We start from the raw sequence: 112,045 nt of genomic DNA, 5'->3' as shown, positions 1-112,045 counted from the left end.
TTGCCGAAGCGGACAACCGTTCGTGGCTGAGCAAATACACCCTGGGCCTGATCGAGTCCCGTCCACCGCTCCCGCCGGGTGAAACCCGCGCCAACCAGGACGTGATCAAGATGTACCAGGACGCCAAGGACGCCATTCCTTCGGAGCTCAAGCCGCACGACGAGAACGGCGATGTGATCGAAGAAGAAGAGCCGCAAGCCCTGGGCGATAACCAGGACCGTTCGTGGTTCAGCTACATGACCTTCGGTGTGTTCGACTGATTGTTCGACGCAACGCAAAAAGGGAGCTCTCAAGGAGCTCCCTTTTTTATGAGCGAGTATTTATTGCCCTGTGCGGCCGTGATCACCTTGGCTAAACTGGCGCATTCCTTGTCGAGAAATGCCCATCATGCTTCGTCTACTGTTCTGGATTGCCGTCATTGCCGCCGCGGTATGGTTCTGGCGCAAATTCAAAAACCCTGCCGCCCGTCAGCAACGGCCTGCCGAGCCGGATGCGGCCCTGATGGTGCGTTGCGCCCACTGCGGCGTGCACCTGCCGCAGGACCGCGCACTGAGCTCACGCCAGCAATGGTACTGCACCCAGGCGCACCTGGAACAAGGGCCAAAGTCTATCCAGCGTTGAGGCGACCTGCGGGGGCGTAAGGCGCTGGATCGATGATCGGAGCCCGCGCCAGCAGCAAGTCGGCGAACAACTGGCAAGAGGCTGGTGCGAGTACCAGGCCATTGCGGTAATGCCCGCAATTGAGCCACAACCCCTTGAAGCCAGGGACCTCACCGATAAACGGTATACCTTCGGGTGAGCCAGGCCGCAAACCGGCCCAATGCCCGACTACCTCGGCGTCCGCCAAGGCGGGAATCAGTTCCACCGCAGACGCCTTGAGGCTTTCCAGCGCGATGTCGGTTGGCGTCTTGTCGAATCCTTCATGCTCCAACGTGCTGCCGATCAGGATGTGCCCATCCCGCCGCGGGATCGCATAGCGCCCCTTGGCCAGGACCATACTGGATAAAAAGTCGGACGCGCATTTGTACAGGATCATTTGGCCCTTGACCGGCTCCACGGGCAGCCCCAAGCCCAGCGTACCCAGCAACTGCCCGCTCCAGGCCCCGGCCGCAAGCACCACCTGATCTCCCAAAACCTGGCCGGTAGCGGTATTCACACCCACCACCCTGTCGTCGCCGAGCACAAAGCCCGACACATCGCATTGCTCGTAAATCGTCACGTTCGGCAACGCCAGCAGCGCCGCCTTCAGTGATTTGACCAGGCGCGGGTTGCGAACGTTGGCCACGTCGGCCATGTAGATCGCCTGGGCGTAGCCGCCCCCCAGCACCGGCACCGCGTCATGGGCCGCCGACACGTCCACTTTGCTCAACGGCCGCCCTTCACGGGCAGCCCAGGCCAGTGCATCCGCTTCGTCATCCAGGTCGAGCCAATACAAACCGGTGGTATGTACCTCTGGGTCGACGCCTGTGGCTGCAAACAGCCGTTGCGCCAGTTGCGGGTAAAAATCCTGGGACCAATGGGCCAAGGCCGTGACCGCCTGGCTATAGCGCCACGGATACAACGGCGAAACAATCCCACCGCCCGCCCAGGAAGATTCCTGCCCAAGCCCACCGCGCTCCAGCAGCGTGACCGCCTGGCCCTCACTGGCGAGGTTGTACGCCGTCAACAGCCCGATTACTCCGCCGCCGACAATCACCACTTGCTGTTGCTTAGCCATCATTTGATCCAGCCGATAAACAGGGAAAGGCGCGCCCGGCGCCCACGTTTCAAGTACGCTCATCCTTGCCCCCAGCAGACCTTGGGCGACATTTCAGGCACCGCTCCCGGGTTGCTGCGCTTACCAGTGCTGGTCAAGCTGAAGGCTGCGCACGCGTCGTTCGCCATGACCGAGTCCGTAGCAGGTGTGGCGAGCAGGTCAAAATCCTGGGGGTTCAGGACGACACTGATTCTATAGTGATCATTGCCCGCGCTGACGTCGCCCGCATCAATAAAAGTGCCATTCCTCGTGTAAGAACGCTCCAGATGCTGGGCTTGTTCGCTCAACAACGCGACGATCTGCGCCCGGTACACCTTTTTTACCTGCCCGAGGTACCCGGGATACGCAATCCCGGCCAGCAACGCGATGATCGCCACGACGATCAGTAACTCCATCAGGGTAAAACCCTGGCTCTCCTTGCCCATCCGATTGCTCCTTATTGAAGTTGCCGCCATAAGACCCGTCGAAACCTGACACGGCCGCCCTCCTCCACCCGTGCATAGACCGTCTCCAGCACCGTGCGCGATTGCCCCGCGAGCCCGACCGAGGTGACACGAAAAAGCGAGGCCGGGGAACGGGGCGGCAAATGAGCCAGCCCTTCACCCTCCCCGAGGGATTGAATGCCATAAAACCCATCCTTCAACGCAAGCCAGGTGACCGCCGAAACAGGGTTCGTCCCGGCCGCCGTCAAGGAAAAAGCTTCAGCAGGCGGCGCACAGCGGGTGATCGAGTGACAGACAGGCATCGTCTGGCCAGCCCTTTGCACGGCCGACTCTCCCCACCTCAGCCCGCTTTCGGCAGCTTGAAACGATTGATTGCCATGCCACAGGCTGCTCGCGACTTTTTGCTGGGAGACCGCAGCCTGTATCGAAGACAGCCCCACCTGCGACAGCACCAACAGAAACACCAGACTGATCAGCAGCACCATCCCAGCCTGCCGTACACGAATACCACCCTGCATGGTCATTGCCCCTACCCCAGCCGATTCCGCAGTGCCGCCACGACACTGTAGGTCTGGTCCTTCACCCGCCCAGCGGGGTCTTGAAGGGTCATGAGGATGCGCACGCTACGTATCAGCGACTCATCGGCGGGATGGCTGTCGTAGCGCACCACACCCGTTGATGCCGAGGTCGCCGCCATGCCGAAGCTGACATCGAATGCCCGTACGTTATCCATCAATACCGCCCTGGCCGGTGCTGCCGGAGTACTGATCTTCAACTGACCCGATTCGTAGGTGTAGGTAAGTTGACGTATGCCAAAGCGAAGCTGGCCGGGTTCGACAAGGGGTGGTGTGCCGGCATAAGCCCGGGCCACCGCCTTGCAGTCGGAGAGCACCGTCCAGTCGGGCTTGCCGACGCCATCGCCGACATTCGCGGTCACCAGCGTCAGCGACTTCGCACTCCCCGCCCCTTCCCAGCTTATCGGCCGATCAAAGGCAGCTGGAGCATTATCGATAGCGGCCACGGCCAAACACCCCAGCATGCCTGCCTGGCGAATATCCTGGGTGATCTTGCTCAGCACAAACCGCGCATCATCCTGCAGCACCATGGCGGCCTGCTGGCTGGCATGGGTCAACCGCGCACTGACCAGTATCTGGCTCGCTCCAAGTATCAAAACCAACCCGACGGCGAGCGCCAGCAGCACTTCCACCAGGCTGAAACCTCGCACAACACGCTTCATTGCGACACTCCTTGTTCATTGCTGATACGACTGGTCAGGGTGAAGGTTTCCCGCGCCCCTGGGCGGTTTGCTGCCCGGGCATCCGCCCAACTGATGCTGATGGTGACCTCGTGCCCGTTCACCACCACTGAACCTTTGGCATCCTCGCCGGCAAAACCCATGATATTGGCTTCGAAATCGTGCAGGTCCAGGTCACGCACGCTGGCGGTGGCAGTGTTGGGTGGTGCCAGCTCTGCCCTGCCCCATGTGTAATCCGCGCCAGCATTGGTGCGAATACGGTCGAGCATGTCGTAGGCAATAAAGCTCGCTTGGCTGGTCATCCTCGCGCTGTTGGTGTACTTGAGCGCGTTGAGTTGCAGCACCGCAGCGCCCATCAGGCCGATCGCCAAAATCAACAGCGCTACCAGCACTTCGACCAGCGTCATGCCGGACTGGCGCGAGCGCGCAGCGCGCAGGAAAAATCGGTTCTGGCAGGCTGGCATTTGCGTCCTCATCCATGTCGAAGGCCGGTTAAAAAAGCAGGCAAAGCCTGCTGTGCGACCCAAGACTAGCGTCGGTTTTCGAGCCGCGCTGCTCCCGGAATAAAGGGAAATACTTTGGACATAAAGGCCATCATCCAGGGCCAAGGACCAAGCGCTATACCTAGAAAACCCACTCGTGCCCAAGGAGGGAACGCACATGAAACAACGAGGATTCACCCTGATTGAAATGCTGCTGGGGCTGATCGTCACCAGTTTTCTCGCACAACTGGCCGTACCTGGTTTCAAGGGTTTGCTTGAATCACAGCAACGACAAAACGTTGCCCAATCACTTGCCTCCGGGCTGCGCTACGCACGTACCGAGGCCATCGCGCGCAACCGGGCGGTGGTGATTCATGCAAAGAGTGAGGACTGGAGCCTGGGATGGCGCGTGATACTGGATGTGAGTGGGCGCGGCCACCTGGATGACGACAACCCAGTATTGCTGGAGCGTGAGGGCAGTGGGCGCGTGCCGGTCGCCGGTAATGGCCCGGTGACGAGCCAAGTGCGCTTCAGCGGCCTGGGGGAGCCGGTGTTCGCCGGCGGGGGATTTCGTGCCGGCACCGTGCACGTGTGTGACAAGGCCCATGCACAGAGCCTGTATCAGATCGTGCTGGCCCCCAGCGGGCGCATCAGCCTGCGCAGTGACAAGACCGAACAGGCACTATGCCGAGGTTATTCCAGCACCCTGGCCGTCAGAGCAGCGAGCGGACCCGCAGCTCCTTGGGCATCGAGAACGTGATGTTTTCTTCACGACCCGCCAGCTCATCGGCGCCGGTGGCACCCCAGGCCTGCAACTGTTGGATCACGCCGCGCACCAGCACTTCCGGAGCGGAGGCACCCGCCGTGATGCCGATACGCTCGACACCGTCGAACCAGCTGCGCTGCATGTCTTCGGCGCCGTCGATCAGGTACGCCGGTGTGGCCATGCGTTCGGCCAGCTCGCGCAAGCGGTTGGAGTTGGAACTGTTAGGGCTGCCGACTACTAGTACCACATCGCATTCATTCGCCAGTTGCTTGACCGCATCCTGGCGGTTTTGCGTGGCGTAGCAGATGTCATCCTTGCGGGGGCCGCCAATGGCCGGGAAACGCGTGCGCAGGGCGTCGATGACGCGACTGGTATCGTCCATGGACAAGGTGGTCTGGGTGACGAAAGCCAGGCGATCAGGGTTGTGCACCTGCAGGTTGGCAACGTCTTTTTCGTCTTCCACCAGGTAGATGGCGCCGCCGTTGCTGGCATCGTACTGGCCCATGGTGCCTTCGACTTCCGGGTGACCGGCATGGCCGATCAGGATGCATTCGCGGCCGTCGCGGCTATAACGCGCTACTTCGATGTGCACCTTGGTCACCAGCGGGCAGGTGGCATCGAACACCTTAAGGCCACGGCCAGCCGCTTCGGTACGCACGGCCTGGGATACGCCATGGGCACTGAAGATGACGATAACGTCGTCGGGGACCTGGTCGAGTTCTTCGACAAAGATCGCACCGCGTGCGCGAAGGTCTTCGACCACGAATTTGTTATGCACGACTTCGTGGCGCACGTAAATCGGCGGCCCGAAGACTTCCAGGGCGCGGTTGACGATTTCGATCGCCCGGTCCACGCCAGCGCAGAAGCCACGGGGGTTGGCGAGTTTGATTTGCATGCTGTGCCTCGTGCCTTGCAGGCCAAGAAATTGGATCAACTCAGCTCTATAGAATAAGCGTCTGTGGGAGCGGGCTTGCCCGCGATGCAAACGACTCGATGTATCAGGTACACCGAGGTGATGCTATCGCAGGCAAGCCAGCTCCCACACAAGCCAGCCCCACAGGAACCGGTTTCGTCAGTTAGAGCGCTTTAACGTCGATGATTTCAACATCAAACGTCAAGGTTTTACCGGCCAACGGATGGTTAAAGTCGATGGTCACTTGCGCATCATCGAAGGCTTTAACCACTCCGGGCAATTCGGTATTGGCCGCATCATTGAAGATCACCAGCAAACCTTCCGACAGGTCCATGCCTTCGAACTGCGAACGCGGGATGATCTGCACGTTTTGCGGGTTGGGCTGGCCGAAGGCGTTTTCCGGCAGGATCTGCAGGTTGCGCTTGTCGCCCGCCTTGAACCCGAACAATGCTGCTTCAAAACCAGGCAGCAGGTTACCGTCGCCCACCTTGAAGGTTGCCGGGGCCTTATCGAAAGTGCTGTCTACCGTGTCGCCATTCTCCAGGCGCAATGCGAAATGCAAAGTGACTTCCGTGTTCTGGCCGATGCGTTGCTCAGCCAATACCTGATCAGTCATTGACGGTTTCTCCGGTTTTCTTGCTCTTGAACATATCCAGCGCCAGCATGATTGCACCAACGGTGATGGCGCTGTCGGCAAAGTTGAACGCCGGGAAGTAGTAGCGGTTCTGCCAATGCACCAGGATAAAGTCGATCACATGGCCCAGGGCGATGCGGTCATACAGGTTACCCAGCGCGCCGCCCAACACCAGCGCCAGCGCGATGGCCAGCCAAGTGTCGTCGCGGCCCAGGCGCTTTAGCCACACCACCAGCACGGCACTCACCACCACGGCGATCACAGCGAACAGCCAGCGCTGCCAGCCACCGCCGTCAGCCAGAAAGCTGAAGGCGGCGCCAGTGTTGTAGGCCAGGGTCCAGCTGAAGTAATCCGGGATCACCACGATTTGCTGGAACATTTCCAGGGAGCCTTCGAAGTGAGCCTTGCTGACCTGGTCAATGACCAGCACCAGCAGGCTCAGTACGAGCCAGCCCAGACGTCCGAAACGACTGGCTGCATTAGGCATAGTGGCGAACCTCGCCTTCACCGCTGATGTTGTCGACACAACGACCACAGATTTCCGGGTGCTCAGGGTTCACACCCACATCTTCACGGCAGTGCCAGCAACGGGCGCATTTAGGGAAGGCCGACTTCACCACTTTGAGCTTCAGGCCCGGCACCTCGGTGACCACGGCATCTGCCGGGGCCTGGGCGAAAGGTGCCAGGCTCGCGGTGGAGGTGATCAGCACGAAGCGCAGCTCGTTGCTCAGCTTGGCCAGGTCGGCGGTCAGGCCATCTTCGGCAAACAGGGTGACTTCGGCTTGCAGGTTGCCACCCACGGCCTTGGCCGCACGTTGGACTTCCAGCTCCTTGTTCACTGCAACCTTGACGGCCATGACGCCTGCCCAGTACTCGCGGCCCAGTTCGAAGTCGGCCGGCAGTTCGGTCAAGCCTTCGTACCAGGTGTTGAGCATGACGGACTCGTTACGCTCGCCCGGCAGGTATTCCCACAGCTCGTCGGCGGTGAACGCCAGGATCGGTGCGATCCAGCGCACCAGCGCTTCGCTGATGTGGTACAGCGCGGTCTGCGCCGAACGGCGCGCCTTGCTGTTGGCGCCGGTGGTGTACTGACGGTCCTTGATGATGTCGAGGTAGAAACCGCCCAGCTCCTGCACGCAGAAGTTGTGGATCTTGGAGTAGACGTTCCAGAAGCGGTATTCGCCGTAGTGCTCTTGCAGCTCGCGCTGCAGCAACAGGGTACGGTCCACGGCCCAACGGTCCAGGGCGAGCATGTCTTCGGCCGGCAGCAGGTCGGTGGCCGGGTTGAAACCGGTCAGGTTCGACAGCAGGAAGCGCGCGGTATTGCGGATACGACGGTAGGCGTCGGCGCTGCGGGCCAGGATCTGGTCCGACACGGCGATTTCACCCGAGTAATCGGTGGAGGCCACCCATAGGCGCATGATGTCGGCGCCCAAGGTGTCGTTGATCTTTTTCGGTTCGATCACGTTCTTCAGCGACTTGGACATCTTGCGGCCCGTCTCGTCGACGGTGAAGCCGTGGGTCAGCAGCTCGCGGTACGGCGCGTGATTGTCGATGGCGCAACCGGTCAGCAATGACGAGTGGAACCAGCCACGGTGTTGGTCCGAACCTTCCAGGTACAGGTCGGCGCGCGGGCCGGTCTCGTGACCCATCGGGTGCGAGCCACGCAGCACGTGCCAGTGAGTGGTGCCCGAATCGAACCACACATCCAGGGTGTCGCTGATCTTGTCGTACAGCGGCGCTTCGTCGCCCAGCAGCTCGGCGGCGTCCAGCTTGAACCAGGCTTCGATGCCTTCTTGCTCAACGCGCTGGGCCACGACTTCCATCAACTCGACGGTGCGTGGGTGCAGCTCGCCGCTTTCCTTGTTCAGGAAGAACGGGATCGGCACGCCCCAGTTACGCTGGCGGGAGATGCACCAGTCAGGACGGTTGGCGATCATCGAGTGCAGGCGCGCCTGGCCCCAGGCCGGAACGAACGTGGTGTCTTCGATGGCCTTGAGCGAACGTACGCGCAGGGTGTCGCCGCTGGTCGGCTCTTTGTCCATGCCGATAAACCACTGCGCCGTAGCGCGGTAGATCAGCGGGGTCTTATGACGCCAGCAATGCATGTAGCTGTGCTGGATGGTGGCGGTTTGCATCAGCGCACCGACTTCACGCAGCTTTTCGATGATCGGTTGGTCGGCCTTGAAGATGAACTGGCCACCGAAGAACTCGAGCGAAGGCACGTATACGCCGTTGCTCTGCACCGGGTTGATGATGTCATCGTTGACCATGCCGTACTTCTTGCAGATCACGAAGTCGTCCACACCATAGGCAGGCGAGCAGTGAACAATGCCAGTACCCGACCCCAGCTCGACGTAGTCAGCCAGGTACACCGGCGACAGACGGTCATAGAACGGGTGACGGAAGTTGATCAGCTCCAGCGCAGAACCGGTGGTGGTGGCGATTACCGAACCTTGCAGCTCGTAACGCGCCAGGCACGACTCGACCATTTCTTCGGCCAGCACCAGCAGGCGATCACCAACGTCCACCAGGGCGTAGGTGAATTCCGGGTGCACGTTCAGCGCCTGGTTGGCCGGGATGGTCCACGGGGTGGTGGTCCAGATCACGATGGCGGCCGGCTTGGCCAGGCTTGCCAGGCCGAACGCCTCGGCCAGCTTGGCGTCGTCGGCGATCGGGAAGGCCACGTCGATGGTCGAGGACTTCTTGTCTTCGTACTCCACTTCCGCTTCGGCCAGGGCCGAACCGCAGTCAAAGCACCAGTTCACGGGCTTGAGGCCCTTGAACACGAAACCGCCCTTGACGATTTCGGCCAAGGCACGGATTTCACCGGCCTCGTTCTTGAAACTCATGGTTTTGTAAGGGTTGTCCCACTCGCCCAGCACACCCAGGCGGATGAACTCGGATTTCTGCCCTTCGATCTGTTCGGCGGCGTAGGCGCGGCACAGTTCGCGGGTCTTGTCCGCGCCCAGGTTCTTGCCGTAGGTCACTTCGACTTTGTGTTCGATCGGCAGGCCGTGGCAGTCCCAACCCGGGACATACGGCGCGTCAAAGCCCGACAGGGTCTTGGAGCGCAGGATCATGTCCTTGAGAATCTTGTTCAGCGCATGACCGATGTGAATCGTGCCGTTGGCATAAGGAGGGCCGTCGTGCAGGACGAATTTCGGACGATCCTTGCCAATTTCGCGCAACTTTCCGTACAGGCCAATACTGTCCCAGCGCTGCAGGATCTGCGGTTCGCGCTGTGGCAGGCCGGCCTTCATTGGGAAGGCGGTGTCCGGAAGGTTTAGCGTGGCTTTATAGTCGGTCATTTAAGGCTCTTCGGTTAGCGATGGGCGCTAGGTGCGGCTAGTGCACGGGCGGCGGCGACATCCGCATTGATCGCCGTTTTCAACGCCTCAAGGGAGGCGAAACGCTGCTCTTCACGCAGCTTCTGGTGGAAAACCACCGTCAAACGCCGGTCGTATAAATCACCGGCAAAATCCAAAAGGTGAACTTCCAGGTGGGCCTTGCCATCACCTGCAACCGTGGGCCTGACGCCTATATTGGCGACTCCTGGCCACGATTGGCCATCGATGTCGACGCTCACCAGGTAAACCCCGGTCAGCGGCACACGACGGCGCTTGAGTTGCACGTTGGCGGTTGGCGTGCCCAGTTGGCGCGCCAGCTTCTGGCCGTGCAGTACCCGCCCGGCAATGCGGAACGGGCGACCGAGCAAACGCTCGGCCAGGTCGAAGTCGGCGGCGGCCAGGGCGTTACGCACCTGGGTGCTGCTCACACGCAGGCCGTCCAGTTCGACGGTTTGCGCGGCTTCGACAGTGAAACCCTGATTGACACCGGCATGCTGCAGGAAATCGAAATCCCCGACCCGGTCGCAACCGAAATGGAAGTCGTCGCCGACCTCCAGGTGCTGCACGCCCAGGCCATCCACCAGGATGCGGTCGACGAACTCGGCGGCGCTGAGGCTGCGCAAACGCTGGTTGAAAGCCAGGCAGAGGACACGGTCCACGCCCTCTTCCGCCAACAGCTGCAGCTTGTCCCGCAAGCGCGCCAAGCGGGCCGGCGCGGTTTGCGGGGTAAAGAACTCCCGCGGTTGCGGCTCAAAAATCACCACGCAGCTGGGCACGCCCAACTCGACCGCACGCTCACGCAGCCGAGCCAGGATAGCCTGGTGGCCACGGTGAACACCGTCAAAGTTGCCAATAGTGGCGACGCAGCCCCGGTGCTCGGGGCGCAGGTTGTGGAGACCTCGAACCAGCTGCATAACGCGCTTCTTGCTCATAAAGTGGTCGATTATAACCACACCCAGCCCCGGACGACAGGCAACAGCGCAGGCCAAATGGGTCGAATCGATAAAACAATCGTTTTATCGCGGCAAACTCGCTATCCCAACGACTTGCGATTGAAATCGCGCAGGCGAAAACCCTGCAACAGCAACATCCCGAAGTACACCACCACGCCCGCCACGACCAATACACCCAGGCGCATGAAGCGCTCCAGCATATTGCCTTGGCCCCAGGCCGGCATGATGTGCATCAGGCCAAACAGCACAACCGACATCGCGGCGACCGCCACCAGCAGCTTGAGCGCAAACACGCCCCAGCCTGGCTGTGGTTGATACATCTGTTGTTTACGCAATTGGTAAAACAGCAGGCCTGCGTTTATGCATGCACCTGCGCTGATCGCCAAGGCCAGGCCGGCGTGGGCCAGCGGGCCGATAAACACCAGGTTGAGCAATTGCGTCACGACCAGGGTAAAAATCGCGATTTTCACCGGGGTGCGGATGTTTTGCTGGGCGTAGAAGCCCGGCGCCAGCACCTTGATCACGATAATGCCGAGCAGGCCGACAGAGTAGGCGACCAGCGCATGCTGGGTCATCAAGGCGTCATGGGCGTCGAACTGCCCGTACTGAAACAGCGAGACCGTCAACGGTTCGGCGAGGATGCCCAGCGCCAGGGCGCACGGCAGCACCAGCAAAAAGCACAGGCGCAGGCCCCAATCGAGGATGCGCGAATATTCCTGGCGATCCTTGCTGGCGTAGGTACGCGCCAGGGTCGGCAGCAGGATAGTGCCCAACGCCACACCCAGCACACCGGATGGCAATTCCATCAGGCGGTCGGCGTAGTACATCCACGACACCGAGCCGGATACCAGCAACGAGGCGAACGCGGTGTTGATGATCAGGGAGATCTGGCTGACCGACACCCCGAGAATCGCCGGTAGCATGTTGCGCATGACGCGCCACACGCCAGTGTCCTTGAGGTTCAGGCGCGGCAGTACGAGCATGCCGATTTTTTTCAGGTGGGGCAGTTGGTACAGCAACTGTGCCAGGCCGCCGGCCAGCACCGCCCAGCCCAGGGCCATGACGGGCGGGTCGAAGTACGGTGTGAGGAACAGCGCAAAAATAATCATGCTGACGTTCAGCAAGGTCGGCACGAAGGCCGGCACCGAGAACCGGTTCCAGGTATTGAGGATCGCGCCGGCCAGGGACGACAGGGAGATCAGCAATATATAAGGAAAGGTCACGCGCAGCAGATCAGTGGTGAGCGCGAACTTTTCCGGCGTATTGGCAAAACCAGGCGCCGTGGCCCAGATCACCCAGGGCGCGGCGAGCATTCCCACGATGGTTACCAGCATCAGCACCAGGGTCAGCAAACCCGAGACGTAGGCGATGAACGTACGAGTCGCCTCCTCGCCATGCTGGGTCTTGTATTCGGCCAGGATCGGCACGAACGCCTGGGAAAATGCGCCTTCGGCGAAGATCCGCCGCAACAGGTTGGGCAGTTTAAAGGCAATAAAGAACGCATCCGTGGCCATGCTGGCGCCAAAGATGCGGGCCAGCAGGGTGTCACGCACGAACCCCAAAACCCGGGAAATCATCGTGATAGAGCTGACGGCAGCCAACGATTTGAGCAGATTCATTGAAAGAGTTTGCGCCTATAGATAAAGAGCAGGCGAACTACGCGCCCACTTATGCGATACTGCGCGCCTGCAACAGCACAGAGCCAAAGCTCGCGAGTTTACAGGTCAAGCGCCGGAAATAAATCACCCGCCTCTTCAGATCGACCACTCAGCAGTTCGCATCAGCCGCCCTTGACAACCCGTCAAGTCATCGGCATGATTCGCGGCCTATTTTGTTTGCTATTTCCTAAAAAGTCTTTCGAGGAGCTCGACGGTGGCCAACACACCTTCCGCCAAAAAACGTGCAAAACAGGCTGAGAAGCGTCGCAGCCACAACGCCAGCCTGCGTTCCATGGTTCGCACCTACATCAAGAATGTAGTCAAAGCCATCGACACCAAAGACGCTGAAAAAGCTCAAGCAGCTTACGTTCTGGCTGTGCCTGTTATCGACCGTATGGCCGATAAAGGCATCATCCACAAGAACAAGGCCGCTCGCCATAAGAGCCGCCTGAATGGCCACATCAAGGCTCTGAGCGTTCCTGCTGCAGCCTAAGTGGTAACAACTGCAACGCAGCTCAGGCTGTGTAACAGTTAAGAAATGCCCCGCACCGAAAGGTCCGGGGCATTTTTGTGTGCGCCGGAAAACTGTAGGAGCGAGCTTGCTCGCGAAGATCGTTAACGATGACGCGGGAAGCCTGGCGCCCAGCGGGGTTCTCAGGTTTTTCGCGAGCAAGCTCGCTCCTACAGTGAGTTCAGGGCAAAAAAAAACGCCCCGAACCAGTCGGGGCGTTCTTGCTACCACTTGATCAAAACATCAATCAATGGTGATGACCGCCTTCACCGTGGACGTGGCCGTGAGCCACTTCTTCCTGGGAAGCGTCGCGGATGGCCACGATCTTCACTTGGAAGTTCAGGCGCTGGCCAGCCAGAGGGTGGTTGCCGTCAACGGTAACGTCGTCGCCGTCCAGGTCGCGGATGGTGACGATCTGCATTTGACCGTCCGGCGCGGAAGCGTGGAACTGCATGCCCACTTCCAGCTCATCAACACCTTCGAACATGCTGCGGCTCAAGGTGCTGACCAGTTCGGCGGAGTATTCGCCGTAGGCATCTTCAGGTTCTACGGCGACAGTCAGTTCGTCACCGACGGCCTTGCCTTCCAGAGCCTTTTCCAGGCCCGGGATGATGTTGCCTGCGCCTTGCAGGTAAACCAGCGGCGCGCCGCCGGCGGAGCTGTCGATGACCTCACCAGCGTCGTTGGTCAGGGTATAGTCGATGGAGACAGCCTTGTTAGCGGCGATCGTCATGGGGCGAGACCTTTTGCATAAGAATGAAGAACGGACAAGTCTAAACAAGGATTTGCCCGAAAGCGAACGGAACCCGGACGGACGGGGCCGATCAACGGTCACGATCACAGGTTTTCATCAGGACGACGATGGGCACTGGGTGGCCGAGCTGTCTTGCGGCCACACCCAGCACCTGCGCCACCAGCCGCCCTGGCAGTCACGCGCCTGGGTGCTCGACCCCGCGCAACGCCTTGAAAAAATAGGCCAGGCCTTTGCGTGCGGCTGGTGTGCGCAAGGGCACGAATAACGATAACCTTGGCGCCTGATTCGCGGTAGGCACTCACCCATAGAGCGCCACCCAAGCCATGCACCTCCAGAGAATTCGCATGCAGACTTTTTTTATCGCGCCCACCGATTTTGGTGTGGGTCTGACCTCCATCAGCCTTGGGCTGGTGCGTACCCTGGAACGGGCCGGCCTGAAAGTCGGCTTTTTCAAACCCATCGCTCAGCCACACCCGGGCGATACCGGGCCGGAACGCTCCACCGAGCTGGTGGCACGCACCCACGGCCTGAAACCGCCGCAGCCGCTTGGCCTGGCTCACGTAGAGCGCATGCTCGGCGACGGCCAGCTCGATGAGCTGCTCGAAGAGATCATTACCCTTTACCAACAGGCAGCCGTAGGCAAAGACGTGCTGATCGTCGAAGGCATGGTGCCGACCCGCAGCGCCAGCTATGCGGCACGGGTCAACCTGCACCTGGCCAAGAGCCTGGACGCGGAAGTGATCCTGGTCTCGGCCCCGGAAAACGAAGTGCTCACCGAGCTTTCCGGCCGCGTGGAATTGCAGGCCCAACTGTTTGGTGGCCCCAAAGACCCGAAAGTGCTGGGCGTGATCCTCAACAAGGTACGCACCGACGAAAGCATGGAAGCCTTCTCGGCGCGCCTCAAAGAGCATTCGCCGCTGTTGCGCAGCGGTGATTTCCGCCTGCTCGGCTGCATCCCCTACCAACCCGAGCTGAATGCCCCGCGCACCCGCGACGTGGCCGACTTGATGGGCGCGCAGATCCTCAACGCCGGTGACTACGAAAGCCGGCGCATGACCAAGATCATCATTTGCGCGCGCACCATGCGTAACACCGTCGAGCTGCTCAAGCCCGGCGTGTTGGTGGTGACCCCCGGCGATCGCGACGACATCATCCTCGCCGTCAGCCTGGCCGCCATCAATGGCGTGCCGCTGGCCGGGCTGCTGCTGACCAGCGACACCCTGCCCGACCCGCGCATCATGGATCTGTGCCGAGGCGCCTTCCAGGCCGGGTTGCCGGTGTTGTCGGTGAGCACGGGCTCCTATGACACCGCCAACCAGCTCAATAGCCTCAACAAGGAAATCCCCATCGATGACCGCGAGCGCGCGGAAATCATCACCGATTTCGTCGCCAGCCACCTCGATGCGCGCTGGCTGCACCAGCGTTGCGGCACGCCACGGGAGATGCGCCTGTCGCCGGCGGTGTTCCGTTACCAACTGATCCAACGTGCCCAGGCCGCCAACAAACGTATCGTGCTGCCCGAAGGCAGTGAGCCGCTGACCGTACAGGCCGCCTCGATCTGCCAGGCACGCGGCATTGCCCGTTGCGTGCTGCTGGCCAAGCCTGCGGATGTGGAAGCCGTTGCCCGTGCCCAGGGCATCGACCTGCCCGAAGGCCTGGAGATTCTCGACCCCGACCTGATTCGCCAACGCTACGTGGAGCCGATGGTCGCCCTGCGCAAGAGCAAAAGCCTCAACGCGCCCATGGCCGAGCAACAGCTGGAAGACACCGTGGTGATCGCCACCATGATGCTCGCCCTCGACGAAGTGGATGGCCTGGTCTCCGGCGTGATTCACTCCACCGCCAACACCATTCGCCCCGCGTTACAGTTGATCAAGACCGCGCCGGGCTGCACCTTGGTGTCGTCGGTGTTCTTCATGCTGTTCCCCGAGCAGGTGCTGGTGTACGGCGACTGCGTGATGAACCCGCACCCAAGCGCTGCAGAACTGGCAGAGATCGCCCTGCAAAGCGCCGACTCGGCAGCCGCGTTCGGCATCACGCCACGGGTGGCGATGATCAGCTATTCCAGCGGTGACTCGGCCAGCGGCGAGGAAGTGGAAAAAGTCCGCGAAGCCACCCTGCTCGCCCACGAACAACAAAGCTCGCTGCTGATCGACGGCCCGTTGCAATACGACGCCGCCGCCAACGAAAACGTCGCCCGGCAACTGGCGCCCAACAGCCAGGTGGCAGGCAAGGCCACCGTGTTTGTGTTCCCGGACCTGAACACTGGCAACACTACTCACAAAGCCGTACAACGCAGCGCCGATTGCGTGAGCCTGGGGCCAATGCTCCAGGGCCTGCGCAAGCCGGTCAATGACCTGCCACGTGGCGCCCAGGTGGACGACATCGTGTACACCATCGCCCTGACGGCGATCCAAGCCGCCAACCGACCCATGGATATCTAAATGCTGGATTTTCTACCTGCCGCCGTGCGCGGGGTGATCGCTTCGCTGTTGCTGGCGCTGAACACGATCCTGCTGTGTTCGTTCCTGTTTATCGTGGCGCTGTTCAAGGCGCTGCCGTTTGCCAAGCGCCTGAGCGAATGGCTGATGAACCACACCCACGAAGCCTGGGTCACCAACAACAAGGGCTGGATGAACCTGGTGCGGCGTACGCGCTGGCACCTGACCGGCCTTGAGGGCCTGGACTACCAGCACTCGTACCTGGTGACCAGTAACCATCAGAGCTGGGTCGACATCATGGTGTTGCAGTACGTGCTCAATCGGCGCATTCGCCCGCTGAAGTTCTTCCTCAAGCAAGAGCTGATCTGGGTACCGGTGATTGGCCTGGCGTGGTGGGCACTGGGCTTTCCCTTCATGAAGCGCTACAGCAAGGCTTATTTGGAGAAGCACCCGGAGAAGAAAGGCAAAGACCTGGAAACCACGCGCAAGACCTGCGCGAAGTTTCGCGACAACCCCGTGGGGATTTTCAACTTTGCCGAAGGCACGCGCTTTACGCCGGGCAAGCATGCGCAGCAGCAGTCACCGTTTCGCTACCTGCTTAAACCCAAGGCGGGCGGTATTGCGTTTGTGCTGGACGCCATGGGTGAGCAGCTCAAATCACTGGTGAATGTGACCATCCACTACCCCGGCGGGCGCCCAGGTTATTGGGATCTGCTGTGCGGCAATGTGAAGGACGTGGTGGTGCACTTTGAAGAAGTACAGATCCCGGCTGAGTTCATCGGCAAGAATTATGAGCAGGATGGGGACTATCGATTGGCGTTCCAGGGCTGGATCAACCGGTTGTGGCAAGACAAGGATGCGTTGCTGGAGCAACTGCACAAAGACTTTCCGGCCAGCCGCTGATCAACATGGGGAGCAGGCTTGCCTTAATATCACTCTGTAGGAGCGAGCTTGCTCGCGAAAAACTCATAGGCGCCGCGTTTATCCAGGAAGCACACGTAATCGTTGACGTTTTTCGCGAGCAAGCTCGCTCCTACAGAAAGCAATAGCCAGGCCTCAAGCATGTAAAAGCCCGCCACCGAGTGATCGATGGCGGGCTTTTTAATGGCCGCAAGGTTTAGATCGCGCCGCGCTGACGCAACAGCTCCAGCACTTGCTTGACGCTGTCTTCCAGCGACAATGCCTGAGTGTCGATCACCAGGTCGGCATTCAACGGCACGTCATACGGGAAAGATTCGCCAGGGATGTTATCCCCACCGGCCGCGTACAACCCTTGCGGGTCACGCTCGGCGCACACCAACGGCGATGCCTGTACGTAGACGGTCAGCAGGCGGTCGGCACCGATCAGCGCCTTGGCCTGTTCACGGCCTTCGGCATCCGGGGCAACGAAGGCCGCCAGGGTCAGCAGGCCGGCTTCGTTGAACTGGCGCGCCACATGAGCGGCACGACGCCAGTTCTCGGTACGCCCGGCACGGTCCTGCGGCAACCCTTTGTTCAGGTCGTGGCGCAGGTTCTGGCCGTCCAGTACGAACACCGCACGGCCCATGTCGAACAGCTTGCGCTCGACCGCATAGGCCAGGGTGCTCTTGCCAGCGCCCGACAAACCGCTGAACAACACCGTGGCCGGCTGCTGGCCGAAACGCAGGGCGCGCTCTTCGGTGGCCACATGCGCCAGGCTGCCGTGCTGCGCTGCGCCGCCATGCCCCACCGGCGGTGCGATGATCATACCCGCGGCCACTGTACCGTTGGTCAAGCGATCGATCACGATAAACGCGCCGGTGGTGCGGTTGCTGTCGTAACCGTCCAGGGCGATGGCGGCGTCCAGGCTGACCTTGACCCGGCCAATCTCGTTGAGCTGCAGCGAACTCGCCGGGCCTTCGGCCAGGGTGTTCACATCCACGCGGTGCACGATGCTGGTGATGGAACCCGGCACGTAGCTGGTGGCGCGTTTGATGTCGTATTTCTTGCCCGGCAGCATCGGTTCTTCGGCCATCCACACCAGCATGGCGTCGAAGGCGTCGGTCACTTGCGGCACGTTGTCGGCATGCACCAGCAGGTCGCCACGGGAGATGTCGATCTCGTCTTCCATGGTCAAGGTCACGGCCTGGCCTGGGCCTGCGTGTTCCAGCTCACCTTCAAAGGTGACGATGGATTTGACGCGGCTGCTTTTGCCCGACGGCAACACCACCACTTCGTCGCCCTTGTGCACGATACCGCTCGCCAGGGTGCCGGCAAACCCACGGAAGTTCAGGTTCGGGCGGTTGACGTACTGCACCGGGAAACGCAGGTCGGTGTAGTTACGGTCGTTGGCAATCTCGACAGTCTCCAAGATCTCCATCAGCGACTGGCCGGTGTACCAGGGCGAACGCTCGCTCTTGTTCACCACGTTGTCGCCCTTGAGCGCCGACATCGGCACGAAGGCCAGGGTGCTCGGCTTGAACGCGATACCTTCGGCGAACTTCAGGTAATCGGCCTTGATCGACTCGAATACGCTTTGATCAAAGCCGTTGATGTCCATCTTGTTGATGGCCACCACGATGTGTTTGATGCCCAGCAACGAGGCGATGTAGCTGTGGCGACGGGTCTGGGTCTGCACGCCGTAGCGGGCGTCGATCAGGATGATCGCCAGGTCACAGGTGGACGCACCGGTGGCCATGTTGCGGGTGTACTGCTCATGGCCGGGGGTGTCGGCGATGATGAATTTGCGCTTGGCGGTGGAGAAATAGCGGTAGGCGACATCGATGGTGATGCCCTGCTCACGCTCGGCCTGCAGGCCATCGACCAGCAACGCCAGGTCGATATCGTCACCGGTGGTGCCGGACTTTTTCGAGTCGCGGGTAATGGCTTCCAGGTGATCCTCGTAGATCATCTTGGAGTCGTGCAGCAGGCGCCCGATCAGGGTGCTCTTGCCGTCGTCGACGTTGCCGCAGGTCAGGAAGCGCAACATTTCTTTGCGCTCGTGCTGGCCCAGGTAGGCGAGGATGTCCTCGCTGATCAAATCAGATTGATGCGACATGACAGCCCCTTAGAAATAGCCTTGACGTTTTTTATCTTCCATCGAGCCTGCACCATCGTGGTCGATGACACGGCCCTGGCGCTCGGAAGTTCGCGTCAGGAGCATTTCCTGAATGATGTCCGTCAGCGTCTCGGCTTCGGACTCCACCGCACCCGTCAACGGGTAGCAGCCAAGGGTGCGGAAACGTACTTTCTTTTTGACAATGCGGGCTTTGTCTTCGTCGGACAGGTGCTCGAGGATGCGGTCGTCGTCGATCATGATCAACGTGCCGTTCTTCTCGATCACCTCACGCTCGGCGGCGAAATACAGCGGCACGATCGGGATGCCTTCCAGGTAGATGTACTGCCAGATGTCCAGCTCGGTCCAGTTGGACAGCGGGAACACGCGGATCGACTCGCCCTTGTTGACGTTGCCGTTGTAGACGTTCCACAGCTCGGGGCGTTGGTTTTTTGGATCCCAGCGGTGTTTGCTGTCGCGGAACGAGTACACGCGCTCTTTGGCACGGGATTTCTCTTCATCGCGACGGGCACCGCCGAATGCGGCGTCGAAACCATGCTTGTCCAGCGCCTGCTTGAGGCCCTCGGTCTTCATGATATCGGTGTGCTTGGCGCTGCCGTGGGTGAACGGGTTGATGTTCTGCGCCACGCCATCGGGGTTGATGTGGGTGATGAGGTCCAGGCCCAGCTCCTCGACCATCTTGTCGCGGAACTTGTACATTTCCTGGAATTTCCAGCGGGTGTCGACGTGCATCACCGGGAACGGCAGCTTGCCTGGGAAGAAGGCCTTGCGTGCCAGGTGCAGCATCACGGCGGAGTCTTTACCGATCGAGTAGAGCATCACCGGGTTATCGAACTCGGCGGCGACCTCGCGGATGATGTGGATGCTTTCCGCCTCCAGCTGTTTCAGATGCGTCAGTTTGTCGACCATGGTTACTCACGGAAAAACGATCTTATGGACGGCCAGCGGGCCGTGTTCGAGCGAGGCATGCTAGCACAGCAACTTCTTCTATTTAGGGCACCAGCTAGACCGAAACGATATATGAATATGCCGGCCGGTTTGGGCTTCAATCTGGGCAGTGTGGGAGCTGGCTTGCCTGCGAAAGCCGTACTGTGGCGAGGGAGCTTGCTCCCGCGACGGACTGATAGCCGAGGCTGATCTAGCTGACGCGCCGCGATCCAAATGTGGGAGCTGGCTTGCCTGCGAAGACGGCCTAACAGTCAACACAGTTGGACCGGGTACATATCCGTTATTTAGGTAACGGCCACCTAGGGTTCCGCCCTGACGGCGGGTCACTTTTGGAAAAGAGCCCCAAAAGTAACCAAAAGGGCTCTTGCCCCACCACTCGGCACCTCGCTTAGGCTCGGTGTGCCCGAACACAGGCTTGAATCCGTGGGCCGCCGCCACGCGCCATCCATGGCGCGGGGCGGCTAACCCGGCGTCCTGCCGGGTTACCCACGAATTCAAGCCTGCGTTCGGCCAGCGTGGTTTAACGGGGCGCCTGAGATCAAGATCAAAAGCAGATCAAGATCAAGAGCGGCTCGCTTCGCATCGTGGTTACCGTTGATCGAGTTGTGTGGAGACCTACGATTCTCGCAGGCAAGCCACACCCCACCGTGTTCAGCGCTGTGCTTTAGATCGGGTTGGGGCAGTCGATGAACAGGTGCTCCAGGGCAAAGCGGCGCGCCAGGTAGTCGCCTAACGCCTGCACGCCATAACGTTCGGTGGCGTGATGGCCGGCGGCGATGAAGCTGATGTTGTTTTCCCGGGCGCTGTGGAAGGTCTGTTCGGACGCTTCACCGCTCAGGTACAAATCGACACCGGCGGCAATCGCCTGGTCGATGTAGCCCTGGCCGCCACCGGTACACCAGCCGACGCGGCGAATCATTTCGCTGCCTTCGATCAGCAGCGGTTCGCGGCCCATCACGTCCTGCACGCGGCGGGCGAAGTCGCGGGGTGACAGGGGCTCGGCCAGGGAGCCTACCAGGCCGACGACTTTGGGGTTGCCAGGGTCCAGCGGGCCTTCGACGGTGATGTCCAGGTGGCGAGCCAGTTGCACGTTGTTGCCGACATCGGCGTGCAGGTCCAGGGGCAAATGGTAGGCCAGAAGGCTGATGTCATGCTTGAGCAGGGTTTTGAGACGGCGTTGCTTCATGCCGGTGATGCAGGGGTTTTCGCCCTTCCAGAAGTAACCGTGGTGCACCAGCACCAGGTCGGCCTTGGCTTCGACGGCGGCGTCCAGCAGGGCTTGGCTGGCGGTCACGCCACTGACGATGCGCATCACTTGGGGCCGGCCCTCGACCTGCAGGCCGTTGGGGCAGTAATCGGCAATTTTGGCGCTGCCGAGGTAGCGGTCGGCTTCCTCGACGAGGGTAGTAAGGGGCACGGCCATAAAAGACTCCTAAATATCCCGTTCGCAGGCGTCACAGCCTCGTATAATGCGCGACATTATGGGCGCTCTCCCGCCCCCTGCAACCTGTCAGGACTTACTTGATGCTCAAGGCACTGCGTTTTTTTGGATGGCCATTGTTGGCTGGCGTGCTGATCGCGATGCTGATTATCCAGCGTTATCCCCAGTGGGTGGGCCTGCCCACACTGGATGTGAACCTGCAACAGGCACCGCAGACCAACACGGTGGTGCAGGGCCCGGTGACCTATGCCGACGCCGTGGTCATTGCCGCGCCGGCGGTGGTCAACCTGTACACCACCAAGGTCATCAACAAACCCGCGCATCCGTTGTTTGAAGACCCGCAATTTCGCCGCTATTTCGGTGACAACGGCCCCAAGCAGCGCCGTATGGAATCCAGCCTCGGCTCCGGTGTGATCATGAGCCCTGAAGGCTACATCCTCACCAACAACCACGTGACCACTGGCGCCGACCAGATCGTAGTGGCCCTGCGTGACGGCCGCGAAACCCTGGCCCGCGTGGTGGGCAGCGACCCGGAAACGGATCTGGCGGTACTCAAAATTGATCTGAAGAACCTGCCGGCCATCACCCTCGGCCGCTCCGACGGTTTGCGCGTGGGCGATGTGGCGCTGGCCATCGGCAACCCGTTCGGGGTGGGCCAGACGGTGACCATGGGCATCATCAGCGCCACCGGGCGCAACCAGCTGGGCCTTAACAGCTACGAAGATTTCATCCAGACCGACGCGGCGATCAACCCTGGCAACTCCGGCGGTGCGCTGGTGGACGCCAATGGCAACCTGACCGGCATCAACACCGCGATTTTTTCCAAGTCCGGCGGTTCACAGGGCATTGGTTTTGCGATCCCGGTGAAGCTGGCGATGGAAGTGATGAAGTCGATCATCGAACACGGCCAGGTGATTCGTGGCTGGCTGGGCATTGAAGTACAGCCCTTGACCAAGGAACTGGCAGAGTCATTTGGCCTGACCGGGCGCCCAGGCATCGTGGTAGCGGGGATTTTCCGCGACGGCCCGGCGCAGAAAGCCGGCCTGCAGCTGGGCGATGTGATCCTCAGCATCGACGGCGCGCCAGCGGGTGATGGGCGCAAGTCGATGAACCAGGTGGCGCGGATCAAGCCGACCGACAAGGTGGCTATCCTGGTGATGCGCAACGGCAAGGAGATCAAACTGTCGGCAGAAATCGGCCTGCGCCCACCACCGGCGACCGCGCCGGTGAAAGAAGAGCAATAACCGTCGCGACCCAAGCGCCCGTTCGCGGGCGCTTGTAAGGCCATATTTCTTAGCAATTCATTCTCATTAGTCATGTTATATTGTTTCAATATCGCTATTGGAACGCTCTATCATGTCGTCTCGAAAGTTTGTGCCCTTGGCCGGCCTGGCCCTGGGTTTGCTGCTCGACCCTGCCTACGCCGAAGAAAACACCCTGGAACTGGACACCATCAGCGTCACCTCCGACGCCTATGAATCCGCCACCGGCCCAGTCGACGGCTACCGTGCCACCCGCTCTGCCAGTGCGACCAAGACCGACACGGCTTTGCGCGACATCCCACAATCCATCAGCGTGATTCCGGCCACGGTGCTCAAGGACTTGGGCAGTACCAGCGTGGAGCGCGCCCTGGAATTTGCCGGCGGTGTGTCCAAGCAAAACAACTTCGGCGGCCTGACCCTCTACGAATACAGCGTGCGCGGCTTCACCACGTCCGAGTTCTACCAGGATGGTTTCAGCGCCAACCGTGGTTACCCCAGCACCCCGGACGCAGCGAATATCGAGCGTATCGAAGTGCTCAAGGGCCCCGCCGCCAGCCTCTATGGGCGTGGCGATCCCGGCGGCACGGTGAATATCGTCACCAAGAAACCCCAGCCCGAGGCCTTCACCACGCTGCAGACCAGCGCCGGCAGTTGGGACCGCTACCGCACCGCGCTGGATGTGAATACGCCGCTGGACAGCGAGGGGCGCGTGCTGACGCGAGTGAATCTGGCCGTTGAAGACAACCACAGCTTTCGCGATCACGTCGACGCCAAGCGCGTGTTCGTCGCGCCCTCTTTCAGTTGGCAGTTAGACCCGGACACCACCCTGCTGGTGGAAAGCGAGTTCGTGCGCCACAGTTCCACCTTCGACCGAGGCATCGTCGCCAATACCGGCATGTCCCATTCCACCTTCCTCGGCGAGCCCAACGACGGCAATATCCGCAACCACAACAACCGCATTCAGGCGGCATTGGAACACCACCTCAACGACGCCTGGAAACTGCGCCTGGCCAGCCATTACAAGCAAGGTAGCCTGTGGGGCGATGCTTCGGAAAATCGCGCATTGAATACCAACGGTCACACCATCGACCGCCGCTACCGGGAACGCTCCACAGGTTGGCACGACAGCATCACCCAACTTGAACTCAGAGGCTTGTTCGATATTGGCACTTGGCAGCACGAATTGCTGGTGGGCGCTGAATATGAGGATTACCGCAAAAAAGAACGCGTCACCACCATTGGCGGCAGTCGTTACCCCATCGATATTTACAACCCCGTCTACGGCCAGCCTAAACCCAATGGTGAGCGCTCCGGCACCGACTTCTTCGAACAAACCAAAAGCCACGCACTGAACCTGCAGGACCAGATCATCTTCACCGACCGCCTGCGCGGCATGATCGGTGCGCGCTTCGAGCACTTCGAACAAAGCACCGACGACTTCACCCGCAACCACGTCAAGAGCCGTCAAACCCACGACGCCTTCACACAACGCGCCGGCCTGCTCTACCAGCTCACGCCAGAAGTCGGCGTATTTGCCAACGCCTCCACCTCGTTCAAGCCCAATAGCGGCCTGGATGCCGGCGGCAAGTCCTTCAAGCCCGAAGAAGGCGTGGGTTACGAGGTGGGAATCAAAAGCGAGCTGTTTGACGACCGCCTCAGCGCCACGCTTGCGGCTTTTCATATCGAAAAGGAAAACGTACTCACCCTGGACCCGGCGACCAACCTCAACCGCGCCATGGGCAAGGCCCGCAGCCAGGGGTTCGACCTGCAAGTAACCGGGCAAGTAACCGACGCCGTGCGCGTGATCGGCGCCTTGGCCTACATCGACGCCGAAGTGACCAAGGGCGACAAAACCATTCCTACGGGCAGCCGCATCCTCGGCGTGGCCAAGCGCAGCGGCAGTGTGTTGGGCGTGTATGAATTCCAGGACGGCGCATTGCGTGGCTCAGACCTGGGCGCAGCGTTCACCTATGTGGGTGACCGCTCAGGCGAAGCCGGCACAGGCTTCGAACTGCCCGCCTACCACACCGTGGATTTGCTGGCCCATTACAAGGCCACGCAGAACGTGACGGTGGGGCTGAACCTCAACAACCTGTTCAATGAAAAGTATTACGAGCGGTCTTATAGCAACTATTGGGTCAACCCCGGCGAGCCGCGCAACTTCACGGTTAGCCTGACCCTTAATCTGTAGATACAGTCAAATTGGGGGAGCTGGCTTGCCTGCGATGACCATAGATATCGACACAACGCTGTCGCAATCAACGGTAACCACGATGCGAAGCGAGCCGCTCTTGATCTTGATCTGCTTTTGATCTCAGGCGCCCCGTCAAACCACGCTGGCCGAACGCAGGCTTGAATTCGTGGGTAACCCGGCAGGACGCCGGGTTAGCCGCCCCGCGCCATGGATGGCGCGTGGCGGCGGCCCACGGATTCAAGCCTGCGTTCGGGCACACCGAGCCTAGGCGAGGTGCCGAGTGGTGGGGCGAGGACCTTTTGGTTACTTTTGGGTCCTTCCAAAAGTGACCCGCTGTCAGAGCGGAACCCTAAGCAGCCGTTACCGCAGCAATGGATATGTACACAATCCAACTGTGTTGACTGCCAGGCCGCCTTCGCGAGCAAGCCCGCTCCCACAGTAGGATCGTTGGGGTGTCAGGTAGCTGGGCGTCGGCTGTCAGGCCGCCATCGCAGGCAAGCCAGCTCCCACGGTTGGATCGTTGGGGTGCCAGGTAGATGGGCGTCGGCTGGCAGGCCGCCATCGCAGGCAAGCCAGCTCCCACAGTTGGCTCACCCCAGGCCTCGATTACAAGGCAACCGGCGCCCGTTCGCACAGGGTATTAAGCGCCGCCGCCCACTGCGGCTCATCATTCAGGCAAGGCACCAACACCAACTCCTCGCCCCCCGCTTCACGAAATTGCTCACGACCGCGATCACCAATTTCCTCCAACGTCTCAATGCAATCGGCGACAAACGCCGGGCACATCACCAACAGCTTCTTCACGCCTTGCTGGGCCAACGCCTCAAGGCGCGCCTCGGTGTAGGGTTCGATCCACTTGGCCCGCCCCAGGCGAGACTGGAACGCCACCGACCATTTACCCTCCGGCAAACCCAACCGCGCGGCCACGTCCCGCGCCACGCTGAAACACTGCGCGCGATAACAAGTGGCAAGCACCTCGGGGGATGCATTCTTACAGCAATCGGCGTCCTTGAAGCAGTGCTGGCCCGTGGGGTCGAGCTTGGTCAGGTGACGCTCAGGCAAACCATGGAAACTGAGCAGCAAGTGATCGTAATCCTGCTCCACATAAGCGCGCACACTCGCCGCCAGCGCATCCAGGTACTCAGGCTGATCGTAGAACGGTTGCAGGATCGAAAACTGCACATTCAGTCGTTTGTCGCGCACCACTCGCTTGGCTTCCTCTATCACCGTGGTCACGGTGCTGTCGGCAAACTGCGGGTACAACGGCGCCAATGTGATTTTTTGAATACCCTGGGCGGCCAGGCGTGTCAGGGCCGTTTCCAGGGACGGCTCGCCATAACGCATCGCCAGTTCCACCGGGCCCTGGGTCCACTGCGCGGTCATTTGCTGTTGCAGGCGGCGGCTTAAAACCACCAGCGGCGAACCCTCGTCCCACCAGATCGACGCATAGGCATGGGCCGATTGCTCGGGGCGCTTGATCAGGATCAGCGACACCAGCAGGCGCCGCACCGGCCACGGCAGGTCGATCACATAAGGGTCCATCAGGAACTGATTGAGGTAGCTGCGCACATCGGCCACTGAAGTGGACTTTGGCGAACCCAGGTTGACCAGTAACAACGCGTGATCGGTCATGCAACATCCTATCTTTAGAGGCGGCTGGACAAGTCGTCCAGAGCCGCACGCAACTCAGTGAACTGGAAAGTGAAACCTGCGGCCTGCAGCCGTTCAGGCAAAGCCTTTTGCCCGCCCAGCAACAAGCCGGACAACTCACCCAGGCCAACCTTCAACGCAAATGCCGGCATCGGCATGAACGCCGGGCGGTGCAGCACCTGGCCCAGGGTCTTGGCAAATTCGCGGTTGCGCACCGGGTGTGGCGCGCAGGCATTATAAGGACCGTTGGCGTCTTGCTTGTGCAGAAGAAAATCAATCAGGGCGATTTGATCCCTGATATGCACCCAGGGCATCCACTGCCGCCCGTTGCCAATCGGCCCGCCCAGCGCCAGTTTGAACGGCAGCAGCAGGCGCGACAAAAAGCCGCCCTCGGCAGACAGCACCAACCCCGTACGCACCAGCACCACACGAATGCCCAAGGCTTCGGCACGCTGGGCGGTTTCCTCCCAGGCGATACACAACTGGCTGGGGAAATCATCCTGCACCGGGCCGCTGGCTTCGGTCAGTTCGCGCTCGCCGCCGTCGCCGTACCAGCCCACCGCAGAACCGGAGATCAGCACCGCCGGTTTTTGCTCCAGGCTTTCCATCCAGGCCAGCAAGGTTTCGGTGAGGTGAATGCGACTGTTCCACAGCAATGCCTTGCGCTTGTGGGTCCAAGGCCGGTCGGCGATAGGCGCGCCTGCCAGGTTGACTACCGCGTCCACCGCGCCAATCACCTCTTGCAAACGCGCCACCCCGAGCACCTGTGCACCACACAGCTGGGCGACCGTTTCCGGTTGCCGGCTCCATACGGTCAGGCGATGCCCTTGTGCGAGCCAGTGCTTGCAGAGTTGGCGACCGATCAAGCCAGTACCGCCGGTCAGCAAAATATGCATGGGACTCTCCTCATGTAACGTTCGCCGCCGCTCACTGGTCTATTTTATAAGCAGGGATCAATTTGATATTTGAGCGTGACGGGGGTTTAAGCCTTAGCTTAACCATAGGTCACGCCACACAATCAGGCACGCCAAAACTTATACCAAAAAACAATATTGTACAGCTATTGGTGTCGGCGTAGTCTGTACCCAACGGTAAAACGAGGCCTCCCATGACTGTCCCCATCGCGATCATTGGTACCGGCATCGCCGGTCTCTCCGCCGCCCGAGCGTTACAAGACGCCGGGCACGCAGTACAACTTTTCGATAAAAGCCGCGGCAGCGGTGGCCGCATGTCCAGCAAGCGCAGCGACGCCGGCGCGCTGGACATGGGCGCGCAATACTTCACCGCCCGCGACCGGCGCTTCGTCAACGAAGTGCAGCGCTGGCAGAGCAACGGCTGGGCCGAGCAATGGAAGCCGCAGTTGTATAACTTCAAGTCCGGGCAACTGACGCCCTCCCCCGATGAGCAGATCCGCTGGGTGGGCACGCCGCGCATGAGCGCCATCACCCGCGCACTGCTCGACGACTTGCCAGTGGAGTTCGGTTGCCGCATCACCGAAGTCTTCCAGGGCACGCAGCACTGGAACCTGCTCGACGCGGACGGCGGCAATCACGGCCCTTTCAGTCACGTGATCATTGCCACGCCGGCTCCGCAAGCCACCGCCCTGCTGGCCGCTGCGCCCAAGCTGGCGAGCGCCGCCGCCGGGGTGAAAATGGACCCGACCTGGGCCATCGCCCTGGCATTCGACAAGCCCCTGGATACGCCGATGGAGGGCTGCTTCGTGCAAGACAGCCCCCTCGACTGGCTGGCGCGCAACCGCAGTAAACCCGGGCGCGACACCACCCTCGACACCTGGGTACTGCACGCCACCAGCGCCTGGAGCAAGGCCCACCTGGACCTGCCCAAGGAAGCAGTGATCGAACACCTGCACGGCGCCTTTGCCGAATTGCTGCACAGCGCCATGCCCGCGCCGTCATTCAGCCTGGCGCATCGCTGGCTCTACGCACGCCCCTCCAGCAGCCATGAGTTCGGTGTGCTGGCCGACGCCGACCTGGGCTTGTTCGTCTGCGGCGACTGGTGCCTCTCCGGTCGGGTGGAAGGTGCCTGGCTCAGTGGCCAGGAAGCAGCGCGACGCTTGATCGAGCACCTGCAATGAACCGCATCAACCCCGCCAAACTGCTGCTGTCAAAATGGACGGCAGCCCATCCTCGCCACAAGGAAAAACACTTTCTGGTCACCGAGTTGTTCCGTGACGACGAGGGCACAGTGCTGGACATCGAACTGCAGGCCATTCTCACCCGGCGCGCCGAACGCCTGCCCTGGGAGACGTTGAAAAACGCTGAAGACTGGAAAATCGGCTGGAAATAACGCATCCGCACAAACCTGTACAAATTATTTGACTTGTACAACATCGGGCCTATGATGAGATTTAGTTGTACAAGCTTTGTGGCTTGTACAGGATTCTTGCAGAGGTTTGCTTATGTCCAGCCACGTGAAACCGAAGATCGCCATCAGCGCCTGCCTTCTGGGTGAGAACGTGCGCTTCAACGGCGGGCATAAGCAGTCCTTGCTGTGCAGCCAGACCCTCAGTGACTATTTCGATTTTGTCCCACTGTGCCCTGAAGTTGCCATCGGCCTGGGCATTCCTCGGCAAGCAATCCGCCTGGTCGGTGACCCCGACCATCCGCAGGCCGTGGGCAGCGTAAACCCTGCGCTCAATGTCACGCAGCCACTGGACGACTACGGCCAGCAAATGGCCCGGGAACACACCGACCTGTGCGGCTACATCTTCATGCAGAAGTCACCGTCCTGCGGCCTGGAGCGGGTCAAGGTGTACCGCGACAACGGCACGCCCGTTGACGGTGGCGGGCGCGGCATTTACGCCCAGGCGTTTTGTGCTCGCCACCCCAACCTGCCGGTGGAAGAAGACGGTCGCCTGAACGACCCGGTGCTGCGGGAAAACTTCCTTACCCGCGTATTCGTGTACGCCAGTTGGCAGCAACTGCTGGCCGACGGCCTCACCCGTCACCGCTTGCTGACGTTTCACTCGCGCTACAAGTACCTGCTGATGGCCCACAGCCCGGCACATTACAAAAGCCTGGGCCACTTGCTCGGCAGCATGGGCAAGGGCATTGACCTGCAAGCGTTGGCCGACGGCTATTTCAGCGAACTGATGGCGGGCCTGAAAAAATGCGCGACGCGCGGCACCCATACCAATGTGCTGCAACACATCAGTGGCTACCTCAAGCAGGCCATCAGTGCCGATGACAAACAGGAAATGCAGACCGTTATCGGCCAATACCGCCACGGCATCGTGCCGCTGGTGGTGCCGCTGACCCTGCTCAAGCACCACTTTCGCCAACACCCGGACCGCTACATCGCGCAGCAGGCCTACCTGCAACCGCACCCGGAAAACCTCAGCCTGCGTAATGCGATCTAACCCATGAAACCTGCCCTGCTCGACGAACCCGGCGAAGACCTCGCCCTGGCCCTGGAAAACGGCTGGTTGCCGATCCGCGAAGTGGCGCGCCAGACCGGCGTGAACGCGGTGACGCTGCGTGCATGGGAGCGCCGCTATGGCCTCATCGTGCCCCAGCGCACACCCAAAGGGCATCGGTTGTTCAGCGCCGAACATGTGCAACGCATCCAGGCCATCCTCACCTGGCTCAATCGCGGCGTGCCGGTCAGCCAGGTCAAGGGGCTGATCGACTCCGCCCAAGGCAACCCGGAGCCGATGGAAAACGAGTGGCAGAGCCTGCGCCAGCACTTGGTGAGTGCCATCAGTGAACTGGCCGAGCGCCGGGTCGATGACGCGTTCAACCAGGCCATGGCGCTCTACCCGCCGCGCACCTTGTGCGAGCAATTGATGCTGCCGCTGCTCAACGAGCTGGAACAGCGCTGGCAGGGCCAGTTCGGCGCGCAGATGGAGCGGGTGTTTTTCCTGTCCTGGTTGCGCAGCAAGTTCGGCGCACGGATCTATCACAACAATCGTCAACTCCACGGCGCGCCGCTGTTGCTGGTCAATCATTCCGACCTGCCCCTGGAACCGCACCTGTGGCTCAGCGCCTGGCTGGCCAGCAGTGCCGATTGCCCGGTGGAAGTGTTCGATTGGCCGCTGCCGGTCGGCGAACTCGCCCTGGCGGTGGAACACCTGCAACCGCGTGCGGTGCTGCTGTATTCGAGCAAGGCCCTGCAGGTGCCGGCACTCAGCAAACTGTTGGGCGGCATTAGTTGCCCAACCGTGATTGCCGGACCAACGGTGTGCATCCACCACGCCGAGTTGGGCGTATTAACCCAGGACATCCCTGAGTTGTCCGTGGCCGAGGACCTGTTGTCAGCCCATCAATTATTGATCCAGCGTGGAATTGTCTAAATGCATCTGATCTGGCTGCGCACCGACTTGCGCCTGCACGACAACACTGCCCTGGCTGCCGCGTGCCAGCGCGGCCCCGTCGCGGCTGTTTACCTGATCACGCCCGAGCAATGGCAGGCCCACGATGACGCGCCGTGCAAAGTCGACTTCTGGCTGCGCAACTTGCAGCACCTGAGCCAGGCGCTGGGCAACCTCAACATCCCGCTGTTAATCCGCCACGCTGCGACCTGGGACCAGGCGCCGACGGTGCTGAGTCAACTGTGCCGCGAGCTGTCGGTGGAGTCGGTACACGTCAACGAGGAATACGGCATTCACGAGAGCCGCCGCGACAGCGCCGTGGCCCAGGCCCTGGAAGCGGACGGTGTGACCTTCCACAGCTACCTGGACCAACTGTTTTTCCAGCCGGGCAGCGTGCTGACCAAGACCGGCACCTACTTCCAGGTGTTCAGCCAGTTCCGCAAGGTCTGCTACAGCCGCCTGCACAGCGCCCTGCCCCGCGTGGTGCCGACGCCAAAAGCCCAGGCCGAACTTGGCGTGAAGAGCGACCCTGTGCCGACAGCAGTCGAAGGGTTCCCGACACCCAGCGAAACCTTGCGTGCCCTCTGGCCAGCGGGTGAAGACGAAGCGCGCCGTCGCCTCGATGCCTTCGCCGATCAGCAGATCAGCTATTACAAGGATGAACGCGACTTCCCGGCCAAGCCCGGCACCAGTCAGCTTTCTGCCTACCTGGCCGCCGGTGTGGTTTCGCCGCGCCAGTGCTTGCACGCCGCGCTGCAAACCAACCAGGGCGAGTTCGAAAGCGGCGACATCGGCGCCATCACCTGGATCAACGAGCTGCTGTGGCGCGAGTTCTATAAACACATTCTGGTGGGCTACCCTCGGGTTTCCCGCCACCGCGCGTTTCGCCCCGAAACCGAAGCGCTGGCCTGGCGCAAGGCGCCCGAGGACCTGGCCGCCTGGCAACAGGCGCGCACCGGTTTGCCGATCATCGACGCGGCCATGCGCCAACTGCTGGAAACCGGCTGGATGCATAACCGCCTGCGCATGGTGGTGGCGATGTTCCTGACAAAGAACCTGCTGATCGACTGGCGCGAAGGTGAGCGCTTCTTTATGCGCCACCTGATCGACGGCGACCTGGCAGCCAACAACGGCGGCTGGCAGTGGAGCTCGTCCACCGGCACCGACTCGGCGCCGTATTTCCGGATATTCAGCCCACTGAGCCAATCGGAAAAATTCGACGGCGACGGCGTGTTCATCAAACGCTGGCTCCCGGAGCTGGCCGCACTGAATAAAAAACAAGTGCACAACCCCGAAGCGGCTGGCGGCCTGCTCGGCGTGGCAGATTACCCGCGTGCCATCGTCGATTTGAAACAGTCCCGCGAGCGCGCCTTGGCCGCTTTTCGCCGGCTGCCTTCGCGACAGGAGATGGCCGAACATGAGTGACTTCCTGCGCCAGTTCGCCCACACCTTCGCCACACTGGACAAGCACAACCTGCACCTGCTTGGCAGCCTGTACAGCGAGGACATCGCCTTTGCCGATCCCCTGCATGAAGTCCAGGGCCTGCCCGCATTGCGGCGCTACTTTGCCGACTTGTACAGCAACGTCAGCCAGCTGGATTTTGACTTCCACGGCTTCGATGCAGTGGCCGAAGGCGAAGGCTACCTGCGCTGGACTATGCGTTTTCGTCACCCACGCCTGGCCGGCGGCCAGGTGATCGAGGTGCCAGGCTGTTCCCATTTGATGTGGCACGACACGGTTTACCGCCATCGCGACTATTTCGATGCCGGCGCCCTGCTCTATGAACATGTCCCCCTACTGGGTCGCGTTATTCGTTGGCTGAAAAGGAGAATGGGATGAGCCTTACACCGCCCCGTCGTTACTGGCTGACCGGCGCCAGCAGTGGTATCGGTGCCGCGCTGGCCGTGGAGTTGCTCGACAGCGGCGCCCACGTGGCCCTCAGTTCCCGCACCCAAGGCCCACTGGATGCCCTCGCCCTTCGTTATCCAGGCCAGGTGCTGGTGGTGGCCGGCGACCTGACCAACAGCCAGACCGTGCGCGAGATCGGTGAGCGTATCAGCGAGGTCTGGGGTTCACTGGACACCGTGATCCTCAACGCCGGCACTTGCGAATACGTGGACGCCCGGCAATTTGACGCCTCGATCATCGAGCACGTGGTGCGCACCAACCTGCTGGCCAGCAGTTATTGCATCGAGGCCGCGCTGCCGCTGTTGCGCGCCGGGCGTACCCCGCATCTGGTGGGCGTGGCCAGCGCCGTGACCTACCTGCCCATGCCCCGCGCCGAAGCCTACGGCGCGTCCAAGGCCGGCCTGCGTTACTTGTTCGAATCCCTGCGTATCGGCCTGTCGCCGGAAAACATCGACGTCACCGTGATCAGCCCGGGCTTTGTCGACACGCCGCTGACCGAACGCAATGATTTCCCCATGCCCTTGAGCTGGCCGGCCGACAAAGCGGCGAAACACATCTTCGCCAAGCTGGAAAAACGCCCGCTGGAAATCGCCTTTCCGGCCATGTTCATTGCCACCTTGTGGCCGCTGTCGAAGCTGCCCAACCGCGCGCAACTGATCATCGGCAAACGCATGCTGCGCAGCCCGCCACCGAAGAAGGACGACCTGTGAAGATCGCCATTATCGGCAGCGGCATCGCCGGGCTGACCAGCGCCTACCTGCTCAGCCGTCGCCACGACATTACGCTGTTCGAGGCCAGTGACTGCATTGGCGGGCATACCCATACGGCCAACGTGACGGTCGACGGCAAAAGCTATGCGGTGGACACGGGTTTCATTGTGTTCAACGACTGGACCTACCCGAACTTCATCCGCCTGCTGGAGCAAATCGGGGTCAAGTTCAAACCCACCGAGATGAGCTTTTCGGTGTGCGACCAAAGCACCGGCTTTGAGTACAACGGCAACAACCTCAACAGCCTGTTTGCCCAGCGCCGCAATATTCTGTCGCCGGGGTTCTGGGGCATGCTGCGCGATATCCTGCGCTTCAATCGCCAGGCGCCGCTGGACTTGCAGGAGCAGCGCATCAGCGCCGACATGACCCTGGGCGATTACCTCACCGCTGGCGGCTATGGCCCCAGGTTTATCCGGCATTACATCGTGCCGATGGGCGCGGCCATCTGGTCGATGTCCCTGGCCGATATGCTCAAGTTCCCCCTGCAATTTTTTGTGCGTTTCTTCAAGAACCACGGCTTGCTCTCGGTGAGCAACCGTCCGCAATGGTGCGTGATCGAAGGCGGCTCCAGCCGTTATATCGAGCCGCTGACCCGCAGCTTTCGCGAACAGATACGGCTCAATTGCCCTGTGCATAAGGTGCAACGCACCGACGAGGGTGTGGTTATCCACAGCCCGGCCGGCAGCGAAACCTTTGATCGCGTGATATTCGCCTGCCACAGCGATCAGGCCCTAGCCTTGCTCGATGACCCCAGCCAGGCCGAACAGCAGATCCTCGGTGCCCTGCCCTACGCCGCCAACGACGTGGTGCTGCACACCGACACGCGCCTGCTGCCCGACCGCAAACTGGCCTGGGCCAGTTGGAACTACCGGCTGGCAGGCAACACGCAACAACAGGCCGCCGTCACCTATGACATGAACATCCTGCAAGGCATCGACAGCGCCACCACCTTTTGCGTCAGCCTCAACCAGACGCCGATGATCAACCCGCTGAAGATCCTGGCGCGCTACACCTACGCCCATCCGCAATACAGCCTGGCCGCAGTGGCGGCGCAGGCACGCTGGGAAGAATTGAACGGCGTGCGCAATACCTTTTACTGCGGGGCCTACTGGGCCAACGGCTTTCACGAAGACGGCGTGGTCAGTGCCCTGCGTGTGGCCCAGGTTTTTGGGGAAACCCTGTGAACAGCGCCCTGTACAGCGGCTGGATCGCCCATCGGCGGTTTACGCCCAAGGCCCACGCCTTTCGCTACCGCATCGGCCTGTTGTACCTGGACCTCAGCGAAGAGGATGAAGTACTGGGGCTCTCGCCGCTGGCCGGCACGGGGCGCCTGGCGCCCTTCGGTTTCCGCCAGCAGGATTACCTGCGTGAATTCACGCGCCACGGCATGAGCCTGAGCGATGCCGTGCGCCACGCAGTCGGCAAGGCCCTGGGGCAAACACCCCAGGGCGCTATCTGCCTGCTGACCCAGGCCCGCAGTTGGGGCCTGGCTTTTAACCCGGTGAGTTTCTTCTACTGCTTCGAGGCTGACGGGCAACTGGCCGCGATCCTGTGTGAAGTGACCAACACCCCATGGCGCGAGCGCTATCACTACGTGCTGCCCGCCCAGGCACTGGGCGCCGACGAGCACCAGCACTTCGCCGTGGCCAAGGCCTTCCATGTGTCGCCATTTTTGCCTCGCGACCTGGAATACCGCATGAGTTTCAGCCCGCCCGCCGCCCGGCTCGGCGTGCATATGGCCAATTGGCAGGGCACGCAAAAAGTCTTCGACGCCACCTTGAGCCTGGAAAAACAGGCACTGAGCCGGGCCAGCCTGCATCGCTATTTGTGGCGCTTTCCCTGGATGACCGCCAAGACCGGCCTTGCGATCTACTGGCAAGCCTTGCGCCTGCTGCTCAAACGCACACCGATTTTTTCCCATCAGGCCGCCGATGGCGCCTCTCGCACCGCAGTCGGGTATACCAAGGATCGCCACCATGAAATCCCCTAGCTTATCGGTCAAGGCTAACCGCCTGAACGTCAACGGCATGACCGCTGCGCTGTTGCGCAAAGGCGTGTTGCGCCAGCTCAGCCAATTGCGCCATGGCCAGTTGGTGATCATCGAGGATGGCGAGCGGCAAGTCTTCGGCGCACGGGAAGCGCACCTGCTGGGCGAGATCCAGATTCTCGACGCGGCGGTTTGGGGCCTGGTGGCCGCCAATGGCTCGATCGGCGCTGGCGAAGCGTTTATCCATGGTTATTGGACCAGCCCCGACCTCACCGCCGTGGTGCGGGTGATGGTCAGCAATCTGGAGGTGCTCGACGCCATGGAGGGTGGCCTCGCTCGCTTGGCCCGGCCGTTCACCCAGGGCCTGCACTGGCTCAACCGCAACACGCGCAAAGGCTCGCAAAAAAATATCGCCGCCCATTACGACCTGGGCAACGACCTGTTCGAAGAATTTCTCGACCCCACCATGATGTACTCGGCGGCGCAGTTCCTCACGCCTGATGACACCCTTGAGCAAGCCCAACTGAACAAGTTGGCGCGCATCTGCCAGAAACTGGCGCTCAAGCCCAGCGACCATCTGCTGGAGATCGGCACCGGCTGGGGCAGCATGGCGTTGTATGCCGCGCAGCACTACGGTTGCCGGGTCACCACTACGACCTTGTCCAAGGAACAGTTCGCCTACACCGCGCAGCGTATTGAGGCGCTGGGCCTGCAAGACCAAGTGACGGTGCTGCTGAGCGATTATCGCGACCTCACCGGTGAGTACGACAAACTGGTGTCGATCGAAATGATTGAAGCGGTGGGCCATCGTTTCCTGCCCACCTATTTCAAACAATGTGCCCAGTTGCTCAAGCCCGACGGCTTGATGCTGCTGCAAGCCATCACCATTCGTGAACAGCGCTTTGAACAGGCCAAGCGTAGCGTCGACTTTATCCAGCGCTACATCTTCCCTGGCGGCGCGCTGCCCTGTGTACAAAACATGCTGCAGATCGTCAGCCGCGACACCGACATGAACCTGTTGCACATGGAAGACTTCGGCCTGCACTACGCCCGCACCTTGCGCCTGTGGCATGAAAATTTTCGCCGCGCCCATGGCCGTCTTGCGGAACTGGGTTATGACGAATACTTCCTGCGCCTGTGGGAGTTTTACCTGTGTTACTGCGAAGGCGGCTTTATGGAGCGCACCATCGGCACCGCGCAATTGCTGCTGGCCAAACCGGCGGCCATCAATCCACCGCTGCTCGGGCGTTTCAGTGCTTAAATCCTTGGCCAATGCCGTGCTGTTTCAGTGCGGCTGGTTTGCCTGCGTGCTCGGCGGCGACAGCCGTTGGCTGCTGATCGGCATCGCGGCGCTGGGCGCGCACCTGCTGTGGATAAGTTCCTGGGCCAGGGAGGGGCGAGTGATTCTGGCCGTAACGGCGCTGGGCACACTGGTCGATACGGCATTGCGTGGGCTTGGCGTGTTTGAGTTCAATACGCCGGGGCCACTGATTCCGCTGTGGCTGATACTGTTATGGGCCTTGCTGGCCACCACCTTGCGCCATTGCCTGGCCTGGAGCGCACAGCCCTGGTGGCTGGCCAGCCTGCTAGGCGCGGTGGGCGGGCCGTTGTCTTATTACGCCGGCAGCCAATTGGCGGGTGTGAGTTTTGGGTACGCCACCATCCCAACACTGATCGGCCTGGCGCTGTTATGGGCCATGCTCTTTCCGCTGTTGCACAGGATTGCGCAGAGGCTGGAGCATTGACGCCCGTCCGAGCATTCATACGCGTCTAGCGCACTTGCCTTACACTGCGCGCCTATGACCAACATCCCTCACATTCAAATCACCGAACCCGTCACCTGCTCGACGTGCGCGGCCTGTTGCTGCCAGCTGGAAGTCATGCTGATCACCGACACTGGCGTGCCGCAACGTTTTATCGATACCGACGATTGGGGCGGTGAGGTGATGCTGCGCCTGGACGACGGCTGGTGCGCAGCGCTGGACCGCGACACGATGATGTGCACGATCTATGAACTGCGGCCGCTGATATGCCGGGAGTTCGAGATGGGGGCACCGGAATGCCTTGAAGAGCGTGAAGGCATTACCACGGCCTACCGCTGACCCCGAATGGCGTGATGATCACGGGCTTGTGTGGGAGCGGGCTTGCTCGCGAAGGCGGTGGGTCAGTCTAGGGATGTGCTAGCTGATACACCGCTTTCGCGAGCAAGCCCGCTCCCACAGGGGGGCCAAGCGTTTTTAAGATTACAACGGCATGGTGTAGTGCAGCGAGTAGCTCTCTACACCATCGTTATTGCTGCTGATGCCGGCGTTGGAATAATGCGTGGCACGAATGCCCACTTCATGCCCGCCGTTGAACCGCAGGCCGAAACCCAGGCGGTCTTCGAACTGGAAAGACTGGCCAATGTTGTTGTCTTCCAGCCGAGTGCGGGAGAACAACGCCACGCCGATACCGGCTTCGATGTAGGGCTTGACCGACTCGCCGGCAAACTCATACACAAATACCGGCGAGAACGACAGGCTGCTGGCGCCTGCACGGTCATCCCCTTCCCAATAGGTATAGGCGCCGCTCCAGTAGCCGGTCAGTCGGCCGACATTGCTCTGCATCCAGCTTTTGTCCCAATCAGAGGTCAGGCCCAGGCGGTAGGTCAGCGTCGAATCGCTGGTGCTCCCCAAGCCGAACTCCAGGCCAGCGGCCTGGGCTGAAACAGAGTGTCCCAACATAGCGGCCGCAATCGCAGCCAAACAGAACAAGCGCTTCATGTGAAACATCCTTTGCAAACGGAATAATTGGGTTGTGTACAGGCTAACGGGCTATAGAAGCCGACGCATAGCCAGAAGTTCAGCTTTTTTCAGTGTTATTTCACGAAATTTTCACGAGCCAAAGCTTCGCACAACTCCAGGATGCTTCCAAAGTGTCGGTAGGATATTTCTTAGGTGATACAGGTCGCCGCTGGTCCAGAACTGTGCAGGTTCAGGTTCGCCAGCGGCCAGCAGGTCGCGCTCACCGAGCAAGCGCTTGAGCTGGCGCGCCACGGCGGCGCCGGTATCAATGAGGATGATGCTGGGGGGCAGCATCTGCGCCAGAAGTGGCTTGAGGAAGGGATAATGGGTGCAACCCAGGATGATGGTGTCGCAACCGGCGCTAAGCAGCGGCTCGATATAGCCTTGCAGCAGGGCGCTCAAGGCGGGGCTATTCAGGTCGCCGGCTTCAATCAACTCCACCAGGCCTGGGCACGGCTGGGTAATCACGCGCACATCGGTGGCGAAGCGATCGAGCAAGGCGGCGAACTTGGCGCTTTGCAGGGTGCCGGTGGTGGCAAGCACACCCACCACGCCGCTGCGCGTGGCAGCAGCAGCAGGTTTGACCGCAGGCTCCATGCCGACCAACGGCCAGTCGGGGTAGTCCTGGCGCAAATCGGCGACGGCGGCGACGGTTGCCGTGTTACAGGCAATCACGAACGCCTTGGCGCCACGCTCGCGGAAAAACTCAGCGACAGAGCGAGAACGCTCAAGAATGAACGCCGGGGTTTTCTCGCCATAGGGGATGTGCCCGCAGTCCGCCACGTACAGCAGCGACTCGTGGGGCAACAACTGCTGGATTTCTTCCAGCACCGTCAGGCCGCCGATGCCGGAATCGAACACACCAATAGGCGCGCCCTTAACCATGTTGTGTCCCGCAGACGCTGCAGCCTGGGTCGCGCTTGACGCGCAACTCGCGAAAACGCGTAGTCAGCGCATCGATCAACAACAAGCGCCCCACCAACGGCTCACCAAAACCGGCCAGCAGTTTCAACGCTTCCAGCGCTTGCAGGCTGCCAACCACCCCCACCAACGGCCCGACGACGCCGGCTTCGCTGCAGGTCAGTTCCGTGTCGCTGCCGTGCCCATACAAACAGTGGTAACAGGGGCTGTCGGCGCGACGGGGGTCGAATACCGACAATTGCCCCTCAAGGCGAATGGCCGCGCCACTGATCAACGGTTTGCCAGCGGTTACGCAGGCCGCGTTGACCGCCTCGCGGGTAGAGAAGTTGTCGCTGCAATCGAGCACCAGGTCCACTGCGTTGACCGCAGCGGCCAGCGAGTCGGCATCCAGCGCGGCACGATGGGCGACCAGGGTGACTTCAGGGTTGATGGCCTTCAGGCGCTCCATGGCCGAATCGACCTTGGTCTGCCCCACGCTGTCAGTGTCATGGATGATCTGGCGTTGCAGGTTGGTCAAATCGACCGTATCGAAATCCGCCAAGTGCAATTCGCCCACCCCAGCAGCGGCCAGGTAGAGCGCCACCGGAGCGCCCAAGCCACCCAGGCCGACGATCAACGCGCGGCTCTGCTTCAGGCGTAATTGGCCGTCGATGTCCACATGCTGCAACAGAATCTGCCGGCTATAGCGCAACAGCTCCTGGTCGGTCAGCACGGGCGGCGCCCCAAGGTGATGCGTTCGTGACCGCCGAGGTCGATGCGGCTGTGTACGCCGTCAAAGCCCTGGTTCAGCAACAAGTCGCGCACGGCCTGGGCCTGGTCGTAACCGTGTTCGAGCAACAGCCAGCCGCCGTCGTTCAGGTGAGCAGGAGACTCTGCAATGATCAGGCGCAAATCGTCCAGGCCATCGTGCCCCGCCACCAGCGCACTGGCCGGTTCGAAGCGCACATCACCGGCCACCAGGTGCGGGTCATTGTCGGCAATGTAGGGCGGGTTGCTGATGATCAGATCGAAGCGGTGGCCTTGCAAGGCGCTGAACCAATGGCTGCTCAGCACCGTGGCGTTATGAAGGTGCAGGCGTTGGCGATTGCGCTCGGCCAGGGCCACGGCCTCCAGCACGCGGTCGACCGCCGTGACCTGCCAGGCCGGGCGTTCACTGGCCAAGGCCAAGGCGATGGCGCCGCTGCCGGTGCCCAGGTCCAGGACCTGGGCGGGCGTGGCGGGCAGCAATTCCAGGGCAGCCTCCACCAGCAGCTCGGTTTCCGGGCGCGGGATCAGCGTGTGCGGAGCCACTTCCAGGTCGAGTTTCCAGAAACCTTGCTGGCCGAGGATATACGCCACCGGCTCGCCGCTGCGGCGGCGCTGCAGGTAGCTGGCAAAGGTCAGGGCGTCTTCGCTGCTGACGATTTTTTCCGGCCAGGTATGCAGGTAGCTGCGCGATTTGCCCAGGGCAGCGGCCAGCAGCAACTCCACGTCCAGGCGCGCTGTCGGCGAGTCGGGCAGGTCAGCGGCGCGCAGCAGGCTGGCAATGATGGTCATTTAGTCACCTATCGCCGCCAGTTGATCGGCCTGGTATTCGGCGAGCAACGGCTCGATCACCGCATCCACGCCACCGGCAAGGATTTCGTCGAGGGAGTACAGGGTGAGGTTGACCCGATGGTCGGTAACCCGGCCCTGGGCAAAATTGTAGGTGCGGATACGCTCGGAGCGGTCGCCGGAGCCCACCAGCAGCTTGCGTTCGCTGGCAATCGCGTTGGCCGCGGCGCTGGTCTGCTGGTCGTTCAACTTGGCCGACAACCAGGACATGGCCCGAGCACGGTTCTTGTGCTGGGACCGTTCTTCCTGGCACTCCACCACAATGCCCGACGGCAAGTGAGTGATACGGATCGCCGAGTCGGTCTTGTTAACGTGCTGGCCACCCGCGCCGGATGAGCGGTAGGTGTCGACGCGCAAGTCCGCCGGGTTGATCTCGATGGCTTCCTGTTCGTCCGGCTCAGGCAGCACGGCCACGGTGCACGCCGAGGTGTGGATACGGCCCTGGGATTCGGTGGCCGGCACCCGCTGTACGCGGTGCGCACCGGATTCGAACTTCAGCTTGCCGTAGACGTTGTCGCCTTCAACCCGGGCGATGACTTCTTTATAGCCGCCATGCTCGCCCTCGTTCTCGGAGAGGATCTCCACGCGCCAGCCGCGACGCTCGGCATAGCGCGAATACATGCGGAACAGGTCGCCGGAAAAAATCGCCGCCTCGTCGCCACCGGTACCGGCGCGGATTTCGAGGAACACGTTGCGCCCGTCGTTAGGGTCCTTGGGCAGCAACATGCGTTGCAAGTCACCCTCAAGCTCAGCGAGCTTTTCCTTGGCTTCGCGGACTTCTTCCACGGCCATTTCGCGCATGTCCGGGTCGTTGTCCTTGAGCAGGGCCTGGGCGCCTTCAAGATCGGCCTGAACTTTCAGCAGGTTTTTATAGGTGGCCACAATGGGCTCAACTTCGGCGTATTCCTTGGAATAAGCGCGGAACTTGGTTTGATCGGAAATGACCTCGCCATCGCCGAGCAAGGCGGTCAGTTCTTCGAAACGGTCCTGGAGCACGTCCAGTTTATTGAGCAGTGACGCTTTCATTGCGGTTTTTTATCCGAAGAGCTGTCTGACGCGCCCTCACCGAGGGCAAAGAGTTCCTGGGCCATGGCCAGCGCATCGAGGCGGCCTTCGGCGGTAAGCTTTTTCAACTGGACGCTAGGGGCGTGAAGCAGTTTGTTGGTCAGGCCACGGGCCAATTGCATCAGCACCTCTTCGGCGCCGCTGCCGTTGGCCAGCATGCGCTGGGCCTTGAGCAACTCTTCATCACGCAGGCGTTCGCCCTGCTGACGATACGCCTTGAGCACATCCACTGCCGCCAGTTCACGCAGGCGCACCATGAAATCTTCGGCGCCGGTGCTGACCATTTCCTCGGCGGCCTGGGCGGCGCCCTGACGGCTCTTGAGGTTTTCGGCGACGACTTCGTGCAGATCATCGACGCTATAGAGGTAAACGTCGTCCAACTCGCCGACTTCAGGCTCGATATCCCGCGGAACGGCGATATCTACCATGAAGATCGGCTTGTGCTTGCGCAGCTTCAACGCGCTTTCGACCGCGCCCTTGCCCAGAATCGGCAATTGGCTGGCGGTGGAACTGATGACGATATCACTGCGTACCAGCTCAGCGGGAATGTCCGACAGCAGCACCGCGTGGGCACCGAACTGCTCGGCCAGAATGCTGGCGCGCTCCAGAGTGCGGTTGGCGACCACGATACGCTTCACGCCAAGGTCGTGCAGGTGACGGGCCACCAGGGTGATGGTTTCCCCGGCGCCGATCAGCAGGGCCTGGCTGCGCTGCAAGTCGCTGAAAATCTGCTTGGCCAGGCTCACGGCGGCAAAGGCCACGGACACCGGGTTTTCGCCGATGGCCGTGTCGGTGCGTACCTGTTTGGCAGAATTGAATGTGGCCTGGAACAGGCGGCCCAGCAACGGGCCGACGGTGCCGGCCTCGCGTGCTACGGCGTAAGCGGACTTCATCTGGCCGAGGATCTGCGGTTCGCCCAACACCAGCGAGTCGAGACCGGCCGCCACGCGCATCATGTGACGAACTGCCGCATCCTCTTCATGCACATAAGCGCTGGCGCGCAGGTCATCGAGGCTCAAATGGTGATAATCGGCCAGCCAGCGCAGCACGACATCGGCTGAAAGATGTTCCTGCTCTATATAGAGTTCGCTGCGATTGCAGGTCGAAAGGATCGCAGCTTCGCGGCTGTCGGTGAGCCGGCAGAGCTGCTGCAGGGCCTCAACCAACTGCTCTGGCGTAAACGCCACGCGCTCGCGCACGTCTACGGAGGCAGTCTTGTGGTTAATACCGAGTGCGAGGAAGGCCATTCAATATCGCTGATGATGTCGGGAAGCCGACAATTGTCCTACTTCGAAAGATCCAGAACAACCACCGTCGTCTATTGTCCCTATACCTTGTGCCTATCAATGCGCTTTTGTAGGAGCGAGCTTGCTCGCGAAAATCGTCAACGATAACGCGGCAAGCCTGGCGCTCAGCGACGCTCTCAGGTTTTTCGCGAGCAAGCTCGCTCCTACAAAGGAAAAGGCAAAAGGCAGCAATAGTCGTATTCCGAGTGCCCCGGTTATGTTTGGCCGAAGGCTTGTGTCATGATGATCCGACCGCAGGTTAGTCGTCCTCTTCCTATATGAATAGATCTTCCGCGTTGCTCCTCGCTTTTGTCTTCCTCAGCGGCTGCCAGGCCATGGCCCCCGTGTCGCCGGACGCTACGTCGCCGGTGGAAGACAGCACTCCCGCCCCTGAAAAGCCCAAGGTTTATTCCTCGTTCAGTGAAGAAACGATCTACAGCCTGCTGACCGCTGAACTGGCCGGCCAGCGCAATCGCTTCGATATTGCGCTGGATAATTACGTGACCCAGGCCATCAACACCCAGGACCCGGGGATTTCCGAGCGAGCGTTTCGCATCGCCGAATACCTGGGCGCCGACCAGGCAGCGCTGGACACCTCGCTGATCTGGGCCAAAAACGCCCCGGATGACCTGGAAGCCCAGCGCGCCGCAGCCGTGCAACTGGCACGTGCCGGGCGCTACGACGACTCCATGGTCTATATGGAGAAGGTTTTGCAGGGCAAGGGCGACACGCATTTTGACTTTCTTGCGCTATCGGCCGCCGACACCGACCAGGACACGCGCAACGGGCTGATGAAGAGTTTCGATCGCCTGCTGCAAAAGCACCCGAAGAACAGCCAGTTGATTTTCGGCAAGGCCCTGCTGCTGCAACAGGACGATGAAGCCGACGCCGCGCTCAAGCTGCTGGAACAGAACCCGCCGGAAGAAGGCGAAATCGCGCCGATCCTGTTGCGTGCACGCCTGCTGCAAAGCCTTAACCGCGGCAAGGAAGCGATTCCGCTGCTGGAAAAAAGCATCAAGAAATACCCCGGCGACAAGCGCCTGCTCCTGACCTATGCGCGCATGCTGGTGGAGCAGGACCGGATGGAAGACGCCAAAGTGCAGTTCGCCAACCTGGTCCAGCAATACCCCGACGACGACGAGCTGCGTTATTCCCTGGCACTGGTGTGCCTGGAAGCCAAGGCCTGGGACGAGGCCAAGGGCTACCTGCAAGAGCTGATCGAACGTGACAGCCATGTGGACTCGGCGCATCTGAACCTGGGCCGCATCGCTGAAGAGCGTAACGACCCGCAAGCGGCCCTGCTTGAATATGCTCAGGTTGGCCCCGGTAATGACTACCTGCCAGCGCAGTTGCGCCAGGCCGATATTCTGATGAGCAATGGCCGCACCGACGAAGCGGAAAAACGCCTGGCCGCGGCCCGCGATGCCGAGCCGGACTATGCGATCCAGCTGTACCTGATCCAGGCCGAGACCTTATCGGCCAACAAACAGGGCGAACGTGCCTGGAAACTGCTGCAACAGGCGTTACTGCAATACCCCGACGATTTGAACCTGCTGTACACCCGTGCCATGCAGGCGGAAAAACGCAATGACCTGGCACAGCTGGAAAAAGACCTGCGCCTGATCATCAAGCGTGACCCGGACAACGCCATGGCCCTTAACGCCCTGGGCTATACCTTGTCCGACCGCACCACACGCTACGCCGAAGCCAAGGTGCTGATCGAACAGGCTCATGCGCTCAACCCTGAAGACCCGGCCGTGCTCGACAGCCTGGGCTGGGTAAATTACCGCCTGGGCAACCTCGACGAGGCCGAACGCTTGCTGCGCCAGGCACTGGAGCGTTTCCCGGACCAGGAAGTCGCTGCGCACCTGGGCGAAGTGCTCTGGGCCAATGGCAAGCAACGCGAAGCCCGACAAATCTGGGAAAAATTCCTCAAGGAACAACCCGACAGCCCCATCCTGCGCAGCACCATCAAGCGCCTGACCGGATCCGAGACCCTTTAAATTTATGTTCTTGCGCCACGTTATTGTTTTCAGCTTCATCGCCCTGCTCGCCGGTTGCGCGGGCATCGGCAGCCGTGAATCCGTTGAAGGCCAGGGCAACCCGGCCCAATGGAAACAACACAAGGACCAGCTCAGCAGCATCGATGGCTGGCAGATCGAGGGCAAGGTCGGGGTGCGCGCGCCGAAAGACTCCGGCAGCGGCACCCTGTTCTGGCTGCAACGCCAGGACTACTACGACATTCGCCTCTCGGGCCCCCTGGGCCGTGGCGCAGCCCGCCTGACTGGCCGGCCGGGGCAAGTGAGCCTGGAAGTGGCCAACCAGGGCCGCTACGAGGCAACCTCCCCGGAAGAACTGCTGGAGCAGCAGATTGGCTGGAAGCTGCCCGTCTCGCATTTGGTCTGGTGGGTGCGCGGCTTGCCGGCGCCGGACAGCAAGAGCCGTCTGAGCCTCAATGGCGACAGCCGCCTCGCCACCCTGGAGCAGGATGGCTGGCAGGTCGAATATTTGAGCTACGTGGAACAAAGCGGCTATTGGCTCCCGGAACGGATCAAGCTGCATGGCACCGACCTGGATGTCACGTTGGTGATCAAGGACTGGCAACCGCGCAAGCTGGGGCAATAACGTGTCCGCACAAAAATTGACCCTGCCCTCCCCGGCCAAGCTCAACCTGATGCTGCATATCCTTGGTCGTCGTGAAGATGGCTACCACGAGTTGCAGACGCTGTTTCAATTTCTCGACTACGGCGATGAGCTGACCTTTGCCGTACGTGACGATGGCGTGATCCAGCTGCACACCGAATTCGACGGTGTGCCCCACGACAGCAATCTGATTGTGCGGGCGGCAAAAAAAATTCAGGAACACTCTGGCTGCACACTCGGCATCGATATCTGGATCGACAAAATCCTGCCCATGGGCGGGGGTATCGGTGGCGGCAGCTCAAATGCCGCGACTACTTTGTTAGGCCTCAATCACTTATGGCAACTGGGCTGGGACCACGACCGCCTTGCTGCGCTGGGCCTTACGCTGGGCGCCGACGTACCGGTTTTCGTGCGGGGGCACGCCGCATTTGCTGAAGGCGTTGGGGAGAAACTCACCCCTGTAGAGCCCGAAGAACCTTGGTATGTCGTGCTGGTGCCGCAAGTATCTGTAAGTACAGCAGAAATTTTTTCAGATCCGTTGTTGACACGTAACTCTTCTCCCATTAAAGTGCGCCCCGTTCCCAAGGGAAACAGTCGAAATGACTGCTTACCGGTTGTAGCAAGGCGTTATCCAGAGGTACGTAACGCTTTGAATTTGTTAGGTAAATTTACCGAAGCAAAATTAACCGGAACTGGAAGTTGTGTGTTTGGGGGCTTCCCAAGCAAAGCTGAAGCTGATAAAGTCTCGGCCCTTCTTACAGAGACCCTTACAGGGTTTGTAGCAAAGGGAAGCAACGTTTCGATGTTGCATCGCAAGCTGCAAAGTCTGCTCTAAAAGGAACCGAGTGTTAGGCACTCGTTGCAACAGATACAGGGGCGTCGCCAAGCGGTAAGGCAGCAGGTTTTGATCCTGCCATGCGTTGGTTCGAATCCAGCCGCCCCTGCCATTTTCTAATACTCATCCAGGTTACCCTCAGCCTCTAGGTACTGCGCGTGTCCAAGATGATGGTCTTTACGGGGAATGCCAACCCCGATCTGGCTCGGCGTGTCGTACGTCAGCTGCATATCCCTCTCGGTGACATCTCTGTCGGTAAATTCTCCGACGGCGAAATTACAGCCGAGATCAATGAAAATGTCCGCGGTAAAGACGTCTTCATTATTCAGCCGACCTGCGCTCCGACCAACGATAACCTGATGGAACTCGTCGTGATGGCTGATGCCTTCCGCCGCTCCTCAGCGACTCGAATCACAGCTGTAATCCCTTACTTTGGTTATGCCCGTCAGGATCGCCGTCCGCGCTCCGCACGTGTAGCTATCAGCGCGAAAGTCGTTGCTGACATGCTGACCGTGGTAGGTATCGACCGTGTGCTCACGGTTGACCTGCACGCTGACCAAATCCAGGGGTTCTTCGATATTCCGGTAGATAACATCTACGGCTCCCCCGTTCTGGTGGATGACATCGAAGACCAGCGCTTTGAAAACCTGATGATCGTGTCCCCGGACATTGGTGGCGTCGTGCGTGCACGGGCTGTTGCCAAATCCTTGGGCGTGGACCTCGGGATCATCGACAAACGCCGTGAGAAAGCCAATCACTCTGAAGTGATGCATATCATCGGTGATGTCGAAGGGCGTACCTGTATTCTGGTTGATGACATGGTCGACACCGCCGGCACCCTGTGCCACGCGGCGAAAGCCTTGAAAGAGCACGGTGCAGCAAAAGTCTTCGCCTACTGCACACACCCTGTGCTGTCGGGCCGAGCGATCGAGAACATCGAGAACTCCGTGCTGGACGAACTGGTGGTGACCAACACCATCCCGTTGTCCGCCGCAGCTCAAGCCTGTGCACGTATCCGCCAACTGGATATTGCACCGGTCGTTGCCGAAGCGGTTCGCCGCATCAGCAATGAAGAATCGATCAGCGCGATGTTCCGTTAAGGGTCAAACCAACGGATCACCTCACTGACGAAAAGCGCCCCGCCCCAGCATTCCGCTGGGGCGGGGCTTTTTTGCCCATATCGAGTTCGGCGCTGGTCGCAAACGCCCCCCGATGATGGCTATTTTGGAGATACAACATGAACGAATTTACTCTGAACGCCCAAGCGCGTACTGACCTGGGGAAAGGTGCGAGCCGCCGCCTGCGTCACGCCGCCAACATTCCAGCCGTTGTCTACGGTGGTAACAAGCCTGCTGAATCCGTGACCATCCTGGCCAAGGAAATCGCCAAGCTGTTCGAAAACGAAGCTGCCTACAGCCACGTTATCGAGCTGAACGTCGACGGCGCCAAGCAGAACGTCATCGTTAAAGCGATGCAGCGTCACCCTTCCAAGCAGTTCATCATGCACGCTGACTTCGTTCGCGTTGTAGCTGGCCAGAAACTGACCGCCATCGTGCCTGTGCACTTTGTGGGTGAAGAAGCTCCGGTCAAGAAAGGCGGCGAGATCTCTCACGTCCTGAACGAAATCGAAGTGACCTGCCTGCCGAAAGACCTGCCTGAGTTCATCGAAGTCGACCTGTCGGCTCTGGAAATCGGCGCCATCGTTCACCTGTCCGACCTCAAGGCTCCTAAAGGCGTTGAGTTTGTCGCACTGGCTCACGGTGATGACAAAGCTGTTGCCAACGTTCACGCTCCACGCGTTGCTCCAGAAGAAGCTGAAGAAGGCGCTGCAGAGTAATTCACTCTGTATTGCCGGAGCTTGAGGAAACATCGCGGACCGAAACGTAGCGAGAAAGCGGGCGATAACGCGGCGTTTACTCTTGAGTAAATGATGTAGTGTCGTCCACTTTCGCCGCACACGGGTACGGCGATGTTATCCACAACTCCAAAGGAAGGGCCCCTGTCGTGACTGCCATTAAACTGATCGTTGGCCTGGGAAATCCAGGCGCCGAATACGAACAGACCCGGCATAACGCGGGGGCCCTTTTTGTTGAGCGTATCGCCCACGCCCAAGGCATCAACCTGGTGGCCGATCGCAAATATTTTGGCCTGACCGGGCGCTTTTCGCACCAGGGTCAGGATGTTCGTCTACTGATTCCCACCACCTACATGAACCGCAGCGGCCAGGCTGTCGCGGCGCTTGCGGGCTTCTTTCGGATCAAACCCGAAGAAATCCTGGTGGCCCATGACGAACTGGACCTGCCACCCGGCGTAGCCAAGCTCAAGCTCGGCGGCGGGCATGGTGGGCACAATGGCCTGCGCGACATCATCGCGCAGTTGGGCAATCAGAATAATTTTTACCGTCTGCGGCTCGGCATTGGCCACCCAGGCGTTGCCAGTATGGTTTCAAATTTCGTCCTGGGTCGTGCGCCACGCGCCGAACAGGAAAAACTCGATGCCAGCATCGATTTTGCCCTCGGCGTGCTGCCGGATATCTTCGCCGGTGAATGGAACCGTGCGATGAAAAACCTGCACAGCCAGAAGGCCTGACTCTTACCGAGGGGAAACACCATGGGATTCAATTGCGGCATCGTCGGCCTGCCCAACGTCGGCAAATCCACCCTGTTCAACGCCCTGACCAAGTCCGGTATTGCGGCGGAGAACTTCCCCTTCTGCACCATCGAACCCAACAGCGGCATTGTGCCGATGCCGGACCCGCGTCTTGACGCACTGTCGGCCATCGTCAATCCCAAGCGCATCCTGCCGACCACCATGGAGTTCGTCGACATCGCGGGCCTCGTCGCCGGCGCCTCGAAAGGTGAAGGCCTGGGCAACAAGTTCCTGGCCAACATCCGCGAAACCGATGCCATCGCCCACGTGGTCCGTTGCTTTGAAGACGAGAACGTGATTCACGTCTCCAACAGCGTCGACCCGAAACGCGACATCGAGATCATCGACCTGGAACTGATCTTCGCCGACCTCGACAGCTGCGAGAAGCAACTGCAGAAAGTCGCGCGTAACGCCAAGGGCGGCGACAAGGATGCAGTGGTCCAAAAGGGCTTGCTGGAGCAACTGATCGCGCACTTCACCGAAGGCAAGCCAGCGCGCAGCCTGATGAAGAACATGGGCGCAGACGAGAAGGCCGTGATCAAGGGCTTCCACCTGCTGACCACCAAGCCTGTGATGTACATCGCCAACGTTGCCGAAGACGGCTTCGAGAACAACCCGCTGCTCGACGTGGTCAAGGCCATTGCCGACGAAGAAGGTGCCATCGTTGTTCCGGTGTGCAACAAGATCGAAGCGGAAATCGCTGAGCTCGATGACGGCGAAGAAAAGGACATGTTCCTCGAGGCCCTGGGCCTGGAAGAGCCTGGCCTGAACCGCGTGATCCGCGCCGGCTACGAAATGCTCAACCTGCAGACCTACTTCACCGCCGGCGTCGAAGAAGTCCGCGCCTGGACCGTCAAGGTGGGTGCCACTGCGCCACAGGCCGCCGGCGTGATCCACACCGACTTCGAAAAAGGCTTCATCCGCGCCGAAGTGATCGCCTACAACGACTTCATCCAGTTCAAGGGTGAAGCGGGTGCCAAGGAAGCCGGTAAATGGCGCCTGGAAGGCAAGGACTACATTGTTAAAGACGGCGATGTGATGCACTTCCGCTTCAACGTATAAGCGTTAGCTGAACACCCTGCCCGATACAAGAAACCGACGCATTGCGTCGGTTTTTTGTTGCCTCCTATTTCTATCTACCGCTCAACTAAAGGCCCTCTACATAGAAACCTTAATCATCCAGATCCGGCGATCCATTTGAACGATGAATCCCTCAACTCTTAAGTCTTCTCCTACACTAAACGCTCAATAACCAACACTAAAGCACTTGAATAATACAGCGCACTGACATAGTTAATATTTCACACATTCTCCTGCAGCATTTTCATACTCACAGCCACGATGACTTTTTTGATTATTTGCGTTCTACTGGCCGTACGCCAACAGCGTTCTATCAACAGTGAAGTGATAGCGATAGTGGAGTACCCGGACTATGTCAGCCTCTTACAAAATAACAAATGAGACATACCTCCCCTCTGTTGAAGCCTTGGACATCGAGCGTACGCTCAAGAGTACTGCGGCGCTCGATATTGACATTCTATTATTAGGAGAGACGGGGACGGGCAAGGATACCTTGGCCCAACGGATCCATCGTTTATCGGGGCGACGAGGTCATTTTGTCGCCGTGAACTGCGCCGCCATCCCGGAAAGCCTCGCAGAGAGCCAACTGTTCGGCGTCAACAGCGGCGCCTATACCGGAGCAGTGCAATCACGTGCGGGTTTTATCGAAGCCGCTCACCTGGGTACCTTGTATCTGGATGAAATCGACAGTATGCCGCTCTCCATGCAAGCCAAACTGCTACGGGTACTGGAATCAAGGGGTGTGGAACGGCTGGGCTCAACCCGGTTTATCCCGGTAGACATGCGAGTCATCGCCTCTGCGCAGCAATCCCTGCATGAGATGGTCGAGCAGGGAAGGTTCAGGCGCGACCTGTATTTCCGCCTTAACGTCGTAAATATCAATCTGCCTCCGCTGCGCAATCGCCGTGACCGAATCGTCCCGTTGTTCCTGAATATGATTCAAGAGGAAGCCGAGCACTATAAGTGTCTCGCCCCAAACCTGTGCAGCGAGTTGGTGCAACAGTTGCTGTGCCACCCATGGCTGGGGAATGTGCGTGAGCTGCGCTCCACTGCCAAACGTTTCGTGCTGGGTCTGGCGCCGTTATCAAGCTCCCCCTCGAACGTTACAAACGAGCCAATCAACCTGAAAGAACGCCTGCAACAAATCGAGAAAGCTCTGATTGAAGAGTCGTTGCGTCGTCATACCTACTGTGTGGACGAGGTGGCTGTAGAGTTGGGGATGGCGAAGAGAACGCTTTACTATCGAATGAAACAACTAGACATACAGTAACCCGCTGCGCAGGCCACAGGCACCGAAGAAATCCCCAGATACACCCTTCAAGTAAAAGCTGGAACCATATTCGCCCCAGAACCACACAAGGATGAGCCTGATATATTTAGTGCCTATTGGAAGCAACAATATTGCAACTACATATCAAGACTCAAACACCATTTCTTAGATATTGGAGTATCACTATGAGTGTTTCTGGCATTAACCCGCAAACCTATCAAGTCCCTGTCCAAAGCTCCGGCGGCGGCGAAAACGAAGACCTTAAAGCAGAAAGGAAAGCAGCGGTTCGCGAATCCCTGAAGGAAAGTATTGAAGCCTTCAAGATCTCTGAGAAGAAAAAGAACATCGACGCGATGCGCTAAATAGCATTACCGCCCTTTGTCACCAAAGGGCGGTTTCCCCAGGAGGTCTATATGCAGATAAAAGAAGTCGATGTATTACACGAATATCAAAACGGCCTCACAGCTCGCAGGCCCCCTACCCAACCTACACACCACGGCGAAGACGTGAGCTTTTTCAGCTCGTTATTGGAACCGTCGATGCAACGGGCCACCGCCACGTCATCATCGAATGCCCTGACCGACGCTTTGCAGCATCTGGACAAGGCAAGAAGTGGCATGAGTCGAGGCCTGAAAGACTTCAACAATGAGTTCAAAGAGAAAAATCGGCTTAACTATGCCTCCCATCTTTCAGACTCCGTACTGCTGACCCAAACCCTGGTGAAGTGCGTCGGCAAGGGCGCGCAGTGCCTAGAAAAAGTCAGCAACCTGCAGTAGGAAAAAATGATTCGTTTTCTATCCATCGGATTAGTTTTCTCGCTGACGCTGATACTGGGCGGCTGCGGCGAAAGTGTCGAACTGCATCGCCAACTCTCCGAGCAGGATGCCAATGAGGTCATCGCAGAACTGGCTGACAAACACATACGCGCACAAAAAGTGCCTGCCAAGGACGGCGTCGTGGTGCGTGTCAATGCAGCCGATATCAGCCGCGCCGTTCGCACACTGGAAGCGGTCGGATTGCCGAAGGTCGCCCGTGCCACACTGGGTGACACCTTCCGCAAGGAGGGCGTCATCTCTACCCCACTGGAAGAGCGTGCCCGGTATATCTATGCACTGTCCCAGGAGTTGGAGGCGACACTGTCAAACATCGATGGCGTCATCGTCGCTCGCGTGCACGTGGTGTTGCCCGAACGCGTGGCTCCCGGTGAGCCCGTCCAACCCGCCTCCGCCTCGGTGTTCATCAAGCATGACCCGCGACTGGAGCCCGACAGCATCCGGGCGCGCGTACGCAGGATGGTATCCAGTAGTATTCCCGGCATGACCACTGCATTGGATAACGCGCAGAAGCTCACGGTGGTTTTTGTGCCGGCAGCGGCTTACCAAGAGCAACAGCGCCTGAGCTATTTCGGTCCGTTCCTGGTTCCCGAGGAAGACATCGGTTTTTGGCGTACCACTGTCAGCTTGTTGGTTATCGGCGCGATACTGACGCTCTTCGCTGCGTTGTTCTGGCGCATACGAGGCCAACGATCAAGGCAGGATCCTGTCAGCCCCAGCGCATCTACCGAATGAGTGATCATCTGGCCTGGGCCCAATGGTGGGCCAGTCCGTGGCGGTTTTCGCACCCGGATGCGACCAGCGCCCAGGCCTACCACGCATTACCCGCCCTGTGTCGCAGCCAACCCGCACTGGCGTGTGCAGCGTTGGGCATCGAACCGTGCCTACCTCCCCCTCCCTGTGCAACGGTGCTTGGTTTGGCCCTGGCTTCACGAGAGCAGTTCGATCTGGCGATAGCGCTACTGGAGCTTACGTGCCATCCCAACGTCGACAGCCCCTTGTACGATGAACACCGCAAGTGGTGTGAGCGCCTTGCAAAGGCCCTGCACCCTGACGCCCTGTTGCAGCCGGAGAATGATCCACTGCAATTGCTGAGGGCGTGGGTTGAGCCTGCTGTCTGGCAACGTCTTCGGCTGCGCTTGCCCCCTGACCGGGTGCAGGCGCTTGAAACCACTCACCTGCCACTCGACGACGCGCATGGCCGGCTCAATACGCTGTGGCAGGCGATTGTCTGGCGTATCGAAGCAACGGGCAGCGAAACAAATCGTCGTTAACTGCAACACGCCAGAGCATTGTCTATGTTGACCCTACGCAAAATCGAATTGCACAACGGCGCTTGCGGGCAGCCAAAAGTATTGATTACCCGGGAGATGCTCGCCGATTGCGTTCAGTCCGCGCAGTTGCTGGGTAGCGCACAGACCCAAGCTGAAGAGTTGCTGCGCCAGGCGGCTGAGCATCGCGAAGAAATGCTCGAGCAGGCCCGCCTCGACTTCTGGTCACGTGCCCACGCGCAACTCAGCGCGTGGGAGCGCCAACGCCAGACGATGTGTGACAGCCTCGAACACTACGCAACATCCATTGCCAACCGAGCCTTCCACTGCCTGTTGGAAGAAGTGCCTCCCCCAAAGCGTCTTTCGGCATTGGTCAAACAGTTGGTAGCGACGCAAATTCCACCTATCAAGGCAACCTTGGTTTGCCACCCGCGCGAGCATGAGCAGATAGCCCAAGCCTTGGCCCGGTTGGGCTCTACACCCTGGAAGCTTCGCCCCGATGACCAGATCAAACCTCAATCACTGCTACTGGAAACAGATGAAGGCGATTTTCGTATCGACTGGGCCTCGATGCGAGAAATATTGTTTACAGGCGAGTAGGACATAGCGGTAGAGGCAGGCGATATCTTTAAAAAGATGTCTGCCGATGGAACTGGTGGCAAACAACCCGCCACACAGTTCAGACACATCTGGAGTAAAAATCATGGACTTTCACGGAAACCTGAAAAACCATCTATTGAAGCAAGTTCAGGCTGATATCAAGCGAGTGAATACAGCCTATAAAGATCCGGTTGCGCTCGATGCAGATATCGAATATTTCAGCGACCTCGTGAAGCAACAGAAGCTCTCTCTTATCGCGTTCAACGAACACACGCGCTCCAGGCATACGTTGCTCAAAACAGCGCTGGACGGCGTGCAATAAGTTGCAAGCACTCCTTGCCGATTGGCTGAATGGCCACGAAGGGCAGCTGACTTTGTTTGAGAACGACGACGAAATCATCTTTCAACGCGTTTCGAACAGACTGCTGGTAAAGGTTCAGTTGACCAAAGCGGACGAAGACAAAGCCCAGCTGCGCACCTGGATGCGTCTGGGAGGCCCCAGCCTGAGCTATTTTCACGGCGCAGTGGCATTGGCGCCGACCACCGGTGCGCTTTGGCTTATTCAATGTGTGGAGAGGGGGCACGGCGAGCAGCTGGCGAAGTGTCTCGAATCCCTTCTCAACCAACGCGACACCTGGCGCGCCATTGTCGCGCGCCAGGCGCGGCCTGTACGCACATTCATACCCACGTCGCTGCGCTCGATATCGCACTAATCAGAGACTTTCCCATGCCTGACAAAAACGACAAGCACAAACGCTTGCGCCCTCACGTACCTGCTTCGACCCACCGCGCCGCCTGGTGTTGGCTCATCATGCTGCCTGGGTGGCTGCTGCCACTGGATAGCGCGCTGGCCGCAATTCCTCCCGAATGGAAAAACACGGCCTACGCTTATGAAGCCCAGCACAAACCGGTGCGCGAAGTGCTGGAAGATTTTGCCCAGACATTTGGTACTCAGCTTCAGGTCGAAGGGCTGCTCGAAGGTAACGTCAACGGCAAGATACGCGCGAATACGCCACAGTCATTGCTCGACCGGTTGGGGGTCGAACACCGTTTCCAATGGTACATGTACAACAACACCCTTTATATCAGCACCCTGGACCAGCAAGAGTCCGCACGCCTGGAAGTCTCTTCCGAGACCATCGCAGACCTCAAGCAAGCGCTGACCGATATAGGCTTGCTCGACAGTCGTTTCGGCTGGGGCGAGTTGCCGGAAGACGGTGTTGTGCTGGTCTCCGGCCCGAAAGTTTATATCGAACAAATCAAGCGTTTCAGCAGCCAGCGCCGTTCCGCGGATGAAAAACAGAGCGTGTTGAGCTACCCACTGAAATTCGCCAGCGCGGCGGACCGCCAAATGGAATACCGCAACGAAAAAATCACCATCCCCGGTGTAGCCACCATGCTACGAGGGCTTCTGGAACCGCGCTCAACCTCAACCTCGACCTCTTCGGCACAGGCTCAACGCTCCATCACCCAGCCCGCGTTCATTACGCCCGTGGTTCCACGCTTGAGCAACCCGTTGCTGGGGCAAATGCTCGGCTCCACCGCGACAACCGGGCTGAACGGCTCTACCGATACAGGCATGTCAATCACCCCACGTGCCCCGGTCAGCCCAGCCCGTATCCGCGTCGAAGCCGACTTGCGCAATAACGCCATCCTGATTTATGACGTGCCGGAACGGCAGGCGATGTATCGCGAACTGATCACTCAACTCGACGTGGCACGCAAACTGGTGGAAATCGATGCAATCATCCTCGACATCGAGCGCACGCAACTGCGCGAATTCGGGGTGAGATGGGGCTTTCAGAACAGTCGCTTCAGTGGCGCATCCAACCTGATTTCCGGCAACGCTCAACTGACAATTGAAAACCGTGGTCGTTTCGACGCGGAGATACGCGCGCTGGAAGCCAAGGGCCTGGCAACCATGGTATCCAATCCGTCAGTGCTGACACTGGAAAACCAGCCGGCGGTGATTGATTTCAACCGAACCCAATACCTGACCAGCGGTCGGCAAAACGCTACGATTCTGCCGATCACCGTGGGCACCGGCTTCCAGGTCGTGCCGCGCGTCATCACGAGCCGTGGCGGTCATCAGATCCAGCTGTTGGTAGATATCGAGGACGGTAACTTCGAAGATGCCAACCCTACTCCCGGCAGCTTCGATGTACGCCGAGGCAAAGTCAGCACCCAGGCCATCATGGCCGAAAAACGCTCGCTCGTGATCGGCGGTTTCCACGTCACCGAAAGCATCGACAAGCACAGCAAGGTGCCCCTGCTGGGTGATATTCCTCTATTGGGCAAGGCGTTGTTTTCCTCGACTGAACGACAGAACAATCGGCGCGAACGTCTGTTTATCCTCACGCCACGCGTCATCGGCGACCAGGCCGACCCGTCACGTTACCTGCCCCAGGCAGACCAGGCCCAATTGCAGGCCGCTCTCACCCCCCTGGTCAGGCGCTATGACCCTCACCAGCCGGAGATCAAGCGCAGTGACATTATCAGTACCCTGGCGCATCTGGTCGCAGGGCAAGTGCCCAAAGCGTTCAAGGTAGCGCCGATGCCCCTGGGGTTGAACACCTTGTGCAGCACCCGCAACTTGCTGGCGCTGAACACCGAGCGCAGCCAATGGTACGCCGGCCCGCAGTACAACGTAGCCGTGGTGGTGCTGCGCAATCAGTTCAACCGCAATGTGCGTATCGACGAAAAGGAATGCAGTACGTCGCAAACCCTGGCCGTGAGTGTCTGGCCGCGCGCCTGGCTCAAGCCTGGCGAGGAAGCAGAAGTGTTTATCGCCATGCGTCCGGTGGTCAAGGATGAACACGTCAGCGTGCCCCGTCCCTCCCTGATCACTCCAACCCAAAAGGCCAAGCCATGAAACATCGCTTGCTGTACGTCACCCTGATCGGCGCGGCGCTGCTTGTCGCCGGCTGTACGCCCACCTGCAAGGGCGACTCCTGCTCACGTCCGCAATCGACCCAGGACAAGCTGGTGATCTGGTGGCCTCCACAAATGCGCGTCGAACCCGGCCCTGCCGGGGAGCGCGCGGACTATCAGACAGTGTCGCTGGAACGATGAGCGCCCAAGGAACCCCGGCCGATGAACGCCAGGTATTCCTCGACAGCCTGGTGGGCGGCTCTGCCGCTCACCTGACACTTGGCCCGGGGGTAACGGCCAGCAGCCTGCAAGCCGGACCCCGTCAGGGCCTGGCCCTGCACGTGGCTCGCGAGGCACTGCAAGCTTCACAATTGCAGAACGTGCTGGAGCGGCGTTTCGAGCAAGCCGTGGCATTCGATGGCTGCTTTATCTACGTTGATGCACAGGACGCTCTGGTGATCTGGCATGCACTGCCCCCACAGCGCAACCTGCTCAACAGGCTCCTCAGCCGAATGTTGTCGTTGGCCAACCTTGAAACCCTGGATGCGCGTACCCGGCGCTGATCAACGCAGATCAAGCTCCGGCAATTCCAGGGTTTCACGCTTGGCCTCATCATCAAGCTCGCGCAGGGTGCGGTAGATCAATGCCACGGCCTGCAGGGTTTCACGAGGAATGGTCGCCCCCAGCTTGTTCGGGTACAGCGTACGGGCCAACCACACGCACTGGATCACCGGTACATCGGCCGCTTTGGCGCGAGCGATCAACGCACGGGCGTCATCATCAGTCCCTTTGCTCACCAGCAGGGGCAGCGGCGTTTCACCGGGGCGGTAATACAAGGCCACGGCAAAGTGCGTCGGGTTGACCACCAGCATATCGGACTCCTCCAGCTTGGGCAGCTTGACCTTCGGCTCCTCCTGGGCCAATTGCTGTGCCAGGGCGCGGCGCTGGCCCTTCACGTGGGGATCGCCCTCCATGTCCTTGTACTCTTTCACGACCTCGACCTGGGTCATGCGCATGCGCTTGGCAAAGAAGTACTTCTGCATCGCCAGGTCGATAAGCGCCAGCACCAGCAATAACCCAAGACAGGCATGCAGCAGATAGCGAAACAGGGCGATCAATCCCAGGATGTAGCTTTGCAGATCGCTGCTGGCCATATTGATCAACACCCCCAGGGAAGGCCAGATCACCACGTACAGGATCAGGCCCAGCAGTGTTGCCTTGACGATGCTCATCAACAGGTTCATTACCGACTGGACAGAGAACATTTGCTTGAGTTGGCTGAGCGGGTTCAGACGATTGAAGTCCAGCTTCAAGGAGTCCGGTGCGAACAGAATCCCGAACTGCATCCAGCTGCTGACCAGCTTGGTGATAATCGCCACCGCGGCCATCAGCAGGGCGAAGGAGAAAAACACCATCAAGCCTTCGACCATCACTTCTTCCAGCGCCTGCGGGAAAGGCAAGGACAGGCGCGAGATCGGCAGCAGCATCAACTGCTGGAAACGTTGCAAGCTGCTCTCGGCGGTGAACAAGGCGATTTCGCTGATGGCTGTCAGCACCAGTAGCTTACCCACATCCTGGCTTTGGGCGACTTGGCCTTTCTTACGCTGATCGCGCAGCTTCTTGGCTGACGCGGGGTGCTTCTTTTCCCCCGAATCACTCATGACAGCGAGACCTCGAAAAACACGCCCAGGGAGTGCTTGAGGTCTTTAAGCAAGCCCATGCGTCCGACGATCAGGTCCTGCAGCAACGCAAAATACAACAACAGCACTCCGATACCCGCCAGGCTCTTGAGGGGCGGCGCCAACGTACTCACTTGCAATTGCTGACTGTAGACCCCCAGCAGGGCAATGCCGAACTCCAGCAACAGCAGCACTGCAATAAAGGGCGCGGCGTAGAGCATCATGTGCGTGAAGGTATCGCCCAGCAGGCCGACAAATACATCGAAGCCATCGGCAGCGGGCAGCGGGAACCACACCGTCGGTGGCCAGAGCAGATAGCTGTCCCAGATCACCTGCGTCAACGCCCCAAGGCCCATGCTGGTCATCAGCAGAAAAATCGCCAATTGCTTGAACAAGTGCCCGGCTGGCGTCGCGTCTGGCCCAAGCGAGGGGTTGAGCTGCCCACCGGCCAAGGCGCCCCGCTGGTTGTCCAGCAACGCCCCAACCGACTCGAACAGCCAGAACGGCATGGACAGCAACACGCCCAGCAATAATCCCAGAGCCAACTCTTTGAAGACCAGCCCACCGAGCATCAGCGCCGAGTATTCCTGGCCCGCCAGCATGACGTGAATGGCAGGTGCAGGCAGCAGTGCCATGACCATCACAATGGTGTGCCGCAGCATGCCGCGTATATGTTGAAAACAGAATGCCGCCACGAGGAAGGCACAGGGGTAGATACGCGCCATGGCGACCAGCAGGCTGGGCAAATACTCAAGATATAGCAGCACAGGCAAGACCTCAGTGCAGGGCCGAGCGACCGATCATGTCAAAGGTCACGTTCATCAACTGGATCAACTCCACACCGATCCAGCGGCCGGTCATGATCAGGGTGATCCCCACTGCCACCAGCTTGATACCAAAGGGTAACGTCTGGTCCTGTACCTGCATCAGCGCCTGCACCAGGGAGGTCATGACCCCCACCACCACCGCCACAATCAGCGGCGGCGCCGTCAGCATCACTACCAGCAACATGCCCTGCTTGAATAATACGATGGGTTCCATAGGCCACTCAGAGATAGGAAAGGAACAGGCTGTCGAGCAACCGCGACCACCCGGAGACCATCACGAACAAGAGCAATTTGAGCGGCAGGGAAATGGTCATGGGCGAGACCATTTGCATCCCCAGCGCCAACAAGAGATTGGAGACAATCAGGTCAATCACGATGAAAGGGATATAGATCAGGAAGCCGATTTCGAACCCCGCCTGCAACTGTGACAGCACAAAGGCCGGCGCCAGCAGGATCAGGTCCTCACGTTGGACCTCCTGTGCCATCTGTGCCGGCCACATGCGCATGGCATTTTCCAACAGGTGGGTAAGGATATCCGGGTCACTGTTGCGCAGCATGAAGGTGCGCAATGGTTTGATCGCCTCCATTCCCGTCTGCTGAAGTGTGCCCACGCTGGTCAGGTCCAGGGGCGACACCTTGACGATCTCGGCCATCTCATAGCCTACAGGCGCCATGATGAACAGGGTGGCCGCCAGGGCAATACCATTGATGGCCATGCCCGGAGGCACCTGCTGCACACCGATGGCATTGCGGGTGATCATCAGCACAATCACGATCTTCAGGAACGCCGTGCAGACGACCAACAGCATGGGCATCAACGACAATGCCCCCAGAAATATTGCCAGGACGACCGGATCTATTCCCTGGAAACTACTCATCGAGAAAAGATCACGCGAGTCATCTGCAGCCCCAGCCGCCCGTCCACTTCAACCAACTGGCCCTGGCCGAGGGGGCGGTCGCCGTAGTAGAGCCCCGCAGTGCCAGGGGCATAGCCGGCGACTCCCAGCACCGCGCCGGGCGCAAGGTTGCGCAACTCGCCGAGGGTCAGGTTCAGCGTACCGCACCGTACATTGAGCGCCATGCTCAGCTCGTCGAAGGGTTCATGCCCGAACACATCCATCACCGCGGTTTCATCCTCATGCCCTGAGTAGGGTTGTGTTGCAAAATCCTCGTCCACAAACATATCCTCGATAGAAGTAAGGGTAAGACGCGTCGGCCCGGATCCAGCGTCGATCCAGCCCACCAGACGCTGTTTGCCAACCTGTACGTGGCCGGTTCCCGACGCACTGAAAAAGGCTCGTTCAAGCACCAGCACGTCACCGGCACGCAAGCTGCGCAGTTGGTGCATGGACAACCGCAGGCGCCCGAGCGTTACGTCCACCGCCAGCTGAAACTGCGCCGGCATTGGCTCAGCCTTGAGCCGCCACGGCCCCGCCTTGCATAGCGCCAGAAAGCTCTCGACAGACAGCCACAGATAGCCCGTGACGCGAGAGGCGCCGAGCGTCACGCAGAGTCGACAACCAAAGTTCAAGGGGCGGGGGCCGGGCAGCAAACGCAGGTAACCAAACAGCGCTTGCACCTGAGGGCTCAGATGATGCTGAAACAACTCCCAGAACCAGGCGTCGGGATCGTTGCCGGCCTGCGCGAACGTCACCGGGCATTCGCCCATCAGGCTTAACTGCGGTCCTGGCTCACTGAAGGCCACTACTCCACAGGCGGTTTCGAAGCAAAGCGGCTGGATGCCCACCGGAGCAGTACCAGGCTCCATTCTCAACTCGCCTTTCGAACCGGCGACCTCGAACGGCATACACAACCCTTGCCCCAACCGCTGCCGGGCAACCGCAATATCGGCTTTGAATGTGGGAAATATCAGAGGTGGCAGCATCATGCCTGCGCCGATTTTGCCAGATACACATTGACGGGCTGGCGCAGGCTCGCCGCCAGCCGTTGCTCACATTGTTGGCGTACGCCACTGAGCCAGCGCGCCGTGTTGTCTTGCTCCGCGTCCAGCTCGACATTCCAGCTCCCCTGCTCCCGGCGGATACTGGCGTTGACCCGTCCCAGGCGGCCCAGGTGAAAAACCGCCATCATCGGCCATTGCGAACCGACGAGCATTCGCGGCGCCAACTGCTCGGTCAACGCCTCGATCATGGCCACATCGCCCGAGGCTTTGATTGCGTTCAGAGACGTTCCATATCCCCCGCCGTCCTGGCCCCCATCGTTAAACAACCGGGCGAAGAATCGTCCTTGCTCCCAAGGCACCAGGGCGCCGAATTCAGGCGCACGGTCATCACGAGACTCACGCAGACGCGGACGTTCAGGCGGACTAACTGAAACCTGTTTCATATCGGCTCCTGCGTCAGTAACTTAGATAACTCTTGGATTTTTTCCACCTGGCGCAAGCACAAGGTGACGTGTTTCTGCGCGTGGTCGACCTGTGCAGCCTGCTCTTGCTGCCGCTCTTTGAGTTGCAACAACTGGCCTTCTTCACGCCGGGTACCCGCCGATAATTGCCGCTCCGTGGCATTCCAGTTTTTCAGCGCCTTGAACGTCACCACCTGCCCCTGGTGCAGACTCAACAACTCGGCGCATTGCCGAGCCTCTTCCAGGCGGGTTTGTTCGAGGACTTCTTGCGCCTCCAGGATGTGCGCGACCAGCGCTTGCTGCGCCCGTTTTGCCTCACGCAGCGCACGCTCGGCACGGTCAGCGCGGTGTCGACGCAAACGTCGCAGAGTGTCGATTTCACCCGGTAACACTTCAGAATGGGACATGGGCGGTCAGCTCAGCCAATTGATCCATGGTGGCGGCAAGCGGCGAAGGTTCGCGCAAGTCCTGGCGCAGAAAGCCATCCACCGCCTGCCGACTATCAACTGCCAGGTCGGTGAGCGCATCGTTGCCGGGCTGATATTCCCCTAGCTTGAGCATCAGCTCGATCTGCTGGTAAGCCGACAGCAAGCGTCGTAACGCCGTACCGGCACGGATATGCACGGGCTCGGCGACATTGCTCAGAATCCGCGAAAGGCTGGCCAGTACATCGACCGCCGGGTAGTGGCCGCGCTCGGCCAGCTTGCGCGACAGGACGATATGACCGTCGAGCAGAGAGCGCACCTCATCCGCCACCGGATCGTTCATGGAGTCCTGTTCGATCAGCACTGTATAGATGGCCGTGATCACGCCTTCACGGGTCAAGCCGGCACGCTCCACCAAGCGTGGCAGCAAACTGTAGACCGACGGCGGCAGACCACCGCGCCCCAAGGGTTCACCGGCAGCCAGGCCGATTTCACGCTGGGCCCTGGCAAAACGGGTCAGAGAGTCGATCAGCAACAGCACACGCTGACCCTTACGCCGGAAACCTTCGGCCAGCGCGGTTGCCGTGAACGCGGCACGCGCGCGCTCCATGCTTGAGCGGTCGGACGTTGCGCACACCAACACGGCCTTGGCACGCAACTGCTCGTCCAGTTCGTGATCAAGAAACTCGCGCAACTCCCGGCCCCGCTCCCCGATGAGACCGAATACGATCACATCGCACTCCACGTTACGGGCGATCTCGGCCAACAAGGTGGTCTTGCCACAACCGGCACCGGCAAACAGCCCCACACGCTGCCCCTCCCCCAGGGTCATCAGGCCATCAATCGAGCGCACACCCGTGGCCAGTGCACGGTTGATCCGCGGCCGTTCGGTAGGAAGAGGCGCCTCACATAACACGGTGGTCGCCCCAGGTATTTCCGCTTCCACGAACGCGCCCACACCATCGCCCGCAATCGGGCGACCAAAACCATCCAGCACCTGTCCCAACAGCTCATCACCGACCCGAACCTGATGCGGAACCCCCAACCGCGCAACGCTGGCCCCTACACGCACGCCTTCCAGATTGCCCAGGGCACTGAGCACCGCATCGCGCTGATCGAACCCGATGATCTCGGCGAGCATGTAGTCGCCCGGTGCTTTTTCGACTTGGCACAGGTCGCCAATACGGGCCTGCGGCAATCGGCATTGCAACAGCATGCCGTTCACGCGCTGAATACGACCGAGCATCGTCACCGGTGCGAAGCTGCTCAACGCCTGTGACTGGTTCAGTTGCCAGGCCTCCAGACGCTCCTGCAGCGCCCCCTTCACCAGCCCACCTCATAACGTTGCTCGCCGTCGAAAACCACTTTGCTGTTATCGATCAAAACCAGGCGCAGACCATCCACTTCATCACCCACGAATAAGCGGGTTCCTTCTTCCAGCACCACGTGGCCATTCGGACCGCCCACTATCTGCAAGATCTTGAACGGTAACCTGCCATCGCGTACCCGTACGCGACTGATTACCGGCACCACCGTGTCGAATTGCTCGGCAAAACGGTCGAGCATGCGCGCAATCAGTTCCACTTCATCCTGGGAAACAACACCATTGAGGGCAATCTGACCATTGACGATCTGCAAGCTGACACGCTGGAGCAATTCGCGCTCGTTGAGCATCCTCATGAGTTGCTGGCGCACCTCAATGGGTGAGTCCAACCCAGGTTTCTGAATGACCGCCGGCATCAGCGATGCCTGGGCTTCGCGCTCACCGCTGAAGATAATGCCAACCGCAGCGATGATCACGGCGCATAGCAGCACCAGGCTTACCAGGCGTTTTTGCTGCAACGCGGAAATGGAAGACAGCGTCAGCGGCAGTGGCGCCGGGGGCAAGGGTTCCGTTGCCGGCTGGGGCGGTTTGAGCACCGATGCCTGGCGCCAAGGATGATCGGCAGGGCTGACACACAAGCTGACAGAGCCAATCACAAACGGCGTGTTGAGTGCCAGATCGCCGATCTGCGCCAACATTTGCCCATCGCTGTTTTTCAGCAACCCCGCTTCAGCCTGCACTGACCAGCGCCCTTCAAGCAATAACAGGCGGGCATGGTGCTCGGCGACACCAGGGTCATCCAGCAAGAGGTCAGCGCCCGCGTTGGCGCCAAGGCTCCATTGCTCGCCAAACAGAGGCAGCGCGGCCCCTTGATGCGAACCATCCAACACTCGGAGTTCGAACATCAGTACGTCCCCCCGTACTCTGCAAGTAGCGATGTGTTCATGCCAATGTCCCGTGCATCAACTCATCCTGGCCAAGGTCAAAACGCCCCAGCACCTTGACCTTGGAATTGCTCCCCAGCTCGGCGAAAGACAACACCGGTACATGGTTGAACTCCTCAAGCAACAAGGTTCGCAAGGGGCTGCGCAAATCCTGCGCCACCAACAACACGCTTTTAATTTTTGCGCGTGCACTGAAGGCCTGGTTGAGCAGGTTGATCAGCGCAGCGCTATTGTCGCCGTCGAGTGCAAAGAACACCCCGGTCTGGGTCTGACGCAGTGCCTCGCGCAACACGTTTTCGGTCTGCGGTGACAACAGCCAGGCATGCAGCCCATCGGCCTCGCTGTACTGGTGGTAGATCTGCGACTTGAGGGCAATGCGCGCATAGTCAGCCAGTGCTTCGGGCTCACGTTCGTGCTGGCCGTATTCGATCAGCGATTCGACAATCAACCTCACGGCGCGCAGCGGAACCCCTTCGCTGGCCAGGCGTTGCAGCACCGCCGAAAAGCGCGAGATCGGCATGATGCGCTGCAGCTCCTGCACCAGTTCGGGTTGATTGTTCTCCAGCCAACTGAGGATCGCCTTGCTCTCCTGAATCCCCAGGAACTGTGGCCCGCTGAGCATCATCGCCTTCTTCATGCGCTCGACGATCAGGCTCGTCGCATTGAAGCGCTCCAACTGCGCGTCATTGAGCAGTGGGTCGTCAGGTGGCAGCCAGAGCCAATCCTGCTCGTTACGCTCGGCCAATCCCGGTATGCCATGCTCAGGCTCAACCGTCAGGGCGCTGCGCTCTACGGCAACGCGCTGGACCACCGACGCCTTGACCATTGGCACTTCATGAACGCAGAAGCGCATTTCATCATCGGCCAGCGAGTCATCGATCTCGACCTCAAACGGCGGCAATGTCAGGCCGATATTGGCAACCAGGGAATTTCGAACCTGGCGGATGCCGTGAATAAGATCGGTCACCTCAGGCGTGCCGCGCAGGGCCGAGGGAAACTGCAACAGATAAGGCCGGGACGGATCAAACCCGCGCAGGTCTTCTTTGCCATTTTCTTCAGGCCGCATGGCTTCGACGGCTTCAGCTTCTGGCTGCGCTTCACGTCGGCGCCGACGGTCGAGGTAATAACCCAAGGCGCCGGTCATCATCGCCAGCAGGATAAACACCAGGGTCGGCATGCCAGGCACGATCGCAAACACCAGCATGGCCACCGAGGCGATCATCCAGCTCTTGGGCTCACTGGTCATCTGGCGTGCGATCTCGGCGCCCATGTTCGTGATGCCCTTGCGCCCTTCCGGTGCCACGCGGGTAATGATCATACCGGCGGTCAGGGAAATCAGCAGCGCGGGAATCTGCGCAATCAGGCCATCACCGATGGTCAGCACAGAATACAGCGCCATCGAATCGGCAGCGCTCAAACCGTGCTGGAACATCCCCGTGGAAAACCCACCCAGCAGGTTGACCACCACAATGATCAAGCCAGCAATGGCATCGCCTTTGACGAACTTCATCGCGCCATCCATGGCGCCGAACAGCTGGCTCTCGCGGGACAACTGTTCACGCTTGTCGCGCGCTTGCACACCGTCAATCAAACCGGCACGCAAGTCACTGTCGATGGACATCTGCTTGCCCGGCATTGCGTCCAGGCTGAAGCGCGCCGCCACTTCGGCAACCCGCTCAGAGCCCTTGGTGATCACCAGAAAGTTGACCAGGGTGAGGATCAGGAAGATCACCATCCCAACAGCCAGGTTGCCGCCCACTACGAAGTTGCCGAAGGCCTCAACGATATCGCCGGCGTCCTGTTCGAGCAGAATCAAGCGCGTCGTAGCGATCGACAATGCCAGGCGAAACATGGTGGTCAGCAACAAAATCGACGGGAAGGAAGAGAACGCCAAAGGCCCGGGCAAGTACAGCGCCAGCATGATCAACAGGCAGGAAATACAGATATTCAGCGCAATCAGAATGTCCACCAGCCAGGTAGGCAGCGGCACGATGAAGATGAACACAATGGCCATGATCACCACGGCGCCCAAGACCTCGGCGCGCTGAGCTACCTTGAGCAGTACGCCATTGACGGTGGACAGCACGCTCACGCCAGGACACTCGAATTAGGAAAGCCTGGGCTTATGCCTTCGAGGCGGGCAAGCGGGTCCATCACCAGTAGAAAGTTGTGCAGCGCCTCTTGGCGTGACTGGCTATCCGGCCACAAAGCCAGAGGCAATTTCAGAAACAGCGGATAAAGCGCATTGAGCGCCACGAGTGTTGACGTGCCGGCCCCCATATCTTCGGCCAGGCGCATGACTTCATTTGTCACGATGCCGGTACTTGTATAACCCAGCAGGCGTTGCAGCAGGCTTACCGCATGCAGTTCGGTTGCAAGGTTCTGGACCAGCTCACGACAGCTGCACAACACCCCGCTCAATGCACCGCAGCTGCGCAGCCCTACCAGCAAGGTGCGCAACATTGCCGTAGGCACGGAGGACACATGGGCGGCGATGTCAGCCGTCAGGGCGCTGGACATCACATTCAAGCCATGTGCAAAACGGTCGTCACCGTAGACGCCCAGCAGCGCCTGCATCATGGTGGCCAGGGATTGCCGTGTCACCACACTGGCGTAGTACAGCGCGCGCAGCGCCTGGCGCTCTTGTGGATCGCCACCCGCCGTCTGCAAGGCCATGGCGATATTCAGGCCCGCCTGGATCTGCCCTTTGAAACGGACCTCCAGCTTGGCAATAGCATCCCGCGCCAGGTCGGCTTCGGAGCTGCGCACGTCAGCCTCGGCCTGCTCGCACACCGCCTTGAGTACCACGAAGGTGCGCGCCGGATCACCGCCAGTGGCCTCCAGCAACTTATCGATGCTGGGTTGCATCAGCAATTGCAGCCTGATTCGACGCGCTACCGCAGCAAAGCTTTCCTGGGCCGGATGCCCCAACTGCTCATAGAGCTGCGCGAGCGCCTGGACAGGAGGCACACGTACGCCAATTTTGCGTTTGTCCAACGTACGGCTGCTGGATTCAACCTCCTGACTGAAGTGCAGGAAAAGATCATCGATACCTTGGCCTGGCTCAGGCTTGGCGGCCGGGCTAACGGTGGGGAGCTCCACACGCGGGGTGATTGGCACTTCGGGGGTAGATTCGACTTTCATGGGCAGGCCAGTACAGGAAGAGAGTGCCAATGTGTGGTTAGGCCCGTCCAGATGGTTCCATTGAAACTCGCTCTTCCAACAAGGTGAAAAAACCCGCACAAGCCCCTGGTGCCTTTTGCAAATTACTGCACAAAAGCGCCACGAAATTAAAGTATTTATATATATAAATCATTGGGTTATGTGCAGATTCTCCTTTGGCACAGGCAGTGCAAAAGAGGTAAACGCCGAAACTATTTCGACTGCGTCTACCTTAAGGAAAAATCATGAATATCCCTATTGAAGCCTTAGTTCACCTTGGTGGCAGTTCGCCTCAATTCATGCTCCATCTGACAGACGACCAACAGAAAAAACTCCGACGTTTCATTCACAAACGGGTTCTCAACCCGGAAGACGCGGATGATCTTTTGCAACTGACATACTTGGAAGCCTGGCGCAATCGCGAGCGTTTCAGTGGTACCGCGACGCTGAGTACCTGGATGTGCGGTATCGCGCAAAACCTGATCCGCAACCACTTTCGACGCCTGTATGCCAAGCCTGCACATTGCGAATTCGATGAGTCGCTGTGGCACGGACAGGAAGAAAGCCACAGCCTGGACTGGGAATTCGAGGTCAACCGGAGACTGGAAAATACCCTGAGCGCGATTGATCATTTGCCCACAGAAATGCGTAGGACGTTGTATGCCTCGCTGGAAACCGACGGCAGCTACCAGGACACCGCCGACGTACTGGACATTCCTATCGGCACCGTGCGCTCGCGCCTGTCACGGGCACGCGAACAGCTCAAGCGCGTCACCCACACCCCACTGCACCCGTAAGTTGAATTAGCCGGTCAAGCGTTGGGCGACAGGGATATCTGCCCAACACTGTCGGACTTGGCCCGCGAGTAAACCTTCAAAGACACCGAGCTTCTTCTACTCCCCCTCATCCACGGTGCATTCGCCACCGCCCGTCGCCAAAATCAGCGCTTTGGCTTAAACAGTTGAAAGCGTAGAAAAATTTTCAACAAAAACGCTTGACGCATTGCCGTTCCAAGCGAATAATGCGCGCCACTTGGCTACATAGCTCAGTTGGTTAGAGCATAGCATTCATAATGCTGGGGTCCGGGGTTCAAGTCCCTGTGTAGCCACCAAGTACTAAAAACGGCTTACCGAAAGGTAGGCCGTTTTTTTATGCGCGCAAAAAAACTCCCCAACTGTATTTTGACGCCCCCCACCCCCACTGTTAGTGTCCAGCCTCCCCTAAACACGGAGTGCCACGATGCAACTGGACATCTACCAAGTCGACGCTTTCAGCCACCATCCCTTCGGCGGCAACCCGGCAGCAGTGTGCCCACTCACTGAGTGGCTGCCTGATGAGCAACTGCAGCAGATTGCGGCCGAGAACAATCTTTCGGAAACCGCGTTCTTCGTACCCCGTGGCGACGTCTATGAGTTGCGCTGGCTCACCCCGCAAGTGGAGGTGGACCTGTGCGGCCATGCCACGTTGGCAGCCGCGTGGGTATTGATCCACAAGTTGGCGGACGCCCCGCAGGTGTTGCGCTTTGCCACCCGTAGCGGCGAGTTGCGGGTAACGCGCAACGGCGATGAGCTGGCGATGGATTTTCCGGCCAAGAAACCCGAACGCTGCGAGCCGCCCCACGGCATGTTGAGCGCCCTGGGGCTTGAAACCGCCGAGGTGTTTGGCACCGACGACTACATCGTGCTGGTGGAAGATGAAGCCCAGGTAGCGGCCCTCACACCCGATTTCGCGCGGCTCAAGGGCCTGCCTAAACGCGGGATTGCGGTAACCGCCAAAAGCACGCGGTTTGATTTCGTCTCGCGCTGGTTCGGCCCGAATGTGGGGGTCAACGAAGACCCGGTTACCGGCTCGGCGCACACCTCGCTGGCACCGTTCTGGGCCGAGCGCCTGGGCAAATCGCAATTGAGCGCCGAGCAAGGCGGCCAGCGTAAGGGCCAGTTGCGCTGTGAGCTCCAGGGTGACCGGGTGATTATTTCCGGCAAGGCCGTGCTGTACATGCAAGGCACGATTTACCTGTAAAACGCAGTAGCCCAAGGACAACAGCCCCTTCTCACCATGAACGGAGTTCAGCGCGTGTTTTTGATTTCCCGCCGCAGCCTGACAGTCATCGCCGCCGCCCTGGCCCTTGCCGCCTGCCACACGCAGGTCAATGAACAGCCACCGGCCCCGGAGTTGGGCTCGGGCTATCGCACCGACCTGAGCACCCGCCACGCCGAGCGCCATATGGCTGCCGCCGCCAACCCATTGGCCGCCGAAGCCGGGCGTGAAATGCTGCGCCAAGGCGGTTCGGCCATTGATGCGGCGATTGCCATGCAAGCGGTATTGACCCTGGTGGAACCACAGTCTTCCGGCATCGGCGGCGGTGCATTCATCATGCTGTGGGATGGGCACAACGTGCAGGCTTACGATGGCCGCGAAACAGCACCGGCCGGGGCGACAGAGCGTCTGTTCCTGAAGGCCGACGGTACGCCGATGGCGTTCACGGATGCGCAGATTGGCGGGCGCTCGGTGGGCACGCCAGGGGTATTGCGCGCCCTGGAGATGGCGCACAAAAAGAGCGGCCACTTGCCGTGGGCCAAGCTGTTCGAGCCGGCGATTCGCCTGTCGGAGCAAGGCTTCGCCATTTCCCCGCGCTTGCACAGCTTGATCGCCGCTGACCGCTTTATCGCGCAATCACCCGACATGGCGGCGTACTTCCTGAATGCCGATGGCTCGCCAAAAGCCACCGGCACGCTGCTGAAAAACCCGGCACTGGCCGCCGTGTTCAAGCGCATCGCCAAGGAAGGGCCGGACGCGCTGTACCAAGGCCCGATTGCCGAGGAGATCGCACGCAAGGTGCAGGGCCATCGCAATGCCGGCAGCTTGTCCCAGGCCGACCTCAAGGGCTACGCCGCCAAGCAACGCGCACCGCTGTGCACCGACTACAAACAATGGAAGGTCTGCGGCATGCCACCGCCGTCCTCGGGCGGGATAGCCGTGGCGCAGATCCTCGGGACACTGCAAGCCCTGGAAACCCGCGACCCGCAGTTGGCCATCGCCCCGATGACACCGGTCAAGAGTGCTTCGCCGGCCGGGTTTGAACCGACACCCGAGGCCGTGCACCTGCTCGCCGAAGCCGGGCGCCTGGCCTTTGCCGACCGCGCGATGTACGTGGCCGATGCAGACTTCACCCCCGTCCCGGTTGCTGGTCTTGTCGCACCAGGTTACCTGGCACAACGCGCCACGCTGATCGGCGAGCGCAGCATGGGCGTCGCCAAGCCCGGCCAACCCGCCGGTATTCAGGTGGCGTACGCACCAGACCGCTCGCCGCTGCGCATCTCTACCTCCCAGGTGGTGGCGGTGGACGACCAGGGCGGCGCCGTGTCGATGACCACCACGGTGGAAGCGGCATTCGGCTCCCATGTGATGGTCCAGGGCTTTTTGCTCAACAACCAGATGACCGACTTCTCGTTCATTCCCGAAGAAAACGGCCAGCCCGTGGCCAACCGCGTACAACCGGGCAAACGCCCACGCTCGGCCATGGCGCCGACCTTGGTGTTCGACCGCAACACGGGCGAACTGCTGGCTACCGTCGGCTCCCCCGGCGGCTCGCAAATCATCGAGTACGTGAGTAAATCCCTGGTCGCCATGCTCGACTGGAAGCTCGACCCGCAGGCAGCCATCAGCCTGCCCAACTTTGGCAGCCGCAATGGTGCTACCGAGTTGGAAGTTGGACTGTTCAGCCCAGCGCTGAAACAGGCGCTCAAGGACAAGGGCCACGCCCTGAGCGAGATCGAGATGACCAGCGGCGTGCAAGCCATCGTGCGCACACGGGATGCCCAGGGCAAGGTGACGCTCAGTGGCGGCGCTGACCCTCGGCGTGAAGGTGAGGCGTTGGGTGATTAAGGTGTTGACCTATCCGTACAGGCTTATAAAAAAAGACCTGCAATCTTATGTCGTAAATCACAACTGGAGTGCGGAGCAGTAGTCGCGCTACTGATTTACGGCAAGAGCGCCACGGAGAATATTCCGGCACATATCCTGTACAAAATCGCAAAGGAAATGAACCATGCCACTCACTGATAAAGAAAGGAACGTGACGCCAAACGCAATATAGGCGAAGAACTACTGACAGCCATTCAGGATGTCAAAGCGGGACGTTACGGTGCTGTGCAGCACGTTGAGGTCACTCAGGCTGCCGAAGCAAGAAGCAAGACAGGGCTCTCACAACCCAAATTTGCCGAGCTTCTGGGCGTGTCAGTAAGAACCCTTCAAGAATGGGAACAAGGGCGTCGCGCACCTTCCGGAGCAGCACGTTCGCTACTGCATATTGCGGCCATAAGGCCGGACGTTTTTCGCGAAGTGCTCAGTAACGCCTGATGGCGTTACTGGTGCGGGCCAATCACTGGCGGCTGATCTTCAACCCCTTACGCCCCGCATGCCGCTCCAGCGCCAGCTCGATCAACCGGCTGACCAGCTCGCTGTAGCTCATGCCCGCCGCCTGCCACAGCTTGGGGTACATGCTGATGCGGGTAAAACCGGGCAGTGAGTTGATCTCGTTGATCAGCACTTCGCCGTCCTGCGTCAGGAACACATCCACCCGCGCCAACCCGGCGCAGCCCAGCACTTCAAACGCCTCAATGGCCAGGCTGCGGATCCGCTCGCTGGCTTCATGACTGATCGCCGCCGGCACCACCACTTGGGCGGCCTGGCCGTCGATGTATTTGCTGTCGTAGGAATAGAAACCGCTGCTCACCACGATCTCGCCACAACCGCTGGCGATGGGCTGGTCATTACCCAGCACGGCGCATTCGATTTCGCGGCCCTGCACGGCGGACTCCACCAGCACTTTTTCATCAAACCCCAACGCCAGCTCAACGGCAGCGTGGTATTCGGTTTCGTCACTGACTTTGCTAACCCCCACCGACGAACCCTGGTTGGCGGGCTTGACGAACATCGGCACACCGAGCTTGCCAGCGGCCGTTTCGAACGAGGTGCGCGCCGCGTTACCGCGCGTGAGGGTGATGAACGGCGTGACCGCAATACCCGCGTCACGCAGCAGGCGCTTGCTGATGTCTTTGTCCATGCACACCGCTGAGCCGAGCACGTCGGAGCCGACGAAGGGCAAGTCGGCCATACGCAGCAAGCCTTGCAGGCAGCCGTCTTCGCCGAGGGTGCCGTGGACAATCGGGAAGATCACATCGATGTGTTCCAGCAAGCCCTGGCCGGAGGTTTCCACCACTTGCTGGCTGGCCTTGCCGGGCACCACGGCCAATTCACGGTTGGACTGGTTGAGCGCGATGAGCGCCGGGTTTTCCTGGTTGAGCAGGAAATTGGAGGTGTCATTGAGGTGCCAGTGGCCGGCCTTGTCGATACCGATCAAAACCGGCTCGAAGCGTGAGCGATCAAGGGCATCGACAACGTTGCGCGCCGATTGCAGCGAGACCTCATGCTCCGCCGAACGCCCACCAAAAATAATACCTACCCGCACCTTACTCATAACCGGCCTCACTGTTGAAAGTAAGGCTTCTTACCACGGGTGGTCAGCGATTCGCTACCCGATGTGCATTGCCCAGCACCTGCACAATCGTACAAGACCCCGGCAGACAACCGGTGCAGACTCAGTTAACGTGTTTCCACCTCCTTTTGTGACAAGTCACCATGGGCAACCCCACCCACTCCCTCGACTGGCTGCACCGCGCGCCCCACGCCAGTGGCTTGGACCGTATCGAGGCGTACTTTGCCGGCTTCGCTTTCGACCCCCACCGCCATGACACCTACGCCATCGGGCGCACGTTGTTCGGCGTGCAGAGCTTTCATTATCGCGGCGGCACCACCCACAGCCTGCCCGGCACCACCATGGTGATCCACCCGGATGAAACCCATGACGGCCGTGCCGGCAGCGAAGAAGGTTTCAAGTACCGGATGATTTACGTGGAGCCGGCGCTGATCCAGCAGATCCTCGGTGGGCAGCCATTGCCATTTATCCCCGGCGGCTTGTCCACCGACCCACGGCTGCACCGCGCCAGCGAAGTGTTGCTGCAAAGCCTGGATTGCCCGATAGACCCGATGCAAGAGCAAGACGCCCTGTTCGACCTGGCCCAGGCGCTGAGCGCTGCGTCCGGGGCCATCATCCACCGTAAATCCTTCGACTACATCGCAGCCGAACGCGCCCGTGAATTCATCCACAGCGCCCTGGGCCGCAGCATCACCCTGGATGAAATTGCCGACCACGCCGGCCGCGACCGCTGGGCGTTATCGCGGGATTTTCGCGTGCTGTTCGGCACCAGCCCCTACCGCTACCTGACCATGCGCCGGCTGGACCTGGTGCGCCACTTATTGGCCCAAGGCCAATCGTTGGTGGATGCGGCCATGACCGCAGGCTTCACCGACCAAAGCCACATGACCCGCCAATTTCGCAGTACCTACGGCATGCCGCCGTCGCGTTGGGTGAAAATGCTCGGACGCTGAGTGCTGGGTTGGAATACGTTCAAACTGTGGGAGCTGGCTTGCCTGCGATGCAGACACCTTGGTGTATCAGGCACACCCTATTGATGCCATCGCAGGCAAGCCAGCTCCCACAGTTGGATGTGGTCGTGTTACTGGCATTTGGTCATGGTTTGTAAAGGGCCAGCAAGCCGTGTCCCTTTAAATTGCAGGACGTTTCCGAGACAATCCCCGCCGCCTTGTGCCTGTTGGAATCGATGGCTAGTCTTCGGCCCGTCACTGCTTTTTTCAGTGATCGGGTTTAGTCGCCCGGATTTAATAGGCGCATGGTCCTCCATGAGGTTTTATGGTGGCTGTGCGCAGGGCGCCCTAGGGTGCGCCGGACTTTGCCTATTTGCCGGTCGACTAACCTGCGTACAGCCGCCACCCAACGTTTAGTCGCGACGGGGTCGGCTCCTTTGAGTTAATAGGAGTTACACCATGACCAAAGCACTTCCCGATCCACCCATGGATTGCCTCGTCGTCAATGAAGAGCTCAGCTTCGAAGACGCTCAACTCTACATTTCCCATCTGATCAACAGCGCATCGGCCACGGTGTGGGACTGTTGTGATCACCTCCAACCCCACGACCGCGCCCGAATCCACGCCGCATGGCACCTGCTGGAGATGGCCAAAACCGTGGTAAACCGCACCATCGAGTGCATGCCACGAACCTGAAGACACCACAACCCCCATGTGGGAGCTGGCTCGCCTGTAACCACGATGCGAAGCGAGCCGCTCTTGATCTGCTCTTGATCTTGATCTCAAGCGCCCCGTTAAACCACGCTGGCCGGAATTCGACAGGGATTTGGGGGTAAACCGGCAGGGATGCCGGTTTAGCCGCCCCGCGCCATGGATGGCGCGTGGCGGCGGCCCCCCAAATCACTGGCGGATTACGGGCACACCGAGCCTAGGCGAGGTGCCGAGTGGTGGGGCAAGAGCCCTTTGGTTACTTTGGGGCTTTTCCAAAGTGACCCGCCGTCAGGGCGGAACCCTAAGTGGCCGTTACCTAAATAACGGATATGTACCCGGTCCAACTGTGTTGACTGTCAGGCCGCCTTCGCGAGCAAGCCCGCTCCCACAGTTTGATCGCGGGGCGTCAGATAGATAGCGGCCGGCTGTGAGGCCGTCATCGCAGGCAAGCCAGCTCCCACATTTGATCTTCGTTGCTTTGAACATGCGTTCGCTTAACTCGGACATGCCGCCTCAGTCAGAGCTGACGCCCGACAACCGGTTGGCCAATGGCCAGAAAATTCCCACCCGCCACATGGTGCAACGTGCGCAGTTCATCATGCCCTTCAAAATGCCAGTGGCCCTCACTGAATACCCGCTCATCAGCATAGGCCGCGACCACTTCGCCCAGGAACAGGTCATAGGCCTGCTGATTATGCGGCTCGGGCAGCAAGCGGCACTCCAACCAGGCCACACAGCCTTCCAGCATCGGCGCCTCGGTGTGCTCACCGCTGAAGCTGTGCAAGCCGTAGGCCGCGAACTTGTCGGTTTCAACGCCGCGGGTATTGCCCACCGTCTGCACCAGATCAGCCTGCGCAACACAAGGCACTTGCAGCACAAAGGTGCCGGAGCCTTCCAGTAGCTGGCGAGTCCAGGTGGCCTTGTCGAGCACCACCGCGACTTTCGGCGGTTCGAAATCCAGCGGCATGGCCCAGGCAGCGGCCATGATATTGCGCTGGCCGTTGTGGGCTGCGCTCACCAACACGGTCGGCCCGTGGTTGAGCAAACGGTAAGCCTTGGACAGTGGGACGGGGCGACGGAACGTAGGGCTCATGGTCGATCAGCTCTGCAAGCGAGAAAAGACCTACGATACCTCAAGCACAAGCCCGACAGGTCAGCTCGACAGCTGATTCGCAAACTGCCCGACCGCACTCACCACTTTTTGCGCACCGTCTTGAATCTCGACGATCACTGTGCCCGCCTCGGCCGCCAGGGCCAGGCCCTGCTCGGCTTGCGCACGACCGTCGGCCATCAAGGCCACCGCGTCGCGGGCCATGTCCTGGTTCTGGCGCACCACACCGACGATTTCCTCGGTGGCTTTGCTGGTGCGTGACGCCAGTTGCCGCACTTCGTCGGCCACCACCGCAAAGCCACGCCCCTGCTCCCCGGCACGCGCCGCTTCGATGGCGGCGTTGAGCGCCAGCAGGTTGGTTTGCTCGGCGATGCCGCTGATGGTCTTGACGATGCTGCCAATCACTTGGGACTGGGCATTCAACGCCTCGATGCCTTCGCCGGCTTGCTGCATGTGCTGGGCCAGGTCGCGCATCACGTCCACGGCCTGGGTGACCACGGTGGTGCCGCGCTGGGCGCTGTCGTCGGTTTGCAAAGAGGTGCTGTAGGCGATATTGGCGGCCTCGGCCACCGCCTGCTCGCGGTTGACCTGCTCGGTAATGACCGTGGCGAACTTGACCACTTTGTACAGCCGCTCATTGGCATCCACCACCGGGTTGTAGGTGGCCTCCAACCACACCAGGCGGCCGTGGCTGTCCACACGTTTGAAACGCGCGGCGACGAACTCACCAGCGTTCAGGCGCTTCCAGAACTGTTGGTATTCGGCACTGTTGTATTCCTGCGGTTCACAGAACATACGGTGATGCTTGCCTTCGATCTGCGCCAGGCTGTAACCCATGGCGCCGAGGAAGCGGTCATTGGCGGTGAGCACATGCCCTTCCAGGTCGAACTCGATCAACGCGGTAGAACGCATCAACGCAGTGATGAGGTTTTCATGTTCACGCGAGCTCTCGATGGTGCGGGTAAGGTCGCTGGAGAACATCGAAAACTGCCTGATGCGCCCCTCCGAACTGCGCACCGGCTGCACGATTGAGCGCAACCAGGCCTCTTTGCCATTGCCACGCATCAGGCGTACGGCGCCGGCAAAGTGTTCGCCGCGGGCCAGCGCCTGCTTGAAGCGCAGTTGGAACTCGTCCTGGCGCACATGGGCCGGCACCAGGTCTTCGATTGCGCGCCCGACAATCTCGCCGAGTGAATAAGCCAGTTCCTGCAGGAAGTTGGCATTGGCCCACTCCACGCGGCCTTCAGGGTCCAGGGTCAGGCAGAGCATTTCGCTTTCCAGGCTCTCTTTCACCTGGAGCAAGCTCGACAATTCTTCGCGCAGAGCGGTCAGCTCTTGCTTCAGGCGGGTGTTGAACATGGGGCACCGTTAGGCAAGTGAGGTGGGTGTTCTAACCTGCATCGGCGCTGCCGGGGTTTTCTGAAGAGCGCTTGAGCCCTGGGCCCAACTATATTTTCAACCGCCATTGTTACGGCATACGCCCATGACCTGATATTCCAGGGTATTGAGCTTGCCGCTGGAGTCTTCGTAGGTCATGCGCGACGGCACGGCGTTGCACGAACGGATCGGCGGCGTCACGTTGACGACCTTGGCAATGTCCAGGTCCATGCCATAGCGGTAGGCCTGCACCTCGGGCACCGGCTTGCCTTTTTTGATGGCGTAGGCGGCCATGGCTTTCTCATTGCGCTCCATCATCAGGGCAAAGGTGCGATCCCCACCCCCTTCGGCCAGTGCGCCAAATGACAAGACTGCGGTTAACACACCCAAGCCTAATTTATAAAAGTTCATCACAGGTTCCTCGACTGGAAAGTTCAGTGTCGAGAGTAACCAGTGAACCCTGACGCCAGGTTCACCAGAACATTACTTATTTGTTAGATGGCCGTTAGTTTCCAGAATTGTAATGTGCAAGCCATGCAGTTGTTATCCGCCATTTGCAACTATCAACCAGGGCCAGATCAATAAAAACGCCCGCCTCTATAAGAAGCCGATAACTGCCATCACCGAGGAGCGCATCATGAGCATTCGTCATTACACCCTTCCCTTTTCACTGATGGCTGCACTGCCCATGGCCGCCATGGCGGTGGAGGACAAGCCCGAGGGTTTTATCGAGGGCAGCCGCATCAACGTGCTGGCGCGCAATTTTTACTTCAACCGCGATGACCGCAAAGGCCAGTCCAGCCCCACCGGCAATGGTTATTCCGAAGCCTGGGCCCAGGGCTTTATCGGTAAATTCGAATCCGGTTTTACCCAGGGCACCGTGGGTTTTGGCCTGGACGCGTTCGCCATGTACGGCCTGACGCTTGACTCGGGCAGCGGCCGCAGCGGCGGCAAAGGCTCGTTCGGCGTGCTGCCGGTAAACAGCGACAACCAGCCGGAAAACAGCTACAGCAAAGTCGGCGGCGCGGCAAAAGTGCGCGTGCTGGACACGGTGATCAAAGCCGGCGACGTGTTCCCACTCACCCCCGTGGTGGCCTACGGCGACTCTCGCTTGTTGCCCGAGAGCTTTCGCGGCGTCACCCTGCAAAACACCAGCGTGGAAGGCTTGAGCCTGCAAGGCGGACGCCTGAGCGGCATGAGCCAGCCCAGTGAAAGCGGCATGAACAAAGGCTTTGCCACCTTCTATGCCGGCAAGGTCGACTCGCCTTGGATCGCCTACTTCGGCGGTGACTACCAACTCAACAGCCACCTGGGTTTCAGCCTTTACAGCAGCCGTTTGAAGGACGCCTGGGACCAGTACTACTTGGGCAGCAATGCCAATTACGCGTTGACCGACGACGTGTCGCTGTTCGGCGACTTCAACTATTACAAGGCCGTGGACGAAGGCCAGAAACGGCTCGGTGAGTTCGACAACAACATCTGGAGCGCCAGGCTCGGGGTCAAGGTCGGTGCCCACAGCGTGGCCGTATCGCACCAGCGTAACAACGGCGACGATGATTTCGACTACCTGCGCCAATCAGACTCGATCTTCCTCAATAACTCGATCCAGTACAGCGATTTCAACGCCCCCAAGGAGCGCTCATGGATGGTGCGCTACGACCTGGACATGCAGGCGTTCGGCATTCCCGGCCTGTCGTTCATGACCCGCTACGGCAAAGGCACCGGCGCCGACTACAGCAACGCCAATGCCGTGTATATGCGCCGCGATGCAGCGGGCAACCCCTTGACCGATCAACGCCGCTGGGAACGGGATATCGAAGCCAAGTACGTGGTGCAAAGTGGGCGTTTGAAGGACTTGTCCCTGCGCTTGCGCCAAGCCACGGTGCGCTCCAGTGCGTTCGAATCAGACCTGGAAGAAGTTCGTTTTATTGCCGAATACCCATTGGCCGTGCTGTAGCCCTTACATTCGCTCGCGATTAACTAACATCTGTTCACAAATAGCCGGTTATCAAAATTGTAATATTGGCCTCAGCTTCCCGTTAAGTTGAGCTTTCTATACTCGCTTCAACTTATTCACCCGAGCACATTCATCTCTGAAGCTTTTGTGTAGCTCCTTTGGAAAGAGATGAATTTTTAACGCCCCGCTTGGGGCGTTTTTTTTGCCTGCGGTGCATGCGACCGACGGTCGCAGTTGACCCTAGAGTTACTTCAGCCTTCAGACTTTTCCCACTTCCGAAACCGCCGCCATAGGGAAATAGGCGCCTTCTCTCCCCTAATTCAAGAGGTAACCCCCCATGCGTATTCTTGTGGTTGAAGACGAGCAGAAAACCGCCGACTACCTGCAACAGGGCCTGAATGAAAGTGGCTACGTGGTCGACTGCGCCGCCAATGGCATCGACGGCCTGCACCTGGCCGGGCAACACGCCTATGAACTGGTGATTCTGGACGTCAACCTGCCGGGCAAGGATGGCTGGCAAGTGCTGGAAGAATTGCGCCGCAATGGTACCCAGCGCGTGATGATGCTCACCGCCCGTGGCCGGCTGGCTGACAAGATCAAGGGCCTGGACATGGGCGCCGACGATTACCTGGTCAAGCCGTTCGAGTTTCCCGAACTGCTCGCCCGCGTGCGCACCCTGATGCGCCGCAGCGAGCACATTCCACAGCCGGAAGTGTTCCGCGTCTCGGACCTGGAACTGGACCCGCGCCGCCACCGCGCTTATCGCGGCACCCGGCGCATCGACCTGACCACCAAGGAGTTCGCCCTGCTGCAAGTACTGATGCGCCAGGCCGGCGAAGTGCTGACCCGCACGCAGATTATTTCCCTGGTGTGGGACATGAATTTCGACTGCGACACCAATGTGGTGGAAGTCTCCATCAGCCGCCTGCGCGCCAAGGTCGATGACCAGAGCGAGGTCAAGCTGATCCACACCATTCGTGGCGTGGGCTATGTGCTTGAGGCGCGCCCATGAAGACCGGCAGTCTGTCGATGCGCCTGGGCCTCACGGTCAGCCTGATGGGCGCGGGCCTGGTGTTGCTGCTGGCGACCCTGGCCTACCTGGCCCTCACCCATGAGCTGGAAAAACTCGCGCGCAAGAACCTGGAAAGCAAGATGGAGCAGATTCAGCACAGCCTGGCCCTGGGCCTGGACGCCCATGGTATTCGCGCCCGCCCGCACTCGCTGATGGACCTGGTGATGGGCCACGACAACTTCCACCTGACCATCGTCGGCACCGCACCCGATAACAGCGTGCTGCTCAACGTCGGCAGCAAGCCCCAGGAACCACTGCTCACCGACTTCAAGCCACGGGAAACCCTGGGCTACCTCAATTGGGTCGACAGCTACGGCAACCAGATACTCAGTGCCTCCAGCCTGATGCGCCTGGCCAGCGGTGAGCGCGTGCGGGTGCTGCTGTCCCTGGACCGGATGGACGACCAGGCGCTGCTCAGTGCCTACCTGCGCGCCACGCTGATTGCGCTGCCGCTGCTGTTGATACTGATTGGCATGGGCGCCTGGTGGCTGGTGCAACGCGGCCTGGCACCGTTGAAGCAGTTCAGCCAGGTGGCGGCGAAAGTCACCACCCAAGACCTCACCCATCGCTTATCCGTAGACAACCTGCCCCACGAACTGGGTGAACTGGCCCACGGCATCAACGTGATGCTCGACCGCCTGGATGCCGGGGTGCAGCAACTCTCGCAATTCTCCGATGACCTGGCCCACGAACTACGTGCGCCCTTGACCAACCTGATGGGCAAGGCCCAGTTGACCCTGTCGCGCCAGCGCCCGCCGCAGGAATACAAGGCAGTGCTGGAATCCAACACCGAAGAGCTCGAACGCCTGGCGCGGATTGTCAGCGACATGCTGTTTCTGGCGCAGGTCAGCCACCCGGCGGCGCGGGCCTCATTCACCGAGGTGTCCCTGGCGCAGGAAGCCCAGCGCGTGATGGAGTTGTTCGCCCTGAGTGCCGAAGACAAACACGTGACCCTGAGCCTGCGCGGCGATGCCTGGGTGACGGGAGACCGGCTGATGATTCAGCGGGCGATTTCCAATTTGCTCTCCAATGCCATTCGCCACACACCCGAGGCCTCCACCGTGTTGCTGTTGGTGGAGACCTACGAGCAGAGCGTATCGCTGTCGGTGGGCAACCCTGGGCGAGGTATTGAAGCGCACCACCTGCCGCACCTGTTCGAACGTTTCTACCGCGCCGATAGCAGTCGTACCCGCGCCGAGGGCGGCACCGGGTTGGGCTTGGCCATTGTGAAGTCGATCATGCATTTGCATCAGGGGCATGCTCATGTCACCAGCCAGCCTGGGCGTTTTACGCGGTTCAGCCTGGTGTTTCCCCAAGGGGCTTGCGCTCTGTAGGAGCGAGCTTGCTCGCGAAAAACGTCAACGATAACGCGTGTTTCCTGAATAAACGCGGCGCCTATGAGTTTTTCGCGAGCAAGCTCGCTCCTACAGGTATTAGGGCAAGCCTTTATTTTGCGGCGTTCTCAAAGTATCAGGCGGCCTCTTCATCGCGGCGATGAGCCCATTGGTACAACGCCGGCAGCACCAGTAATGTCAGCAAGGTCGAGGAAATAATCCCGCCAATCACCACCGTCGCCAACGGGCGTTGTACTTCAGCGCCGGTGCCGGTGGCGAGTGCCATGGGGATAAACCCTAGGGACGCCACCAGCGCAGTCATCAACACCGGGCGCAGGCGCGTCAACGCGCCTTCGTGGATCGCCACCGATAACGAGCGGCCTTCCTCGCGCAGGTTTCGGATGAAGGCGATCATCACCAGGCCGTTGAGCACCGCCACACCTGACAAGGCGATAAAGCCCACCCCCGCCGAAATCGACAACGGGATATCGCGCAGCCACAGCGCCATGATCCCGCCGGTGAGCGCGAAGGGGATGCCGGTAAACACCAGCAGCCCATCCTTGAGGTTGTTGAACATCATGAACAGCAAGCCGAACACCAGCAGCAACGCCACCGGCACCACGATGCGCAAGCGGTCAGAAGCCTCCTTCAACTGTTCGAACTGACCGCCCCAAGTGGTCCAGTAACCGGCGGGGACTTTCACCTGGGTGGCGATGGCGGCCTCGGCCTCTTCGACAAACGAGCCGATATCGCGCCCCCGCACGTTGGCGCTGACGATCACCAGGCGTTTGCCGTTCTCGCGGCTGATCTGATTGGGGCCCAGCACCAGGTCAAGGCTGGCAACCTGGGACAAGGCGATAAAGCCCAACTGCCCCGAGGTACTACTCGCCAGCGCCGGCACCGGAATCAACAGGCGTGACAAGCCGTCGATATCGGTGCGCAACGTGTCGGACAAGCGCACCACCATGTCAAAACGCCGATCGCCCTCGTACAACGTACCCGCCTGGCGCCCACCGACCGCGACGGCGATGGTGTCCTGCACATCGCCCACATTCAGGCCAAAGCGAGCGGCCTTGTCGCGGTCGATATTGATGGTCAGCACCGGCAGGCCGGAGGTCTGTTCGACCTTCACTTCCGAGGCGCCGTTGAGCTTCTGCAAGGTCTCGGCGATTTCCCCGGCAGTCTGGTTGAGCACCGCCATATCATCGCCGAACACCTTCACCGCCACGTCGCTGCGCACCCCGGAAATCAGTTCGTTGAAGCGCAACTGGATCGGCTGCGACAGCTCATACACGCTGCCCGGCACAATCGCGCTGGCCCGTTGGATATCGGCGATGATTGCCTCGCGGGACTTCTTCGGGTCTGGCCATTGGTCCTTGGGTTTGAGCATCACGTAGCTGTCGGAAATATTCGGCGGCATCGGGTCGGAGGCAATTTCCGCCGTACCGGTGCGCGCAAACACCCGCTCGATTTCCGGCACTTGGGCCAGCAAGGTTTTTTCCAGTTGCTGCTGCATCTGCACCGACTGGGTCAGGCTGGTACCGGGCACACGCAGCGCCTGTTGGGCAAAGTCGCCCTCGCTGAGGCTGGGGATAAATTCACTGCCCATGCGGCTGGCAACCAGGCCCGAGACGACGATAGTCAGTGCGGCCAGGCCGAACACCAGGGGCCGACGCACCATCACCCAGTTGAGCACCGGGTCATACACCCGGCGCGCACTGCGCATGACGAAGTTTTCTTCTTCCTTGACCTTGCCGGTGACGAACAACGCAATCGCCGCCGGTACGAAGGTCACCGACAGAATCATTGCGCCGAGCAAGGCAATCACCACGGTGAATGCCATGGGGTGGAACATCTTCCCGGCCACACCCGTGAGGGCGAAGATCGGCAGGTACACCACCATGATGATCAACTGCCCGAAGATCAACGCGCGTCGCGCCTCTTTGGCCGCGGCAAACACTTCGTGCAGGCGCTCACTGCGCGTTAGCAACCGACCATGGCGGTGCTGCGCATGGGCCAGCCGGCGGATGGCGTTCTCGACGATCACCACCGCGCCATCAACGATAATGCCGAAGTCCAGCGCACCGAGGCTCATCAAGTTGGCGCTGACTTTGTTGGTGAACATGCCGGTGAAGGTGAACAGCATCGCCAGCGGAATCACCATCGCCGTGATCAGCGCCGCACGGATGTTGCCCAAAAACAGGAACAACACCGCCACCACCAGCAACGCACCTTCGAAGAGGTTTTTCTTCACGGTGGCGATGGCTTTTTCCACCAGGTTGGTGCGGTCATAGACGGTGACCGCTACCACGCCGTCGGGAAGCGAGCGGTTGATCTCCTCAAGCTTTTTCGCCACTGCCTGGGACACGCTGCGGCTGTTCTCACCGATCAACATGAACACCGTGCCCAGCACCACTTCACGGCCATTTTCGGTGGCCGCGCCAGTGCGCAGCTCGCGGCCAATGTCGACCTGGGCCACATTGCGCACGCGGATCGGCGTGCCGTCCGAGGTGGTGATGACAATGTTGGCGATGTCGTCGATAGACGCCACCTGGCCCGGTGCGCGGATCAACAACTGTTCGCCGCTGCGCTCGATATAGCCGGCGCCGACGTTGGCGTTGTTACGCTCCAGCGCCGTGACCAGATCGTTGAGGGTCAGGTTGTAAGCGGCCAGGCGCTTGGGGTCTGGCGCAATCTGGTATTCCTTGGCGAAGCCGCCGATGGTATTGATCTCGGCCACGCCCGGCACGTTGCGCAATTGCGGTTTAATGATCCAGTCTTGGATCACCCGCAAGTCGGTGGGTGTGTAGGGCGTGCCGTCCTCTTTGAGCACACCGTCCTCGGCTTCGACGGTCCACAGGAAAATTTCCCCAAGGCCGGTGGAAATCGGCCCCATCGCGGTTTCGATGCCGTCGGGCAATTGCTCACGGGCCACTTGCAGGCGCTCGTTGACCAATTGGCGGGCAAAGAACAGATCGGTGCCGTCCTTGAAAATCACCGTGACCTGGGACAAGCCGGAACGCGACAACGAACGCGTCTGCTGCAGGCCCGGCAGGCCGGCCATGGCCGTCTCGATGGGAAAGGTGATGCGCTGCTCGGTTTCCAGCGGCGAAAAACCGGCCGCCGCCGAGTTGATCTGCACCTGCACGTTGGTGATATCGGGCACTGCGTCGATGGGCAGTTTCTGATAGCTGGCGATGCCGACACCGGCCATCAACAGCACCGCCAGCAGCACGACAATGCGTTGCTCGATGGCGAATTGGATAAGGCGCTCAAACATGGGGAATCACTCGCAGGATCAATGGGCGTGTTCGGCCGAGCCTTTGCCCAGTTCGGACTTGAGGATGAAGCTGCCAGCCGTCGCCACCTGCGCGCCGGCCTCCAGGCCTTTGCGCACTTCGACGTAGCCGTTTTCACTGACGCCCAGTTCAAGATGGCGAGTGATAAAACCGTCCGCGGTGCGCACAAACACCGAGGGTTTGTCCTCGACGGTCTGGATCGCGGTTTGCGGCACGGTCACCTTGGCCTGGTAGGTATCGGTGGCCACTTGCACGGCCACGAACAAGCCCGGGCGCCAGGCGTCGTCGGGGTTGGGCACCGTCACGCGCACGGTAGCGGTGCGCGTCTGCTCACCGAGCAAGTTGCCCACATAGGCCACGGTGCCCAGTACTTCGGTGCCCATTTCCGTCGAGCTGACTTTCACCGGTTTGCCCACGCGCACCTTGTTCAAGTCCTTGGGAAACACGCCGAAGGTGACCCACACCTGGGACAGGTCCGAGAGGGTGAACGCATTACTGGTTTCACTGACCACCTCGCCCACCCCCAAGTGTTTTTCCACCACCACACCGGCGAAAGGCGCACGCAGTTCATAACGATTGCCGCCGGCCAATACCGCGCTGCCGCTGAGCGCAGTCATCTTTTGCCGCGCATTGTTCAGGGCGATTTCGGCTTCTTGCAGGGTTTGCCGCGCCAGCAGGTAATCCTGTTCGGCAGAGATTTTGTCCTGCCACAACTGACGCTCGCGCTGGAAGGTGGTGCGCGCCAGTTCGACCCGGCGCTCGCTGGCGGCCAATTCGCTGCGCTGGTCGGAAATCTGCTGGCTGGCGATCACCGCCAACAGTTCGCCCTTCTTCACCGACTGGCCCAGGTTGACCTTCACCGCCTCCACCACACCCGCTGCGCGGGGCACGATGTGAGAGGTACGGTCTTCATCAAAACGCACCTCGCCCGGCAGCGTCAGCACGGTGCTGATGGCGCGCGGTTGCGCCTGGGCCAACTGGATGCCGGCGGCTTGAATCTGCTGCTCGGTGAGTTCGAGCTTGCCTTCTTCTTCCTCGGCGTGGGCGAAGCCCGATAGCATCAGGCCCAGGGCGACGGCGAGCGCCATGCCATGTTTTTTGTTCATCAGGAGACTCCAGGAAAAATCAAAAGCGGGCGAGGTCGCCGTAAATGCGTTCGATGCGTACCCAGGCCTCGGTGGCCTGGGCGGTCGCCGCGAGGTATTGGGTGCGAGCCGCGATCAAGGTGCGCTGGGCGTCGAGCACGTCGAGGAAGTTGAACTTGCCCATCTCGAAGCCACGGGTGGCGCTGTCTACCGCACTTTGTGCGGCGGGCAGGATCTGCTGGTTGAACGCGCGCACTTCGGTATTCGCGGTTTGCCACAGGTCCAGGGCCTGGCGGGTTTCGGTGCGCAGGCGCAGTTCGGCGGCGTTGCGCAGGTCGCGGGCCTGGTCGGCGCGTCGAGTGGCCGCGAGGATGTTGCCCTGGTTGCGGTTGAACAGCGGGATCGGCATCGACACGCCCACCAGGTTTACCCGTTCGCGCACGCTGGCGTCGTATTGGCTGCCGATGGACACATCCAGGTCCGGAATGCGCTGGGCTTTTTCCAGGCCCACGCTGGCTTCGTTCTGCACAATATTGAGTTCGGCCAGGCGCAATTCCGCGGTTTGCTCAAGGCGTGCCAGCAATGGCGCGGCGGCGGGTAACGCCGGTACCAAGGTGCTTGGCGCAGCGACGGCCTGGAAGTCGGTGGCGGCGCTGCCGGTGCTGGTGGCGAGGCGACGGTAGGCGTCAGTGAGGCCGATCTGGGCGCGGTTCAATTCCAGGCGGATTTCCGACACCTGCACCTGGGCGCGAGTGGCCTCCACGGGTGACGACTTGCCGGCGGTGACGCGCCCGTTGGCGACCACCAGGCCGCGTTCGGCAAGCGTCATGGAGCGTTGCGCCAGGTCGAGGCGTTCCTGGGCGCGCAAGGCGCCGTAGTAGCTGTCGATGACCTCGGCGCGCAACTGGTTGCGACGCTGCTCCAGGGTCAGCGCGGCGGCATCTTGGGCACGGCTGGCCACTTCGATGCGTGCACCGCGCTTGCCGCCCAGTTCCAGGGTCTGGCTGAGCTTGATGCTGGTGGTGCGGCTGTTGCGGCGGGTGTCTTCGGCGTCCCAGGAGGCCACCGGGTTGGGGATCAGGCCGGCCTGTTGGCGACCGCCCTGGGCGATGTCGATTTCCCATTGTGCGGCCGCCAGGTCCGGGTTGTTGGCGAAGGCGGTTTGCAAGGCTGCATCGAGGGTGAGGGGTTGTGCCTGGGCGGCGTTTGCGGATATCCACAAGGCCAATGCCGCCGCCCCCAACAGTGTTCTAACAAAAATTGCCATAACGAGAGTTCCACGCCCATGAAGTCGCTGAGGTTTCCCAGCGGGGGCAATGTAGCTTTCGGTACTTATCAGGGCCGTGGGCGAAAGATTACAAATCCGTTAGCCAGGCTCAGGCATGCACCTCGTCATGCTCGTCGTGCGTGAATCCCTCGCCCTCCACTTGGATCGTGGCGTGGGAAATATCGAATTGTTCGTGCAGTAACTCCGTCACTCGGCTGAGGATCTGTTGCTCGCTGCCTTGGGACGCATCCGCGACCAGGTGCGTACTCAGCACGTTCTTGCCACTGGTGAGGGCCCAGATGTGCAGGTCGTGCACGTCCTTGACCCCCGGCACGCTGCGAATGCCCTGCTCCACCTGCTCGATGTTCACACCCTCCGGCACACCTTGCAGCAGGATATTCATGCTCGCCTTGAGCAACGTCCAAGTGCGCGGTAACACCCAAAAACCAATGGCGGCCGCGACCACGGAATCGACCCAACCCCAACCGGTGAACATGATCACCAGCGCGGCAATGATCACGCCGACGGAGCCCAGCATGTCACTCCAGACTTCCAGGTAGGCGCCCTTGACGTTAAGGCTCTCGCCACTGGCCGCGCTGAGCAAACGCATGGAGATCAGGTTGACCACCAGCCCCAGCAGCGCAATCACCAGCATGCCGGTGGACTGGATTTCGGCAGGCGCCTGCAGCCGTTGGTAAGCCTCGTACAAGATGTAGAACGCCACGGCGAACAGCAGTAATGCGTTAAAGGCGGCTGCGAGGATCTCGAACCGCGCATAACCGAAGGTGCGCTTGCGATCCGCCGGGCGCTTGGCGACCTGAATCGCCACCAGGGAAATTGCCAGGGCCAGGGCGTCGGTCATCATGTGCGCCGCATCGGACAACAGCGCCAGGCTGCCGGTGACAAAGGCGCCGATCACTTCGGCGAGCATGAAGCTGCCGGTGAGCCCCAGGGCGATCCATAACTTGCGTTCGTGGCCGGCGCGTACTTGGGCGTGGCTGTGTCCTGCGCTCATGAAATGTCCTCGTGGGTTGGGATGGGGCGGATCATAGAGCTATAGGCCAGATCCACGGGCATGGTTTGCAAAATTGTCATCTGCGCGCCAGAGCGTCGTTACTTTCGAACGCACCAAAATCGCCCATGCACGCGTTGGGGGAGCGCTATCAGGTATGCTTTTCAGGCTGAAACAAAAAGAAACATATTAGCCAACCTGCTCGATAAGGAGTCCCGTCTTGGAGTTATCGACTGCCGCGTGGATGGTTCACGACACCCGCCTCATGTTCTGCGTGCTGTTGGCGATCGCCAGCATCATTGTGCTGATCAGCGCGACCAAACTGCCGCCCTTTCTGTCGATTCTGATCGGCACATTTATCGCCGGGGTCGGCGCCGGCCTGCCGCCGGAAGAAGTGGCCAAGGCGTTCAGCAAAGGCGCCGGGGCGATTCTGGGGGAAGCCGGGATCATCATTGCCCTGGGTGCGATGCTCGGCGCGCTGATGGCCGAATCCGGCGCGGCCGACCGTATCGCCACCACGTTGCTCGGGCTGGGCAAAGGCAAGTCATTGCCCTGGGTGATGGCGCTGGTCGCCATGGTCATCGGCCTGCCGCTGTTCTTCGAAGTGGGCCTGGTGATGATGGTGCCGATCATCTTTGTGATGGCCAAGCGTTCGAACCAGCCGTTGCTGAAAATCGCCATCCCGGCACTGGCGGGCATGACCACCTTGCACGCCCTGATGCCGCCGCATCCGGGGCCGCTGATTGCCGTGGGCGCATTGCACGCCGACCTGGGCCTGACCATGTTGCTGGGTTTTTGCCTGGCGGTGCCGGCCGTGATCCTGGCCGGGCCGCTGTATGGCAACTGGCTGTCCAAGCGCCTGCACGTGGATGAACCGGCCGATATCGGCGCGCTGTTCAGCGCACCGCCCAAGGCCCCGCGCCAGCCGAGCTTTGGTGTGTCGTTGCTGATCATTCTGTTGCCGGTGATCCTGATGCTCGGCAGCACCTTGGCCAAAGTCGCGCTGGCGCCGGAAAGCACCCTCGCCCTGAGCTTGAAATTTCTCGGTGAACCGCTGGTTGCCCTCGGCCTGGCGGTGATCGCCGCGGTGGTTTGCCTGGGTTGGGCGGCGGGCATGCCACGCGCCGACGTCGGCAACACCCTGCGCAAAGCGCTGGCGCCCATCGCCGTACTGCTGCTGACCATCGGCGCCGGCGGCGGCCTCAAGCAAACCCTGCTGGACGCCGGCGTCAGCCAGACCATCAGCAAGGTCGCCGAAGGCGCACACATGCCCTACCTGCTGCTGGCCTGGCTGATCGCTGTGGCCCTGCGCCAAGCCACCGGCTCGGCCACCGTCGCCACCACCACGACCGCCGGGATCCTCGCGCCGATGATGGCCGGGTTGGCGGCAACGCAAAGCTCATTGGTCGCCCTGGCTATCGGCGCCGGCTCGGTGTTCTTCTGCCACGTCAACGACGCCGGGTTCTGGATGGTGCGTGAGTACTTTGGCTTGCAGTTGAAACAGACGATTTGGGTGTGGTCGGTGTTGCAGACGATTGTTTCGGTGGTGGGGTTGGTGGGTACCCTGGTGCTTTGGCACTTTTTGACTTGAGTGTCATATCGAGGGGAGACTTTCCTCCCCTCAATTATCAGTGATGCAAGACGAAGCGCGCGTCGAGTTTACCGAGCAATTCAAAAGTATTCATGTAAGGCACGTCAAACAATGAGCACACATTGGGAATGGTGAATTTACGCTTGATGTCAGGGTTATAAACTTCATGCGTAACAACCACGGCGCCTGTAGCCATTGCCTTGGCTATCAACCAAGCATCTGCGCCCTCAAGAAACTCTTCTAAAGCACCGACTTTCATCACCGGTACTTGCTGGGCAATTCTTGAGACAATATTCCCATAGGCCGCTTGAGTCCGTTGATCATTCGAATCTTCAAACAGGCTGGCATTACCTTTCACCCATTGGGTCAACTCGTCATTGCCTTTAGCCAACTCGTCCCTGACGGGGACAATACTGGCAATTTCCAAAGCTTGATGCTGCTGAAGTATCCATGCCCAATAACCTGGGCAAATCGTCATACCGTAATAGCGATTTTTGGCCTCGATCAACGTATTCGAATCCAATAGATGCTTCATGCCGATAGCTTCATCCCGTAAGTCTTCAACTTGGCCGGCTGCACACCCAGCAGTTTCCCAGCATCTCGCAGCAAAATCCGCCCGCTCTGCGCTTCTGCAAGAACAGCCTTGCTCAACCGGGTGCTGTTCCTGATAGCCGCTACGCGGTAGTAATCCCCGCCACTGCCGCCTTTATCTCGATACTCTTGCAGGACCCGACGGTAGTAAGCGCCGTATTGTTCACTACTGATGTGGCCAAGATCACGGGCACGACGGGCAATTACCAATGTGCTGACACGGAAGCGTCCGGCCAACGGCGCCAGGTTTTCTTCCCAATGAAGAGCCGAATTCCAGTGCGCCCGAAAATCATCCTCCGGCGCAAGAAACTCCCCTGCCACCGCATTACAAAAGGCCTCCTCCTGACGAGCGCCTTGACTGCTGCCATCAGATACGCCCGTGCTACCAATCCAGATATGCGCCAGTTCATGCATCAATGTAAAAAGACGTGCCGTGGGCGCGTCCGCGCTATTGATGAAAACCACGGGAGCCATAGGATGGCTGACCGCAAATCCCCGGAATTCACTGACATCAAGTTTCCGATGGGTATTGCCTAAGGCAACACCACTGCGCATTACAAGAATCCCGGCCTCTTCCGCGCCGCTGACCAGCGCCCTCACATAGTCTTCATAACTCATTCGGGCAAAAGAATCCGCCACGCCAAGTACGCGCCGAATATCTGCAACCACTTCTTTTATTGGCGAACGGATACTGAAACTTCCTACGAAGGACAGAGCAGAACGCTCATGATCCTGCAGGTATTCCAAGTACCAGTCCTGTTTACGGAGCACGTCCCTTACGGTGTCCATCAGGTTCAAACTTGGCTTGTCTGGAAAAACGCCACCCACGGTCCGCAGGTCGGGAAGAGGAAGTTGCTCGGGCGGGGGCGTACTGAGAAAGAGATAGCCAAAAGGCACATGCACAAGTGCAGCCCACTTTTGCGCCTGGTTGAAAGAGGGAAGGCTCTGACCATCCTCCCACTCCTTCAGCTTTTCCAATTTGACCATCAGACCTTTAGCAACCTGCTCTTGAGACAGCCCCGCCCGCTGGCGAGACCAGGACAGGATTGCAGAGTTGATATAGGCAGTCTGGGACATAGGGTAAATGTGTTCGTCAAGAATGGACGTGACTATAGGAGCGACCTACCTACCCGTCAATTAATGGCCCCAGGTGCCATTTGTAACAGCGTCTATAGCGTGGCGCTTGCCAAACAGCGCCACACTCGCCACCCCCACCGCCCCCATCACTACGCAATACCCCACACAGATCCAAGGGCTGGTTGGCATCAGCGCGATCAGCAGCAACGGAGTGGTGCTCGCCCACAACGCATAGGCAATGTTGTAGGTGAAGGAAATGCCTGATACCCGTACCTGCGCCGGAAACAGCCCGACCATCACCGACGGCACCGCCCCCACCACGCCGCAGCTCAGGCCCGCCACGGCGTACGCCGCGCCGAGCCACACGCCGCCGGCGATCAGGCTGGCGTACAGCAGGGCAATGCCCACCGGCAGCAACAGGCTGTAGACCAATACCGCGCGCCACGCGCCGATGCGGTCCACCAGCAGGCCGGCGAGGACGCAGCCGATATTCAGGAAGACGATGCCCAGGGCGCTCAGGGCGAAGGTGTGGCTGGGGCTCATGCCGAAGGTTTTCTGCATCATGGTCGGGGTGATGACCACCAGCACCACCACGGCAGACGTCAGCACACAGGTGAGGATCATCGCCGGCAGCAGCACGGCGCGATGGTCGCGCAGCACGGTGCGCAAGGGCATTTCGGCGGCGGCCTGGCGGCGCGCCTGCATTTCCAGGAACACCGGGGTTTCGCTGAGCCAGCGGCGCAGCCATACGCCGATCACGCCGAACACGCCGCCGAGCAGGAAGGGGAAGCGCCAGGCGTAGTCGAGGATTTCGGCCGGGGTGAAGACTTGCGCGAGCAAGGTGGCGGTCAGCGCCCCCAGCAGGTAACCGAAGGTCAGGCCGGCCTGCAAAAAGCCCAAGGCGTAGCCACGATGATGACGCGGTGCGTGCTCGGCGACGAAGGTCCAGGCGCTGGGCACTTCGCCGCCCACCGCTGCGCCTTGCAGCACGCGCAGCGCCAGCAGGATCAGCGGGGCGAAATAGCCGATTTGCGCGTAGGTCGGCATGATGCCGATCAGCAGGCAGGGCAAGGCCATCATCAGGATGCTCAGGCTGAAGACGCGCTTGCGCCCCAGGTGGTCGGCGAAGTGTGCCATCAGGATGCCGCCCAGTGGGCGGGCGAGGTAACCGGTGACGAAGATGCCGAAGCTTTGCAGCAGGCGCAGCCACTCGGGCATTTCTGGGGGGAAGAACAGTTGGCTGAGGGTCAGCGCAAAGAACACGAAGATAATGAAGTCGTAGATTTCCAGGGCGCCGCCGAGGGCGGCCAGGCCCAGGGTTTTGTAGTCGGAGCGGGAAAAACGCTGCGCCCGTGGGGAAAAGGTGGCAGTCATGTGCAGGCTCGGCAGACAAACAAAATGGCGTGCAGGTTATGAGCTGAGCCCATCGATGGCAATCGCGACGGATATATTTGTTTTACTCATTGATCGTTGAAGATAACTACATTCCCAAATCAATGGGCTTAGAGGAACATGCCGTAAAACTGCCAAACCCCATAATAACTACAAGAGGAAAGACTCGTGGCCGATGCTATCGAAGACAGCCGCTATGCCCGATTTGCACTGCGTTGCTCCAACTTCGCCGAGCGCTGGTTTCCTGACTCCTGGGTGTTTGCCGCCCTCGCCGTGATCATCGTCGCCGTGGCGACCCTGGGCATGGGCGCCGCACCGGCCGAAGCGGCCAAGGCATTTGGCGATGGGTTCTGGAGCCTGATCCCGTTCACCATGCAGATGGCCTTTGTGGTGATCGGCGGTTACGTGGTCGCCAGCTCACCGCCCGCGGTGAAGTTGATCGACCGCCTGGCGCGCATTCCCAAGAATGGCCGTTCGGCCGTGGCCTGGGTGGCGTTGATTTCCATGGTGGCGTCGTTGCTTAACTGGGGCCTGTCCCTGGTATTCGGCGGTTTGCTGGTAAGGGCATTGGCCCGGCGCACGGACTTGCGCATGGACTACCGCGCCGCTGGGGCAGCAGCGTACCTGGGCCTTGGGGCCGTTTGGGCGCTGGGGCTGTCGTCGTCGGCCGCGCAGTTGCAGGCCAACCCGGCCAGCTTGCCGCCGTCGATCCTGTCGATCACCGGGATGATCCCGTTCACCGAGACCATTTTCCTGTGGCAATCCGGCGTGCTGTTGCTGGCGCTGATCGTGGTGTCGCTGATCATCGCCTACGCCACCGCACCTGGCCCCAACAGCGCCCGGGATGCCAAGGCCTGCGGCATTGACCCGGCCTTCAACCTGCCCAAGCCGCAAGCGCCGACGCGCCCGGGTGAATGGCTGGAACACAGCCCATTGCTGACCATTCTGCTGGCGTTGCTGGCGGCCGGCTGGCTGTTCCATGAGTTCTCGACCAAGCCGGCGATCAGCGCTATCTCGGGGCTCAACACCTATAACTTCCTGTTCATCATGGTTGGCGCGCTGCTGCACTGGCGCCCGCGCAGCTTCCTCGATGCCGTGGCCCGTGCGGTGCCGACCACCACCGGCGTGCTGATCCAGTTTCCGCTGTACGGTTCGATCGCCGCACTGATGACGGTGGTCAAGGGCGGCGACGGCCAGACCTTGGCGCACCACATCTCGACGTTCTTCACCTCCATCGCCTCCCACGACACCTACGCCCTGCTGATGGGTGTGTACTCGGCGGTGCTGGGTTTCTTCATCCCCTCGGGTGGCGGCAAGTGGATCATCGAAGCGCCGTACGTGATGCAAGTGGCCAATGACCTGCAATACCACCTGGGCTGGGCGGTGCAGATCTACAACGCCGCCGAGGCACTGCCGAACTTGATCAACCCGTTTTATATGTTGCCGTTGCTGGGTGTGCTGGGGCTGAAGGCGCGGGATTTGATCGGGTTTTCGTTTGTGCAGTTGCTGGTGCATACGCCGCTGGTGTTGTTTTTGCTGTGGGCGTTGGGGACGACGTTGAAGTATATGCCGCCTGTGATGCCTTAAAAGGGGTCGGTGTGGGAGCGGGCTTGCTCGCGAATGCGGAGTGTCAGTCAGCGGATTCATTAACTGATCCACCGCATTCGCGAGCAAGCCCGCTCCCACAGTTTGTTTTGTAGCGCTCTTAAACCTGTCTTTGTTCCGTCACATTCCGTTGCTACCGTCCTGCGAAATATCTTGCAACATCTCGCCAAGGACTCCCCCGCAATGAGTGATGAGCACGAAGACCTTCCCTCCTCCGATTCCGCCATCCAACCGACGGTAGACACCAGCCGCCGGCGCTTCCTAGGTGGTGCGGCGGTGTTGGGGGTGGGTGCGACTTTGAGTGCCTGCGGCAATACCAGCGAAGCACCGAGCCCACCCGTGACCCGGCCGCTCACGCCCCAGGAGTTGGATAAGGCATTGCGCGAGCAGGTGAAGACCGTGGTGGTGATTTACGCCGAGAACCGCAGCTTCAATAACCTGTTCGCAGATTTCCCCGGAGTGGAAAAACCGCTATCGGCGTTAACCGCCAAGGACTTCCAGCAGCGCGACCGCGATGGCAGCGTATTGTCTGCCCTGCCACCGAGCTGGGGCGGTGTGTTGCAGGTCGGGCCGCAAACGGTGGACGGAGTGACCTACCCAAGCGAAGTGCAATTCCAGCAAAACCTGCCCAACGCCCCCTTCGCCCTCAAAGGCCCGCAGGGCGAAGACTTGCCATTGAGCCTGGTGACACGCGACCTATGGCACGTGTTCTACCAGAACCAGATGCAGATCAACGGCGGCAAGAATGATGGTTTTGTCGCCTGGGGCGATTCCGGTGGGCTGGTGATGGGCCATTACGCCCAGAGCCGTTATGCCCTGCGCCTGTGGGACGTGGCCAAGGAGTTCGTGCTGTGCGATAACTTCTTCCAGGGCGCGTTTGGCGGCTCGTTCCTTAACCACCAGTACCTGATCAGCGCCACCGCGCCGTTTTATCCCAATGCCGCGCAGTCGGTGGCCAAGGCACAGATCGCCACGCTGCAAAGCGATGACCCCAGCGGCACACGCCTCAAGCCCTTGGACACCTCCCCGGCCAGCGCCATGACCGGCCCGCCACAATTTGGCCCCAGCGCGCTGACTCCCGATGGTTACGGCGTAAACACCCTGGCCCCACCCTACTGGCCCACCTGGATCCGCGACCCGCAAAACCCGGATTATTCCAAGCCCGACCTGCCCAATGTGCTGGTGCCGCAAACCCACGAGCATATTGGCGACAAGCTGTCGAAAAAGAACATCGACTGGGCCTGGTACGCCGGTGCGTGGCAAGCCACCCTGGAGCAGTTCAAGGACTCCGGCGGCATCCCCAAGATTCCGAATTTCCAGTACCACCACCAGCCGTTCAATTACTTCAAGCAGCAAGGGCCGCAAAACCCTGCAGAACGTGCCAAGCGCCTGCGCGACGGCGGTTTGGGCGATGAGTCGAGCACCAACCGGTTCTTCGCCGACGCCCAGGCCGGCAAGCTGCCTGCCGTGAGTTTCTACAAACCCCAGGGCAACCTGAACATGCACGCAGGCTATGCCGATGTGGCCTCGGGCGACCGCCATATCGCCCGCGCCTTGAAGGTGCTGCAAGAAAGCCCGCAGTGGAAAAACATGGTGGTGGTGGTGACCGTGGATGAAAACGGCGGCTGGTGGGACCACGTGGCGCCGCCCCAGGGTGACCGCTGGGGCCCGGGCTCGCGGGTTCCGGCGCTGGTGGTGTCGCCGTTTGCCCGCAAAGGCACGGTGGACCATACGGTGTACGACACGGCATCGATCCTGCGCTTGATCACGCGCGTGTTCCAGTTGGAGACCCTGGACGGCCTCAAGCAACGCGATGACGCGATGATCGCGCGCGGCCAGAAGCCCATGGGCGATCTGAGCAATGCCTTGCAGTTCAGCCTGTAGGGGCTTATCCAATAACGACATGCCGGGCGATTTAACACGCGATTTTCCTGGTCAGCCGCTACTGTGTGCAGGTGGGCTTTCATCCCGCGCAGACGGGTTTCGCTGACAAGGAATCGACTTATGTTTAAACCGACCAGGCTGTCCTTCACCCTCGTCGCACTGCTGGTGAGTGCGGTCGTACAGGCCGACATCGAGGTGCCACTGGGCAGCACGCAGCGCGTCACCCAGTTGTTCGCGTACCCCAACAACTGCAATGTGATCTGCTTTCGGCCATGGTCACTGGAGCAGACCGCCGAACACTATTTGAACCAGAGCCTGCAACGTGACGGTTACAGCCGGGCCAAGGTCAGTGTGAAGACCCACGACGGTCAGGTCACGGCGACCTTCAGCGGCGTGCCAGAGGGCTACGGCCAGCCGCTGACCACGCTGCTCAATACCGCCGATCTCGCTTACCAAGGTGCCCGCCAGCTCAACAGTGACGGCAAATGGGCCTACAACTGGTACCTGTTCCTGCCGCTGGGCATGGCCCTGGAAAACCGCAAAAGCATCGAGCTGTTGCACTTCCCTCCAGATTACTCGCTGACCCAGGCCCAGGATTACCTGGAATCGGCCACCACCGACCGCTGGGCCACCTTGTTAAGCGAAAACGGCGTACCGGCCACGGAAACGCCGGCGTACCAGACCATCATCGATATCGCGCCCATCGCTGCGCCGTCCAATGCCGGCAAAGATCTGGAAACCGTCTATGGCTACTTCACCGACTACCAGACCCGCATGGTCAAGGAACTGAGCCTGCGCCCTGGCGGCGCGTTGCCGATGGTAGCCTTCGGCGCACCGGTGCGTAACTGGATCAAGCAACAATACGGGCAAACCGTGGGCGTGCTGAGCCTGGCGCAGATCAGCCCGGAGCCCGGCAAAACCGTCGCGGTATTGGGCGCCAACCACCCAAGCTACATTTGGTACGCGGCCAGCCCCGACAGTTATGACGGTGACGAACAAAAGGCCGACGACGCCGGCTTGAAAGTGATGGGCCAAGACTTGAGCGCCGCCTGCTGGCAAGCCGGCATGGGCCAGAAACCCGCCAGCGATGCCAATGTATTGCTCAAGGCCTGCCTGAATACGTGGCAGGTCACGCGCAAGGAGCAAACGTGTGAGCTGTTCTACACCTCGGTGCGCCAGCTGACGCCCGAGCAGGCCAACGCCAAGTGCGCCACAGCGCCCATCAAGGCACAGTTGAAACAGCTGAGAAATGCCGCCCCCGCGCCCACCGTCACAGCCCCCGCGCTTTAAGGCGAAAAACCGCTTCTACTGTCAACTTTGACAGTAGAAATAGGATCCCACTTCGGCGAATCTGGGGCCGCGCCCATTTGCTGCAAGACTGGCCATCACACCCGCACGTCCATGCAGCCCCGCTCAGGAGAGTGATGAAAACTCGAGCCATGGATAAGGCTAAAACGGCTGTGAATGACTGCCTCTATCCCTTCAAGACGCTGCTCGTGGAACAGGGTTACCCCTCGACCGAGCACTTTGAGGTCAAGCAAGAGGCTGAAGGGGTTGCAGCCAGGGTCATGGCGCGCGTGGCCTTCGAGAGTCGCATGCGCATTGCCCAGGTTTCCGGTTATGCCGTGAGTGAACGTCGCCCGCACACACTGCAACTGTCACCCCGCATCCACTTGTACGATTGCTGGTTCTGCGGCCTGTTACAGCACTCCTGCAACCCGAACGTGTTTCTGGACACCACGTACCTGGAGCTATGGACGGTGCAACCCATCCACGCCGGCAGCCTGCTGACCCTGGATTACGCCACCACCGAAGACACGCTGGCCCGGCAGTTCGCTTGCCATTGCGGCGAGCTGAACTGCCGGGGCTGGATCACCGGCAACAAGGAGCCGCTGAACGCCGAAGGCCAGGCCTTCATGGCCTGGTGGCGCGAGCACAAGCGACCTTAGGCTTCGCCCAACGGACGCAGGCGGTATTGCGGCGGCAGTTGCTCAAAGCCACTGATGGTGGTGTTCAAACTCTTCCAACGGCCGTCCTTGATGCCATAGATGCAGCCATGGATCGACAGGCTCTGCCCACGGTGCCAGGCATTTTGCACAATGCTGGTGTGGCCGACGTTGGCCACCTGCTGGATCACGTTGAGTTCGCACATGCGGTCTACGCGCTCTTCTTCGGTGGGCAATTGGGCCAGCACATCGCGGTTTTCGTAGTAAAGGTCGCGAATCGTGCGCAGCCAGCCGTCGATCAGGCCGAACTGGCGGTCCTGCATCGACGCACGCACGCCACCACAGCCGTAGTGGCCAGTGACGAGGATGTGTTTGACCTTGAGCACATCCACCGCGTACTGGATCACCGACAGGCAATTGAGGTCGGTGTGCAGCACCACGTTGGCGACGTTGCGGTGCACGAACAGATCACCGGGCAACATGCCGACGATCTCGTTGGCCGGTACACGGGCGTCGGAACAGCCGATCCACAGGTATTCCGGGGTTTGCTGGCGGGCGAGCTTGGCGAAGAATTCGGGATCTTCCTGTTTGATCGCGTCCGCCCAGCGTTCGTTGTTATCAAGCAGGTCTTGTAGTTCGTTCATCAGGGAAGCCTCAGGAATGATGCGCAGTTTTGTGACTGACAAGCCCTCGTCCGGGTCACGCCAGGCGCTAATTAGCTTGAATTTTTTGGCGGCCATGCCTGTCCACACACTATAAGCCCCACATTATGAGGATTGGCCATGACTGAATCACGACGTCCCTACGGCGCAACACAGCCCGAACCGATCGATGACAACGAAGACCGCATGGGTGAGATGCGCGAGCTGGATTTTGACGAGCCCGACCAGACCGCAGAAATCGGCGACGAGTTGCCGCGCGGTGAACGCGACCACTTGATGCCCGACGAACGGGTACGCGAAGCCGGGCTCACCGGGGCTTCGACGGATGATCATGAAGCTACCGATGATGATATGAGCCCGGAAACGCTGATCCGTGAGGATGGCGCGCGGGATGCGCAGGAGCAAGGCGAAGACAATGCCGCCGACTACGACTTGAGCGTCGTGGGAGAAAATGACATTGGGGGCGGGAATGGCTTGGATGAGGCGGAACTGGCGGATCTGGACCCGCTGAACCGCAAGCGCTGATCGATCATCACCCTATGTAGGTGTAGGAGCGAGCTTGCTCGCGAAAAACCCACAGGCGCCGCGCTCATCCAGGAAGCACGCGTTATCGTTGACGTTTTTCGCGAGCAAGCTCGCTCCTACAGCTCACGGTTGTTCAGTCGACGAGGGTGCAGGCCATCACGACCGCGTCTTCGCGGCCACCGACTGCCGGGTAGTAATCCCGGCGACGGCCAATTTCGTTGAAGCCATAGCGCTCGTACAACCGAAACGCGCCGGTATTGCTGTCACGCACTTCCAGGAAACATTCCCGGGCATTGGCCGCATAGGCACGGGACATCAAGTGTTCCAGCAGCGCCAGGCCCAGGCCCCGGCCCTGGTTTTCCGGTTTCACGGTAATGTTCAGCAAGTGCGCTTCATCGAGGATGATCTGCACCACCCCATGGCCCACTTGCTGCTCGCCTTCGAACATCAGCCAGATCTGGTACTTGCCCAGCCCGTCGAGGAAAATCCCGCGGGTCCAGGGGTGGCTGAACGCTGCATATTCGATTTTCAGCACGGCGTCGAGGTCGGCCTCGGTCATCGGGCGGAAGGATAAAGCCTCACTCATCAGTTGTTTTCCAGCGCGCCATCAGCCGGCGCATGGCTTGCCAGACATCAGCCTTACGCTGTGGCTCTTCCATTAATAATTCCAGGCCCGGCAGGGCCCACACCGAACCCAGGCCTTCAACCTGCAGCTCGCGGTACCAGGCCTCGGCGTTGGCTTCACCGGCAAACCGCACGGCGGGCAGGCCGATCAGCCACAGGCACACGCAGGGCTCGTCTTCCAAGCGCGCCGAGACAAACCCTTGGACGAAATCTCGCGCGGCCTCGGGCCCCTGGTCCATGGTACCGCGCACCAGCAGCGGCCAGCGCACCGGCTCACCGACAATTTGCGGGCTGTCGGGCAGGCCGGCGGCGCGCAGCATGTCCTTGAGCAACAGGTAGGCCGGGTCACGGGACTGGAAACGTTCGCCGGTCGGCAGTTCCACCAGCACCAGGCAACGTCCGGCCCGCAGCAATTGCAGGGCAAAGCGTGGCGGCGGCACCACCGGCGCCTTGGCCACGGGAGCAGCCTCCTCCATCACCTTGGCAGCCTTGGTCACCGGCGCAGGGCGCGGCACTTCGATCTTGGCCCGCTCGACCGCCGGGCGCGCCTCAGGGGTGGGTTTGACCACCGCCACGGGCGCGGCCGCTTCTTCTCCCGACGGCTCGAACGCCTCATAGGGCTCAAGCGCCTGCAACAACTCGGGCCGCGACGGCGCGGCAAACGGCAGTTCGGTGCGGGGCAGCCAGTTGACCACCTGCATGGCGGTCAAGTAAGCGCGACGTCGGGACTCGATAAGCACAGCTCGGCCACTTGTGGATAAGTAAAGAGCGGGGATTCTACCGCTGTTCAGCCACAATCGCCCACTGCGCACTGACCGGCTGTGGATAAATCCCGCGCGTGATGCAGTACAATCGCGACTTTTAATCGCCAACCAGCCGGCCATTCCCATGATCGAACCCAAGCGCGTCCTGCGCGCCCTCGCCGAACACTGGGCCTTACTTGAGCCTCTGTGCGAACACTTCGACCAAGGCACCCTGAGCCTGGCCGAGCTGCGCGCGCAGTTGGCCGCCCAACAACTGGACAGCACGCCCCAGGACATCACCAGCCTGCTGGACGTATGGATTCGCCTGGATATCCTGGTGCCTGTCGCCAAGAGCCCGAACCGTTTCGAGCTCAACGCGCAGATCCACGACTTCCTCGCCTATCTTCGCAAGGAGCACCGGCTTGGCCTGTGCCTGGAAATCGAAGCCTACCTGCGCCACCTGGAGCGCCTGGCCGGTTACATCCAGGACGCCTTCGACATCCGCGACGGCCACGACCTGGCCCGGCAACTGCGCCTGTTGGATATGCGCGTGCGCGATGTGCTCAAAAAGCTCGCCAACGATGAACAAGCCCTCGCCGCCGTGGCCGACCGCGCCAAGACCAGCGACCGGCAGATCCCGTTGCGCCAGCGTTACGCCGAAGTATTGGCGACTTGGGACGAATACGTCGAGCCGATGATCCAGCTGGTGAACGCCGACGGCGCCTTCGAGCAAGGCGTACGCAAGGTGGAAAACGTGCTGCTGCGCATGCTCACCGAGCAACAGCGTCTTGGCCACCTGGTGGATGACGACATGCTGCTGCGCACCCACGCGCGCATCCTCGAAATGCAAACCAGCGCCCAGCTGACCTTGCGCCATGCGCGGGAGTTGCTGCTGCCGCTGCGTGAAGAAGCACGCCGGCATAACGCCGTGACTCGCGGCGCGGCGCTGGCCCTGTCGGCGATTCGCCGCAAAGGCCTGGATGCGGTGCCGCAAGCGGCGATGCCGATGTTCACCCGGCCGCAAAGCACCTTCCTGGGCAGTGCCAGCCAGGTCGAAGCCTATGTGTATGCCCTGGCCAATTTCGAACCCAAACCGGCGCGTTTCCCCAAGGCGCACAAGTCCCACAAAGGCGAAGCCCAGCGCGCACCGCGTACGGTCAAGGAAATGCTCGAGCGCTGCGAAGACGCGCTGCCGATGCCCGACCTGATGACCTGGCTGCTGGAGCAGGAACCGGACGGCGCCACCGATGAATTGCTGTACTGGTTCTCGCGCCTGTCCCGGGAAAAACGCTTCAAGCGCGAGCGCCTGGAACGTCGCGATTACCACACCCACGAGCACCAGGTCAGCCTGCGCTCCTTCGCCCTGCTCCCGGCCGGCGTCGATGCCACCGAGAATTCTGCGAGCACGCCTTATGCATCTTGATCTATCCGAACTGTCCCAGCTGGCGCCGATCTTTCGCGAGCTGTTCAAGGGTTACCACGTCAGTCGTCGCGACCCGGAGTTGTACGCGCAATTGTCGAACTTCCAGGACCAGTACCGCACGCTGTTCAAGGCCCTGGGCTTTGAGCTCGTGTGCGATACCCGCGGCTTCTACTACTTCGTGCCGGACACTGCCGTGGCTGCCGCGCAGGTGAACAAGACCGCCCAGCGCCTGGCCCTGTTTACCTTCATCATCGTCGAACACCTGGCCGACCAGGGTCGCGACCCGATTGCCGTGCTCGACGGTGGCAGCCTGGGCCGCGATGAGCTGCCTTCGTTGCTGGAGAAATACCGCGACCTGTTTATCCAGGCCGAGGTACAGACCCAGGAAGAGCTCGAAGAAAAAATCATGCGCCGCATGACCCAACTGGGTTTTGCCAGCGAAGACAACGGTATCTACCGCTTCCTGCCGCCGATGCACCGCTTCCTGGATGTGTGCCTGTCGGTGCAGCAAGACCGCGACCTTGCCGCCAGCGTGCAAAGCGTATTGCCGCTGCCGGCGCCGGTGATCATCGACGAAGACAGCGATGAAAAACTGCTGAAGACCGACGACCCGCTGGATCTGAGCGCCTTCACCGAAGAAAGCGAAGAAGATGCCCTGGCCCGCGCCATTGCCGAAGAACAGGAGACCGACGCATGAGTAAGGAACGCTACGGCATCCGCCGCTTCGCCCTATTGAACACCGCCGGTTACAGCCTGGGTTTGTTCCCACTGGAAGAACCGCTGTCGGTGTACGGCGCCAACAACCTGGGTAAATCCGCCTCGATCAACGCCTTGCAGTTCCCGATCCTGGCACGCATGTCGGACATGAGCTTCGGCAAGTACACCCTGGAACAATCGCGGCGCTTCTACTTTGCCACCGACACCAGCTACATCCTGGTAGAAGTCTCCCTGCCCCACGGCCCCCACGTCATCGGCGTGGTCGGTCGCGGCCCGGGCGGTGGCTTTGGTCACCAGTTCTTTGCCTATGCGGGCAAGCTGGACCTGGCCCACTACCAGAAAAACGACACCTGCCTGCGCCAGAAAGAGCTGTTCACCAACCTTGAGCGCGAGGGCCTGAAAGCCTATGAACTCAAGCCCGATGAGCTGCGGCGCTTGCTGGTGGGCGGGCATACGTCTATCCCGCTGGACCTGACCCTGATTCCGCTGCGTTCCACCAGCGAGCAGAGCTTGAAGACGTTCCGCGCGCTGTTTATCAACCTGCTGCACATGCGCGAAATCACCGCGGCCAAGCTCAAGCAACTGTTCCTCGATGCCTTCGAACACAGCCTGCGTTCGGGCAGTGTCGATTACATCGCGGCCTGTGAAGAAGCCTTCCGCGATGTGCGACGCATGGAGCAGGACTACAACTCGCTGGTGGCAGCCGGCCCCTTGGTTGAAGCCTTGGCCAATGGCGTGAAACAGCGCGACGCCCTGCGCGGCAAACTGCATCGCCTGTCGCCGCTGCTGGATTCATTGCTGGGCACCTGGTCGGACTACGCCAGCGCGCGCAAGGAAGAGCTGACCATCCAGGCCGAACACTACCGCAACGAGCAAGACGCGCTGCAGAACGACCAGCGCGGCGGCACCCAGGAGCTGATGCGCTTGGAGCGGGAAATCAGTGGCATCCAGCGTTGGTTGGGCGAGTTGTCGGTGCTCAAGCACCGCTTTGCCCTGGTGGATGACGTCAAGATGCTGGAGCAACAACTGCTCGCCGCCAAGGACGCCCACGATGAACTGGCGGGCGCCTTGGCGCAGTCGCGACAGTTCAGCGCCGAGGACTTGGAAGAGCGCCTGCGCGACCTGGAAAAGCGCTTGAAGTCGGTCAAGCAGCAGCTCGATCACGCGGACAACAACAGCTACGCCAAGCTGCGTGAAGAGTTCTCGCAACAGGATGTCGAGCGCCTGATGCGCCTGTTCAATAGCTCGTTGTTCAGCCTGCCACTGGGCGAACATGGCATCACGCTGGACGAAGACGGCCAGTGGGTCAAATCCCTGGAGCAGATCCTCGATGGCTTCAAGGGCGAGCGCTTTGAAGTGCCGGGGCTGTCCATCGACATCTCGCACATCGAGCCGCCGGCCCTGCAAGCCCTGGCGGACCGCGCCGCGTTGCGTGACCAGAAAGAGCGCCTGGAAAAAGAACTCAAGCAACTGAAAACCCAGCAGGCCGTGGCCTCTGACCGCGCCGCAAGCAAGACCCAGACCGAAGCGCTGTACCAGCAGGTACTGGATGCCCAGAAGGCCCTGGAAGACTTCCGCCGCACCCAGACCCTGAGCGCCGAAGAAGGCGAGAAACTGGAAAACCTGGCGCAGATGGAAGCGGCCCAGGACGAGTTGAAGCGTTCCAGCGATGCCTTTACCGAACGCGTCCAGCAACTGTCGGCCAAGCTGCAATTGGTCGGTCGCCAGATCGGCGACATGGAAGCCAAGCAGCGCACGCTGGATGACGCGTTGCGCCGTCGTCAGCTGTTGCCGGCGGACCTGCCGTTCGGCACGCCGTTCATGGACCCGGTCGACGACTCCATGGACAACCTGTTGCCGCTGCTCAATGACTATCAGGACAGCTGGCAGGGCTTGCTGCGCGCCGATGGCCAGATCGAAGCGCTGTACGCCCAGGTGCGCCTCAAGGGCGTGGCCAAGTTCGACAGTGAGGATGATGTCGAGCGTCGCCTGCAACTGCTGATCAACGCCTATGCGCACCGTACCGACGAAGCGCTGACCCTCGGCAAGGCGCGCCGTGCAGCGGTCACCGATATCGCCCGTACCCTGCGCAATATCCGCAGCGACTACGACAGCCTGGAACACCAGTTGGCGCTGTTCAACCGCGAGATCAACAAACGCCAGGTCTCCAACCTGCAAAGCTTCCGCATCGTACTGGCGCCGAACAAGGAAGCGCTCAAGCATATCGACCAGATCATCCACAGTGCCGGTCAGTATGAAGAAGGCGAGACCCTCTCGGTGTTCGACCTCAGCCAAAGCGCCGAACAGGACAACAAGAACGAAGAAGCCAAGGAATACCTGGCTCGCCTGGTAGCCGCCAACCATAACCAGTTGGGCCTCAAGGACTTGTTCGAGTTGGCGTTCGAAATCACCAAGGTTCACGGCCAGCCGGTGATCCATACCGACATCGACGGCGCTGCGTCCAACGGCACCACCATGACCATCAAGGCGCTGACCAACATGTACTTGTTGCTGCACCTGATGGACCGCGACCAGGCCGGTCGCGTGCGCTTGCCGTATTACCTGGATGAAGCGGCAGACATCGATGAGAAGAACCAGGCAGCGCTGTTGGAAACCAGCCTGCAATTGGGCTTTGTGCCGATCCTGGCCAGTGTGAAGCCGCAGGTGTCCGCCCAGGTGGCGATCGACCTGGAAGGCGGCAGCGGGCCGAACGGGATCTACATTGATGAGGCGGACTGGAAGTACATCCGTCGCCATGATGTGGTCAAGGCGACGATGAATGTGCAGGCGGACGAGCCGGAGCTGGATGAAGTCTGACGGGCTGTACTGAAAGGCAAAAAGGCCGCGATCTTTTGGATCGCGGCCTTTTTTTCGGCTTGGGTTTTGTGGTGTTTTGGCGGGCCTCTTCGCGGGCAAGCCCGCTCCCACAGTTGACCGAGTTTCCCCGTAGGGATGCGATCGAATGTGGGAGCGGGCTTGCTCGCGAAGGCCGCGCCTCGGTTTATTTACCCAGTGGAATCTTGGGCGCCCAGGTCAGCCATTCATCCTCAAACTTGTCGAACAACGGGAACGTCTGCTGCGGCCGTGCCGGGTTGCCCATGCGCTCGCCATCCGGCGTGGCAAAGGCGATCCCGCCGGCCACCAATGTCTCCAGGGACTCGGTACGCACGGTCGCGCCCTTGAACAAACCGAAGTCGAGGCCAAAGCCGCTGGTGTTCCAGAAGCGGCTGCCACTGCGTACCAGCGGCGCGTACTTGGGCTCGATCAGGATGTGCACCAGCACACGGTCAGCGGTCTGGCCCAGCTCATAGCCGATGACTTTGCCGACCGTCACTTCACGGTAGGTGACCGGCACGCCTTCCTTCAAGGAACCACGGCGGGCGGCGCTGAGTGTGAGGCTCAGGCCAGCTTCCTGATGCACCGCTTCGGGCGGCTGGGGCAGGGCGACAAAACTCTTTTGCGGGCCGGCGTTTTTTGCGGCCGGCTGCACTTCGATGTATTGGCCGGTGACCAGGGTCTCCAGGTTAGCCGTCTTCATCAGCCCCAGTTCCGGCTTGACCACCCAGAACTGACTGCCGGTACGCGCAATGCGGTCCGCAACCTGGGTGATACGCGCCTTGAGCAGCACCGACTGCATGTCGGCACTGAGGTCGACACTCTCGATCTTGCCCACATCCAGCCCCTTGAAGCGCACTGGTGTGCCGGCGCTCAGGCCGTCGGCGCGCTCGACTTTGATGGTCACCAGCGTGCCGTGCTGGTTGGCGGCATCACGGTCGGCGTACAGGCGGAAGCGCGGGATGCGATGTTTCAATGGCACGTTCGGTTCCGGCGTTTCGAAGGCGATACCGCCCGCCATCAGGCTGGCCAGGGATTCGCTTTTGACCTGGATACCGCCCGTGAGGCCGCCCGTAAGGGTGACGCCGCTGGCATTCCAGAAGCGCGTCGAGCCGTTGACCAGGCTTTCGTATTCCTTCTCGATATGAACGCCGATCACCAGTTGTTTTTTCTTGCGCGAAAACTGGTAGCTCTGCACCGAACCGACTTTGACCTGCTTGTACAGAATCGGGCTGCCGACATCCAGCGAGCCCAGGCTGTCGGTGAGCAACACCATGTGCAGGCCCGGGGAACGCAGGTCCAACGGCGGCGCCTTGGCACGGGCTACATATTCGCGTTGTGGCGGGGTACCTTTATCGCCTGGGCGAATCGCGATGTAGTTACCCTTGACCAAGGCCTCCAGGCCGGTGATGCCTGCCAGGGAGATGGACGGTTTGACCACCCAGAACTGCGTGTCCTCGACCAGATAGTCCTCGGCCAATGGGTCGAGGGTCAGCTCGGCGCTGGCGCTGGACAGGTCCGGGTCGATCTTCAGGGTTTTCAGGCTGCCGACCTGGATGCCTTTGTACATGACCGGCGTACGCCCGGCCTGCAGGCCTTCAAAGTCGGTGAGTTTGACCTTGACCTTGATCCCCGCTGCGGCGGCATCGAAATCTTCGTATAGGCGGAAAGGCAGGCTCGGGTCGGTGGGCGGGCTGTCTTTGCGATTCTCTGGCGTGGCGAAGGCGATACCCCCGGCGACAATGCTGGAGAGGGATTCGCTGCGCACTTTCAAACCGGAAAGGTTGGCGTCGATACTGATGCCGCTGGCGTTCCAGAAACGCGTGTGTTTGCGCACCAAGTTGGCGTAGGTCGGTTCGATATAGACCTTGATCTCGACGGTGCTCTGATCCTCGGACAGCAGGTAGCTTTTGACCTGGCCGACCTGAATCTGCTTGTAGAACACCGGACTGCCACGGTTCAGCGAGCCCAGGCGGTCGGCCTTGAGGGTCAGGTGCAAGCCGGGCTTGGCGTCGGATAACGGCGGCTCTTCGGAGAGCGCCTTGAACTTGCGCGTGGGCTCGCCATCACCTGGGCTGGCGGCAATGTAATTACCTGAGACCAGGGTTTCCAGGCCGGTGATACCGGCAAGGCTGACGCTGGGCTTGACCAACCAGAAGCGAGTGTTGGTCTTGAGATACTGCTCAACGTCCTTGTTCATCTCGATGGTGGCGATCACCCCGCGATTGCTGCCCTCGTCATCCAGGGCCAGGGTTTTCACCTTACCCACGGTCATGCCTTTGTAGACCACTTCGGTCTTGTTGACCTGAATACCTTCGCCGCTTTCAAAGCGAACTTGAATCTCGATACCTTGCTGGGAATAGGCACGCCACCCCAGCCAGCCACCGATGATCAGGGCAATCAGGGGCAACACCCAAATGGCCGACCAGTTAGAAGCTGGGCGGGTTTTAGCTTTAGGCAAATCACTCATGGTCGTCGTCCGACTCCGTGTTATCCCAAATCAGTCGGGGATCGAAAGTTACTGCGGCTAGCATCGTCAAGATCACCACACTGGCGAACGCCGCAGCGCCGAGGTTGGCCTCGACGCTGGCGAGTCGCCCAAAGTTAACGACCGCCACCAGGATGGCGATCACGAAGATATCCAGCATGGACCAACGCCCAATGAACTCGATAAAGCGATACATCACAATGCGTTGTTGCGCGGACAGCGGTTGGTGACGCTGCACCGAGAACAGCAGTAGGCCAATGCCGACCAACTTGAAGGTCGGTACCAGGATACTGGCGATGAACACCACGGCAGCGATCGGGAACATCCCGTGCTGCACCAACTGGATGACACCCGACATGATAGTGCTGGGGTCGCCTTGGCCGAGGGAGTTGACCGTCATGATGGGTAACAGGTTAGCGGGGATATACAGGATCGCCGCGGTGATCAACAGCGCCCAGGTGCGCGTGAGGCTATTGGGACGACGGGCATGGATCAATGCACCGCAACGGGTGCAGAGCTGCTCATCGGTATCCGCGTCCTGCTTGTTCAACTCATGGCATTCGGTACAAATCAGAATGCCCGCATCAATCGCCCGCATGGTCATCCTCTCCTGACAGCGCTTGCCAGATCTGATGGGGCGACATCACCACCTCAAGCAGAACTTGGACCATTAATAAACTGACGAAGCAGACCAGACCCAGGCCAATGGTGATGGAGGCCATGTCGGCGAGCTTTACGATCGCCACCAGCACACCCATCAAGTAGACCTCCAACATCCCCCAGTCCTTCATGTGGTGGTAGATGCGGTATAGCAGCAGCCCGTAGTTGCGACCGATGTTCCAGCGAATACTGAGCAACACGGCCAATTGGCACAGGAGCTTTAGCAAGGGGATGCCCATGCTGCACAGGAACACCACGGCGGCAACGCCTTGCATACCGGTATCGAACAGGCCGACGACGCCGCTCCACACGGTGTCCTCCGAGGACTGCCCGAGTAGATTGAGCTGCATGATGGGCAAAAAGTTCGCGGGGATGTACAGCAGCAGGGCTGCCAGTACCAAGGCGAGGCTGCGCTCGACCACATTGTGCCGGTGAGCGTATAGCTCGTAGCCACAGCGTGGGCATTGGGCTTTTTCGCCGAGGGCGAGGGTTGGTTTGCGCATCAGCAAGTCGCACTCATGGCATGCCACCAAGTCGTCCAGCGGTAAATCCGACACCTCGCGGGCGTCAACCGGATCGGGCATAGATAGGGCTCTGACTCTAAAAATGGTTAGGTGGCTATTCTAGTGGTGTCGCTCAGAAATAACTGTGCAAATTTATCGGGGTAGTCAGGTCGGGGTTTGGGGGAACAAATGGACGGGGACAAGGTGGACACTTTTCAGCGCCCAAAACAAAACCCCAACTGCTTTCGCAATTGGGGTTTCGGAATTTAATCTTGACGATGACCTACTCTCACATGGGGAAACCCCACACTACCATCGGCGATGCATCGTTTCACTGCTGAGTTCGGGATGGGATCAGGTGGTTCCAATGCTCTATGGTCGTCAAGAAATTCGGGTACTGAGTCGTGGCCAGTTGGCCTCGCTTCAGCAAATTGGGTAGGTGATAGATCTCGGTGTTTTGTGAGCGTCGAACTTTCGGTTCATTTTCGTCTTCACACACCGCAATCTGATGCTCGTTAGAGTAGTCAAATTGCTTGGGTGTTATATGGTCAAGCCTCACGGGCAATTAGTATTGGTTAGCTCAACGCCTCACAGCGCTTACACACCCAACCTATCAACGTCGTAGTCTTCGACGGCCCTTCAGGGAACTCAAGGTTCCAGTGAGATCTCATCTTGAGGCTAGTTTCCCGCTTAGATGCTTTCAGCGGTTATCTATTCCGAACATAGCTACCCGGCAATGCCACTGGCGTGACAACCGGAACACCAGAGGTTCGTCCACTCCGGTCCTCTCGTACTAGGAGCAGCCCCTCTCAAATCTCAAACGTCCACGGCAGATAGGGACCGAACTGTCTCACGACGTTCTAAACCCAGCTCGCGTACCACTTTAAATGGCGAACAGCCATACCCTTGGGACCGGCTTCAGCCCCAGGATGTGATGAGCCGACATCGAGGTGCCAAACACCGCCGTCGATATGAACTCTTGGGCGGTATCAGCCTGTTATCCCCGGAGTACCTTTTATCCGTTGAGCGATGGCCCTTCCATACAGAACCACCGGATCACTAAGACCTACTTTCGTACCTGCTCGACGTGTCTGTCTCGCAGTCAAGCGCGCTTTTGCCTTTATACTCTACGACCGATTTCCGACCGGTCTGAGCGCACCTTCGTACTCCTCCGTTACTCTTTAGGAGGAGACCGCCCCAGTCAAACTACCCACCATACACTGTCCTCGATCCGGATAACGGACCTGAGTTAGAACCTCAAAGTTGCCAGGGTGGTATTTCAAGGATGGCTCCACGCAGACTGGCGTCCACGCTTCAAAGCCTCCCACCTATCCTACACAAGCAAATTCAAAGTCCAGTGCAAAGCTATAGTAAAGGTTCACGGGGTCTTTCCGTCTAGCCGCGGATACACTGCATCTTCACAGCGATTTCAATTTCACTGAGTCTCGGGTGGAGACAGCGCCGCCATCGTTACGCCATTCGTGCAGGTCGGAACTTACCCGACAAGGAATTTCGCTACCTTAGGACCGTTATAGTTACGGCCGCCGTTTACCGGGGCTTCGATCAAGAGCTTCGCGTTAGCTAACCCCATCAATTAACCTTCCGGCACCGGGCAGGCGTCACACCCTATACGTCCACTTTCGTGTTTGCAGAGTGCTGTGTTTTTAATAAACAGTCGCAGCGGCCTGGTATCTTCGACCGGCATGAGCTTACGGAGCAAGTCCTTCACCCTCACCGGCGCACCTTCTCCCGAAGTTACGGTGCCATTTTGCCTAGTTCCTTCACCCGAGTTCTCTCAAGCGCCTTGGTATTCTCTACCCAACCACCTGTGTCGGTTTGGGGTACGGTTCCTGGTTACCTGAAGCTTAGAAGCTTTTCTTGGAAGCATGGCATCAACCACTTCGTTATCTAAAAGATAACTCGTCATCAGCTCTCGGCCTTAGAATCCCGGATTTACCTAAGATTCCAGCCTACCACCTTAAACTTGGACAACCAACGCCAAGCTGGCCTAGCCTTCTCCGTCCCTCCATCGCAATAACCAGAAGTACAGGAATATTAACCTGTTTTCCATCGACTACGCTTTTCAGCCTCGCCTTAGGGACCGACTAACCCTGCGTCGATTAACGTTGCGCAGGAAACCTTGGTCTTTCGGCGTGGGTGTTTTTCACACCCATTATCGTTACTCATGTCAGCATTCGCACTTCTGATACCTCCAGCAAGCTTCTCAACTCACCTTCACAG

At 60.2% G+C, this 112,045-nt stretch carries 107 protein-coding genes, 2 tRNA genes, 2 rRNA genes and 3 pseudogenes (2 of these 114 running past the window's edge); 60 read left to right on the top strand and 54 right to left on the bottom strand.

Translation table 11 applies throughout. The features are described 5' to 3' along the window. On the top strand, positions 1-260 hold the 3' end of the coding sequence (locus ACWHXD_RS03915) for an outer membrane protein assembly factor BamD (RefSeq protein ID WP_032893630.1). The gene continues 766 nt to the left of window position 1, outside the view; 260 of the gene's 1,026 nt are visible here — the last part of the coding sequence; the start codon falls outside the window, past its left edge; its stop codon occupies positions 258-260. A gap of 127 nt (positions 261-387) precedes the next feature. Further along, a complete protein-coding gene (locus tag ACWHXD_RS03910; RefSeq protein ID WP_032897621.1) occupies positions 388-621 on the top strand; it encodes a PP0621 family protein in 234 nt (77 codons plus the stop codon). On the opposite strand, the gene thiO is transcribed toward ACWHXD_RS03910, so the two are convergent. The 5 genes from thiO to pilV are packed head-to-tail and all read right to left on the bottom strand — an operon-like array spanning position 608 to position 3,918. Beyond that, positions 608-1,717 carry a glycine oxidase ThiO gene (gene thiO, locus ACWHXD_RS03905; RefSeq protein WP_098949607.1) on the bottom strand — a complete coding sequence of 370 codons (1,110 nt, stop codon included), beginning with the start codon at positions 1,715-1,717 and terminating at the stop codon, positions 608-610. The genes ACWHXD_RS03910 and thiO overlap by 14 nt on opposite strands. Before the next feature lie 59 nt (positions 1,718-1,776). Then, a complete protein-coding gene (locus ACWHXD_RS03900) occupies positions 1,777-2,181 on the bottom strand; it encodes a type IV pilin protein (RefSeq protein ID WP_138761272.1) in 405 nt (134 codons plus the stop codon). A gap of 11 nt (positions 2,182-2,192) precedes the next feature. Continuing rightward, positions 2,193-2,723, bottom strand: coding sequence for a pilus assembly PilX family protein (locus ACWHXD_RS03895; protein WP_138761271.1), 531 nt, complete (start codon positions 2,721-2,723; stop codon positions 2,193-2,195). 5 nt (positions 2,724-2,728) lie between these two features. Continuing rightward, a complete protein-coding gene (locus tag ACWHXD_RS03890) occupies positions 2,729-3,436 on the bottom strand; it encodes a PilW family protein (protein WP_138761270.1) in 708 nt (235 codons plus the stop codon). Further along, positions 3,433-3,918 carry a type IV pilus modification protein PilV gene (gene pilV, locus ACWHXD_RS03885; protein ID WP_138761269.1) on the bottom strand — a complete coding sequence of 162 codons (486 nt, stop codon included), beginning with the start codon at positions 3,916-3,918 and terminating at the stop codon, positions 3,433-3,435. The genes ACWHXD_RS03890 and pilV overlap by 4 nt, the downstream gene beginning before the upstream one ends. A 196-nt stretch (positions 3,919-4,114) precedes the next feature. Here pilV and ACWHXD_RS03880 point away from each other — a divergent pair, with 196 nt between their 5' ends. Next, a complete protein-coding gene (locus ACWHXD_RS03880) occupies positions 4,115-4,696 on the top strand; it encodes a GspH/FimT family pseudopilin (RefSeq protein ID WP_138761268.1) in 582 nt (193 codons plus the stop codon). Here ACWHXD_RS03880 and ispH read toward each other — a convergent pair. The 6 genes from ispH to murJ all read right to left on the bottom strand — a co-directional run bounded on the left by ispH (position 4,650) and on the right by murJ (position 12,171). Continuing rightward, positions 4,650-5,597 (bottom strand): 4-hydroxy-3-methylbut-2-enyl diphosphate reductase, encoded by a 948-nt coding sequence (ispH, locus tag ACWHXD_RS03875; protein WP_032893637.1) that lies wholly within the window; start codon positions 5,595-5,597, stop codon positions 4,650-4,652. The two genes, ACWHXD_RS03880 and ispH, sit on opposite strands and share 47 nt — an antisense overlap. A 181-nt stretch (positions 5,598-5,778) precedes the next feature. After that, complete coding sequence (locus ACWHXD_RS03870) at positions 5,779-6,216, bottom strand: FKBP-type peptidyl-prolyl cis-trans isomerase (protein WP_169855857.1); 438 nt, start codon at positions 6,214-6,216, stop codon at positions 5,779-5,781. A 7-nt stretch (positions 6,217-6,223) separates the two neighbouring features. Further along, complete coding sequence (lspA, locus tag ACWHXD_RS03865) at positions 6,224-6,736, bottom strand: signal peptidase II (RefSeq protein ID WP_044270796.1); 513 nt, start codon at positions 6,734-6,736, stop codon at positions 6,224-6,226. Beyond that, positions 6,729-9,560: an isoleucine--tRNA ligase gene (gene ileS, locus ACWHXD_RS03860; protein WP_138761267.1), complete on the bottom strand. Its 2,832-nt coding sequence runs from the start codon at positions 9,558-9,560 to the stop codon at positions 6,729-6,731. Before ileS ends, lspA begins: the two co-directional genes overlap by 8 nt. A gap of 14 nt (positions 9,561-9,574) precedes the next feature. Then, on the bottom strand, positions 9,575-10,513 hold the full coding sequence (ribF, locus tag ACWHXD_RS03855; protein WP_057701670.1) for a bifunctional riboflavin kinase/FAD synthetase: 939 nt from the start codon (positions 10,511-10,513) through the stop codon (positions 9,575-9,577). Positions 10,514-10,632: 119 nt separating this feature from the next. Beyond that, positions 10,633-12,171 carry a murein biosynthesis integral membrane protein MurJ gene (gene murJ / locus ACWHXD_RS03850; protein ID WP_032893640.1) on the bottom strand — a complete coding sequence of 513 codons (1,539 nt, stop codon included), beginning with the start codon at positions 12,169-12,171 and terminating at the stop codon, positions 10,633-10,635. Between the two features lie 253 nt (positions 12,172-12,424). Between murJ and rpsT the strand changes: the two genes are divergently transcribed. Then, positions 12,425-12,703 (top strand): 30S ribosomal protein S20, encoded by a 279-nt coding sequence (gene rpsT, locus ACWHXD_RS03845; protein WP_003188401.1) that lies wholly within the window; start codon positions 12,425-12,427, stop codon positions 12,701-12,703. A gap of 106 nt (positions 12,704-12,809) precedes the next feature. After that, positions 12,810-12,899, top strand: a pseudogene (locus tag ACWHXD_RS03840) (outer membrane lipoprotein carrier protein LolA); the annotation flags it as partial. A gap of 69 nt (positions 12,900-12,968) precedes the next feature. On the opposite strand, the gene ACWHXD_RS03835 reads toward ACWHXD_RS03840, so the two are convergent. Then, positions 12,969-13,454 (bottom strand): FKBP-type peptidyl-prolyl cis-trans isomerase, encoded by a 486-nt coding sequence (locus ACWHXD_RS03835; RefSeq protein ID WP_003171645.1) that lies wholly within the window; start codon positions 13,452-13,454, stop codon positions 12,969-12,971. Between ACWHXD_RS03835 and ACWHXD_RS03830 the strand changes: the two genes are divergently transcribed. The 3 genes from ACWHXD_RS03830 (at position 13,453) to yihG (ending at position 16,819) form a co-directional block, all read left to right on the top strand. Continuing rightward, a complete protein-coding gene (locus ACWHXD_RS03830) occupies positions 13,453-13,740 on the top strand; it encodes a DUF3565 domain-containing protein (RefSeq protein WP_102666761.1) in 288 nt (95 codons plus the stop codon). The two genes, ACWHXD_RS03835 and ACWHXD_RS03830, sit on opposite strands and share 2 nt — an antisense overlap. A 79-nt stretch (positions 13,741-13,819) precedes the next feature. After that, positions 13,820-15,919: a phosphate acetyltransferase gene (gene pta, locus ACWHXD_RS03825; RefSeq protein WP_138761266.1), complete on the top strand. Its 2,100-nt coding sequence runs from the start codon at positions 13,820-13,822 to the stop codon at positions 15,917-15,919. Next, the gene (yihG, locus tag ACWHXD_RS03820; protein WP_138761265.1) at positions 15,920-16,819 is read left to right on the top strand and encodes a 1-acylglycerol-3-phosphate O-acyltransferase, YihG family; all 900 of its coding nucleotides are present in this window, start codon (positions 15,920-15,922) and stop codon (positions 16,817-16,819) included. A 214-nt stretch (positions 16,820-17,033) separates the two neighbouring features. Here the strand turns inward: yihG and cysN are convergent, their stop codons facing one another. The 3 genes from cysN to ACWHXD_RS03805 form a co-directional block, all read right to left on the bottom strand. Next, entirely contained in the window at positions 17,034-18,932 is a 1,899-nt protein-coding gene (gene cysN / locus ACWHXD_RS03815; RefSeq protein ID WP_003188392.1) for a sulfate adenylyltransferase subunit CysN, read from the bottom strand. A gap of 9 nt (positions 18,933-18,941) precedes the next feature. Continuing rightward, positions 18,942-19,859, bottom strand: coding sequence for a sulfate adenylyltransferase subunit CysD (gene cysD, locus ACWHXD_RS03810; protein WP_016971196.1), 918 nt, complete (start codon positions 19,857-19,859; stop codon positions 18,942-18,944). Between the two features lie 703 nt (positions 19,860-20,562). Next, a complete protein-coding gene (locus tag ACWHXD_RS03805; protein ID WP_032893642.1) occupies positions 20,563-21,321 on the bottom strand; it encodes a Nif3-like dinuclear metal center hexameric protein in 759 nt (252 codons plus the stop codon). A 101-nt stretch (positions 21,322-21,422) separates the two neighbouring features. On the opposite strand from ACWHXD_RS03805, the gene algW reads away from it, so the two are divergent. Beyond that, positions 21,423-22,583: a Do family serine endopeptidase AlgW gene (gene algW, locus ACWHXD_RS03800; RefSeq protein ID WP_003188388.1), complete on the top strand. Its 1,161-nt coding sequence runs from the start codon at positions 21,423-21,425 to the stop codon at positions 22,581-22,583. A 112-nt stretch (positions 22,584-22,695) separates the two neighbouring features. Further along, entirely contained in the window at positions 22,696-24,792 is a 2,097-nt protein-coding gene (locus tag ACWHXD_RS03795; protein WP_138761264.1) for a TonB-dependent siderophore receptor, read from the top strand. A 609-nt stretch (positions 24,793-25,401) separates the two neighbouring features. Here the strand turns inward: ACWHXD_RS03795 and hemH are convergent. Both hemH and ACWHXD_RS03785 read right to left on the bottom strand, forming a co-directional pair. After that, positions 25,402-26,427 (bottom strand): ferrochelatase, encoded by a 1,026-nt coding sequence (gene hemH, locus ACWHXD_RS03790; RefSeq protein WP_032893644.1) that lies wholly within the window; start codon positions 26,425-26,427, stop codon positions 25,402-25,404. Between the two features lie 14 nt (positions 26,428-26,441). Further along, on the bottom strand, positions 26,442-27,341 hold the full coding sequence (locus ACWHXD_RS03785; RefSeq protein ID WP_138761263.1) for a TIGR01777 family oxidoreductase: 900 nt from the start codon (positions 27,339-27,341) through the stop codon (positions 26,442-26,444). A gap of 212 nt (positions 27,342-27,553) precedes the next feature. On the opposite strand from ACWHXD_RS03785, the gene ACWHXD_RS03780 reads away from it, so the two are divergent. The 12 genes from ACWHXD_RS03780 to ACWHXD_RS03725 all read left to right on the top strand — a co-directional run bounded on the left by ACWHXD_RS03780 (position 27,554) and on the right by ACWHXD_RS03725 (position 37,543). Further along, on the top strand, positions 27,554-28,540 hold the full coding sequence (locus ACWHXD_RS03780; RefSeq protein WP_014716849.1) for an NAD(P)/FAD-dependent oxidoreductase: 987 nt from the start codon (positions 27,554-27,556) through the stop codon (positions 28,538-28,540). Beyond that, the gene (locus ACWHXD_RS03775) at positions 28,537-28,752 is read left to right on the top strand and encodes a TIGR02450 family Trp-rich protein (protein WP_032893646.1); all 216 of its coding nucleotides are present in this window, start codon (positions 28,537-28,539) and stop codon (positions 28,750-28,752) included. The genes ACWHXD_RS03780 and ACWHXD_RS03775 overlap by 4 nt, the downstream gene beginning before the upstream one ends. A 112-nt stretch (positions 28,753-28,864) precedes the next feature. Further along, positions 28,865-29,824: a YbgA family protein gene (locus ACWHXD_RS03770; RefSeq protein WP_032893647.1), complete on the top strand. Its 960-nt coding sequence runs from the start codon at positions 28,865-28,867 to the stop codon at positions 29,822-29,824. A gap of 3 nt (positions 29,825-29,827) precedes the next feature. Further along, a complete protein-coding gene (locus tag ACWHXD_RS03765; RefSeq protein WP_098949619.1) occupies positions 29,828-30,757 on the top strand; it encodes a MerR family transcriptional regulator in 930 nt (309 codons plus the stop codon). Further along, a complete protein-coding gene (phrB, locus tag ACWHXD_RS03760) occupies positions 30,758-32,200 on the top strand; it encodes a deoxyribodipyrimidine photo-lyase (RefSeq protein WP_098949620.1) in 1,443 nt (480 codons plus the stop codon). Beyond that, complete coding sequence (locus ACWHXD_RS03755) at positions 32,193-32,615, top strand: nuclear transport factor 2 family protein (protein ID WP_098949621.1); 423 nt, start codon at positions 32,193-32,195, stop codon at positions 32,613-32,615. Before phrB ends, ACWHXD_RS03755 begins: the two co-directional genes overlap by 8 nt. Then, a complete protein-coding gene (locus ACWHXD_RS03750; protein WP_032893651.1) occupies positions 32,612-33,394 on the top strand; it encodes an SDR family NAD(P)-dependent oxidoreductase in 783 nt (260 codons plus the stop codon). Before ACWHXD_RS03755 ends, ACWHXD_RS03750 begins: the two co-directional genes overlap by 4 nt. Continuing rightward, on the top strand, positions 33,391-34,638 hold the full coding sequence (locus ACWHXD_RS03745; RefSeq protein WP_138761262.1) for an NAD(P)/FAD-dependent oxidoreductase: 1,248 nt from the start codon (positions 33,391-33,393) through the stop codon (positions 34,636-34,638). Before ACWHXD_RS03750 ends, ACWHXD_RS03745 begins: the two co-directional genes overlap by 4 nt. Then, positions 34,635-35,444, top strand: a complete 810-nt coding sequence (locus ACWHXD_RS03740; RefSeq protein ID WP_138761261.1) for a DUF1365 domain-containing protein — start codon at positions 34,635-34,637, stop codon at positions 35,442-35,444. The genes ACWHXD_RS03745 and ACWHXD_RS03740 overlap by 4 nt, the downstream gene beginning before the upstream one ends. Next, positions 35,431-36,702, top strand: a complete 1,272-nt coding sequence (locus tag ACWHXD_RS03735) for an SAM-dependent methyltransferase (RefSeq protein WP_020302482.1) — start codon at positions 35,431-35,433, stop codon at positions 36,700-36,702. The genes ACWHXD_RS03740 and ACWHXD_RS03735 overlap by 14 nt, the downstream gene beginning before the upstream one ends. Continuing rightward, the gene (locus ACWHXD_RS03730) at positions 36,695-37,186 is read left to right on the top strand and encodes a DUF2878 domain-containing protein (protein WP_138761260.1); all 492 of its coding nucleotides are present in this window, start codon (positions 36,695-36,697) and stop codon (positions 37,184-37,186) included. The genes ACWHXD_RS03735 and ACWHXD_RS03730 overlap by 8 nt, the downstream gene beginning before the upstream one ends. 54 nt (positions 37,187-37,240) lie before the next feature. Further along, on the top strand, positions 37,241-37,543 hold the full coding sequence (locus ACWHXD_RS03725; RefSeq protein ID WP_003188364.1) for a YkgJ family cysteine cluster protein: 303 nt from the start codon (positions 37,241-37,243) through the stop codon (positions 37,541-37,543). 141 nt (positions 37,544-37,684) lie between these two features. On the opposite strand, the gene ACWHXD_RS03720 is transcribed toward ACWHXD_RS03725, so the two are convergent. From ACWHXD_RS03720 to hemA, 6 genes are all read right to left on the bottom strand, one after another. Then, positions 37,685-38,203: an acyloxyacyl hydrolase gene (locus tag ACWHXD_RS03720; RefSeq protein ID WP_014716838.1), complete on the bottom strand. Its 519-nt coding sequence runs from the start codon at positions 38,201-38,203 to the stop codon at positions 37,685-37,687. Positions 38,204-38,314: 111 nt separating this feature from the next. After that, complete coding sequence (murI, locus tag ACWHXD_RS03715) at positions 38,315-39,109, bottom strand: glutamate racemase (protein WP_044271411.1); 795 nt, start codon at positions 39,107-39,109, stop codon at positions 38,315-38,317. Continuing rightward, complete coding sequence (locus tag ACWHXD_RS03710) at positions 39,102-39,857, bottom strand: molybdopterin-synthase adenylyltransferase MoeB (protein WP_138761259.1); 756 nt, start codon at positions 39,855-39,857, stop codon at positions 39,102-39,104. The genes murI and ACWHXD_RS03710 overlap by 8 nt, the downstream gene beginning before the upstream one ends. Beyond that, positions 39,851-40,681, bottom strand: coding sequence for a peptide chain release factor N(5)-glutamine methyltransferase (prmC, locus tag ACWHXD_RS03705; RefSeq protein ID WP_138761258.1), 831 nt, complete (start codon positions 40,679-40,681; stop codon positions 39,851-39,853). Before prmC ends, ACWHXD_RS03710 begins: the two co-directional genes overlap by 7 nt. Next, positions 40,682-41,764, bottom strand: a complete 1,083-nt coding sequence (gene prfA / locus ACWHXD_RS03700) for a peptide chain release factor 1 (RefSeq protein ID WP_044271404.1) — start codon at positions 41,762-41,764, stop codon at positions 40,682-40,684. Further along, positions 41,761-43,050 carry a glutamyl-tRNA reductase gene (gene hemA / locus ACWHXD_RS03695; RefSeq protein ID WP_003188356.1) on the bottom strand — a complete coding sequence of 430 codons (1,290 nt, stop codon included), beginning with the start codon at positions 43,048-43,050 and terminating at the stop codon, positions 41,761-41,763. Before hemA ends, prfA begins: the two co-directional genes overlap by 4 nt. 317 nt (positions 43,051-43,367) lie before the next feature. Here hemA and ACWHXD_RS03690 point away from each other — a divergent pair, with 317 nt between their 5' ends. The 19 genes from ACWHXD_RS03690 (at position 43,368) to ACWHXD_RS03600 (ending at position 57,704) form a co-directional block, all read left to right on the top strand. Next, the gene (locus ACWHXD_RS03690) at positions 43,368-45,092 is read left to right on the top strand and encodes a tetratricopeptide repeat protein (RefSeq protein WP_003188355.1); all 1,725 of its coding nucleotides are present in this window, start codon (positions 43,368-43,370) and stop codon (positions 45,090-45,092) included. A gap of 4 nt (positions 45,093-45,096) precedes the next feature. Further along, positions 45,097-45,714, top strand: a complete 618-nt coding sequence (lolB, locus tag ACWHXD_RS03685) for a lipoprotein insertase outer membrane protein LolB (RefSeq protein WP_032893661.1) — start codon at positions 45,097-45,099, stop codon at positions 45,712-45,714. 49 nt (positions 45,715-45,763) lie between these two features. Then, positions 45,764-46,567, top strand: coding sequence for a 4-(cytidine 5'-diphospho)-2-C-methyl-D-erythritol kinase (gene ispE, locus ACWHXD_RS03680; RefSeq protein WP_178110635.1), 804 nt, complete (start codon positions 45,764-45,766; stop codon positions 46,565-46,567). A gap of 37 nt (positions 46,568-46,604) precedes the next feature. After that, positions 46,605-46,679: transfer RNA gene (locus ACWHXD_RS03675), tRNA-Gln, on the top strand. 46 nt (positions 46,680-46,725) lie between these two features. After that, complete coding sequence (locus tag ACWHXD_RS03670) at positions 46,726-47,667, top strand: ribose-phosphate pyrophosphokinase (protein ID WP_003171603.1); 942 nt, start codon at positions 46,726-46,728, stop codon at positions 47,665-47,667. Between the two features lie 137 nt (positions 47,668-47,804). Then, on the top strand, positions 47,805-48,404 hold the full coding sequence (locus ACWHXD_RS03665) for a 50S ribosomal protein L25/general stress protein Ctc (protein WP_003188351.1): 600 nt from the start codon (positions 47,805-47,807) through the stop codon (positions 48,402-48,404). 167 nt (positions 48,405-48,571) lie between these two features. Further along, entirely contained in the window at positions 48,572-49,156 is a 585-nt protein-coding gene (pth, locus tag ACWHXD_RS03660; protein ID WP_003188350.1) for an aminoacyl-tRNA hydrolase, read from the top strand. A gap of 21 nt (positions 49,157-49,177) precedes the next feature. Then, positions 49,178-50,278, top strand: coding sequence for a redox-regulated ATPase YchF (gene ychF / locus ACWHXD_RS03655; RefSeq protein ID WP_032893664.1), 1,101 nt, complete (start codon positions 49,178-49,180; stop codon positions 50,276-50,278). A gap of 370 nt (positions 50,279-50,648) precedes the next feature. Further along, complete coding sequence (locus tag ACWHXD_RS03650; RefSeq protein ID WP_032893665.1) at positions 50,649-51,566, top strand: sigma 54-interacting transcriptional regulator; 918 nt, start codon at positions 50,649-50,651, stop codon at positions 51,564-51,566. A gap of 185 nt (positions 51,567-51,751) precedes the next feature. Next, complete coding sequence (locus ACWHXD_RS03645; protein WP_032893666.1) at positions 51,752-51,928, top strand: hypothetical protein; 177 nt, start codon at positions 51,752-51,754, stop codon at positions 51,926-51,928. 51 nt (positions 51,929-51,979) lie between these two features. After that, complete coding sequence (locus ACWHXD_RS03640) at positions 51,980-52,342, top strand: EscI/YscI/HrpB family type III secretion system inner rod protein (RefSeq protein ID WP_238344532.1); 363 nt, start codon at positions 51,980-51,982, stop codon at positions 52,340-52,342. 6 nt (positions 52,343-52,348) lie between these two features. Next, a complete protein-coding gene (gene sctJ / locus ACWHXD_RS03635) occupies positions 52,349-53,134 on the top strand; it encodes a type III secretion system inner membrane ring lipoprotein SctJ (protein ID WP_138761257.1) in 786 nt (261 codons plus the stop codon). After that, entirely contained in the window at positions 53,131-53,673 is a 543-nt protein-coding gene (locus tag ACWHXD_RS03630; RefSeq protein WP_084570972.1) for a hypothetical protein, read from the top strand. The genes sctJ and ACWHXD_RS03630 overlap by 4 nt, the downstream gene beginning before the upstream one ends. Before the next feature lie 24 nt (positions 53,674-53,697). Further along, complete coding sequence (gene sctL, locus ACWHXD_RS03625; RefSeq protein ID WP_098949627.1) at positions 53,698-54,270, top strand: type III secretion system stator protein SctL; 573 nt, start codon at positions 53,698-53,700, stop codon at positions 54,268-54,270. Between the two features lie 46 nt (positions 54,271-54,316). Beyond that, positions 54,317-54,592, top strand: coding sequence for a hypothetical protein (locus tag ACWHXD_RS03620; protein WP_138761256.1), 276 nt, complete (start codon positions 54,317-54,319; stop codon positions 54,590-54,592). 1 nt (position 54,593) lies between these two features. Next, positions 54,594-54,983 (top strand): type III secretion system chaperone, encoded by a 390-nt coding sequence (locus tag ACWHXD_RS03615; RefSeq protein ID WP_138761255.1) that lies wholly within the window; start codon positions 54,594-54,596, stop codon positions 54,981-54,983. 14 nt (positions 54,984-54,997) lie between these two features. Next, positions 54,998-57,142, top strand: coding sequence for a type III secretion system outer membrane ring subunit SctC (gene sctC, locus ACWHXD_RS03610; RefSeq protein WP_032893673.1), 2,145 nt, complete (start codon positions 54,998-55,000; stop codon positions 57,140-57,142). Beyond that, a complete protein-coding gene (gene hrpT / locus ACWHXD_RS03605) occupies positions 57,139-57,342 on the top strand; it encodes an HrpT family type III secretion system protein (RefSeq protein WP_032893674.1) in 204 nt (67 codons plus the stop codon). Before sctC ends, hrpT begins: the two co-directional genes overlap by 4 nt. After that, on the top strand, positions 57,339-57,704 hold the full coding sequence (locus tag ACWHXD_RS03600) for a hypothetical protein (protein ID WP_032893675.1): 366 nt from the start codon (positions 57,339-57,341) through the stop codon (positions 57,702-57,704). Before hrpT ends, ACWHXD_RS03600 begins: the two co-directional genes overlap by 4 nt. On the opposite strand, the gene sctU is transcribed toward ACWHXD_RS03600, so the two are convergent. The 11 genes from sctU to ACWHXD_RS03545 are packed head-to-tail and all read right to left on the bottom strand — an operon-like array spanning position 57,705 to position 67,848. Then, positions 57,705-58,802, bottom strand: coding sequence for a type III secretion system export apparatus subunit SctU (gene sctU / locus ACWHXD_RS03595; protein ID WP_138761254.1), 1,098 nt, complete (start codon positions 58,800-58,802; stop codon positions 57,705-57,707). After that, positions 58,799-59,587, bottom strand: coding sequence for a type III secretion system export apparatus subunit SctT (sctT, locus tag ACWHXD_RS03590; protein WP_032893677.1), 789 nt, complete (start codon positions 59,585-59,587; stop codon positions 58,799-58,801). The genes sctU and sctT overlap by 4 nt, the downstream gene beginning before the upstream one ends. A 10-nt stretch (positions 59,588-59,597) precedes the next feature. Beyond that, a complete protein-coding gene (gene sctS / locus ACWHXD_RS03585) occupies positions 59,598-59,861 on the bottom strand; it encodes a type III secretion system export apparatus subunit SctS (protein ID WP_003188329.1) in 264 nt (87 codons plus the stop codon). A 7-nt stretch (positions 59,862-59,868) separates the two neighbouring features. Then, positions 59,869-60,525 carry a type III secretion system export apparatus subunit SctR gene (gene sctR / locus ACWHXD_RS03580; protein ID WP_032893678.1) on the bottom strand — a complete coding sequence of 219 codons (657 nt, stop codon included), beginning with the start codon at positions 60,523-60,525 and terminating at the stop codon, positions 59,869-59,871. Continuing rightward, a complete protein-coding gene (locus tag ACWHXD_RS03575; RefSeq protein ID WP_138761253.1) occupies positions 60,522-61,535 on the bottom strand; it encodes a FliM/FliN family flagellar motor switch protein in 1,014 nt (337 codons plus the stop codon). The genes sctR and ACWHXD_RS03575 overlap by 4 nt, the downstream gene beginning before the upstream one ends. After that, positions 61,532-61,993, bottom strand: coding sequence for a type III secretion system HrpP C-terminal domain-containing protein (locus ACWHXD_RS03570; protein WP_138761252.1), 462 nt, complete (start codon positions 61,991-61,993; stop codon positions 61,532-61,534). Before ACWHXD_RS03570 ends, ACWHXD_RS03575 begins: the two co-directional genes overlap by 4 nt. After that, on the bottom strand, positions 61,990-62,418 hold the full coding sequence (gene sctO, locus ACWHXD_RS03565) for a type III secretion system stalk subunit SctO (protein ID WP_032893681.1): 429 nt from the start codon (positions 62,416-62,418) through the stop codon (positions 61,990-61,992). The genes ACWHXD_RS03570 and sctO overlap by 4 nt, the downstream gene beginning before the upstream one ends. Continuing rightward, positions 62,405-63,763: a FliI/YscN family ATPase gene (locus ACWHXD_RS03560; RefSeq protein WP_138761251.1), complete on the bottom strand. Its 1,359-nt coding sequence runs from the start codon at positions 63,761-63,763 to the stop codon at positions 62,405-62,407. The genes sctO and ACWHXD_RS03560 overlap by 14 nt, the downstream gene beginning before the upstream one ends. Beyond that, positions 63,760-64,665, bottom strand: coding sequence for an FHA domain-containing protein (locus ACWHXD_RS03555; protein WP_138761250.1), 906 nt, complete (start codon positions 64,663-64,665; stop codon positions 63,760-63,762). The genes ACWHXD_RS03560 and ACWHXD_RS03555 overlap by 4 nt, the downstream gene beginning before the upstream one ends. Positions 64,666-64,702: 37 nt before the next feature. Then, positions 64,703-66,796, bottom strand: a complete 2,094-nt coding sequence (gene sctV, locus ACWHXD_RS03550) for a type III secretion system export apparatus subunit SctV (protein WP_032893684.1) — start codon at positions 66,794-66,796, stop codon at positions 64,703-64,705. Beyond that, positions 66,793-67,848 carry a TyeA family type III secretion system gatekeeper subunit gene (locus tag ACWHXD_RS03545; protein ID WP_138761249.1) on the bottom strand — a complete coding sequence of 352 codons (1,056 nt, stop codon included), beginning with the start codon at positions 67,846-67,848 and terminating at the stop codon, positions 66,793-66,795. The genes sctV and ACWHXD_RS03545 overlap by 4 nt, the downstream gene beginning before the upstream one ends. 263 nt (positions 67,849-68,111) lie before the next feature. Here ACWHXD_RS03545 and ACWHXD_RS03540 point away from each other — a divergent pair, with 263 nt between their 5' ends. The 5 genes from ACWHXD_RS03540 to ACWHXD_RS03520 all read left to right on the top strand — a co-directional run bounded on the left by ACWHXD_RS03540 (position 68,112) and on the right by ACWHXD_RS03520 (position 72,225). Further along, a complete protein-coding gene (locus ACWHXD_RS03540) occupies positions 68,112-68,663 on the top strand; it encodes an RNA polymerase sigma factor (protein WP_032893686.1) in 552 nt (183 codons plus the stop codon). Positions 68,664-68,900: 237 nt separating this feature from the next. Next, a tRNA-Met gene (locus ACWHXD_RS03535) sits at positions 68,901-68,977 on the top strand. Positions 68,978-69,105: 128 nt separating this feature from the next. Further along, entirely contained in the window at positions 69,106-69,885 is a 780-nt protein-coding gene (locus ACWHXD_RS03530) for a PhzF family phenazine biosynthesis protein (protein ID WP_138761236.1), read from the top strand. Positions 69,886-69,921: 36 nt separating this feature from the next. Continuing rightward, complete coding sequence (gene ggt / locus ACWHXD_RS03525) at positions 69,922-71,751, top strand: gamma-glutamyltransferase (protein ID WP_138761235.1); 1,830 nt, start codon at positions 69,922-69,924, stop codon at positions 71,749-71,751. A gap of 207 nt (positions 71,752-71,958) precedes the next feature. Further along, entirely contained in the window at positions 71,959-72,225 is a 267-nt protein-coding gene (locus tag ACWHXD_RS03520; protein WP_138761446.1) for a helix-turn-helix domain-containing protein, read from the top strand. A gap of 22 nt (positions 72,226-72,247) precedes the next feature. Here ACWHXD_RS03520 and ddlA read toward each other — a convergent pair whose 3' ends face one another. Further along, positions 72,248-73,345, bottom strand: a complete 1,098-nt coding sequence (gene ddlA, locus ACWHXD_RS03515) for a D-alanine--D-alanine ligase (RefSeq protein ID WP_138761234.1) — start codon at positions 73,343-73,345, stop codon at positions 72,248-72,250. A gap of 161 nt (positions 73,346-73,506) precedes the next feature. On the opposite strand from ddlA, the gene ACWHXD_RS03510 reads away from it, so the two are divergent. After that, positions 73,507-74,316: an AraC family transcriptional regulator gene (locus tag ACWHXD_RS03510; protein ID WP_138761233.1), complete on the top strand. Its 810-nt coding sequence runs from the start codon at positions 73,507-73,509 to the stop codon at positions 74,314-74,316. Between the two features lie 456 nt (positions 74,317-74,772). Further along, positions 74,773-75,009, top strand: a complete 237-nt coding sequence (locus tag ACWHXD_RS03505) for a hypothetical protein (protein ID WP_003188310.1) — start codon at positions 74,773-74,775, stop codon at positions 75,007-75,009. A 532-nt stretch (positions 75,010-75,541) separates the two neighbouring features. Here the strand turns inward: ACWHXD_RS03505 and ACWHXD_RS03500 are convergent. The 4 genes and pseudogenes from ACWHXD_RS03500 to ACWHXD_RS03485 form a co-directional block, all read right to left on the bottom strand. After that, complete coding sequence (locus ACWHXD_RS03500; protein ID WP_138761232.1) at positions 75,542-76,117, bottom strand: flavin reductase family protein; 576 nt, start codon at positions 76,115-76,117, stop codon at positions 75,542-75,544. A gap of 60 nt (positions 76,118-76,177) precedes the next feature. Further along, positions 76,178-76,609, bottom strand: a pseudogene (locus tag ACWHXD_RS03495) (methyl-accepting chemotaxis protein); the annotation flags it as partial. A 108-nt stretch (positions 76,610-76,717) separates the two neighbouring features. Then, positions 76,718-77,404, bottom strand: a pseudogene (locus ACWHXD_RS03490) (PAS domain-containing protein); the annotation flags it as partial. 186 nt (positions 77,405-77,590) lie between these two features. After that, positions 77,591-77,923: a DUF2790 domain-containing protein gene (locus ACWHXD_RS03485; RefSeq protein WP_044271288.1), complete on the bottom strand. Its 333-nt coding sequence runs from the start codon at positions 77,921-77,923 to the stop codon at positions 77,591-77,593. A gap of 226 nt (positions 77,924-78,149) precedes the next feature. Between ACWHXD_RS03485 and ACWHXD_RS03480 the strand changes: the two genes are divergently transcribed. The 3 genes from ACWHXD_RS03480 to ACWHXD_RS03470 all read left to right on the top strand — a co-directional run bounded on the left by ACWHXD_RS03480 (position 78,150) and on the right by ACWHXD_RS03470 (position 81,875). Then, a complete protein-coding gene (locus tag ACWHXD_RS03480; RefSeq protein WP_032893694.1) occupies positions 78,150-79,469 on the top strand; it encodes an OprD family porin in 1,320 nt (439 codons plus the stop codon). Positions 79,470-79,806: 337 nt separating this feature from the next. Further along, positions 79,807-80,481 (top strand): heavy metal response regulator transcription factor, encoded by a 675-nt coding sequence (locus ACWHXD_RS03475; protein ID WP_032893695.1) that lies wholly within the window; start codon positions 79,807-79,809, stop codon positions 80,479-80,481. Beyond that, positions 80,478-81,875, top strand: a complete 1,398-nt coding sequence (locus tag ACWHXD_RS03470) for a heavy metal sensor histidine kinase (RefSeq protein WP_186608463.1) — start codon at positions 80,478-80,480, stop codon at positions 81,873-81,875. Before ACWHXD_RS03475 ends, ACWHXD_RS03470 begins: the two co-directional genes overlap by 4 nt. Positions 81,876-82,011: 136 nt before the next feature. On the opposite strand, the gene ACWHXD_RS03465 is transcribed toward ACWHXD_RS03470, so the two are convergent. The 4 genes from ACWHXD_RS03465 to ACWHXD_RS03450 form a co-directional block, all read right to left on the bottom strand. Beyond that, on the bottom strand, positions 82,012-85,155 hold the full coding sequence (locus ACWHXD_RS03465; RefSeq protein WP_098949644.1) for a CusA/CzcA family heavy metal efflux RND transporter: 3,144 nt from the start codon (positions 85,153-85,155) through the stop codon (positions 82,012-82,014). An 18-nt stretch (positions 85,156-85,173) separates the two neighbouring features. Beyond that, a complete protein-coding gene (locus ACWHXD_RS03460; RefSeq protein WP_098949645.1) occupies positions 85,174-86,280 on the bottom strand; it encodes an efflux RND transporter periplasmic adaptor subunit in 1,107 nt (368 codons plus the stop codon). A gap of 19 nt (positions 86,281-86,299) precedes the next feature. Then, positions 86,300-87,526, bottom strand: a complete 1,227-nt coding sequence (locus ACWHXD_RS03455; protein ID WP_138761229.1) for a TolC family protein — start codon at positions 87,524-87,526, stop codon at positions 86,300-86,302. Between the two features lie 109 nt (positions 87,527-87,635). Further along, entirely contained in the window at positions 87,636-88,541 is a 906-nt protein-coding gene (locus ACWHXD_RS03450; RefSeq protein ID WP_138761228.1) for a cation diffusion facilitator family transporter, read from the bottom strand. Between the two features lie 217 nt (positions 88,542-88,758). Here ACWHXD_RS03450 and ACWHXD_RS03445 point away from each other — a divergent pair, with 217 nt between their 5' ends. Beyond that, the gene (locus ACWHXD_RS03445; RefSeq protein WP_138761227.1) at positions 88,759-90,129 is read left to right on the top strand and encodes a GntT/GntP/DsdX family permease; all 1,371 of its coding nucleotides are present in this window, start codon (positions 88,759-88,761) and stop codon (positions 90,127-90,129) included. Positions 90,130-90,166: 37 nt separating this feature from the next. Here ACWHXD_RS03445 and ACWHXD_RS03440 read toward each other — a convergent pair whose 3' ends face one another. The 3 genes from ACWHXD_RS03440 to ACWHXD_RS03430 are packed head-to-tail and all read right to left on the bottom strand — an operon-like array spanning position 90,167 to position 93,171. Beyond that, positions 90,167-90,664, bottom strand: coding sequence for a DUF4411 family protein (locus ACWHXD_RS03440; RefSeq protein WP_044271266.1), 498 nt, complete (start codon positions 90,662-90,664; stop codon positions 90,167-90,169). After that, entirely contained in the window at positions 90,661-91,797 is a 1,137-nt protein-coding gene (locus ACWHXD_RS03435; RefSeq protein WP_138761226.1) for an XRE family transcriptional regulator, read from the bottom strand. The genes ACWHXD_RS03440 and ACWHXD_RS03435 overlap by 4 nt, the downstream gene beginning before the upstream one ends. A 60-nt stretch (positions 91,798-91,857) precedes the next feature. Beyond that, positions 91,858-93,171: an MFS transporter gene (locus tag ACWHXD_RS03430; protein ID WP_044271261.1), complete on the bottom strand. Its 1,314-nt coding sequence runs from the start codon at positions 93,169-93,171 to the stop codon at positions 91,858-91,860. Positions 93,172-93,357: 186 nt separating this feature from the next. On the opposite strand from ACWHXD_RS03430, the gene ACWHXD_RS03425 reads away from it, so the two are divergent. The 4 genes from ACWHXD_RS03425 to ACWHXD_RS03410 all read left to right on the top strand — a co-directional run bounded on the left by ACWHXD_RS03425 (position 93,358) and on the right by ACWHXD_RS03410 (position 98,627). Next, on the top strand, positions 93,358-94,776 hold the full coding sequence (locus tag ACWHXD_RS03425) for a short-chain fatty acid transporter (RefSeq protein ID WP_138761225.1): 1,419 nt from the start codon (positions 93,358-93,360) through the stop codon (positions 94,774-94,776). Between the two features lie 201 nt (positions 94,777-94,977). Then, positions 94,978-96,678: an acid phosphatase gene (locus ACWHXD_RS03420; RefSeq protein WP_138761224.1), complete on the top strand. Its 1,701-nt coding sequence runs from the start codon at positions 94,978-94,980 to the stop codon at positions 96,676-96,678. A 120-nt stretch (positions 96,679-96,798) separates the two neighbouring features. After that, positions 96,799-97,968 carry a hypothetical protein gene (locus tag ACWHXD_RS03415; protein WP_032893709.1) on the top strand — a complete coding sequence of 390 codons (1,170 nt, stop codon included), beginning with the start codon at positions 96,799-96,801 and terminating at the stop codon, positions 97,966-97,968. 134 nt (positions 97,969-98,102) lie between these two features. After that, the gene (locus tag ACWHXD_RS03410; RefSeq protein ID WP_098949653.1) at positions 98,103-98,627 is read left to right on the top strand and encodes an SET domain-containing protein-lysine N-methyltransferase; all 525 of its coding nucleotides are present in this window, start codon (positions 98,103-98,105) and stop codon (positions 98,625-98,627) included. Here ACWHXD_RS03410 and can read toward each other — a convergent pair. Next, positions 98,624-99,268 carry a carbonate dehydratase gene (can, locus tag ACWHXD_RS03405; RefSeq protein ID WP_003188288.1) on the bottom strand — a complete coding sequence of 215 codons (645 nt, stop codon included), beginning with the start codon at positions 99,266-99,268 and terminating at the stop codon, positions 98,624-98,626. The genes ACWHXD_RS03410 and can overlap by 4 nt on opposite strands. A gap of 138 nt (positions 99,269-99,406) precedes the next feature. Here can and ACWHXD_RS03400 point away from each other — a divergent pair, with 138 nt between their 5' ends. Beyond that, on the top strand, positions 99,407-99,811 hold the full coding sequence (locus ACWHXD_RS03400) for a serine kinase/phosphatase (RefSeq protein WP_138761223.1): 405 nt from the start codon (positions 99,407-99,409) through the stop codon (positions 99,809-99,811). A 133-nt stretch (positions 99,812-99,944) separates the two neighbouring features. Here the strand turns inward: ACWHXD_RS03400 and rimI are convergent, their stop codons facing one another. Then, a complete protein-coding gene (gene rimI, locus ACWHXD_RS03395) occupies positions 99,945-100,397 on the bottom strand; it encodes a ribosomal protein S18-alanine N-acetyltransferase (RefSeq protein ID WP_003188286.1) in 453 nt (150 codons plus the stop codon). After that, the gene (locus ACWHXD_RS03390) at positions 100,390-101,136 is read right to left on the bottom strand and encodes a flagellar biosynthesis protein FlhF (RefSeq protein WP_138761445.1); all 747 of its coding nucleotides are present in this window, start codon (positions 101,134-101,136) and stop codon (positions 100,390-100,392) included. Before ACWHXD_RS03390 ends, rimI begins: the two co-directional genes overlap by 8 nt. A gap of 187 nt (positions 101,137-101,323) precedes the next feature. Here ACWHXD_RS03390 and mksB point away from each other — a divergent pair, with 187 nt between their 5' ends. From mksB to mksF, 3 genes are read left to right on the top strand one after another with little or no spacing between them, the layout of a single operon-like run. Further along, the gene (mksB, locus tag ACWHXD_RS03385; RefSeq protein ID WP_032893713.1) at positions 101,324-102,601 is read left to right on the top strand and encodes an Mks condensin complex protein MksB; all 1,278 of its coding nucleotides are present in this window, start codon (positions 101,324-101,326) and stop codon (positions 102,599-102,601) included. Continuing rightward, a complete protein-coding gene (mksE, locus tag ACWHXD_RS03380; RefSeq protein ID WP_138761222.1) occupies positions 102,591-103,298 on the top strand; it encodes an Mks condensin complex protein MksE in 708 nt (235 codons plus the stop codon). Before mksB ends, mksE begins: the two co-directional genes overlap by 11 nt. Then, entirely contained in the window at positions 103,295-106,135 is a 2,841-nt protein-coding gene (mksF, locus tag ACWHXD_RS03375; protein ID WP_032893715.1) for an Mks condensin complex protein MksF, read from the top strand. The genes mksE and mksF overlap by 4 nt, the downstream gene beginning before the upstream one ends. A gap of 184 nt (positions 106,136-106,319) precedes the next feature. On the opposite strand, the gene ACWHXD_RS03370 is transcribed toward mksF, so the two are convergent. The 5 genes from ACWHXD_RS03370 to ACWHXD_RS03350 form a co-directional block, all read right to left on the bottom strand. After that, the gene (locus ACWHXD_RS03370) at positions 106,320-108,623 is read right to left on the bottom strand and encodes a PqiB family protein (RefSeq protein WP_138761221.1); all 2,304 of its coding nucleotides are present in this window, start codon (positions 108,621-108,623) and stop codon (positions 106,320-106,322) included. After that, entirely contained in the window at positions 108,616-109,239 is a 624-nt protein-coding gene (locus tag ACWHXD_RS03365; RefSeq protein WP_032893717.1) for a paraquat-inducible protein A, read from the bottom strand. The genes ACWHXD_RS03370 and ACWHXD_RS03365 overlap by 8 nt, the downstream gene beginning before the upstream one ends. Next, on the bottom strand, positions 109,226-109,885 hold the full coding sequence (locus tag ACWHXD_RS03360) for a paraquat-inducible protein A (protein ID WP_003188275.1): 660 nt from the start codon (positions 109,883-109,885) through the stop codon (positions 109,226-109,228). Before ACWHXD_RS03360 ends, ACWHXD_RS03365 begins: the two co-directional genes overlap by 14 nt. Before the next feature lie 189 nt (positions 109,886-110,074). Continuing rightward, positions 110,075-110,190: ribosomal RNA gene (rrf, locus tag ACWHXD_RS03355) — 5S ribosomal RNA — on the bottom strand. Positions 110,191-110,348: 158 nt separating this feature from the next. Then, positions 110,349-112,045 (bottom strand): 23S ribosomal RNA (locus tag ACWHXD_RS03350) (it continues 1,195 nt past the right edge of the window).

This window comes from Pseudomonas fjordensis (assembly GCF_976987115.1).
This window is presented reverse-complemented; position numbering and strand designations above follow the sequence as displayed.

What these genes read in the sequence shown, in the direction of transcription:
- ACWHXD_RS03910 (WP_032897621.1), top strand. Translation starts at nt 388, where the DNA reads ATGCTTCGTCTACTGTTCTGGATTGCCGTCATTGCCGCCGCGGTATGG.
- thiO (WP_098949607.1), bottom strand. Translation starts at nt 1,717, where the DNA reads ATGGCTAAGCAACAGCAAGTGGTGATTGTCGGCGGCGGAGTAATCGGG.
- ACWHXD_RS03900 (WP_138761272.1), bottom strand. Translation starts at nt 2,181, where the DNA reads ATGGGCAAGGAGAGCCAGGGTTTTACCCTGATGGAGTTACTGATCGTC.
- ACWHXD_RS03895 (WP_138761271.1), bottom strand. Translation starts at nt 2,723, where the DNA reads ATGACCATGCAGGGTGGTATTCGTGTACGGCAGGCTGGGATGGTGCTG.
- ACWHXD_RS03890 (WP_138761270.1), bottom strand. Translation starts at nt 3,436, where the DNA reads ATGAAGCGTGTTGTGCGAGGTTTCAGCCTGGTGGAAGTGCTGCTGGCG.
- pilV (WP_138761269.1), bottom strand. Translation starts at nt 3,918, where the DNA reads ATGCCAGCCTGCCAGAACCGATTTTTCCTGCGCGCTGCGCGCTCGCGC.
- ACWHXD_RS03880 (WP_138761268.1), top strand. Translation starts at nt 4,115, where the DNA reads ATGAAACAACGAGGATTCACCCTGATTGAAATGCTGCTGGGGCTGATC.
- ispH (WP_032893637.1), bottom strand. Translation starts at nt 5,597, where the DNA reads ATGCAAATCAAACTCGCCAACCCCCGTGGCTTCTGCGCTGGCGTGGAC.
- lspA (WP_044270796.1), bottom strand. Translation starts at nt 6,736, where the DNA reads ATGCCTAATGCAGCCAGTCGTTTCGGACGTCTGGGCTGGCTCGTACTG.
- ileS (WP_138761267.1), bottom strand. Translation starts at nt 9,560, where the DNA reads ATGACCGACTATAAAGCCACGCTAAACCTTCCGGACACCGCCTTCCCA.
- ribF (WP_057701670.1), bottom strand. Translation starts at nt 10,513, where the DNA reads ATGCAGCTGGTTCGAGGTCTCCACAACCTGCGCCCCGAGCACCGGGGC.
- murJ (WP_032893640.1), bottom strand. Translation starts at nt 12,171, where the DNA reads ATGAATCTGCTCAAATCGTTGGCTGCCGTCAGCTCTATCACGATGATT.
- ACWHXD_RS03830 (WP_102666761.1), top strand. Translation starts at nt 13,453, where the DNA reads ATGGGGCGAGACCTTTTGCATAAGAATGAAGAACGGACAAGTCTAAAC.
- ACWHXD_RS03835 (WP_003171645.1), bottom strand. Translation starts at nt 13,454, where the DNA reads ATGACGATCGCCGCTAACAAGGCTGTCTCCATCGACTATACCCTGACC.
- pta (WP_138761266.1), top strand. Translation starts at nt 13,820, where the DNA reads ATGCAGACTTTTTTTATCGCGCCCACCGATTTTGGTGTGGGTCTGACC.
- yihG (WP_138761265.1), top strand. Translation starts at nt 15,920, where the DNA reads ATGCTGGATTTTCTACCTGCCGCCGTGCGCGGGGTGATCGCTTCGCTG.
- cysN (WP_003188392.1), bottom strand. Translation starts at nt 18,932, where the DNA reads ATGTCGCATCAATCTGATTTGATCAGCGAGGACATCCTCGCCTACCTG.
- cysD (WP_016971196.1), bottom strand. Translation starts at nt 19,859, where the DNA reads ATGGTCGACAAACTGACGCATCTGAAACAGCTGGAGGCGGAAAGCATC.
- ACWHXD_RS03805 (WP_032893642.1), bottom strand. Translation starts at nt 21,321, where the DNA reads ATGGCCGTGCCCCTTACTACCCTCGTCGAGGAAGCCGACCGCTACCTC.
- algW (WP_003188388.1), top strand. Translation starts at nt 21,423, where the DNA reads ATGCTCAAGGCACTGCGTTTTTTTGGATGGCCATTGTTGGCTGGCGTG.
- ACWHXD_RS03795 (WP_138761264.1), top strand. Translation starts at nt 22,696, where the DNA reads ATGTCGTCTCGAAAGTTTGTGCCCTTGGCCGGCCTGGCCCTGGGTTTG.
- hemH (WP_032893644.1), bottom strand. Translation starts at nt 26,427, where the DNA reads ATGACCGATCACGCGTTGTTACTGGTCAACCTGGGTTCGCCAAAGTCC.
- ACWHXD_RS03785 (WP_138761263.1), bottom strand. Translation starts at nt 27,341, where the DNA reads ATGCATATTTTGCTGACCGGCGGTACTGGCTTGATCGGTCGCCAACTC.
- ACWHXD_RS03780 (WP_014716849.1), top strand. Translation starts at nt 27,554, where the DNA reads ATGACTGTCCCCATCGCGATCATTGGTACCGGCATCGCCGGTCTCTCC.
- ACWHXD_RS03775 (WP_032893646.1), top strand. Translation starts at nt 28,537, where the DNA reads ATGAACCGCATCAACCCCGCCAAACTGCTGCTGTCAAAATGGACGGCA.
- ACWHXD_RS03770 (WP_032893647.1), top strand. Translation starts at nt 28,865, where the DNA reads ATGTCCAGCCACGTGAAACCGAAGATCGCCATCAGCGCCTGCCTTCTG.
- ACWHXD_RS03765 (WP_098949619.1), top strand. Translation starts at nt 29,828, where the DNA reads ATGAAACCTGCCCTGCTCGACGAACCCGGCGAAGACCTCGCCCTGGCC.
- phrB (WP_098949620.1), top strand. Translation starts at nt 30,758, where the DNA reads ATGCATCTGATCTGGCTGCGCACCGACTTGCGCCTGCACGACAACACT.
- ACWHXD_RS03755 (WP_098949621.1), top strand. Translation starts at nt 32,193, where the DNA reads ATGAGTGACTTCCTGCGCCAGTTCGCCCACACCTTCGCCACACTGGAC.
- ACWHXD_RS03750 (WP_032893651.1), top strand. Translation starts at nt 32,612, where the DNA reads ATGAGCCTTACACCGCCCCGTCGTTACTGGCTGACCGGCGCCAGCAGT.
- ACWHXD_RS03735 (WP_020302482.1), top strand. Translation starts at nt 35,431, where the DNA reads ATGAAATCCCCTAGCTTATCGGTCAAGGCTAACCGCCTGAACGTCAAC.
- ACWHXD_RS03725 (WP_003188364.1), top strand. Translation starts at nt 37,241, where the DNA reads ATGACCAACATCCCTCACATTCAAATCACCGAACCCGTCACCTGCTCG.
- ACWHXD_RS03720 (WP_014716838.1), bottom strand. Translation starts at nt 38,203, where the DNA reads ATGAAGCGCTTGTTCTGTTTGGCTGCGATTGCGGCCGCTATGTTGGGA.
- murI (WP_044271411.1), bottom strand. Translation starts at nt 39,109, where the DNA reads ATGGTTAAGGGCGCGCCTATTGGTGTGTTCGATTCCGGCATCGGCGGC.
- prmC (WP_138761258.1), bottom strand. Translation starts at nt 40,681, where the DNA reads ATGACCATCATTGCCAGCCTGCTGCGCGCCGCTGACCTGCCCGACTCG.
- prfA (WP_044271404.1), bottom strand. Translation starts at nt 41,764, where the DNA reads ATGAAAGCGTCACTGCTCAATAAACTGGACGTGCTCCAGGACCGTTTC.
- hemA (WP_003188356.1), bottom strand. Translation starts at nt 43,050, where the DNA reads ATGGCCTTCCTCGCACTCGGTATTAACCACAAGACTGCCTCCGTAGAC.
- ACWHXD_RS03690 (WP_003188355.1), top strand. Translation starts at nt 43,368, where the DNA reads ATGAATAGATCTTCCGCGTTGCTCCTCGCTTTTGTCTTCCTCAGCGGC.
- lolB (WP_032893661.1), top strand. Translation starts at nt 45,097, where the DNA reads ATGTTCTTGCGCCACGTTATTGTTTTCAGCTTCATCGCCCTGCTCGCC.
- ispE (WP_178110635.1), top strand. Translation starts at nt 45,764, where the DNA reads ATGCTGCATATCCTTGGTCGTCGTGAAGATGGCTACCACGAGTTGCAG.
- ACWHXD_RS03665 (WP_003188351.1), top strand. Translation starts at nt 47,805, where the DNA reads ATGAACGAATTTACTCTGAACGCCCAAGCGCGTACTGACCTGGGGAAA.
- ychF (WP_032893664.1), top strand. Translation starts at nt 49,178, where the DNA reads ATGGGATTCAATTGCGGCATCGTCGGCCTGCCCAACGTCGGCAAATCC.
- ACWHXD_RS03650 (WP_032893665.1), top strand. Translation starts at nt 50,649, where the DNA reads ATGTCAGCCTCTTACAAAATAACAAATGAGACATACCTCCCCTCTGTT.
- ACWHXD_RS03645 (WP_032893666.1), top strand. Translation starts at nt 51,752, where the DNA reads ATGAGTGTTTCTGGCATTAACCCGCAAACCTATCAAGTCCCTGTCCAA.
- ACWHXD_RS03640 (WP_238344532.1), top strand. Translation starts at nt 51,980, where the DNA reads ATGCAGATAAAAGAAGTCGATGTATTACACGAATATCAAAACGGCCTC.
- sctJ (WP_138761257.1), top strand. Translation starts at nt 52,349, where the DNA reads ATGATTCGTTTTCTATCCATCGGATTAGTTTTCTCGCTGACGCTGATA.
- ACWHXD_RS03630 (WP_084570972.1), top strand. Translation starts at nt 53,131, where the DNA reads ATGAGTGATCATCTGGCCTGGGCCCAATGGTGGGCCAGTCCGTGGCGG.
- sctL (WP_098949627.1), top strand. Translation starts at nt 53,698, where the DNA reads ATGTTGACCCTACGCAAAATCGAATTGCACAACGGCGCTTGCGGGCAG.
- ACWHXD_RS03620 (WP_138761256.1), top strand. Translation starts at nt 54,317, where the DNA reads ATGGAACTGGTGGCAAACAACCCGCCACACAGTTCAGACACATCTGGA.
- sctC (WP_032893673.1), top strand. Translation starts at nt 54,998, where the DNA reads ATGCCTGACAAAAACGACAAGCACAAACGCTTGCGCCCTCACGTACCT.
- hrpT (WP_032893674.1), top strand. Translation starts at nt 57,139, where the DNA reads ATGAAACATCGCTTGCTGTACGTCACCCTGATCGGCGCGGCGCTGCTT.
- ACWHXD_RS03600 (WP_032893675.1), top strand. Translation starts at nt 57,339, where the DNA reads ATGAGCGCCCAAGGAACCCCGGCCGATGAACGCCAGGTATTCCTCGAC.
- sctU (WP_138761254.1), bottom strand. Translation starts at nt 58,802, where the DNA reads ATGAGTGATTCGGGGGAAAAGAAGCACCCCGCGTCAGCCAAGAAGCTG.
- sctS (WP_003188329.1), bottom strand. Translation starts at nt 59,861, where the DNA reads ATGGAACCCATCGTATTATTCAAGCAGGGCATGTTGCTGGTAGTGATG.
- sctR (WP_032893678.1), bottom strand. Translation starts at nt 60,525, where the DNA reads ATGAGTAGTTTCCAGGGAATAGATCCGGTCGTCCTGGCAATATTTCTG.
- ACWHXD_RS03575 (WP_138761253.1), bottom strand. Translation starts at nt 61,535, where the DNA reads ATGATGCTGCCACCTCTGATATTTCCCACATTCAAAGCCGATATTGCG.
- ACWHXD_RS03570 (WP_138761252.1), bottom strand. Translation starts at nt 61,993, where the DNA reads ATGAAACAGGTTTCAGTTAGTCCGCCTGAACGTCCGCGTCTGCGTGAG.
- sctO (WP_032893681.1), bottom strand. Translation starts at nt 62,418, where the DNA reads ATGTCCCATTCTGAAGTGTTACCGGGTGAAATCGACACTCTGCGACGT.
- ACWHXD_RS03555 (WP_138761250.1), bottom strand. Translation starts at nt 64,665, where the DNA reads ATGTTCGAACTCCGAGTGTTGGATGGTTCGCATCAAGGGGCCGCGCTG.
- ACWHXD_RS03545 (WP_138761249.1), bottom strand. Translation starts at nt 67,848, where the DNA reads ATGAAAGTCGAATCTACCCCCGAAGTGCCAATCACCCCGCGTGTGGAG.
- ACWHXD_RS03540 (WP_032893686.1), top strand. Translation starts at nt 68,112, where the DNA reads ATGAATATCCCTATTGAAGCCTTAGTTCACCTTGGTGGCAGTTCGCCT.
- ACWHXD_RS03530 (WP_138761236.1), top strand. Translation starts at nt 69,106, where the DNA reads ATGCAACTGGACATCTACCAAGTCGACGCTTTCAGCCACCATCCCTTC.
- ggt (WP_138761235.1), top strand. Translation starts at nt 69,922, where the DNA reads ATGAACGGAGTTCAGCGCGTGTTTTTGATTTCCCGCCGCAGCCTGACA.
- ddlA (WP_138761234.1), bottom strand. Translation starts at nt 73,345, where the DNA reads ATGAGTAAGGTGCGGGTAGGTATTATTTTTGGTGGGCGTTCGGCGGAG.
- ACWHXD_RS03510 (WP_138761233.1), top strand. Translation starts at nt 73,507, where the DNA reads ATGGGCAACCCCACCCACTCCCTCGACTGGCTGCACCGCGCGCCCCAC.
- ACWHXD_RS03505 (WP_003188310.1), top strand. Translation starts at nt 74,773, where the DNA reads ATGACCAAAGCACTTCCCGATCCACCCATGGATTGCCTCGTCGTCAAT.
- ACWHXD_RS03500 (WP_138761232.1), bottom strand. Translation starts at nt 76,117, where the DNA reads ATGAGCCCTACGTTCCGTCGCCCCGTCCCACTGTCCAAGGCTTACCGT.
- ACWHXD_RS03485 (WP_044271288.1), bottom strand. Translation starts at nt 77,923, where the DNA reads ATGAACTTTTATAAATTAGGCTTGGGTGTGTTAACCGCAGTCTTGTCA.
- ACWHXD_RS03480 (WP_032893694.1), top strand. Translation starts at nt 78,150, where the DNA reads ATGAGCATTCGTCATTACACCCTTCCCTTTTCACTGATGGCTGCACTG.
- ACWHXD_RS03475 (WP_032893695.1), top strand. Translation starts at nt 79,807, where the DNA reads ATGCGTATTCTTGTGGTTGAAGACGAGCAGAAAACCGCCGACTACCTG.
- ACWHXD_RS03470 (WP_186608463.1), top strand. Translation starts at nt 80,478, where the DNA reads ATGAAGACCGGCAGTCTGTCGATGCGCCTGGGCCTCACGGTCAGCCTG.
- ACWHXD_RS03465 (WP_098949644.1), bottom strand. Translation starts at nt 85,155, where the DNA reads ATGTTTGAGCGCCTTATCCAATTCGCCATCGAGCAACGCATTGTCGTG.
- ACWHXD_RS03460 (WP_098949645.1), bottom strand. Translation starts at nt 86,280, where the DNA reads ATGAACAAAAAACATGGCATGGCGCTCGCCGTCGCCCTGGGCCTGATG.
- ACWHXD_RS03455 (WP_138761229.1), bottom strand. Translation starts at nt 87,526, where the DNA reads ATGGCAATTTTTGTTAGAACACTGTTGGGGGCGGCGGCATTGGCCTTG.
- ACWHXD_RS03450 (WP_138761228.1), bottom strand. Translation starts at nt 88,541, where the DNA reads ATGAGCGCAGGACACAGCCACGCCCAAGTACGCGCCGGCCACGAACGC.
- ACWHXD_RS03440 (WP_044271266.1), bottom strand. Translation starts at nt 90,664, where the DNA reads ATGAAGCATCTATTGGATTCGAATACGTTGATCGAGGCCAAAAATCGC.
- ACWHXD_RS03435 (WP_138761226.1), bottom strand. Translation starts at nt 91,797, where the DNA reads ATGTCCCAGACTGCCTATATCAACTCTGCAATCCTGTCCTGGTCTCGC.
- ACWHXD_RS03430 (WP_044271261.1), bottom strand. Translation starts at nt 93,171, where the DNA reads ATGACTGCCACCTTTTCCCCACGGGCGCAGCGTTTTTCCCGCTCCGAC.
- ACWHXD_RS03420 (WP_138761224.1), top strand. Translation starts at nt 94,978, where the DNA reads ATGAGTGATGAGCACGAAGACCTTCCCTCCTCCGATTCCGCCATCCAA.
- ACWHXD_RS03415 (WP_032893709.1), top strand. Translation starts at nt 96,799, where the DNA reads ATGTTTAAACCGACCAGGCTGTCCTTCACCCTCGTCGCACTGCTGGTG.
- ACWHXD_RS03410 (WP_098949653.1), top strand. Translation starts at nt 98,103, where the DNA reads ATGAAAACTCGAGCCATGGATAAGGCTAAAACGGCTGTGAATGACTGC.
- can (WP_003188288.1), bottom strand. Translation starts at nt 99,268, where the DNA reads ATGAACGAACTACAAGACCTGCTTGATAACAACGAACGCTGGGCGGAC.
- ACWHXD_RS03400 (WP_138761223.1), top strand. Translation starts at nt 99,407, where the DNA reads ATGACTGAATCACGACGTCCCTACGGCGCAACACAGCCCGAACCGATC.
- rimI (WP_003188286.1), bottom strand. Translation starts at nt 100,397, where the DNA reads ATGAGTGAGGCTTTATCCTTCCGCCCGATGACCGAGGCCGACCTCGAC.
- ACWHXD_RS03390 (WP_138761445.1), bottom strand. Translation starts at nt 101,136, where the DNA reads ATGCAGGTGGTCAACTGGCTGCCCCGCACCGAACTGCCGTTTGCCGCG.
- mksB (WP_032893713.1), top strand. Translation starts at nt 101,324, where the DNA reads ATGATCGAACCCAAGCGCGTCCTGCGCGCCCTCGCCGAACACTGGGCC.
- mksE (WP_138761222.1), top strand. Translation starts at nt 102,591, where the DNA reads ATGCATCTTGATCTATCCGAACTGTCCCAGCTGGCGCCGATCTTTCGC.
- mksF (WP_032893715.1), top strand. Translation starts at nt 103,295, where the DNA reads ATGAGTAAGGAACGCTACGGCATCCGCCGCTTCGCCCTATTGAACACC.
- ACWHXD_RS03370 (WP_138761221.1), bottom strand. Translation starts at nt 108,623, where the DNA reads ATGAGTGATTTGCCTAAAGCTAAAACCCGCCCAGCTTCTAACTGGTCG.
- ACWHXD_RS03365 (WP_032893717.1), bottom strand. Translation starts at nt 109,239, where the DNA reads ATGCGGGCGATTGATGCGGGCATTCTGATTTGTACCGAATGCCATGAG.
- ACWHXD_RS03360 (WP_003188275.1), bottom strand. Translation starts at nt 109,885, where the DNA reads ATGCCCGATCCGGTTGACGCCCGCGAGGTGTCGGATTTACCGCTGGAC.